The organism is Microlunatus kandeliicorticis, assembly GCF_014137855.1.
GTDB classification, from domain to species: Bacteria; Actinomycetota; Actinomycetes; order Propionibacteriales; family Propionibacteriaceae; genus Microlunatus; species Microlunatus kandeliicorticis.
The window spans coordinates 687,013-801,687 of the sequence record NZ_JACGWT010000001.1; the positions used below are offsets into that span (position 1 = coordinate 687,013).

Annotated in this window: 106 protein-coding genes, 3 tRNA genes, 1 pseudogene and 1 riboswitch (2 of these 111 cut by a window edge); of the genes and pseudogenes, 82 read left to right on the forward strand and 28 right to left on the reverse strand. The window is 72.5% G+C overall.

Features of this window, described 5'->3' with window-relative positions:
- The 5 genes in view from FHX74_RS03065 to FHX74_RS03085 are tightly spaced (at most 3 nt apart) and all read left to right on the forward strand, a layout consistent with a single transcriptional unit that may run on beyond the window.
- On the forward strand, window positions 1–9 hold the final stretch of the coding sequence (locus FHX74_RS03065; protein ID WP_182558580.1) for an SWIM zinc finger family protein. The gene continues 1,317 nt to the left of window position 1, outside the view; only the last 9 of its 1,326 coding nucleotides appear in the window; its start codon lies off the left edge, out of view; it ends in the stop codon at window positions 7–9.
- A complete protein-coding gene (locus FHX74_RS03070; RefSeq protein WP_182558581.1) occupies window positions 3–1,688 on the forward strand; it encodes a DUF5691 domain-containing protein in 1,686 nt (561 codons plus the stop codon). Before FHX74_RS03065 ends, FHX74_RS03070 begins: the two co-directional genes overlap by 7 nt.
- Window positions 1,685–2,821: an ATP-binding protein gene (locus FHX74_RS03075; protein WP_182558582.1), complete on the forward strand. Its 1,137-nt coding sequence runs from the start codon at window positions 1,685–1,687 to the stop codon at window positions 2,819–2,821. Before FHX74_RS03070 ends, FHX74_RS03075 begins: the two co-directional genes overlap by 4 nt.
- A 3-nt stretch (window positions 2,822–2,824) precedes the next feature.
- Entirely contained in the window at window positions 2,825–5,242 is a 2,418-nt protein-coding gene (locus tag FHX74_RS03080; protein WP_220483399.1) for a DUF5682 family protein, read from the forward strand.
- A complete protein-coding gene (locus tag FHX74_RS03085; protein WP_182558583.1) occupies window positions 5,239–6,438 on the forward strand; it encodes a vWA domain-containing protein in 1,200 nt (399 codons plus the stop codon). The genes FHX74_RS03080 and FHX74_RS03085 overlap by 4 nt, the downstream gene beginning before the upstream one ends.
- Window positions 6,439–6,656: 218 nt before the next feature.
- On the opposite strand, the gene FHX74_RS03090 is transcribed toward FHX74_RS03085, so the two are convergent.
- From FHX74_RS03090 to FHX74_RS03120, 7 genes are read right to left on the reverse strand one after another with little or no spacing between them, the layout of a single operon-like run.
- Window positions 6,657–7,793, reverse strand: coding sequence for a Gfo/Idh/MocA family protein (locus FHX74_RS03090; protein WP_182558584.1), 1,137 nt, complete (start codon window positions 7,791–7,793; stop codon window positions 6,657–6,659).
- The gene (locus FHX74_RS03095) at window positions 7,790–8,128 is read right to left on the reverse strand and encodes an EthD family reductase (protein ID WP_182558585.1); all 339 of its coding nucleotides are present in this window, start codon (window positions 8,126–8,128) and stop codon (window positions 7,790–7,792) included. Before FHX74_RS03095 ends, FHX74_RS03090 begins: the two co-directional genes overlap by 4 nt.
- Window positions 8,128–8,970, reverse strand: coding sequence for a phosphoenolpyruvate hydrolase family protein (locus FHX74_RS03100; RefSeq protein WP_182558586.1), 843 nt, complete (start codon window positions 8,968–8,970; stop codon window positions 8,128–8,130). Before FHX74_RS03100 ends, FHX74_RS03095 begins: the two co-directional genes overlap by 1 nt.
- 7 nt (window positions 8,971–8,977) lie before the next feature.
- Entirely contained in the window at window positions 8,978–10,249 is a 1,272-nt protein-coding gene (locus FHX74_RS03105) for a Tm-1-like ATP-binding domain-containing protein (protein ID WP_182558587.1), read from the reverse strand.
- Window positions 10,246–11,073 (reverse strand): carbohydrate ABC transporter permease, encoded by an 828-nt coding sequence (locus FHX74_RS20900; protein WP_182558588.1) that lies wholly within the window; start codon window positions 11,071–11,073, stop codon window positions 10,246–10,248. The genes FHX74_RS03105 and FHX74_RS20900 overlap by 4 nt, the downstream gene beginning before the upstream one ends.
- A gap of 19 nt (window positions 11,074–11,092) precedes the next feature.
- On the reverse strand, window positions 11,093–12,022 hold the full coding sequence (locus FHX74_RS03115; RefSeq protein WP_182558589.1) for a carbohydrate ABC transporter permease: 930 nt from the start codon (window positions 12,020–12,022) through the stop codon (window positions 11,093–11,095).
- Window positions 12,019–13,281: a sugar ABC transporter substrate-binding protein gene (locus FHX74_RS03120; protein WP_182558590.1), complete on the reverse strand. Its 1,263-nt coding sequence runs from the start codon at window positions 13,279–13,281 to the stop codon at window positions 12,019–12,021. The genes FHX74_RS03115 and FHX74_RS03120 overlap by 4 nt, the downstream gene beginning before the upstream one ends.
- Before the next feature lie 211 nt (window positions 13,282–13,492).
- On the opposite strand from FHX74_RS03120, the gene FHX74_RS03125 reads away from it, so the two are divergent.
- Entirely contained in the window at window positions 13,493–14,749 is a 1,257-nt protein-coding gene (locus tag FHX74_RS03125; protein ID WP_182558591.1) for an ROK family transcriptional regulator, read from the forward strand.
- A 34-nt stretch (window positions 14,750–14,783) separates the two neighbouring features.
- Here the strand turns inward: FHX74_RS03125 and FHX74_RS03130 are convergent, their stop codons facing one another.
- Window positions 14,784–15,317 (reverse strand): flavin reductase family protein, encoded by a 534-nt coding sequence (locus tag FHX74_RS03130; RefSeq protein ID WP_182558592.1) that lies wholly within the window; start codon window positions 15,315–15,317, stop codon window positions 14,784–14,786.
- 209 nt (window positions 15,318–15,526) lie between these two features.
- Between FHX74_RS03130 and FHX74_RS03135 the strand changes: the two genes are divergently transcribed.
- The 5 genes from FHX74_RS03135 (at window position 15,527) to FHX74_RS03155 (ending at window position 21,313) form a co-directional block, all read left to right on the forward strand.
- Complete coding sequence (locus FHX74_RS03135; RefSeq protein WP_220483400.1) at window positions 15,527–16,117, forward strand: TetR/AcrR family transcriptional regulator; 591 nt, start codon at window positions 15,527–15,529, stop codon at window positions 16,115–16,117.
- 85 nt (window positions 16,118–16,202) lie between these two features.
- Window positions 16,203–17,324, forward strand: coding sequence for an LLM class flavin-dependent oxidoreductase (locus tag FHX74_RS03140; protein WP_182558594.1), 1,122 nt, complete (start codon window positions 16,203–16,205; stop codon window positions 17,322–17,324).
- Window positions 17,321–17,950 carry a cupin domain-containing protein gene (locus tag FHX74_RS20905; RefSeq protein WP_328823585.1) on the forward strand — a complete coding sequence of 210 codons (630 nt, stop codon included), beginning with the start codon at window positions 17,321–17,323 and terminating at the stop codon, window positions 17,948–17,950. The genes FHX74_RS03140 and FHX74_RS20905 overlap by 4 nt, the downstream gene beginning before the upstream one ends.
- Window positions 17,947–19,182 carry an acyl-CoA dehydrogenase family protein gene (locus FHX74_RS03150; protein ID WP_182558595.1) on the forward strand — a complete coding sequence of 412 codons (1,236 nt, stop codon included), beginning with the start codon at window positions 17,947–17,949 and terminating at the stop codon, window positions 19,180–19,182. The genes FHX74_RS20905 and FHX74_RS03150 overlap by 4 nt, the downstream gene beginning before the upstream one ends.
- A 112-nt stretch (window positions 19,183–19,294) precedes the next feature.
- The gene (locus tag FHX74_RS03155) at window positions 19,295–21,313 is read left to right on the forward strand and encodes a hybrid sensor histidine kinase/response regulator (RefSeq protein WP_182558596.1); all 2,019 of its coding nucleotides are present in this window, start codon (window positions 19,295–19,297) and stop codon (window positions 21,311–21,313) included.
- 64 nt (window positions 21,314–21,377) lie between these two features.
- Here FHX74_RS03155 and FHX74_RS03160 read toward each other — a convergent pair whose 3' ends face one another.
- Entirely contained in the window at window positions 21,378–22,451 is a 1,074-nt protein-coding gene (locus tag FHX74_RS03160; protein ID WP_182558597.1) for a DUF3048 domain-containing protein, read from the reverse strand.
- Window positions 22,452–22,729: 278 nt separating this feature from the next.
- Between FHX74_RS03160 and FHX74_RS03165 the strand changes: the two genes are divergently transcribed.
- Complete coding sequence (locus FHX74_RS03165) at window positions 22,730–23,656, forward strand: hydroxymethylglutaryl-CoA lyase (protein ID WP_182558598.1); 927 nt, start codon at window positions 22,730–22,732, stop codon at window positions 23,654–23,656.
- A gap of 84 nt (window positions 23,657–23,740) precedes the next feature.
- Here the strand turns inward: FHX74_RS03165 and FHX74_RS03170 are convergent, their stop codons facing one another.
- Window positions 23,741–25,207, reverse strand: a complete 1,467-nt coding sequence (locus FHX74_RS03170) for a sulfatase family protein (RefSeq protein WP_182558599.1) — start codon at window positions 25,205–25,207, stop codon at window positions 23,741–23,743.
- 316 nt (window positions 25,208–25,523) lie between these two features.
- On the opposite strand from FHX74_RS03170, the gene FHX74_RS03175 reads away from it, so the two are divergent.
- From FHX74_RS03175 to FHX74_RS03220, 10 genes are all read left to right on the forward strand, one after another.
- Entirely contained in the window at window positions 25,524–27,584 is a 2,061-nt protein-coding gene (locus tag FHX74_RS03175) for an ATP-binding protein (RefSeq protein ID WP_182558600.1), read from the forward strand.
- A 127-nt stretch (window positions 27,585–27,711) separates the two neighbouring features.
- Window positions 27,712–27,784: transfer RNA gene (locus FHX74_RS03180), tRNA-Thr, on the forward strand.
- A 54-nt stretch (window positions 27,785–27,838) separates the two neighbouring features.
- Window positions 27,839–27,912, forward strand: a tRNA-Met gene (locus FHX74_RS03185).
- Between the two features lie 77 nt (window positions 27,913–27,989).
- Window positions 27,990–28,157 (forward strand): 50S ribosomal protein L33, encoded by a 168-nt coding sequence (gene rpmG, locus FHX74_RS03190; RefSeq protein ID WP_182558601.1) that lies wholly within the window; start codon window positions 27,990–27,992, stop codon window positions 28,155–28,157.
- 56 nt (window positions 28,158–28,213) lie between these two features.
- Window positions 28,214–28,942 (forward strand): sirohydrochlorin chelatase, encoded by a 729-nt coding sequence (locus FHX74_RS03195; protein ID WP_182558602.1) that lies wholly within the window; start codon window positions 28,214–28,216, stop codon window positions 28,940–28,942.
- A 41-nt stretch (window positions 28,943–28,983) separates the two neighbouring features.
- On the forward strand, window positions 28,984–29,415 hold the full coding sequence (locus tag FHX74_RS03200) for an FAS1-like dehydratase domain-containing protein (RefSeq protein ID WP_182558603.1): 432 nt from the start codon (window positions 28,984–28,986) through the stop codon (window positions 29,413–29,415).
- On the forward strand, window positions 29,412–29,837 hold the full coding sequence (locus FHX74_RS03205) for a MaoC/PaaZ C-terminal domain-containing protein (RefSeq protein ID WP_328823586.1): 426 nt from the start codon (window positions 29,412–29,414) through the stop codon (window positions 29,835–29,837). The genes FHX74_RS03200 and FHX74_RS03205 overlap by 4 nt, the downstream gene beginning before the upstream one ends.
- The gene (locus tag FHX74_RS03210; protein ID WP_182558604.1) at window positions 29,834–30,877 is read left to right on the forward strand and encodes a UDP-N-acetylmuramate dehydrogenase; all 1,044 of its coding nucleotides are present in this window, start codon (window positions 29,834–29,836) and stop codon (window positions 30,875–30,877) included. Before FHX74_RS03205 ends, FHX74_RS03210 begins: the two co-directional genes overlap by 4 nt.
- Window positions 30,878–30,968: 91 nt before the next feature.
- Entirely contained in the window at window positions 30,969–32,795 is a 1,827-nt protein-coding gene (gene treZ, locus FHX74_RS03215) for a malto-oligosyltrehalose trehalohydrolase (protein WP_182558605.1), read from the forward strand.
- 47 nt (window positions 32,796–32,842) lie between these two features.
- Window positions 32,843–34,375 carry an alpha-N-arabinofuranosidase gene (locus FHX74_RS03220; RefSeq protein WP_182558606.1) on the forward strand — a complete coding sequence of 511 codons (1,533 nt, stop codon included), beginning with the start codon at window positions 32,843–32,845 and terminating at the stop codon, window positions 34,373–34,375.
- 342 nt (window positions 34,376–34,717) lie between these two features.
- Here FHX74_RS03220 and FHX74_RS03225 read toward each other — a convergent pair whose 3' ends face one another.
- Complete coding sequence (locus FHX74_RS03225) at window positions 34,718–36,274, reverse strand: long-chain-fatty-acid--CoA ligase (protein ID WP_182558607.1); 1,557 nt, start codon at window positions 36,272–36,274, stop codon at window positions 34,718–34,720.
- Window positions 36,275–36,405: 131 nt separating this feature from the next.
- On the opposite strand from FHX74_RS03225, the gene FHX74_RS03230 reads away from it, so the two are divergent.
- From FHX74_RS03230 to rplA, 6 genes are all read left to right on the forward strand, one after another.
- On the forward strand, window positions 36,406–37,731 hold the full coding sequence (locus FHX74_RS03230) for an aminotransferase class I/II-fold pyridoxal phosphate-dependent enzyme (RefSeq protein WP_182558608.1): 1,326 nt from the start codon (window positions 36,406–36,408) through the stop codon (window positions 37,729–37,731).
- Window positions 37,732–37,843: 112 nt separating this feature from the next.
- Window positions 37,844–37,916: transfer RNA gene (locus tag FHX74_RS03235), tRNA-Trp, on the forward strand.
- Window positions 37,917–38,010: 94 nt separating this feature from the next.
- On the forward strand, window positions 38,011–38,604 hold the full coding sequence (gene secE, locus FHX74_RS03240) for a preprotein translocase subunit SecE (protein ID WP_182558609.1): 594 nt from the start codon (window positions 38,011–38,013) through the stop codon (window positions 38,602–38,604).
- 246 nt (window positions 38,605–38,850) lie between these two features.
- Complete coding sequence (gene nusG / locus FHX74_RS20910) at window positions 38,851–39,771, forward strand: transcription termination/antitermination protein NusG (RefSeq protein WP_407941460.1); 921 nt, start codon at window positions 38,851–38,853, stop codon at window positions 39,769–39,771.
- A 58-nt stretch (window positions 39,772–39,829) separates the two neighbouring features.
- Window positions 39,830–40,261, forward strand: a complete 432-nt coding sequence (gene rplK / locus FHX74_RS03250) for a 50S ribosomal protein L11 (protein ID WP_182558610.1) — start codon at window positions 39,830–39,832, stop codon at window positions 40,259–40,261.
- 101 nt (window positions 40,262–40,362) lie between these two features.
- A complete protein-coding gene (gene rplA / locus FHX74_RS03255; protein WP_182558611.1) occupies window positions 40,363–41,073 on the forward strand; it encodes a 50S ribosomal protein L1 in 711 nt (236 codons plus the stop codon).
- A 104-nt stretch (window positions 41,074–41,177) separates the two neighbouring features.
- On the opposite strand, the gene FHX74_RS03260 is transcribed toward rplA, so the two are convergent.
- Window positions 41,178–42,539 carry an MFS transporter gene (locus tag FHX74_RS03260; protein ID WP_328823588.1) on the reverse strand — a complete coding sequence of 454 codons (1,362 nt, stop codon included), beginning with the start codon at window positions 42,537–42,539 and terminating at the stop codon, window positions 41,178–41,180.
- Complete coding sequence (locus FHX74_RS03265) at window positions 42,536–43,147, reverse strand: MarR family winged helix-turn-helix transcriptional regulator (RefSeq protein ID WP_182558612.1); 612 nt, start codon at window positions 43,145–43,147, stop codon at window positions 42,536–42,538. Before FHX74_RS03265 ends, FHX74_RS03260 begins: the two co-directional genes overlap by 4 nt.
- A 35-nt stretch (window positions 43,148–43,182) precedes the next feature.
- On the opposite strand from FHX74_RS03265, the gene FHX74_RS03270 reads away from it, so the two are divergent.
- Complete coding sequence (locus FHX74_RS03270; RefSeq protein WP_182558613.1) at window positions 43,183–44,775, forward strand: DHA2 family efflux MFS transporter permease subunit; 1,593 nt, start codon at window positions 43,183–43,185, stop codon at window positions 44,773–44,775.
- Here the strand turns inward: FHX74_RS03270 and FHX74_RS03275 are convergent.
- Both FHX74_RS03275 and FHX74_RS19790 read right to left on the reverse strand, forming a co-directional pair.
- Entirely contained in the window at window positions 44,772–45,266 is a 495-nt protein-coding gene (locus tag FHX74_RS03275) for a GNAT family N-acetyltransferase (protein WP_182558614.1), read from the reverse strand. The two genes, FHX74_RS03270 and FHX74_RS03275, sit on opposite strands and share 4 nt — an antisense overlap.
- A 118-nt stretch (window positions 45,267–45,384) precedes the next feature.
- A complete protein-coding gene (locus FHX74_RS19790) occupies window positions 45,385–46,431 on the reverse strand; it encodes a C40 family peptidase (protein WP_220483401.1) in 1,047 nt (348 codons plus the stop codon).
- A gap of 679 nt (window positions 46,432–47,110) precedes the next feature.
- Between FHX74_RS19790 and rplJ the strand changes: the two genes are divergently transcribed.
- The 4 genes from rplJ to FHX74_RS03300 all read left to right on the forward strand — a co-directional run bounded on the left by rplJ (window position 47,111) and on the right by FHX74_RS03300 (window position 56,139).
- Window positions 47,111–47,767, forward strand: coding sequence for a 50S ribosomal protein L10 (rplJ, locus tag FHX74_RS03285; protein ID WP_182558615.1), 657 nt, complete (start codon window positions 47,111–47,113; stop codon window positions 47,765–47,767).
- A gap of 15 nt (window positions 47,768–47,782) precedes the next feature.
- The gene (gene rplL, locus FHX74_RS03290; protein ID WP_182558616.1) at window positions 47,783–48,178 is read left to right on the forward strand and encodes a 50S ribosomal protein L7/L12; all 396 of its coding nucleotides are present in this window, start codon (window positions 47,783–47,785) and stop codon (window positions 48,176–48,178) included.
- Between the two features lie 505 nt (window positions 48,179–48,683).
- Window positions 48,684–52,184: a DNA-directed RNA polymerase subunit beta gene (gene rpoB / locus FHX74_RS03295; RefSeq protein ID WP_182558617.1), complete on the forward strand. Its 3,501-nt coding sequence runs from the start codon at window positions 48,684–48,686 to the stop codon at window positions 52,182–52,184.
- 100 nt (window positions 52,185–52,284) lie between these two features.
- The gene (locus FHX74_RS03300) at window positions 52,285–56,139 is read left to right on the forward strand and encodes a DNA-directed RNA polymerase subunit beta' (protein WP_182558618.1); all 3,855 of its coding nucleotides are present in this window, start codon (window positions 52,285–52,287) and stop codon (window positions 56,137–56,139) included.
- Between the two features lie 393 nt (window positions 56,140–56,532).
- On the opposite strand, the gene FHX74_RS03305 is transcribed toward FHX74_RS03300, so the two are convergent.
- Together FHX74_RS03305 and FHX74_RS03310 are read right to left on the reverse strand one after the other, a co-directional pair.
- Entirely contained in the window at window positions 56,533–57,336 is an 804-nt protein-coding gene (locus FHX74_RS03305) for a class I SAM-dependent methyltransferase (protein ID WP_182558619.1), read from the reverse strand.
- Between the two features lie 54 nt (window positions 57,337–57,390).
- Window positions 57,391–58,656, reverse strand: a complete 1,266-nt coding sequence (locus FHX74_RS03310; RefSeq protein ID WP_182558620.1) for an MFS transporter — start codon at window positions 58,654–58,656, stop codon at window positions 57,391–57,393.
- A gap of 386 nt (window positions 58,657–59,042) precedes the next feature.
- On the opposite strand from FHX74_RS03310, the gene FHX74_RS03315 reads away from it, so the two are divergent.
- The 11 genes and pseudogenes from FHX74_RS03315 (at window position 59,043) to FHX74_RS03360 (ending at window position 69,424) form a co-directional block, all read left to right on the forward strand.
- Window positions 59,043–60,266, forward strand: a complete 1,224-nt coding sequence (locus FHX74_RS03315) for an MFS transporter (RefSeq protein WP_328823589.1) — start codon at window positions 59,043–59,045, stop codon at window positions 60,264–60,266.
- Between the two features lie 127 nt (window positions 60,267–60,393).
- Entirely contained in the window at window positions 60,394–61,965 is a 1,572-nt protein-coding gene (locus FHX74_RS03320) for an amino acid permease (protein ID WP_182558622.1), read from the forward strand.
- A 2-nt stretch (window positions 61,966–61,967) separates the two neighbouring features.
- On the forward strand, window positions 61,968–62,807 hold the full coding sequence (locus FHX74_RS03325; RefSeq protein WP_182558623.1) for a glutamate ABC transporter substrate-binding protein: 840 nt from the start codon (window positions 61,968–61,970) through the stop codon (window positions 62,805–62,807).
- Window positions 62,808–62,842: 35 nt separating this feature from the next.
- Window positions 62,843–64,726: a putative nucleotidyltransferase substrate binding domain-containing protein gene (locus FHX74_RS03330; protein ID WP_182558624.1), complete on the forward strand. Its 1,884-nt coding sequence runs from the start codon at window positions 62,843–62,845 to the stop codon at window positions 64,724–64,726.
- Entirely contained in the window at window positions 64,723–65,559 is an 837-nt protein-coding gene (locus tag FHX74_RS03335) for a metallophosphoesterase (RefSeq protein WP_182558625.1), read from the forward strand. Before FHX74_RS03330 ends, FHX74_RS03335 begins: the two co-directional genes overlap by 4 nt.
- A gap of 36 nt (window positions 65,560–65,595) precedes the next feature.
- Entirely contained in the window at window positions 65,596–65,994 is a 399-nt protein-coding gene (locus FHX74_RS03340; RefSeq protein ID WP_182558626.1) for a TOBE domain-containing protein, read from the forward strand.
- A complete protein-coding gene (gene modA, locus FHX74_RS03345; RefSeq protein ID WP_328823590.1) occupies window positions 65,991–66,800 on the forward strand; it encodes a molybdate ABC transporter substrate-binding protein in 810 nt (269 codons plus the stop codon). The genes FHX74_RS03340 and modA overlap by 4 nt, the downstream gene beginning before the upstream one ends.
- Window positions 66,801–66,802: 2 nt before the next feature.
- Complete coding sequence (locus FHX74_RS03350) at window positions 66,803–67,651, forward strand: ABC transporter permease (RefSeq protein ID WP_182558627.1); 849 nt, start codon at window positions 66,803–66,805, stop codon at window positions 67,649–67,651.
- A pseudogene (locus FHX74_RS21290) lies at window positions 67,648–68,130 on the forward strand (ABC transporter ATP-binding protein); the annotation flags it as partial. The gene FHX74_RS03350 and the pseudogene FHX74_RS21290, both read left to right, overlap by 4 nt.
- A 342-nt stretch (window positions 68,131–68,472) precedes the next feature.
- Window positions 68,473–68,733, forward strand: a complete 261-nt coding sequence (locus tag FHX74_RS21295; protein ID WP_407941461.1) for a TOBE domain-containing protein — start codon at window positions 68,473–68,475, stop codon at window positions 68,731–68,733.
- A 19-nt stretch (window positions 68,734–68,752) separates the two neighbouring features.
- The gene (locus FHX74_RS03360) at window positions 68,753–69,424 is read left to right on the forward strand and encodes an MOSC domain-containing protein (RefSeq protein ID WP_182558628.1); all 672 of its coding nucleotides are present in this window, start codon (window positions 68,753–68,755) and stop codon (window positions 69,422–69,424) included.
- A 95-nt stretch (window positions 69,425–69,519) separates the two neighbouring features.
- Here FHX74_RS03360 and FHX74_RS03365 read toward each other — a convergent pair whose 3' ends face one another.
- Both FHX74_RS03365 and FHX74_RS03370 read right to left on the reverse strand, forming a co-directional pair.
- A complete protein-coding gene (locus tag FHX74_RS03365; RefSeq protein WP_328823592.1) occupies window positions 69,520–72,153 on the reverse strand; it encodes a glycoside hydrolase family 2 protein in 2,634 nt (877 codons plus the stop codon).
- 55 nt (window positions 72,154–72,208) lie between these two features.
- Window positions 72,209–73,120 carry an EamA family transporter gene (locus FHX74_RS03370; RefSeq protein ID WP_182558629.1) on the reverse strand — a complete coding sequence of 304 codons (912 nt, stop codon included), beginning with the start codon at window positions 73,118–73,120 and terminating at the stop codon, window positions 72,209–72,211.
- Between the two features lie 39 nt (window positions 73,121–73,159).
- On the opposite strand from FHX74_RS03370, the gene FHX74_RS03375 reads away from it, so the two are divergent.
- The 6 genes from FHX74_RS03375 (at window position 73,160) to FHX74_RS03400 (ending at window position 80,232) form a co-directional block, all read left to right on the forward strand.
- Window positions 73,160–74,032, forward strand: coding sequence for an aldo/keto reductase (locus FHX74_RS03375; protein WP_182558630.1), 873 nt, complete (start codon window positions 73,160–73,162; stop codon window positions 74,030–74,032).
- Between the two features lie 334 nt (window positions 74,033–74,366).
- The gene (rpsL, locus tag FHX74_RS03380; protein WP_182558631.1) at window positions 74,367–74,738 is read left to right on the forward strand and encodes a 30S ribosomal protein S12; all 372 of its coding nucleotides are present in this window, start codon (window positions 74,367–74,369) and stop codon (window positions 74,736–74,738) included.
- Window positions 74,738–75,208: a 30S ribosomal protein S7 gene (rpsG, locus tag FHX74_RS03385; protein ID WP_182558632.1), complete on the forward strand. Its 471-nt coding sequence runs from the start codon at window positions 74,738–74,740 to the stop codon at window positions 75,206–75,208. The genes rpsL and rpsG overlap by 1 nt, the downstream gene beginning before the upstream one ends.
- Before the next feature lie 65 nt (window positions 75,209–75,273).
- Window positions 75,274–77,370 carry an elongation factor G gene (gene fusA / locus FHX74_RS03390; RefSeq protein WP_182558633.1) on the forward strand — a complete coding sequence of 699 codons (2,097 nt, stop codon included), beginning with the start codon at window positions 75,274–75,276 and terminating at the stop codon, window positions 77,368–77,370.
- A gap of 169 nt (window positions 77,371–77,539) precedes the next feature.
- Window positions 77,540–78,736: an elongation factor Tu gene (gene tuf / locus FHX74_RS03395; protein ID WP_182558634.1), complete on the forward strand. Its 1,197-nt coding sequence runs from the start codon at window positions 77,540–77,542 to the stop codon at window positions 78,734–78,736.
- 239 nt (window positions 78,737–78,975) lie between these two features.
- The gene (locus FHX74_RS03400; protein WP_182558635.1) at window positions 78,976–80,232 is read left to right on the forward strand and encodes an MFS transporter; all 1,257 of its coding nucleotides are present in this window, start codon (window positions 78,976–78,978) and stop codon (window positions 80,230–80,232) included.
- A gap of 18 nt (window positions 80,233–80,250) precedes the next feature.
- Here FHX74_RS03400 and treY read toward each other — a convergent pair whose 3' ends face one another.
- From treY to FHX74_RS03425, 5 genes are all read right to left on the reverse strand, one after another.
- Window positions 80,251–82,524, reverse strand: a complete 2,274-nt coding sequence (gene treY, locus FHX74_RS03405; RefSeq protein WP_182558636.1) for a malto-oligosyltrehalose synthase — start codon at window positions 82,522–82,524, stop codon at window positions 80,251–80,253.
- A 67-nt stretch (window positions 82,525–82,591) separates the two neighbouring features.
- A complete protein-coding gene (locus FHX74_RS03410) occupies window positions 82,592–83,317 on the reverse strand; it encodes an ABC transporter ATP-binding protein (protein WP_220483402.1) in 726 nt (241 codons plus the stop codon).
- A 106-nt stretch (window positions 83,318–83,423) separates the two neighbouring features.
- Complete coding sequence (locus FHX74_RS03415; protein WP_220483403.1) at window positions 83,424–84,551, reverse strand: FecCD family ABC transporter permease; 1,128 nt, start codon at window positions 84,549–84,551, stop codon at window positions 83,424–83,426.
- A gap of 9 nt (window positions 84,552–84,560) precedes the next feature.
- Window positions 84,561–85,790, reverse strand: a complete 1,230-nt coding sequence (locus FHX74_RS03420) for an ABC transporter substrate-binding protein (protein WP_182558637.1) — start codon at window positions 85,788–85,790, stop codon at window positions 84,561–84,563.
- Between the two features lie 102 nt (window positions 85,791–85,892).
- A riboswitch (cobalamin riboswitch) is annotated at window positions 85,893–86,066 on the reverse strand.
- A gap of 81 nt (window positions 86,067–86,147) precedes the next feature.
- Window positions 86,148–86,576, reverse strand: coding sequence for an Lrp/AsnC family transcriptional regulator (locus FHX74_RS03425; RefSeq protein ID WP_182558638.1), 429 nt, complete (start codon window positions 86,574–86,576; stop codon window positions 86,148–86,150).
- Window positions 86,577–86,639: 63 nt separating this feature from the next.
- On the opposite strand from FHX74_RS03425, the gene ddaH reads away from it, so the two are divergent.
- The gene (gene ddaH / locus FHX74_RS03430) at window positions 86,640–87,569 is read left to right on the forward strand and encodes a dimethylargininase (RefSeq protein ID WP_328823593.1); all 930 of its coding nucleotides are present in this window, start codon (window positions 86,640–86,642) and stop codon (window positions 87,567–87,569) included.
- A complete protein-coding gene (rocD, locus tag FHX74_RS03435) occupies window positions 87,566–88,849 on the forward strand; it encodes an ornithine--oxo-acid transaminase (RefSeq protein WP_182558639.1) in 1,284 nt (427 codons plus the stop codon). Before ddaH ends, rocD begins: the two co-directional genes overlap by 4 nt.
- 37 nt (window positions 88,850–88,886) lie before the next feature.
- Here rocD and FHX74_RS20915 read toward each other — a convergent pair whose 3' ends face one another.
- The gene (locus FHX74_RS20915; protein ID WP_182558640.1) at window positions 88,887–90,281 is read right to left on the reverse strand and encodes a gamma-glutamyltransferase; all 1,395 of its coding nucleotides are present in this window, start codon (window positions 90,279–90,281) and stop codon (window positions 88,887–88,889) included.
- Window positions 90,282–90,482: 201 nt separating this feature from the next.
- On the opposite strand from FHX74_RS20915, the gene FHX74_RS20920 reads away from it, so the two are divergent.
- Both FHX74_RS20920 and FHX74_RS03450 read left to right on the forward strand, forming a co-directional pair.
- Window positions 90,483–91,781 (forward strand): sensor histidine kinase, encoded by a 1,299-nt coding sequence (locus tag FHX74_RS20920; RefSeq protein ID WP_220483404.1) that lies wholly within the window; start codon window positions 90,483–90,485, stop codon window positions 91,779–91,781.
- Between the two features lie 4 nt (window positions 91,782–91,785).
- Window positions 91,786–92,397: a response regulator gene (locus FHX74_RS03450; RefSeq protein ID WP_182558641.1), complete on the forward strand. Its 612-nt coding sequence runs from the start codon at window positions 91,786–91,788 to the stop codon at window positions 92,395–92,397.
- 28 nt (window positions 92,398–92,425) lie between these two features.
- Here FHX74_RS03450 and FHX74_RS03455 read toward each other — a convergent pair whose 3' ends face one another.
- Window positions 92,426–94,168, reverse strand: a complete 1,743-nt coding sequence (locus FHX74_RS03455) for a GH39 family glycosyl hydrolase (RefSeq protein WP_182558642.1) — start codon at window positions 94,166–94,168, stop codon at window positions 92,426–92,428.
- A gap of 378 nt (window positions 94,169–94,546) precedes the next feature.
- Here FHX74_RS03455 and rpsJ point away from each other — a divergent pair, with 378 nt between their 5' ends.
- The 27 genes from rpsJ (at window position 94,547) to FHX74_RS03590 (ending at window position 112,666) form a co-directional block, all read left to right on the forward strand.
- Window positions 94,547–94,855 (forward strand): 30S ribosomal protein S10, encoded by a 309-nt coding sequence (gene rpsJ, locus FHX74_RS03460; RefSeq protein ID WP_182558643.1) that lies wholly within the window; start codon window positions 94,547–94,549, stop codon window positions 94,853–94,855.
- A gap of 8 nt (window positions 94,856–94,863) precedes the next feature.
- Window positions 94,864–95,559, forward strand: coding sequence for a 50S ribosomal protein L3 (gene rplC / locus FHX74_RS03465; RefSeq protein WP_182558644.1), 696 nt, complete (start codon window positions 94,864–94,866; stop codon window positions 95,557–95,559).
- The gene (gene rplD / locus FHX74_RS03470; RefSeq protein WP_182558645.1) at window positions 95,559–96,479 is read left to right on the forward strand and encodes a 50S ribosomal protein L4, sunset domain variant; all 921 of its coding nucleotides are present in this window, start codon (window positions 95,559–95,561) and stop codon (window positions 96,477–96,479) included. The genes rplC and rplD overlap by 1 nt, the downstream gene beginning before the upstream one ends.
- Entirely contained in the window at window positions 96,476–96,775 is a 300-nt protein-coding gene (gene rplW, locus FHX74_RS03475; protein WP_328823594.1) for a 50S ribosomal protein L23, read from the forward strand. Before rplD ends, rplW begins: the two co-directional genes overlap by 4 nt.
- A gap of 37 nt (window positions 96,776–96,812) precedes the next feature.
- Entirely contained in the window at window positions 96,813–97,649 is an 837-nt protein-coding gene (gene rplB, locus FHX74_RS03480; protein ID WP_182558646.1) for a 50S ribosomal protein L2, read from the forward strand.
- Between the two features lie 17 nt (window positions 97,650–97,666).
- Window positions 97,667–97,948 (forward strand): 30S ribosomal protein S19, encoded by a 282-nt coding sequence (gene rpsS / locus FHX74_RS03485; RefSeq protein WP_182558647.1) that lies wholly within the window; start codon window positions 97,667–97,669, stop codon window positions 97,946–97,948.
- Window positions 97,949–97,967: 19 nt separating this feature from the next.
- Window positions 97,968–98,369 carry a 50S ribosomal protein L22 gene (rplV, locus tag FHX74_RS03490; protein WP_182558648.1) on the forward strand — a complete coding sequence of 134 codons (402 nt, stop codon included), beginning with the start codon at window positions 97,968–97,970 and terminating at the stop codon, window positions 98,367–98,369.
- A 3-nt stretch (window positions 98,370–98,372) separates the two neighbouring features.
- Window positions 98,373–99,206, forward strand: coding sequence for a 30S ribosomal protein S3 (rpsC, locus tag FHX74_RS03495; protein WP_182558649.1), 834 nt, complete (start codon window positions 98,373–98,375; stop codon window positions 99,204–99,206).
- 1 nt (window position 99,207) lies between these two features.
- Window positions 99,208–99,627, forward strand: coding sequence for a 50S ribosomal protein L16 (gene rplP, locus FHX74_RS03500; RefSeq protein ID WP_182558650.1), 420 nt, complete (start codon window positions 99,208–99,210; stop codon window positions 99,625–99,627).
- Entirely contained in the window at window positions 99,627–99,881 is a 255-nt protein-coding gene (rpmC, locus tag FHX74_RS03505) for a 50S ribosomal protein L29 (RefSeq protein WP_182558651.1), read from the forward strand. The genes rplP and rpmC overlap by 1 nt, the downstream gene beginning before the upstream one ends.
- A gap of 2 nt (window positions 99,882–99,883) precedes the next feature.
- On the forward strand, window positions 99,884–100,222 hold the full coding sequence (rpsQ, locus tag FHX74_RS20645; protein ID WP_182558652.1) for a 30S ribosomal protein S17: 339 nt from the start codon (window positions 99,884–99,886) through the stop codon (window positions 100,220–100,222).
- A gap of 112 nt (window positions 100,223–100,334) precedes the next feature.
- A complete protein-coding gene (gene rplN / locus FHX74_RS03515; protein WP_182558653.1) occupies window positions 100,335–100,703 on the forward strand; it encodes a 50S ribosomal protein L14 in 369 nt (122 codons plus the stop codon).
- Between the two features lies 1 nt (window position 100,704).
- Window positions 100,705–101,115 (forward strand): 50S ribosomal protein L24, encoded by a 411-nt coding sequence (gene rplX, locus FHX74_RS03520; RefSeq protein WP_182558654.1) that lies wholly within the window; start codon window positions 100,705–100,707, stop codon window positions 101,113–101,115.
- Window positions 101,115–101,702 (forward strand): 50S ribosomal protein L5, encoded by a 588-nt coding sequence (gene rplE, locus FHX74_RS03525; RefSeq protein WP_220483405.1) that lies wholly within the window; start codon window positions 101,115–101,117, stop codon window positions 101,700–101,702. Before rplX ends, rplE begins: the two co-directional genes overlap by 1 nt.
- Window positions 101,703–101,721: 19 nt before the next feature.
- Window positions 101,722–101,907: a type Z 30S ribosomal protein S14 gene (locus tag FHX74_RS03530; protein WP_182558655.1), complete on the forward strand. Its 186-nt coding sequence runs from the start codon at window positions 101,722–101,724 to the stop codon at window positions 101,905–101,907.
- A gap of 112 nt (window positions 101,908–102,019) precedes the next feature.
- Window positions 102,020–102,427, forward strand: coding sequence for a 30S ribosomal protein S8 (gene rpsH / locus FHX74_RS03535; protein WP_182558656.1), 408 nt, complete (start codon window positions 102,020–102,022; stop codon window positions 102,425–102,427).
- A 27-nt stretch (window positions 102,428–102,454) separates the two neighbouring features.
- Entirely contained in the window at window positions 102,455–102,997 is a 543-nt protein-coding gene (rplF, locus tag FHX74_RS03540; protein ID WP_182558657.1) for a 50S ribosomal protein L6, read from the forward strand.
- 2 nt (window positions 102,998–102,999) lie between these two features.
- Window positions 103,000–103,398, forward strand: a complete 399-nt coding sequence (gene rplR / locus FHX74_RS03545; protein ID WP_182558658.1) for a 50S ribosomal protein L18 — start codon at window positions 103,000–103,002, stop codon at window positions 103,396–103,398.
- A gap of 37 nt (window positions 103,399–103,435) precedes the next feature.
- Window positions 103,436–104,026, forward strand: coding sequence for a 30S ribosomal protein S5 (rpsE, locus tag FHX74_RS03550; protein ID WP_182558659.1), 591 nt, complete (start codon window positions 103,436–103,438; stop codon window positions 104,024–104,026).
- Window positions 104,026–104,208: a 50S ribosomal protein L30 gene (rpmD, locus tag FHX74_RS03555; protein ID WP_182558660.1), complete on the forward strand. Its 183-nt coding sequence runs from the start codon at window positions 104,026–104,028 to the stop codon at window positions 104,206–104,208. Before rpsE ends, rpmD begins: the two co-directional genes overlap by 1 nt.
- A gap of 4 nt (window positions 104,209–104,212) precedes the next feature.
- Window positions 104,213–104,689: a 50S ribosomal protein L15 gene (gene rplO / locus FHX74_RS03560; RefSeq protein WP_182558661.1), complete on the forward strand. Its 477-nt coding sequence runs from the start codon at window positions 104,213–104,215 to the stop codon at window positions 104,687–104,689.
- A 215-nt stretch (window positions 104,690–104,904) separates the two neighbouring features.
- The gene (secY, locus tag FHX74_RS03565; protein WP_182558662.1) at window positions 104,905–106,212 is read left to right on the forward strand and encodes a preprotein translocase subunit SecY; all 1,308 of its coding nucleotides are present in this window, start codon (window positions 104,905–104,907) and stop codon (window positions 106,210–106,212) included.
- Window positions 106,212–106,799: an adenylate kinase gene (locus tag FHX74_RS03570; protein WP_182558663.1), complete on the forward strand. Its 588-nt coding sequence runs from the start codon at window positions 106,212–106,214 to the stop codon at window positions 106,797–106,799. The genes secY and FHX74_RS03570 overlap by 1 nt, the downstream gene beginning before the upstream one ends.
- Before the next feature lie 22 nt (window positions 106,800–106,821).
- Window positions 106,822–107,658, forward strand: a complete 837-nt coding sequence (gene map / locus FHX74_RS03575; protein WP_182558664.1) for a type I methionyl aminopeptidase — start codon at window positions 106,822–106,824, stop codon at window positions 107,656–107,658.
- A gap of 447 nt (window positions 107,659–108,105) precedes the next feature.
- On the forward strand, window positions 108,106–109,095 hold the full coding sequence (locus FHX74_RS03580; protein WP_182558665.1) for an NAD-dependent epimerase/dehydratase family protein: 990 nt from the start codon (window positions 108,106–108,108) through the stop codon (window positions 109,093–109,095).
- A gap of 44 nt (window positions 109,096–109,139) precedes the next feature.
- Window positions 109,140–110,513: a sulfatase family protein gene (locus FHX74_RS03585; protein ID WP_182558666.1), complete on the forward strand. Its 1,374-nt coding sequence runs from the start codon at window positions 109,140–109,142 to the stop codon at window positions 110,511–110,513.
- 41 nt (window positions 110,514–110,554) lie between these two features.
- The gene (locus FHX74_RS03590; RefSeq protein WP_182558667.1) at window positions 110,555–112,666 is read left to right on the forward strand and encodes a prolyl oligopeptidase family serine peptidase; all 2,112 of its coding nucleotides are present in this window, start codon (window positions 110,555–110,557) and stop codon (window positions 112,664–112,666) included.
- A 49-nt stretch (window positions 112,667–112,715) separates the two neighbouring features.
- Here FHX74_RS03590 and FHX74_RS03595 read toward each other — a convergent pair whose 3' ends face one another.
- Complete coding sequence (locus FHX74_RS03595) at window positions 112,716–113,138, reverse strand: VOC family protein (RefSeq protein ID WP_220483407.1); 423 nt, start codon at window positions 113,136–113,138, stop codon at window positions 112,716–112,718.
- A 133-nt stretch (window positions 113,139–113,271) separates the two neighbouring features.
- Between FHX74_RS03595 and FHX74_RS03600 the strand changes: the two genes are divergently transcribed.
- Window positions 113,272–114,363 carry a sigma-70 family RNA polymerase sigma factor gene (locus tag FHX74_RS03600; protein ID WP_182558668.1) on the forward strand — a complete coding sequence of 364 codons (1,092 nt, stop codon included), beginning with the start codon at window positions 113,272–113,274 and terminating at the stop codon, window positions 114,361–114,363.
- 28 nt (window positions 114,364–114,391) lie between these two features.
- On the opposite strand, the gene FHX74_RS03605 is transcribed toward FHX74_RS03600, so the two are convergent.
- Window positions 114,392–114,675: the 3' end of an ABC transporter substrate-binding protein gene (locus tag FHX74_RS03605; protein ID WP_182558669.1), read on the reverse strand. Its footprint extends 622 nt past the window's final position; only the last 284 of its 906 coding nucleotides appear in the window; its start codon lies off the right edge, out of view; it ends in the stop codon at window positions 114,392–114,394.

A 114,675-nucleotide genomic window follows, 5' to 3' on the forward strand; every position in this document is an offset into this window, starting at 1 on the left:
GGATGGTGACCGTCGTGGACCCGAGCGTGGTCGAGGCGGCCGGATCCGACCCGGTGGACCACTGGTGGCGCGAGCTCGGCACCGCGGCGCTGTTGGGGACGGCCCGCCGCGGTGTCCCGCCGCTGCCGGCGGGGCTCGGCGCGCCCGCGGCGCAGACCGCCGACGGCGGCACCGCGGGCGCCGCCGCGACTCCGGACGCCGCCGCGATTCCGGACGCCGCGGTGGCCCTGCTCGACGCTGCGGCGCTGGCCGGGGTGCTCGACCGCGTCGGCCGCCGTCCCGGTCCGGTGCCGGTCGCCGAACCGGCGCCCGCGGAGACCGCGCCGACGGCCGGGGCCCGCGCCGTGCAGCTGCTCGAGCTGGTGCTGACCAGCCCACCCGGGCCCGTCGACCAGCGCGGTCTGGTCGTCCACTGGCTCGCGCACGCCCGGGCCGCCCGGGTGCTGGTGACCCCGCCGCTGCTGCCCGTGGTGCTGGCCCTCGGGGCCCGCGACCGCGACCTCCGACCGGCCGTCGCCGCGGTGGTCGGCCGGCGTGGCCGGTGGCTGGCCGCGCTCAACCCGGACTGGCGCTGGCTCGGTCGGCTCGAGGAGGCCGTCCCGGCACCGGATCCCTCCGCCCCCGCTGACGCGGCACCTGCCGACGCGGTATCTGTAGACGCGGCCCCTGCTGGAGCGGACTGGGCCCGCACGCCCACCCCGGCCCGGGTCGCGCTGCTCGGGCGACTCCGCCGCACCGACCCGGCGCGCGGCCGGGTGCTGGTGGAGTCGACCTGGACCACCGACGGGGCCCGCGACCGGGCTGACCTGCTCGCCGCGCTGGCCGTCGGGATCGGGCCGGACGACGAGCCGCTGCTCGAGCGTGCGCTCGACGACCGCGGCCGCGCCGTCCGGGAGACCGCGGCCACCCTGCTCGACCGGCTGCCGGGCTCGGCCCGGGCCGGCCGGATGGCCGACCGGTTGCGCACGCTGGTCCACCGGGCCGGGCTGACCGGCCGGCGGCTCGAGATCGGCGTCCCGGCCGACCCGGACCCGGCCGGGGTCCGCGACGGACTCGGACCGCCCCCGCCGCAGCGTTCGGCCCGCGGCTGGTGGCTCGAGCAGATCTGCGCCGCCGCACCGCTGGCCGTCTGGCGCGAGCTCGCCCGGGCCGACCCGGAGACCACGCTCGAACGGATCACCGACCCGGACGTCCTCCGCGGGCTGGCGCGCGCGGCCCGCGACCAGCGCGACCCGGACTGGGCGGGTGCGCTGCTCGACCGCGACCCGGGCCCGGGCCTGCTGCCCGGGCTGCTGCCGGTGCTGCCGCCCGAGCGACGCGAGCGGGTCGTCCTCGGGCTGCTGGAGCCCCGGGTCCGGGACGCCCGATCGGCCGGGCGGGCCGGCGGTCCGTCGGCGGCGGCGCCGGCGAGCCGGCCGGTGCTCGAGTCGGCCTTCGCGACGCTGGACGAGCCCTGGTCGGCGGCATTCAGCCGCGCGGTGCTGGCCCGGCTGCACGCGCTGCCCCACCCGGCGGCCACGGTCACCGCCCTGCGGGCCCCGCTGTCCACGGCCCTCGACCCGGCCGCGTTGCCCGCGGTGGAAGGCTGGCTCTCCGAGGCCGGTCTCGACCGGTCGCTGGCCACCACCCTCCGCGCCGTCCTGCAGGTCCACTCACTCCGCCGATCGATCAGCGAGGCCTTCCGATGACGACGCCACCCGCCCCGGACCACGACCCCGCACCCGGGGCCGAGGTGCTCACGGCCCGCGAGGTGCTCCGCGAACCCGCCGAGGTGGCCTACGCCGACGAGCTCGCCGCGCTGGCCGCCGCCGACGACCGGCCGCGGCCACCGCGCTGGCGGCTGTCGCCGTGGGCGGTCACCACCTACCTGCTCGGCGGCACCCTCGGCGACGGCACGGTGATCACCCCGAAGTACCTGGGCTCGCGGCGGCTGATGGAGATCGCGGTCGCCTCGCTGGCCACCGACCGGGCGCTGCTGCTGCTCGGCGTCCCCGGGACCGCCAAGACCTGGGTCGGTGAGCACCTGGCCGCCGCGGTCTCCGGCAGCTCGGCGCTGGTCGTCCAGGGCACCGCCGGGACGCCCGAGGAGTCGCTGCGCTACGGCTGGAACTACGCCCGGCTGCTGGCCGAGGGACCGAGCCGCGCGGCGCTGGTGCCGAGCCCGGTGATGCGGGCGATGGAGTCGGGCGCGGTCGTCCGCATCGAGGAGCTGACCCGGATCCCCGCCGACGTCCAGGACGCGCTGATCACCATCCTCAGCGAGAAGACGCTCCCGGTGCCCGAGCTCGACACCCAGGTGCCGGCGCGGCCGGGGTTCAACGTGATCGCCACCGCCAACAACCGCGACAAGGGCGTCAACGAGCTGTCCTCGGCGCTCAAGCGCCGGTTCAACACCGTGGTGCTGCCGCTGCCGGACACCCTCGAGCAGGAGGTGGAGATCGTCCGCACCCGGGTGGCGGCGATCGGTGCCGGGCTCGCCCTGCCCGCCGACGTCGGCGCGACCAGCGAGATCGAGCGGGTGGTCACGGTGTTCCGCGAGCTCAGGTCGGGGACCACCGCCGACCAGCGCACCACGGTCAAGTCGCCGTCGGCGACGCTGTCGACGGCCGAGGCGATCTCGGTGATGACCAACGGTCTCGCCCTGGCCGCGCACTTCGGCGACGGCACCGTCCGGGCCGACGACGTCGCCGCCGGGCTCGTCGGCGCGGTGGTCAAGGACCCGGTGCAGGACCGGCTGGTCTGGCAGGAGTACCTGGAGACGGTGGTCAAGGACCGCCGCAGCTGGGCCGACCTCTACCGCGCCTGCCGCGAGCTCGGCTGACCCGTGCCCCCGGTCGAGCAGGTCTCGCAGGTCGCGGCGGCCGAGCAGCCAGAGCAGGTGGGCGGACCGCGGGTCGAGGTGCTCGGCGTCCGGCACCACGGGCCGGGATCGGCACGCTCGGTGCTCCGCGCGCTGGACGAGCTGGGCCCCGAGCTGGTGGTGATCGAGGGCCCGCCCGAGCTCGACGACCTGGTGGCCACCGCGGCCGATCCCGACCTGGTGCCACCGGTGGCCGCGCTGGTCTATGCCGTCGACCAGCCCCGCCGGGCGGTGTTCTATCCGTTCGCGGTGTTCTCGCCCGAGTGGGTGGCGCTGCGCTGGGCGCTGGAGCACGGCGTCGAGGTCCGGTTCGCCGACCTGCCGGCCACCCACCTGCTCGCCGGTGATCACCTCGACCGTGGTCGTGACGACGGTGTTGATCATGACTCTGGTGATCATGACGCTGAGGATGATGACGCTGATGATCATGACGCTGGTGATCACGACGCCGATGATCATGACGCCGAGCCGCGTCGCGGTCGGCCGGGTCGCGCCGCCGGGGTGGCGCTCCGCCGCAGCGACCCGATCGCGGCGCTGGCCGAGGCGGCCGGCTACGACGACCCCGAGCGGTGGTGGGAGGACGCCGTCGAGCAGCGACGGACCGGCGCCGAGACCTCGGCCCTGACGCACTTCGCCGCTCTGCGCGAGGCGATGGCCGGGGCGCGCGACCAGCTCGCCGACGACGACGACCCGCGCCGCGAGGCGTTCATGCGCCGGACGCTGCGGGCCGAGCTCAAGGCCGGCCGGTCGCGGATCGCCGTGGTCTGTGGCGCCTTCCACGCCCCCGTGCTGGATCCCGCGGCCTTTCCGCCGGTCGCGCGCGACACCGCCCTGACGGTCCGGCAGCCCCGGATCAAGGTGCGGGCCACCTGGGTGCCGTGGAGCGCGGCCCGGCTCGGCTACGCCAGCGGCTACGGCGCCGGCGTCCGCTCGCCCGGCTGGTACCGGCACCTGTTCACCACCCCCGACGACGCGGTGGTCGCCTCCTGGTTCGTCCGGGTCGGCCGCGCGCTCCGCGAGCAACAGCTCGACACCTCGGTCGCCTCGGTGGTCGAGGCGACCCGGCTGGCCGGGGCGCTGGCCGCGGTCCGCGGGCGTCCGTCGGTCGGGCTGACCGAGCTCGAGGACGCCGCCCGGACCGTGCTCACCGAGGGCTCCGACCTGCCGCTCCGGCTGATCGACCGGACGCTCGTGGTGGGCGAGGAGCTGGGGCGGGTGCCCGACTCGACCCCGACCGTCCCGCTCGCCGCCGACCTCGCCGCCACCCAGCGCCGGTTGCGGCTGCCGGTCACCGCCGAGCCGCGGACCATCGAGATCGACCTGCGCCGCGAGAGCCAGCTGGCGCGCTCGGTGTTGCTGCACCGGCTCGACCTGCTGGGCATCGGGTGGGGCCGTGAGGTCGACGCCGGTCGCAGCACCGGCACCTTCAAGGAGGCCTGGGAGCTGGCCTGGTCGCCGGAGCTGGCCGTCGCGGTGATCGAGGCCAGCCTCTACGGCACCACCGTGCCCGACGCCGCCGCCGCGCGCGCCGCCGAGCTGGCCCGTGACGCGTCCGACCTGACCGCACTCGGCGTGCTGATCGAGCGGTGCCTGCTCGCCGACCTGCCGGACGGGCTGCGGGCCGCGGTCGCCGTGCTCGCCGAACGCACGGCCCGGCAGCACGACACCCTGGCGCTGCTCCGCACCGTCGAGCCGCTCAGTCGCACCTGCCGCTACGGCGACGTCCGCGGCGTCGACCTCGGCGAGGTGTCCGCCGTGCTGGAGACGGTGGTGGTCCGGGTCGCGGTCGGGTTGCGGGCCGCCTGCGTCGGGCTGGACGACGACGGCGCCCAGACCGCCCGGACGGCGGTGGAGAGTGCCGACCGCGGCATCACGCTGCTCGACCGGCCCGCGCTGACCGGTCCGTGGCGACAGGCGCTGGCCGCGGTGGCCGCCGACGACCGCGTACACGGCTCGGTGTCCGGACGGGCCACCCGGCTGCTGCTCGACGCCGGGCTGGTCGACCGCGACACCGCCGCCCGGCGGCTGGCCCGAAGGCTTTCGACCGGGACGCCGGCCCCCGCGGCGGCGGCTTGGCTCGACGGCTTCCTGACCGGCGAGGCGATGCTGCTGATCCACGGCGACGACCTGCTGGCCACCATCGACGGCTGGCTGGCTGCGGCGCCCGAACCGGTGTTCGAGGACCTGCTGCCGCTGGTTCGGCGGACGTTCGCTCGGTTCGAGCCGGGGGAGCGGCGGCTGCTCGGCGAGCGGCTGCGCCGGATCGGGACCGGGGAACGGGTGGTCGAGGCGTCGCTCGGGCTCGACCTGGCGCTGGCCGCGCCTGCGCTGGCCACCGTGACCCGGCTGCTGGGTCTGCCCGGCCCGGAGGACGACCGGTGAGCGAGGAGGACGTGCTGTCCGACGACGCGGACGCGGGCGAGGACCGGCACCGGCTGATCCGGTGGCGGCTGGTGCTCGGCGGTGAGGACGCCGACGGCATCGGTGAGGCGGCGACGCTCGACGACGACGACCAGCGCCGCGACGCCGCGCTCCGCGAGCTCTACGACGGACCGCGTCGGGGTGGTCTGGGGGCGTCGGCGCCGCGGGTGGCCCGCTGGCTGGGCGACATCCGCACCTACTTCCCGTCCTCGGTGGTCCAGGTGCTCCAGTCGGACGCCATGAGCCGGCTCGGACTGACCGAGCTGCTGCTCGAACCCGAGCTGATGCGGGCCGTCCAGCCCGACCTGGGGCTGGTGACCACGCTGGTCGGGCTCAACCGGGTGATCCCCGAGCGGTCGCGCGAGACGGCCCGCGCGGTGGTGCGGACGGTCACCGACCAGCTCGAGGAGCGGCTGCGGTCGGCCACCGTCCAGGCGGTCACCGGCGCGCTGAACCGGTCGGCGCGGACCCGGCGCCCGCGACCGTCCGACGTGGACTGGCCGGCCACCATCAGCGCGAACCTGCGGCACTACCAGCCCGAGCACCGGACGGTGATCCCGGAGCGGTTGGTCGGGCACGCCCGGCGCAGCACGAGGGTGGAGCGCCGGATCATCCTGTGTCTCGACCAGTCGGGCTCGATGGCCGAGTCGGTGGTCTACGCCAGCGTGTTCGGTGCGGTGCTGGCCTCGCTGCGGTCGGTGGACACACGGCTGGTGGTCTTCGACACCGCGGTGGCCGACCTGACCGACGAGCTCGACGACCCGGTCGACCTGCTGTTCGGGGTCCAGCTCGGTGGCGGCACCGACATCAACCAGGCGCTGGCCTACTGCCAGGGGCTGATCGAGCAACCCGAGGACACCGTGCTGGTGCTGATCTCCGACCTCTACGAGGGCGGGCTCGCCGAGGAGCTGGTCCGTCGGGCCGCCGCGGTGGTCGGCTCCGGGGCGACCATGATCACCCTGCTCGCGCTGAGCGACTCCGGTCGCCCCGGCTACGACGCCGACCACGCTGCGGCCCTCGCCGCCGTCGGCGTCCCGACCTTCGCCTGCACCCCCGACCAGTTCCCGGAGCTGATGGCCACCGCGATCGAGCGCCGCGACATCGGTTCCTGGGCCGCGACCCAGGGCATCGCCCTCGCCGAGCCCGACACCCCCTGAGCCCACGTCCTGCGCTCAGCCAGGACGCGCGCAGAGCCTGCCGAAGCGCTTGTGGTGAGTGGAGGGTCGACCCAACCGTGGAAGGGATGCTCCTCAAGACGCGCGCTGAGCTTGTCGAAGCGCCGAGCTCGCCCTTCGACAGGCTCAGGGCACTGGGTGGGGGTTCGCACTCGCGTCCGCGTGCTGAGCCCGTCGAAGCGCGGAGCCGCAACTGGCGCTCAACCGAAGGCGGGCACCTCGACCTCGCGGCCCCCGGCGAGCGCGGAGGCGTGGGCACAGATGCCCGGGGCCGTCCAGGCGGCCGAGCGGACCGCGTCGATGGCCGGCAGACGTTGCTCGACGATGCTCGAGACGAACTCGTGGACCAGGAACGGGTGCGAGCCGCCGTGGTGGGCGCCGACGTCGACGGGCTCGGTCATCGCGCCGTGCCGGAACCGGGTCGGTCGGACGAACGGCCGCAGTGGCTCGGGCAACAGTTCCGGCCGGTCGGGCACCTCGAGGCTGGACGTCGTCACCTGGTTGCCGCGCCCACCGGCAGGCGGTCCGCTCATGTCGAACACGGTCAGCGGGCCCTCGTTGTCGATCGGCCACTCGATGCCGCGCCGCTGGCCGTAGAGCGAGAAGCCCTCGACGTAGGCCCGCGCGGTCTGCGAGAACGCCATCGTGATGTCGGCGAGCACGTCGCTGTCGTGCAGCCGGAACAGCCCGACCTCGGCCGGGAACGGGTTGTCGAAGCCGCCGACCGCGCGGTCGGGGGTCAGCCGTCCCGCGCCGTGTGTGGTGACCGTCGCCACCGTGGTGTCGAGCAGCGCGAGCAGCGGCGACAGCGCGTGGGTTAGGTAGTGCATCGGCGGGTAGCCCTGCCAGTAGCGCGGGTACCCGTCGAGGTTCTGGACGTGGTAGCCGCGATAGAGGGTCAGCGCGCCGAGCTCGTCGGCCTCCTGCATCCGCCGCACCGCCAGGTACTCGCGGGCGTAGACCGTGGTCTCCATCATCATGTAGTTGCGGCCCGAAGTCCGCTGCGCCTCGATGATCATGGACAGGTCGTCCAGCGTGGTGGCCATCGGGACGGCACAGGCGACGTGCTTGCCGGCTCCGAGTGCGCGCACCACCATCGGTGCGTGCAGGAAGACCGGGGTCAGGACGTGCACCGCGTCCACGTCCGGATCCTCGAGCGCCTGGTCGAGGTCGTCGTAGCCGTCCTCGATCGCGAAGCTCGCGGCCAGCCGTCGTCGCCGCTCGGAGTCGGTGTCGACCATGACCACTCGGGCCACGTCGGGGTGCGAGAGGTAGATCGGGACGAAGTCCGAGCCGAAACCCAGTCCGACGACGGCGATCGTCAGCCCGCGGCTCACGCGAGCGCCACCTCGACCTCGTCACCGGTCAGGAAGACCACCCGCGCCGTCACGAAGTTGTCCAGATCGGCCCGCGCCGCGCGACCCTCGGGAGAATCGAGCATCGCGGTCATCGCCTCCCGGTCCACCGTGTAGAGCTCGGCCACCAGCGCCCAGTCGGTCCCCGCTCCCACCCCGTCCGCGGCCGCGTCCCCGGCGGCCTCGTCGAGCCAGCACAGGTTCCAGCCGGTCAGTCCGGGCATGCGGCGGGCGAGCGGCACGTGGGTGTCCTCGTAGTAGCGCCGGAACGCGGCGAGGTCGTCGGGTCGCTCGTAGAGGATCGTCATCCGGTGCATCAGAGCGTGATCCTGGTGTACCGGCTCATGTGCTCGACCATCGCGACCTCGGTGGGCAGTCGCTCCATGCTCGACGCGCCGAGGAAGCCCTGCACCTCGGGAACCGCGCCGATCACCTCGGCAGCCTCCTCCGGTCCGGCGATGGGCCCGCCGTGGCAGACCACCAGCACGTCGGGGTTCTTCTCGCGGGCGGCCCGGGCCAGCTCGCCGACCTTCACCTTGCTCTCCTCGAGTCCGAGCGCGGTCTGCGCGCCGATCATCCCCGACGTGGTCAAGCCCATGTGCGGGACGACGATGTCGGCCCCGGCGGCGGCCATCGCGGCCGCCTCGTCCGGGTTCGCGACGTAGGTGCAGGTCAGCAGGTCCAGCTCGCGGGCCTGGGCGATCATGTCGACCTCGCGGTCGAAGCCGAGCCCGGTCTCCTCGAGGTTGGCCCGGATGATCCCGTCGAACAGGCAGACCGTCGGGTAGTTCTGGACGCCGGAGAAACCCGCGTCCTTGACCTCGCGGAGGAACCGGTGCATCAGCCGGAACGGGTCCGACCCGCAGACGCCGGCCACCACCGGGATCCGGTCGACCACCGGGAGCACCTCGCCGGCCATCTCCATCACGATCGCGTTGGCGTCGCCGTAGGGCATCAGCCCGGCCATCGACGACCGCCCGGCCATCCGGTAGCGCCCGGAGTTGTAGATGACGATGAAGTCCAGACCGGCGGCCTCGGCGCACTTGGCCGAGAGCCCGGTGCCGGCGCCGCCGCCGATGATCGGGTGGCCGGCGGCGACCTTCTCCCTCAGCCGGGTGAGGATCTCGGTGCGGGTGGGCGGCGCGGGTCGTGTGGGCATGCTCGGGTCACCTCTCGGAGAGTGCGGTCGGTCGGGACGGCGGGACGTGGGTCCGGCCGGTCAGGCGGTCGAGGGTGGCGATGGCCTCGGCGGCGAACTCGGGGTCGTTGACGGCCAGATCGAGGACGTGCAGCGGGATCCGGGGCGCCAGGTCGCGCTCGAGGGCCGCGATCAGCGCGCGGTCGGCATCGGGATCGTGGAAGGGCTCGCCCCGGACGGCGATCGCGGAGAACCCTCGGGCCGGCACCAGCACCTCGACCGGTCCGGTGGACGCGTTGAGCCGGGTGGCGATCACGGCGCCGATGCGCGCGTTCTCCTCCGGACTGGTGCGCACCAGGGTGATCACCGGGTTGTGCTGGTGCAGGCGACGTCCGGCGAAGCGGGCCGGGACGGTGTCCCGCGGTCCGAAGTTGATCATGTCGAGAGCGCCCGCGCTGACCAGCTGGGGGAGCCCGCGCCGACCGGCGGCGGTCATCCGGTCCGGCCCGGCGGTGCAGATCCCGCCGAGCTCGGCGTCGACCAGCTCGGTGGGCGTGAGGTCGGCCACCGCGTCGAAGACGCCGTCGCCGATCATCGCCTCCATCGCGCGCCCACCGGTGCCGGTGCAGTGGAACACGTGCAGCTCGCCGCCACCGGCGACCACGTGCTGCTGGACGGCGGTGACCAGCGGCGTGGTCAGCCCCACCATCGTCGCGGCGATCCGGGCGCCTGCGGGCGGCGGCGGCACCGGTGCCCCGGCGAGCATCCCGGCCACCGCGTCGGCGGCCCGGGCGAGCACCGGCGCGCTGACCGAGTTCAGGCCGGCCAGGTCGACCACCGGCGCGAACATGATCAGATCGCTGGTGCCGACGTAGGGCCGGGTGTCCCCGGCCACCATGGTGGAGACCAGCACCTTGGGCACCCCGAACGGCAACGCCGGGGCGATCCGGCTCATCACGAAGCCGGCGTTCGAGCCGCCGAGCACGACCACTGCGGACACCTCTCCGGCGACCTGCCGCTCGGCGACCAGCCGGGCCGCGCCGGTGGCCATCGCCTCCATCGCCGCGTTCCGGTCGTGGCGGTCGACCAGGCCGTCCAGCGCGACCCCGCCGGCGGCCGCGACCCGGTCGCGCGAGAGGTCGGCCTCGAGCCGGGGTGACCCGAGCACGCCGACGTCGACCACCAGGGTGGCGAGCTCGGAGGCCCGCAGCCGGTCGCGGACGAACCGGTACTCCTCGGCCTTGGTGTCGAGGGCGCCGACCAGCGCGACCGTCGGTCGGCCGGGATCCGTCCCAGTCACTTCACCGCGCCGAGCGAGAGGCCGTTGACCAGCCGCTTCTGCGACACGATGAACACGATCAGCAGCGGCAGCGAGGTCAGCACGGCGAGGGCCATCAGGCTGTTCCAGTTCGCGGCGTAGGTGGTGTTCTGGCTGGCCAGCAGGCCGCTGACCGGCAGCACCGTGCCCTGGGGCAGGAAGTTGATCGCGTAGACGAACTCGCCCCAGGAGGAGATGAAGATGACGCTGATCACGGTGAAGATGCCGTTGCTCATCATCGGCACGGTGATCGAGCGGAAGGAACGCCAGCGGTTGGCGCCGTCGATCTGCGCAGCCTCGTAGAGGGCGGGCGGGATGGCCATGGCGAACGGCCGGAGCAGCATGATCGCGAACGGCAGCAGCAGGGTGATGTCGGCCAGGATCAGCCCGCCGAGGCTGCCGAGGATGTGCCAGCTGGCCAGCACGCTGTAGAGCGGGATGACCGTCATCGGCTGCGGGATCATCTGCAGCACCAGCAGCACGGCCAGGAACACCGAGATGTAGCGGGTGACGCCGGCGCTGAGCCGTCGGGAGATGGCGAAGCTGGCCGGCACCGCCAGCAGCACGACCGCCGCGGTGACGAAGACGGCGATCTGCACCGAGGTGAGGATCGCGCCCAGGCTGGAGCCGATGACCTCGCGGTAGGTCGAGAGCGTCGGGGTGAAGATCACGCTGTTCGGCGCCTGGAGCACCTGGATCTCGCTCTTGAACGAGGTCAGCACGATCCAGACCAGCGGCAGCAGGAAGAGCAGCCCGAGCAGCACCTTGACCACGGTGAACAGCGCCCGGATGCGCGCGGTGGTCACGCCGGTCCTCCCTGGGTGCTCACTCCTGGTCCTCGCGGTTGATGCTGCGGACGTAGGGCACGGCGAAGACCGCCACCACGACCATCGAGAGCACCGCGACGGTCGCGCCGCTGCTCATCTCGAACTGGTTGAACGCGGCGTAGTAGGACAGCACCGGCAGGGTGTTGGTCGCCGTGCCGGGCCCGCCCTGGGTGAGGACGTAGAAGAAGTCGAAGCTCTTGAAGGAGTAGATCACCGTCAGGATGGCCAGGATCCACAGCGTCGGGCGGAGCAGCGGCAGCACGATCGCCACCTGGGTGCGCCAGTAGCCGGCCCCGTCGATCGCCGCCGCCTCGACCACGTCGCGGTTGATGGCGAGCATCCCGCCGCGCAGGATCAGCGTCGAGAACGGCAGCGACGCCCAGGCGGTGACCGCCGAGACGGTCCACAACGCGGCGGTCGGTGAACTCAGCCAGGGGACCGCCGGGATGCCGATCACCCCGAGCACCGCGTTCACCGCACCGTTGTCGTTGAGCACGAACTTCCAGACGCTGCCGCTGACCAGCGGCGGGAGCGCCCAGACGAAGACCATGATCCCCAGCACGAGGTTGGTCAGCCGGCCGGGCTCGGACAGCACCGCTCCGGCGAGGAAACCGAGCACCAGGTTCGAGACCAGCAGCACCGCGCTCAGCGCCAGGGTCCGCAGTGCGGCCGCCCAGGTGGCCGGGTCGCCGACCGCCGCGGCGAAGTTCGCCAGCCCGACGAAGTTCCAGTGCCCGATGATGTTGGTGGGCCCGACGTCGCTGACCGACATCCGGAACAGCACCACCATCGGGTAGAGCGCCATCGCGAGCAGCACCAGCGAAGCCGGGACGCTGTACCCGAGCACCCGGGCCGACCGGTCGCGCCGCCGCCGGCCGACCGGGGCGACCCGGCCGGCCGCGGGCCGGGTGGTGACGGTGAGGGTCATGCGCAGCCCCCGCCGCCCTTCTGCTTCGCCGCGTCGATGGTGCTGATTGCCTTGCTGGTGGCGGCTTCGGCGGTGGTCTGCCCGGAGATCACGCCGCTGACCGCGACGCCCAGAGCCTGCTGCATCGCCGCGGTCTGGCTGTTCTTGGGCCAGGCGGCGGTGTCCTGCGCGGCCTTGACGAACGGGGCGGCGTTCGGGTCCTTGTTCAGCGTGTCGGAGTCGGCGGCTTGCGACTCGACCGGGATCGACCCCGCCTCGGTGTAGATCGACTCACCGGCCTCCGGGGTCAGGATGGCCTCGGTGAGGAACTTCCAGGCCGCGTCCTTGTTCTTGCTCTTGGCGCCGATGCCGTAACCCTCGCCGCCGGGGAACACCTGGCTCTTGCCGCCGGCCGGCGCCGGGAACTGGGTGGTGCCGTAGGCGAAGTTCGCCTTCTTCACGTTGCCGAGCTGCCAGTTGCCGTTGAGCCCGAAGGCGTACTTGCCGGTCATGAACTGCTGCCAGGAGGCGTTCTGGTCCCAGGTGGCCGCCGCCCGCGGCAGCGCGTCGTCGGACCGCCAGGCCGCGACGCGCTGAAACGCGGCCGAGAGCGCCGCCTGGTTGGCGTCGAGGTTGCAGTAGTTCACGCCCAGCCCGAGGAACTGCGGGGCGAACAGCCAGGCACCCTCGACGCTCGGTGCGCCGGAGAGCGCCACGCCCGAGTACTTGCCCGCGGCCCTGATCTTGGTCATCGCCGCGGTCATCTCGTCGAGCGTGGTGGGCGGCTGGATGCCGTACTGCTGGAGGATGTCCTTGTTGTAGTACATCCCGAGCAGGTTGGTGTACGGCAGCAGGTTGTAGACCTTGCCGTCGGTGGTCCAGGTGGTGTTCTCCGGGAAGTTCTTCTTGCCGGAGTAGGCGTCCCAGTACGGCGTCAGGTCGGCCATCACGCCGCCGGCCTGCAGGGTGGGGTAGTCGACCACGATGTTGTTGATGAACAGGTCCGGGGTGGTGCCGGTGGCCACCGAGGCGAGCAACTTCTGGTCGAACTGCTGACCGGTGGCCTGCACCAGGTTGACCTTGATGGTCGGGTTCTTCGCCTCGAAGTCCTTCACCCGCCCCTGCAGCCAGGTCAGCTGGGTGCCCTGGTAGTACTCCCAGAAGGTCAGCGTGGTGGTGCCGGTCCCCGAGCCACCGCCCGAACTGCTCCCGGAGTCGGTCTTGATCGCGCAACCGGTGCCGGCCAGCAACAGCGCGCCGAGCGCCGCCCCGACCTTCACGGCGCCGCTTCTCAGCGACGGCCTGCGCGGATGACGCAACGACATCGTGCCCCCTTGCACTCGCGGCCCGGTGCGGCCGCTCCCGACCGCCCTGCGCTCGACCGTAGGAACCAAATGCATGATCGTCAACCCCTATTCGTCGAAAATCGGCAATATTGTTCGACGGCCCGGCGCACTAGGGTGTGCCCGGCAGCACGGAGAGGGAGGTCGGATGGTGCGGACCGTCGAGATGGCCGCAGCGCCCACGCCTGCCCGGAACGGTTCGGGGCCGACCGCGGCGCAGGTGGACGGCGCCGGGCATCTGCTCGCGCTGGTGCGCGCGGGGCGAGCCACCACGACCTCCGAGCTGGCTGCCGCCACCCAGCTGGCCCGCTCGACCGTCCAGCAGCGGCTGGACTTCCTCTGCGAGGCCGGGCTGCTCGAGGTGGCCGCCCAGCTCACTGGGCAGCGCGGGCGTCCGGCGGGGCGGTACGTCTTCCGTCCGCGTGCCGGCCACGTGCTGTCGGCTCACCTCGGTCTGACCGGGTGCCGCACCGCGCTCTCCGATCTCGACGGCGTCGTGCTGGCCGACCGTCTCGACCCGGTCGATCTCGGCGAGGGCCCCGAGGGACTGGTCCGGGTCGTCGAGCACGGCTTCTCCGCGCTGCTCCGACGCGCTCGGGTGCGTCTCGGCTCGGTGGTCGGGATCGGGGTCGGCGTGCCCAGCGAGCTCGAGCTCCGTGGCTTCGCCCGGTCGCTCGGTACCGCCTCCACCGGGTGGGACCGCGACCGGCTCGAAACGGCGCTGCGTGGACGCTACCGCGTGCCGGTGCTGCTCGACCTCGACGTCAACCTGCTCGCCCTGGCCGAGCACCGGACGTCCTGGCCGGAGAGCGAGGTGATGGTGTGCGCCAAGCTCGGCACGCTGATCGACGCCGCACTGGTCGTCCGTGGCGTCCCGGTCCGCGGGGTGAGCGGGCTGGCCGGCGAGCTCGGCCACATCCGGGTGGCCGGCTCGGAGGTGCCGTGCACCTGCGGGAGCACCGGTTGCCTCAACGCGGTGGCCAGCGGCCAGGCCCTGGTCCGGCGGCTGCAGCAGTCCGGGTTCGCGCTGGACCACGTCCGTGACGTGCTCCGGCTCGCCGAGGACGGTGTGCCCGAGGCGGTCCAGGCCCTCCGCGAGTCGGGTCGCGCCGTCGGCGAGGCGCTCTCCTCGGTGGTCAACCTGCTCAACCCGGGCGCGATCGCCGTCTGGGGTTACCTGGCCGACTCCGAGCCGCTGCTGGCCGGGATCCGCGAGTCGGTCTACCGGCTGGCGCTGCCCGGGTCGAGCGAGCAGCTCGAGGTGGTGACCACCGCGCTCGGCGACCAGGCCGGCGTCCGCGGGGCGGCGATGCACGTGGTCGACCGGGTCCTCGCCCCGACCTCGGTGGACCGGATGCTCGTCACCGGCGACTGGTCCACCGACCTCGATCTCACCGAGCGCTGAGCCGACAGCGGGCAGCCAGCGCCCGGCGAACGGGTCAGACCGCCGTGCTCGGGTCGACACGGTGGTAGCCCCGGTCCTGGTAGAGCAGCGGCGACGCCTCCGGCCGGACGACCCCGTCGAGCGCGGTCAGCACGACCAGCAGGCTCCCGCCGACCGGGACGCGGTCCTCGATCCGGGCCCGGATCCAGCCGCCGACGCCGTCGAGCACCGGCTCGCCGGTCGGCAGCCGGTGCCAGGCGGTGTCGCGGAAGCGGTCGATACCGCTGGTCGCGAACCGCGCCGAGACGTCGGCCTGGTCGGCGCCGAGGAAGTTCACCACCACCGTGGCCGCCGCGTCGAGTGCGGGGCGGCTCGAGGACCGCGCGGCGACGGAGAAGGCGAGCATCGGCGGTGCCGCCGAGACGGAGATCACCGAGGTCGCCGTGAACCCCACGACCTCCTCGCCGGCGACGGTGGTGATCACCGCGACGCCGGCCGGGTGCCGGCGGAAGGCGGCCCGGAAGGTGACGTCGTCGAGCACCGGGTCCGTGGCGCCGCTGCTGGCGGGCACGCGGTCGGGAACGGTCATCGGACTCCGTCCGGGGATGGCGGTCCGGGGGTCGTCCGGGTCGGGCGACCAACGGTGGTCTGTACTGCACGGTACAGTTCGCGGCGTCATGACACTCCTGCGGACGGATGGGTGAGATGCGGGCTTCAGTGCTGCCGGGGCGAGCGGCCGAGAGCGACCTGGCCGGTCGGGGTCTGCCGACCACAGCGCGTGGCCGACGGAGCCGCGCGGTGATCGTCAGCGCCGCCGCCGAGCTGATGCACGAGCACGGGATCGCCCACACCAGTCTCGACGACGTGCTCGCGCACAGCGGGGCCGGCAAGTCGCAGCTCTACCACTACTTCGCGAACAAGCGCGAGCTGGTGGCGGCGGTGATCAGCCACCAGCTCTCGGCAGTCATCGAGGGGCAGCCGCGGCTGACCCAGCTGACCAGCTGGGGCGACTTCGACCGGTGGGCGACCGCTTTCGTCTCGCGGCACGAGGGGATCGGAGGTCCGCGCGCCTGCCGGCTCGGCCGGTTCGCCGCCGAGGTCGACGACGACCCCGAGCTGTCCGGGCTGTTGCTGGCGGCATTCGAGCAGTGGCGTGGCCACCTGCAGCGCGGCCTGGAGCACCTCCGTGACACCGGACGCCTGGATCCGGCGGCCGATCCCGAGGCGCTGTCGACCGGTCTGCTCGCCGCCCTGCAGGGCGGCATCGTGCTGGCCCGGCTGGCCGGTGACGCCGAACCACTGCGTCGCAGTCTCGCGCTGGCCCTCGACGGTCTGCGCGCCCACGCTCGGACGCCGGGCAGTCGGCGCCGAGCGGCGGGGACGGCGTGACGCGATCACGGCAGGACTGTACTGGACGGTACGGTTGTGCCCGTAATCCCTACCGGAAACATCAGCAATGTGAGACGGAGCCACGGTGAGCATCGAGTTCTTCGGGATGATCGGCACCCACGAGGTGTCGGAGACCCGGGCGCGGCAGGGCGCGTTCGTCCAGCCGGACTTCGTCCGGGCCATCAGCCGGGCCCACGAGGACGCGGGCTTCGACCGGGTGCTGATCGGCTACGGCGCGACCGGGGCTGACGGCACCCAGGTCGCCGCCTACGCCGCCGCGCACACCAGCCGGCTGGGCTTCCTCCTCGCGCACCGGCCCGGGGTCGTCTTCCCGACCCTGGCGGCGCGGACCTTTGCCACGCTCGACCAGTTCAGCGAGGGGAGAGTGGCCGTCCACCTCGTCACCGGGGGCGTACCGGCCGACCAACGGCGGGAGGGCGACTACGCCGACAAGGACAGCCGTTACGCCCGCACCGCCGAGTACATGCAGATCCTGCGCCGGAGCTGGACGAGCGCCGAGCCGTTCGACCACGACGGTCCGAGCTATCGCTTCGAAGGCTTCAGCTCCGAGGTGCGGCCGTACCGGCCCGAGGGCATCCCGCTCTACTTCGGTGGTTCCTCCGCGGCGGCCTACCGGGTCGGCGCCGAGCACGCCGACGTCTACATGCTCTGGGGCGAGCCGCTGGCCGAGACCGCCGAGCAGATCGCCACCGTCACCGCCGCGGCCGCGGCCGCCGGACGAGACCGGCCGCCGCGCTTCTCGATCTCCTTCCGGCCGATCCTCGGGGGCACCGAGGACGAGGCCTGGGCCAACGCGCACGCGGTGCTCGACACGATCACCGGCAGCAACGGCGGGCTCGGCGCCTTCGTGTCGAGCACGGCGCTGGTGGGGCAGGGGGCCGGTCGGCCCGACAGCGTCGCCTCGCAGCGGCTGCTCGCCGCAGCCGAGAAGGGGGAGCTGCACGACCGCGCGCTCTGGACGCCGACCGCCGCGGCGACCAACGCCTCGGGCAACACCACCTCGCTGGTCGGCACCGGCGAGACGATCGCCGAGGCGCTGGCCGACTACGCCGAGCTGGGCATCGACACCTTCCTGCTGCGAGGGTTCGACCCGCTGGCCGACGCCACCGCCTACGGTGAGCAGATCATTCCCCAGACCCGGGCCGCCGTGGCGCGTCGGCTGTCCCTCCAGGAGGTTCCGGCGTGACGATCCCCGACCGACCCGCTGGTCGCGGTCCGCACCAGCAGGACGACGCTCACGACCACCAGCATGATCACGATCACCATGATCATCACGACGATCACGGTCCCGATCAGGATGAGATCCCTGGCCCGGTCGACGGGGTCGACTGGTTCCACCGGCAGCTGCACCACATCCCGCCGAGCGGGCTCCGGTCCGACACCACCCAGACCACGGGGATGGCGCGGTACGAGGCGATCAGCGGCAAGAGCGTCGGGGCCGAGAACCTGTGGATGGGCGAGACGCACGTCCCTCCGTCGACCAACTCGGCCAACCACCACCACGGTCATTCCGAGACCGCGATCTACGTGGTGAGCGGCAACCCGTCGTTCGTCTTCCTCGAGGAGGAGACCGAGGAGCATCCGGCCCGCGAGGTGCGGATCGACACCCGTCCGGGGGACTACGTGTTCGTCCCGCCGTGGGTGCCGCACCGCGAGGAGAACCCGGATCCGGAGACCGAGGCGGTGGTGGTGATCGCACGGACCACGCAGGAGGCGATCGTGGTCAACCTGCCCGACCTCAGCTGGGTCGGGCCCGTGCGCACCAACGCGGGTCGTCCTCCTGTCGCCGGACCGGGCGACGCGCCCGCGTGACCGCAGCGTTCCACGCGACCGATCTGCTGGCTGCCGACCGGTTCGGACCGCAGACCCGGCCGGGCAGCCCCTGGCTGGGGGTCGCCGAGGAGGTGGCGGGCACGCTGGCCGAGGACGCCGGTGCCCGCGACGTCGCCGGCGCCCCGCCGTTCGCCGAGGTCGAGCTGCTCCGTTCGTCCGGCCTGCTGGGGTTGTGGATCCCGGCCGCGGCCGGTGGGTCCGGGACCGACCTGGCCACCACCTTCGCCGCGCTCCGCATCCTGGCCAGGGCCGACGGTTCGATCGCCCACCTGCTCGGCTACCACCTCAACTTCTGCGTCGGCACCCTCGGCGACGCCGCCCCGGAGACCGCGAACCGGTTGTGGCGAGACACCCTGCGGCACGGCTGGCTCTGGGCCAGCACCGGGAGTCCGCAGGACGCCCCGATGCGGCTCGAACCCGACGGCACCGGCTGGCGGCTGAACGGCAGCAAGACCTTTGCCACCGGGTCGCGGGTCGCCGACCGCATCGTCGGTTTCGTCCGGTCCCCGGCCGATGACCACGATCTCGTCGTCGTGCTCGACCCGTCCCGCCCGGAGCTGGTCCGGCGCGACGACTGGGACCCGATCGGTCAGCGGCTCACGGCCAGCGACGGGCTCGAGCTGCACGACTACCCGCTCGCCGCCGAGGACGTGGTGATCGACTACGGCCCCGCCGAGGTCCCGCGCGGCTGGGACCACACGCTCGGGGTGTTGTTCTCGCAGCTGCTGTTCAGCCACCTCTGCCTGGGGATGGCCGAGGGCGCGCTCGCGGTCGCCTCCGCGTACCGCCGGAGCGCGTCGCGACCGTGGTTCCACGCCGACGTCAGCGACCCCGGCCAGGACCCCTACGTCCTCGGCCTGCTGGGTGAGCTGACGGCTTCGTCGGCTGCGGTGGCCGCCCTGAACGACCGGGCGACGGCCGGCCTCTCCGCCGCCTACGACCGCGGCGCGGAGCTGACCGCCGAGCACCGGGCGGCGGTCGCCGAGCTGATCGCGGCGACCCGGATCGCCGCCAACCGGACCGCGCTCGACGTCGCGGCCCGGGTGTTCGAGCTGGCCGGAGCCCGGGCCACCGCTCGCGCGCGGCACCTCGACCTGGCCTGGCGCAACATCCGCACGCTGACGTTGCACGACCCGACCGCGTACAAGCAGCGTGAGCTGGGCGACTACGTCCTGAACGGCACCGCACCGACGCCGTCGCCGTACCGCTGAGGTCGCGCGGAACACGGCGACGGTCGAGGCGTTTTCCGTCCCGACGGCCGGGAACGCCAGGGGCCTTTCCCGGTTCCCGACGGCGACGGTCGGGTTCGGTTACCGTGACCGCGTGACAGCTCCCCCCACTGTCGTGCTGGTCGACGACTCCGACGACCTCCGCCTGCTGGTGCGCACCTTCCTCGAACGTTCCGGGCTCGAGGTCGTCGACGAGGGCGGGAACGGCCGCGAGGCGATCGCCCTGGCGCGCACCCACCGGCCGGACCTGCTGCTGCTCGACGTGTCGATGCCGGAGATGGACGGTCTCGAGGCACTGCCGCAGGTCACCGCGGCCTCGCCGCACACCCGGGTGGTCATGTTCACCGGCTTCGAGCAGCAGGGCCTGGACGACCGCGTCCGGCGGCTCGGGGCGTCCGCCCTGCTGGAGAAGTCGATGTCGATGCGTGCGCTCGCGCCGCGGCTGCTCGAGCTGCTCGGCCAACCGGCACCCGGGCGCGGGGAGCCGCGATCGTCGGCCCCGTCCGCCTCGGTCGGACGCGACGGTGACCCCGAGGGCGAAGCCGTCCTCGACGAGCACCGCGAGCGGTTCCGCGAGGTGTTCGAGGAGGCCGCCATCGGGATGGGGACGATGACCCTGGCCGGCCGGCTGGTGCGCGCCAACCGTGCCCTGGCGGAGCTGGTCGCGCTCGCCCCCGACGACCTGGTCGGCACCGCCTACCGGGACCTGGTGGTCGACGACGGCGAGCGTCCGTTCGAGGACCAGCTCGCCGCCGCCCTGGAGCGCGGCGTCGGGATGGTGCAGTTCGAGCACGGACTCCTCCGGATGCCGGCGAGCCGCCGGGTGCTGACGACCCTGGCGCCCATCCGCGACTCGTCGGGCACCCCGCTCTACCTGTTCGCCCAGCTCCAGGACGTCTCCGCGCAGCGGGCGGCGGAAGCCGCGCTGCGGCAGAGTGAGGAACGGTTCCGGCTGCTGGTCGAGGGCGTGTCGGACTACGCGATCTTCATGCTCGACCCGAGCGGCAAGGTCCAGTCCTGGAACGCCGGTGCGCAACGGATGAAGGGTTACGAGGCGCACGAGATCATCGGCCAGCACTTCCGGCGCTTCTACCCGGTCGATCTGCAGCGCGCCGGTCATCCCGAGCACGAGCTCGAGCTGGCCATCCGTGACGGCCGCTACGAGGAGGAGGGCTGGCGGGTCCGCAAGGACGGCAGCCGGTTCTACGCCAACGTGGTGATCACCGCGATCCACGACCCCAGCGGCCACCACGTCGGGTTCGCCAAGATCACCCGCGATGTGACCGAGCGGCAGCGGCTCCAGGACGAGCGCGAGAGCGCCGCGATCGCGCTCGAGCACGCGAACGCCGAGCTCGAGGCGGCCAACCAGCGGTTGGCCCGCGCCGCCGCCGACCAGGCCCAGCTGGTGGCCACCACCGCACACGAGCTGCGGACACCGATCGCGATCCTCAGCGGTGCGGTCCAGACCTTCGCCGACCAGCACGAGCTGGCCGGGGACGAGCGCGAGCAGATGCTGGCCTCGATGAGCACGAACGCGGCCCGGCTGAAGCGGTTGCTCGACGACCTGCTGACCGCCGCCCGGCTCGACGCGCAAGCCGTGGCCCTCGACCTGCGTCCGATGCCGGTGGCGCCGGTGCTGGCCCAGGCTGTCGCGGGTGCTCGGCACCGCTATCCGAGCCTGGAGCTCACGTTGGTCGAGCCCGATCCCGACCTCTGGGTGCGGGCCGACGCCGGGCGGTTCGGCCAGATCGTCGACAACCTGGTCAACAACGCCGTCAACCACGGTCGACCGCCGGTCGAGGTGTCGGCCGTCAGGGTGGGTGACGAGGTCGAGATCCGGGTCCTGGACAGCGGGCCCGGGGTGCCGACGGATCTGCGCGAGCGGCTTTTCGACCGCTACGTCACCGCGGCCCGGAGTGGCACCGGACTGGGGCTCTACATCGTCCGCGAGCTGGCCCAGGCTCACGGCGGCGACGCCCGCTACGAGCCGGGACCACCGCCCGCGTTCGTGGTGACCCTGCCGGGTGGTGGGAAGCCGTCCGAGGGGACCGTCCGCACCGACGGGGGAGACCGCCCGGCGCCCGGGTTGGACGTCCGCTCGCGGGTGTTCTGACCCCTGACAGCGACCCGCGGGCACCCGCAGCGCGCTGAGCCATCGGTCGCCGCGGTGCCGCCGGCTAGGCGGTGAGGGTGATCTTGGCCTTGGTGTCCGGCAGCTCGACGAAGGTCTGGCCGGGCGCCATCAGCAGCGGGCTGCCGTCGGCGAGGGTGAAACGGAACCGGTCGGCGATCGCGCCCTTGCGCCAGGTGCCGCGGACGGACTTCCCGCCGTGCAGGTAGACGAACGCGCCCTGGGTGTCGATCACGTCCTCGAGCGGCTCGTCGTGGCCGCCACCGCGGAAGATCTTGCCGAAGTGCTGGTGCACCTTGATCACCAAGACGTTGTCGCAGCTGACTCGGGTACCGTCGGCGAGCACGTGCGGACCCCACGGCATGCTCCGGAGGTAGCGCTTCTTGCTGGCGTCCCAGCGGTAGCCCATCCGGTAGCCATTGCCCTTGTAGGGCACCTCGAGCCCGCGGGCCGCCTGACCCTCGTCGGTGCTCGGCCGCTGCGTACCGGTCGCGAAGGGGAAGTACGGCGCCGGGGGACCGGAGCGGAACCGGGTCGTCTGCCGGGCCAGCACCTTCGGGTGGCAGATCGTCGCCCGGTCGTAGTAGGTCTGCCCGTTCAGGGTGTACACCCGCGACGGGTCGGTGCCGTAGCTGCCGGTCCCCTGGGTGGCCAGGTAGGAGAGCCCGACCTCGAGGTGCGCGCGGTGGTGCTCCGCGTAGTTGATCACCCACTTCGACCCGCCGGTGTTGCCGACGATCGCGTCCATCGGGCTGAGCAGCGGGACGTCCACCGGCCGCACCGACCGGACCGGGGCCACGCTCCCGGGCAGTTCCGAGTGGAACACCGGGACCAGCCGGGTGGAGCTGTAGCCCTGCGCGTCCAGATACCCCTCGAGCTCGACGAAGACGATGTCGGCCGCGTCGATCCCGCGCTGCGGGTGCTCCCACTGGTTGTCGGGCACCTTGACCGCCACCGCGGCGTGCCGGGCGTCCGAGGCCCGGTCGACCAGCCGACCGGTGAGCGGCCAGCGGGGCCGGGGGTCGGTCGGGGTGGGGGACGGGGTCGGTCTGGGGGTGGCCGACGGCGACCCGGTGGACCCGGTCGTCGTGGTCGGCGCGTTCGGGACCGGCGCGGTCACCGGTCTGCCCGAACAGGCCGTCAGACCCAGTCCCAGCGCTCCCACCAGCGCCGTCCGGCGGCTGACCCGAGCCATCGGCGTCCTTCCCCGACTGCCGTCGTGATCCGATCCGTCTGCCCGCGGCTCACCCTAGGCGGACGCCGGTGCCCCGACCGGGTTGCGAACCGCGTGTCGGCGTCGGGGGCGGCGGCACGCGGAACGGGGCACACTGGTGCCACGTCCGGGGTCCGTCGCGGGCCCGTCCTGGTCACGGCCCGGCGGGAAGAGAGGTCGTGCGCGTGAGTGCCGCTGGCTGGCCGGCCGCCGTCGACGTCCGCGAGGTGGCCCTCCGGGACGGGTTGCAGATCGAGCAGCCGATCAGCACCGGGGCGAAGATCGAGCTGCTCGAGGCGATCGTCGCCACCGGCGTCCGCCGGATCGAGGCGACCGCGTTCGTCTCACCGCGCGCGGTCCCGGCGATGGCCGACGCCGAGGAGGTGGCGACCCACGCCCTCGGGATCGACGGCGTCGAGTGGTCGGCGCTGGTGGCCAGCCCGGGCGGCGCGCGGCGGGCCGTCGACGCCGGGCTGCGGACGATCGAGTACGTCGTCTCCGCGGCCGACGGACACAGCCTGGCCAACGTCCGCCGCACCACCGAGGAGGCCGTCGCCGCGATCGACGAGATCGCCGCCACCGTGCACGGGGTCGGCGGCCGGCTCGAGGTGATCATCGCGACCGCCTGGGACTGCCCGTTCGACGGCCCCACCCCGATCGCGCGGACGGTGTCGGTGGCCCGGCGGGCCCGCGAGCGCGGGGCCGACCAGCTCTGCCTCGGCGACACCATCGGCACCACCAGTCCGGCCCGGGTGATCACGCTGGTGGAGGCGGTGCGGTCGGTGCTCGGTCCGGTCGACCTCGGTGCGCACTTCCACAACACCCGCGGCACCGGGATCGCCAGTGCCTGCGCCGCCCTCCAGGCCGGCGTGACGCGGCTCGACGCCTCGGTCGGCGGGCTCGGCGGGTGCCCGTTCGCCCCGGGCGCGAGCGGCAACATCGCCACCGAGGAACTGCTCTACCTGCTCGACGACGCCGGCGTGGACACCGGGCTCGACGCCGCAGCCACCCTGGCCGCCGCGGCCAGCGCGCAGCGGCTGCTCGGCCATCCGCTGGAGAGCAACCTGCTCCGTGCGGGCGGCCGGTCCCGGCCGCGCGGCCGAGCCGACTGAAGCCCGGTCACCGCCGGGCGGGAATCCGCCGGCAGGCGGGGTTCACCAGACGGGGTTCACCAGAAGGGCCTCACTAGAAGGGGTTCACCAGAAGGCGAGCCGCGGGCTGCTGCGGTCCTCGGTGGCCACCAGCACGTCGAGGGCGAGCTCGGTCATGGCGGCGCGCAACCCGGCCCGGGTCGGGTCGTCCCACAGGTTGACCAGCTCGCCCGGGTCGGTGGTCAGGTCGTAGAGCTCACCGGTCCGCGCCCGGTCGGTGGCCGGCGGCCCGTGGTGGACGATGATCTTGGTCTGCGCCGTCCTGATCATGGTGGTGTGCACCGGCGGGTCGTAGGGGTGGCCGCTGTCCCGGTAGCTGCAGGTGGCCCAGCCGCGGTGCCCGGTCGCCGTGCCGTCGGCCAGTCCGAGCAGCGACCGGCCCTGCTGTCGGGGGAGCGAGGACCCCGACAGCTCGGTGATCGTCGCGGTCAGGTCGATCCACTGGACCAAGTCCTCGACCACCGTGCCGGGTGCGATCCGGCCGGGCCAGCGGACCAGCAGCGGCACCCGCACCGCGCAGTCGTAGAGCATCGGCCCCTTGAGCAGCAGCTGGTGGTCACCGAGCAGCTCACCGTGGTCGGAGGTGAAGACCACCACCGTGTCCTGCGCCAGGCCCTGTTCGTCGAGGAGGTCGAGGATCCGGCCCACTTCGTCGTCGACCAGGCTGACCATCGCGTAGTAGTCGGCGCGGATCTCGGCGAGCTCGGCGGCGGTGTAGTCGAGGTAGCCCGGCGCGTGGCCGGCGTAGGAGGCCCGCGACGCCTCGCGCAGGATCGCCGGCTTGTCGTCGAGCTCGCCGGGCCGGGTGAGAGGCGGGGCCAGCGCGGCCGGGTCGTACCGGGCCCGGTACTCCGCGGGCGCCCCGAACGCGTGGTGCGGGTCGAAGAAGTTGGCCACCAGGAAGAACGGGCGGCCCTCGGGCCGGCCGTCGCGGAGGTACTCCACGGTCCGGTCGCCGACCCAGCGCGAGTAGTGCGCCTCGGTGGGCACCACGTCGACCGCGGTGCCGGCCACCCCGGCGGGTCCTGGTCGGCGCCGGCGGCCGTCCGGCCCGCGCCCGAACAGCCGGTCGTGCAGCACGGGGTGCGCGGTGGCCAGCCAGCGGTGGTAGGCGTTCTCGGAGCTCCCGGGATACGGGTCGTGCGCCCACTGCCAGACCCGCACGCCGGGCGGGGCGGTCTCGGTGCGGCCGCCGTCGCAGGCGTCCAGGTGCCACTTGCCGATCACGCCGCAGTCGTAGCCGACCTCGGCCAGCGCCTGCGGCAGCAGCCGGGTCCCCGGCGGCAGACCGACGCCGTTGGCCCACAGCCCGTGGGTCTGCGGATAGCAGCCGGTCATCAGCGAGGCACGCGACGGCGCGCACACCGGCGACTGGACGTAGCACCCGTCGAACCGGGCGCCCGAGGCGGCCAGCCGATCCAGGTGCGGGGTGTCGATCTCCGGATTGCCCGCCACGCCGAGCGCGTCCGCGCGCTGCTGGTCGGTGCAGATCAGCAGCACGTTCGGTCCCACGACCTCCGGACCCTACGCCGACGGCTGCTGGTGAGCGATTGACGGCGCAGGTCGACCGCGCGGTGGCAAATTACTTCAGGCTTCTGATTGTTGAAGCTTCAGGTGTGACTTATCGTTTCCGCTGGTCACAGCCTTCCGTCGGGGGAGGATGCGCCGGGCCGTCGTCGGTCACCGCTGGTCGCCGCTCGCGCACCGCGCGTCCGGGTCCCGGTACCGCTCCGTCTCGCATCCTCGGTCGCCGGAGGGGGCTGCTGTGTCGTCGGTCGGTCATCGTGCCGCCGTCCCCGTCGCGGGCCGGCTCGCGCCCTGGTGGCGGATGGCGACCCGGGCCGGGAGCACCGGCAGCTCGGCGACCCGTCGGATCGTCCGGCTGGTGGTCTGCGCGCTGGTGGCGATCGTGCTGCTGGTCGTGGTCGGAGCCTCCGCGATGGCGCTGCTCCGGCACCAGCTGGTCACCCTGGCCGACCGGATCGAACCGCAGACCCACCTCAACCGCGAGCTCGAGCAGTCGCTCACCGTCGCGCGCGACCAGGCCCGGGACTACCAGCTCACCGGCGTCGCGGGCTTCGCCGACGCCTACCGGACCGCGCGACCCGAGCTGGGCCGCCGGCTCGACGCGTTCGTCCCGGCGTTCGCCGGCGACCCCGAGCTGGCCGAGGTCGCGGCGGCCGAGCACCGGGCGGCGGTGGCCTGGCTGACCCGGTTCGGCGATCCCGCCGTGGCCGGCCCCGGCAGCGAGGACCGGACGGCCGCCTCGGCCGCCGCCTTCGAGCGGGTGGTCGCCCTCAACGACCGGCTCGAGGACCTGCTCCAGCGCCGCACCGTCGACCTGGTGGCGTCCAGTACCGCGTTGCTGGCGGGCGGGATCGTCGCCATCGCGGCCATCGCCGTGCTCGGCACGCTGCTGGTGCTGTGGCCCGGCCTCGCCGCGCTCCGGTCGATCGGGCCGCCGCTGCAGTCGTTGTACGCGACCGCGCAGGCCCAGCGGTCCGGCCGGCTCGCCGCCCGGGCCGACCCCGAGCACGGGGTGGCCGAGATCCGTGCGGTCGCCTCGGCGTTCAACGACCTCGCCGACAACAACGAGCGCAACCAGGCGCGGCTGGCCGCCGACCTGGCCAACACCCAGTTCGTCGCCCGGCTGAGCCGCCAGGTCAACCACACCCTCGACCTCGACGCCGTCATCACCCCGAGCCTGCCGCCGATCGCGGACTGGTTCGGGGCCGCCGCCGCCTGGATCCGGGTCTGGGACGGCACCGCGGACGTCCCCGGCGAAGGCATCGTCGGCTTCCACCCGCCCGAGGCGGCTCCGTCCTCACCGCTGGTATTGATCAACACCGCCCGGCACGTCGCGACCCTGGCCTGGCTGCGGGAGACCTGCCACGTGATCGACCCCGACGTGCCCCCGGACCGCGACTACCTCGCGCCCGGGGAGCACCAGGCGCTGGTCGGTCACCTGCAGCACCTCGGTCACCGGAACGTGGTGATCGCGCCGCTCGGCTCGGGTCACGACGTCCTCGGCTACCTCGCCCTGGCCCGGCCGCCGGACCGGCGGTGGAGCGCCGAGGACGTCGACGCGCTGCACCGGATCGGCCAGGTGCTCGGCCAGGCCATCGTCCACGCCCGGGTGTTCCGCCGCGAGCAGCAGCTGGTCGCCGAGCTGCAGGAGCTCGACGCCCGCAAGCAGAACTTCGTCTCGATGGTCTCGCACGAGCTGCGGACCCCGTTGGCCGCGATCGTCGGCCACCTCGAGCTGGTCCAGGGCGGCGACCTCGGTGAGGTGGCGCCGACCTTCGAGCGGTCGCTGTCGGCGATGAGCCGGAACAGCGCGCGCCTGGGCCGGCTGATCGAGGACCTGCTGGTGATCTCGCGGGTTGAGGGGTCCGACGAGAGCAGCCACCGGCTGGTCGACCTCTGCGAGCTGGCCGGTGACGTCTGCCAGATGCACGAGAACCGGGCGGCCAGCGGCGAGGTGGCGATCCGGCTGCACACCGCCGGACGGGTCGAGGTGACCGGCAACGACCAGGAGCTCGAGCGGGTCATCAGCAACCTGCTGGGCAACGCGATCAAGTTCAGCCCGCCGGGCAGCCGGATCGACGTCCAGGTCGGCCAGGTCGGCGACGACGCCGTGCTCTGCGTCCGCGACCAGGGTCTGGGCATCTCCGAGGCCGACCAGAGACAGCTGTTCGACCGCTTCTTCCGGGCCTCGAACGCGCTGGCCAGCGGCATCCCGGGGACCGGGCTCGGGCTGGCGATCACCAAGCAGATCGTCACCAAGCACCGCGGGACGATCGCCGTCAGCTCCGAGGTCGGGCGCGGCAGCACCTTCACCGTGACCCTGCCGCGGGACTTCCGGCACGCCCGCCCGCCGACCGACTGAGCGGCCCCGGTCGGAGGTCGGCGCCCGCTCCCGTCGAGCCCGGCGGGACGATTCGCGTTCCGGGCGACCGGGTGTGTATCTTTGTGCGTCGGCGCGGGACCCCTCCCGGATCCCTCGCACCAGACCTGCCCCTATAGCTCAGTCGGCAGAGCGTCTCCATGGTAAGGAGAAGGTCTGCGGTTCGATTCCGCATGGGGGCTCGGAAGTCAGGCAGCGCGACCGGTCGTCGACCGGCCGCGGACGCCAGCACTCCGGGCGGGGTAGCTCAGTTGGTGAGAGCGCACGACTCATAATCGTGAGGTCGCGGGTTCGAGTCCCGCCCCCGCTACCGGCGTCGCGGACCGTTGCCGGACCCCACCGTGGACAGCACGACACCTCGCCCTGGCGGGCGGAAGTGAGGACATCATGGCCAAGGCCTCGGACGTTCGGCCGAAGATCACCATGGCTTGCACCGAGTGCAAGTCGCGGAACTACATCACCAAGAAGAACCGTCGGAACGACCCCGACCGGCTCGAGCTCAAGAAGTTCTGCCCGCGCTGCCACAGCCACACCGCGCACCGCGAGACCCGCTGATCATCGGGGACACCCCGCACCACCCAGAGCCGTCCGCCTCGCGGGCGGCTCTGTCTGTGCTGTCCGGGCCCGGGGCGGGAGCGGCCGGCGTCCCGCTGATCGGGCTCGCCCACGGCAGCCGGCACCCCGACGCGGCCGCCTCGCTCGAGCGGCTGCTCGCGGCCGTCGCCCGGGTCGCGCCGGTACCGGTCCAGCCCGCCTACCTCGACCTGCTCGAGCCGGACCTGCCCGCGGCCGCCGCCGCCCTGGCCGCCGCCGGGCACCGCCGCGCGGTCGCCGTGCCGCTGCTGTTCACCAGCGCCTTCCATGCCACCGTCGACGTCCCGCAGAGCGCGCAGGAGGCGATCGCCGGGACCGGGCTCGACCTGCGGATCGCGCCGATCCTCGGCACCGGCGACGACGCCGCCGCGCTGCTCGACCGCGTCCTCACCGAGCTGCCCGCCGATCCCGGGGCGGAGGTGCTGCTCTACGCCGTCGGTTCGAGCGACGAGGCGGCCAACGACGCCGTCCGCGCGCTCGCCGCCCGGCTGACCGCGCTCCGCGGCGCGCCGGTCCGGGCCGCGTTCGGCACCCGCCCCCCACGCGGCGTCGAGCTGCTCGAGGCCCGGCTGGCCGATCCGCTGCGCACGCGGCCGCTGGTCGTCGTCCCGCTGTTCACTGCGCCCGGGCTGCTGCTCGACCCGATGACCGCCGCGGCCCGCGAGCACGGCGTCCCGATCACCGGGCCGCTCGAGGGGCGGCTGGCCGCCCTCGTCCTCGACCGGTACCGCCAGGCGCTCGGCTGAGCGCGCACGGCGCGCGTCGCCCGGCCCGGTAGGTTGCTGGCATGCCGATCTCCGAGGCGCACGCCGGGCGGACCTACCCGCCCACCGCGCCGTACCCGGTGAGCGCCACCAAGATCGCCGAGTTCGCCGACGCGATCGGCGAGACCGACCCGGCGCACCGGGGACCGGACGCGATCGCCCCGCCCACGTTCGTGGTGGTCGTCTCCCACCACGCCTGGGAGCAGATGTTCGACGACCCCGAGCTGGGCCTCGCGCTGCGCCGGATCGTCCACGGCGACCAGAAGTTCACCTTCCACCGCCCGGTCCGGGCCGGGGACGAGCTCGCCGCCACGGTGACCATCGACAAGGTCCGGGTCCGGGGCAGCGCCGACATCATCTCCGCCTCGCTCGAGGTGACCGCGGGCGACGAGCCCGTGTGCACGGCCGCCGCCACCTTCTTCCACTCCCGCGAGACCGCGGAGGCGAGCGCGTGAGCGTCGAGCCGGGGGACCGGCTGCCCACGCTCACCGTCCGGATCACCCGCACCGACCTGGTCCGCTACGCCGGCGCCTCGGGCGACTTCAACCCGATCCACCACTCCGACTTCTTCGCCGACCGGGTCGGGCTGCCGGGCGTGATCGCGCACGGCATGCTCACCATGGCCACCGCACTGCGGGTGGTCACCGACTGGGCCGGCGGGGCCGCCGCCGTCCGTTCCTACACCGCCCGGTTCACCAAGCCGGTGGTCGTGCCCGACGACGGGGTCGGAGCCGAGCTGGTCGTCGAGGCCACCGTGACCGCGGTCGCCGACGGCGTCGCCACCGTCGGCATCGAGGCGACCTGCGCCGGCGAGAAGGTGCTCGGGATGGCCCGCGCCGAGGTCGACCTGTCGGCCGTCGCCGGGGGCGCCGCGTGAGCACGACCAAGCTCCGGGTCGAGCAGCTCTCCGCGCACACCACGCTCAGGGTCGGCGGTCCGGCCACGCACTGGGTCGAGGCATCCACCGAGGCCGAGATCATCGAGGCGGTCCGCGCGGCCGACCGGGCCGGTGAGCCGGTGCTGATGCTCGGGGGCGGATCGAACCTGCTGGTCGGCGACCAGGGGTTCGACGGCACCGTCGTCGCGGTCACCAGCCGGGGGATCACCGCCGAGGTGAGCGGGTGCTTCGGGGCCGAGGTGACCGTGGCCGCCGGTGAGCCCTGGGACGACCTGGTCGCCCACACCGTCGCGCAGGGCTGGTCCGGGCTCGAGGCGCTGTCCGGGATCCCGGGGCTGACCGGGGCCACCCCGATCCAGAACGTCGGGGCCTACGGCGCCGAGGTCGCCCACACCCTCGCGGTCGTCCACACCTGGGACCGGGAGACCGGGGCCCGGGCCCGGTTCGCCGCCGCCGACTGCAGGTTCGGCTACCGGACGTCGCGGTTCAAGCAGCAACCCGGGCGCTACGTCGTGCTCTCGGTGACCTTCCAGCTGCCGCTCGCCGACCTGTCGGCGCCGGTCCGCTACGCCCAGCTCGCCGACACGCTCGGGGTCGCCGTCGGCAAGCGGGTGCCCGCCGCCGAGGTGCGCGCCGCCGTCCTCGCGCTCCGGCGGAGCAAGGGGATGGTCCTCGACGCCGACGACCCCGACACCTGGAGCGCGGGGTCGTTCTTCACCAACCCGGTGCTGACCGCCGACCGGGCCGAGCTGCTGCCGCCGGAGGCGCCGCGCTTCCCCCAGCCCGACGGCAGCGTCAAGACCAGTGCGGCCTGGCTGATTGAGCACGCCGGCTTCGGCCGCGGCTACGGCATGCCGCCGGCCACGCTGTCGACCAAGCACACGCTCGCCCTGACCAACCGCGGTGGTGCCCGTGCCGCGGACCTGTTGACCCTGGCCCGGTGCGTCCGCACCGGGGTGGCCGACGCGTTCGGGGTCACCCTCGAACCCGAGCCCGTGCTGGTCGGCTGCGCCCTCTGAGGGCGCACCGCCTGCACGCCCCGCACGCCCGCCGGCGGCCAGCGCCGGCCGACCCGTCCGAACCGATCCGCTGATCCGACTGGAGTGACCCGTGCCCACTGCCGACCGTCTGCCGCTGAGCGTCTGGGCCCCGCGGGCCGAGCGCGTCCGCCTGCTCGCCGGGGGCCGCGAGCTGTCGATGCGCCCCGGCGTCGGACCCGACGACGGCCCGTCCGACCGTCCCGAGGACGAGGGCTGGTGGGTGCCGGCCGAGCCGCTGCCCGCCGACCTCGGCGACGAGTTCGACTACGGCTACCTGCTCGACGACGAGACCGAACCGACCCCGGACCCGCGGTCGCGCTGGCAGCCCGAGGGCGTCCACGGGCTCTCGCGGACCTTCGACCCGTCCCGGTACGCCTGGAGCGACGGGCTGTGGAAGGGCCGCCAGCTGCCCGGCGGCGTGATCTACGAGATGCACGTCGGCACCTTCACCCCGGAGGGGACGCTCGACTCGGCGATCGAGCGGCTCGACCACCTGGCCGAGCTCGGCATCGACTTCGTCGAGCTGCTGCCGGTCAACGCCTACAACGGCGAGCACGGCTGGGGCTACGACGGCGTGCTCTGGTACGCCGTGCACCACAGCTACGGCGGGCCCGCGGCCTACCAGCGGTTCGTCGACGCCTGCCACCAGCGCGGCCTCGGGGTGATCCAGGACGTCGTCTACAACCACCTCGGGCCGAGCGGCAACTACCTGCCGAAGTTCGCGCCCTACTTCTCCGAGGGCGGCCAGAACACCTGGGGCGACTCGATCAACCTCGACGGCGAGGAGTCCGACGAGGTCCGCCGCTACATCATCGAGAACGCGCACATGTGGCTGCGCGACTACCACGTCGACGGGCTCCGGCTCGACGCCGTGCACGCGCTGCTCGACACCCGGGCCATCCACGTGCTCGAGGAGCTGGCCATCGAGACCGAGGCCCTGAGCACCTTCCTCGGCCGCCCGCTCACCCTGATCGCCGAGTCGGACCTCAACGACCCGCGGCTGATCACCAGCCGCGAGGGCGGCGGCTACGGGCTCAACGCCCAGTGGAGCGACGACTTCCACCACGCGCTCTACGTCAGCCTGACCGGCGACACCTCCGGTTACTACGCCGACTTCGAGAGCCTGGCCGCGCTGGGCAAGGTCTTCGAGTCCGGCTTCTTCCACGACGGCACCCGGTCGAGCTTCCGCGGCCGCGGTCACGGGATGAAGATCGACACCCTGCGCACCCCGACCTGGCGGCTGGTGGTCTGCCAGGACAACCACGACCAGATCGGCAACCGCGCCGACGGCCAGCGGCTCAGCGGCAAGCTCGACCACCAGCAGCTCCGGCTGGCCGCGCTGGTCACGCTGCTCAGCCCGTTCACCCCGATGATCTTCATGGGGGAGGAGTGGGGCGCGGCGACGCCCTGGCAGTTCTTCACCAGCCACCCGGAGCCCGAGCTGGCCGAGGCGGTGGCCAAGGGCCGGCTCGAGGAGTTCGCCCAGATGGACTGGGACCCCGAGGCGGTCGCCGACCCGCAGGACCCGGAGACGTTCGCCCGGTCGAAGCTGGACTGGTCCGAGCTCGACCGAGCCGAGCACGCCGAGCTGCTGGCCTTCAACCGCGAGCTGCTCCGGCTCCGGCGTCGGTACCCCGACATCAGCGACCCGCGCTTCGACCGGGCCCTGGCCAGCGCGGACGACGAACACGACTGGCTGGTGATCGAGCGGGGCGAGATCATCATCGCGGTCAACTTCAGCGGCGAGCCGGCCGAGCTCGAGGTGCCGGAGGTGCAGCAGGTGCTGCTCACCGTCGGCGGGGTCGAGGTCGACGGCGGCGCCTTCACCCTGCCGCCGCACGGCGCGCTGGTGGCCCGGATCGACCTGCAGGACCGCGAGCGTCCCGGCCCGATCTGATCAGCCCGCGGCGGGAGCGGCGAGCGCCATGGCATAGCGTCCCCGCCATGAGCGCTCCCGCCACCGCCCGCGCCGTCCTCGACCTCGACGTCCCCGGGCCGGTGCTCAGCAGGCACCTCTACGGGCACTTCGCCGAGCACCTGGGCGGCTGCATCTACGGCGGCTTCTACGTCGGCCCGGAGTCCGAGATCCCCAACCAGGACGGGATCCGGCTCGACGTGGTGGAGGCGCTCCGCGAGCTCGGCATCCCCAACCTGCGGTGGCCGGGCGGCTGCTTCGCCGACGAGTACCACTGGAAGGACGGCGTCGGTCCGAAGCAGGACCGGCCCCGCATGATCAACACCCACTGGGGTGACGTCGAGGAGAACAACCACTTCGGCACCCACGAGTTCATGGCGCTCTGCGAGCTGTTGGGCGCCGATCCCTACATCACCGGCAACCTGGGCAGCGGGACGGTCGCCGAGATGAGCGAGTGGGTGGAGTACCTGACCCGCGACGGCGACAGCCCGATGGTCCGGGCCCGCCGCGCCAACGGCCGCGAGGATCCCTGGCGGGTGCCGTTCTGGGGGCTGGGCAACGAGTCCTGGGGGTGCGGCGGCAACCAGCGCGCCGAGGCCTACGCCGACCTGGCCCGCCAGTACGCGACCTACTGCCGCGACCACGGCGACAACCGGCTGTACAAGATCGCCGTCGGTCCCGACCAGGACGACTACCACTGGACCGAGACGCTGATGAAGGCGGTCGGGACGCTCGGCTGCTCACGGAACCCGCGCGGCTACTTCCAGGCCATCGCGCTGCACATGTACACGGTGCTCGGCAGCTGGGAGCACAAGGGCAGCGCCACCGCGTTCGACACCGACGACTACTACGCCACGCTGGTCAGGGCCGCCCGGATGGACGAGCTGATCACCCGGCACAGCTCGATCATGGACTGCTACGACCCCGGCCGCCAGGTCGGTCTGGTGGTCGACGAGTGGGGCACCTGGTGGGACGTCGAGCCCGGCACCAACCCGGGTTTCCTGTACCAGCAGAACACCCTGCGCGACGCCCTGGTCGCCGGGCTGCACTTCGACATCTTCCACGCCCACGCCGAGCGGGTGGTGATGGCCAACATCGCGCAGACGGTCAACGTGCTCCAGGCGATGCTGCTCACCGACCCCGCGACCAACGCCCTGGTCCGGACGCCGACCTTCCACGTGTTCGCGATGAACCGCGGCCACCACGACGCCACCCGGCTGCGGACCGCGCTGGTCGAGGGCCCGGACGCCCGCCCGGTGGGGGAGGGCAGCCTCGACCTGGTCTCGCTGTCGGCCAGCCGCAAGGACGGCACCGCCCTGGTGTCGGTCAGCAACCTCGACGCAGACCGCGAGCTCGAGCTGGTCCTCGACGTCCGCGGCGGCGCGGTCGCCGGTCACACGGCCCGGGTGCTCACCGCGCCGACCCTGCAGACCCACAACACCGCCGAGCAGCCCGACGCCGTCGCCCCCACCGAGCTGACCACGGTCACCGACGATCCCCGCGGGCTGCGGGTCACCCTGCCCGCCCACTCCTTCGCCACCGTCTCCCTGACCCTGGCCTGACCACCCCACCCCCGTGCCCTGAGCCTGTCGAAGGGCGGGTAGGGCGCGCTTCGACAAGCTCAGCGCACGGATGCGCTTGCTCGCCCACGGTGCCCTGAGCCTGTCGAAGGGCGTCCCCATCCACGGTGCCCTGAGTCGACCCACCCGGTGCCCTGAGCCTGTCGAAGGGCAGGTAGGGGCGCGCTTCGACAGGCTCAGCGCACGGATGCGCTTCGACAAGCTCAGCGCACGGTGCGCCCCAGCTACGGCGCCCTGAGCCTGTCGAAGGGCGGGAAGAGCGCGCTTCGACAAGCTCAGCGCACGGAGGCTGGGACCAGCTCAGCGCAGGGATGCGCGCGGGGCTCAGCTCTCGCGGATCTCGATGGCGCGCTTGAGGATCTTGCCGGTCGGGCCCTTGGGCAGCTCGCCGAAGCGCACCACCCGCGGGTACTTGTAGGCGGCGATCCGGTCCCGGACGTAGTCACGGATCTCGTCCTCGGTGACCGCGGCGCCGGGACGCAGGGTGACCAGCGCGGCGATCTCCTCGCCGTGCACCGGGTGCGGGATGCCCAGCACCGCCGCCTCGACCACGTCGGGGTGCGCGTAGAGCACCTCCTCGACCTCGCGGGGGTACACGTTGAAGCCGTTGCGGATGATCATGTCCTTCTTGCGGTCGACGATGAAGAAGAAGCCGTCCTCGTCGCGCCGGGCCAGGTCGCCGCTGTGGAACCAGCCGTCGCGGATCGCCTCCGCGGTCGCCTCGGGTCGGCCCCAGTAGCCCTTCATCACGTTCTCGCCCCGGATTACGATCTCGCCGATCTCGCCGTCGGGGACCTCGTGGTCCTCGGCGTCGACGACCCGCATCTCCACCCCGCGCACCGGCACCCCGATCGAGCCGGCCTTGGTCGGCCGGTCCGGGTGGTTGAAGGAGGCCACCGGCGAGGTCTCGCTGAGCCCGTAGCCCTCGAGCAGCAGCACGTCGAAGGTCTTCTCGATCCCGTGCAGCACCTCGACCGGCAGCGAGGCCCCGCCGGAGGCGCAGATCTTCAGGCTCGAGGTGTCGAACCGCTGCGGGTCGGGCACGTGCAGCAGCGCGATGTACATCGTCGGCACGCCGAGGAAGACCGTCACCCGGTCGCGCTCGACGATCCGCAGCGCCTCCTCGCCGTCGAACTTCGGCAGCAGCGTCAGGCAGGCGCCGGCGAAGACCGCCGAGTTGAGCCCACAGGTCTGGCCGAAGACGTGGAACAACGGCAGCCCGCCGAACAGGACGTCGCCCGGCGCGGTGGTCATCAGCGTCTCGACGTTGGTCCGGACGTTGCTGCTGAGGTTGGCGTGGGTCAGCTCGGCGCCCTTGGGCTGGCCGGTGGTGCCCGAGGTGTAGAGGATCACCGCGGTGTCGTCGTCGGACCGCGGCTCGACCACGGTGACCGGCTCCTGCCGGCCGAGCTCGGCCTCGAAGGTGGCCGGGTCGATGACGATCACGTCGGTCCCGGTGTCGGCCGCCGCCTTGGCCGCCTCCTCGGCGAACATCCCGAAGACCACCGCGACCTTCGCTCCGGAGTCCCGCCAGGTGTAGGCGATCTCGCCCGCCTTGAGCAGCGGGTTCATCGGCACCACGATCGCGCCGAGACGGAGCGCGGCGTAGTAGACGATCGGGAAGTGCACGACGTTGGGGATGATCACCGCCACCCGGTCGCCGGCCCGGATCCCGTGCGCCACCAGCAGCCCGGCGGCGCGTGCCGCGGCCGCGTCGAGCGCGGCATAGCTCAGCGTCACGTCGCCCTGGCGGATCGCGGGGTGGTCGGCGAGGTCGGCGGCGTGGCCGCGCAGCCACTCGGCGATGTTGGCCGAAGCGGGCGCTGTGGCCGCAGCATCCTCGATCTCGGGATCGGTGGGCCGGGCAGACGACAGTGTCATGGCCCGAGGGTAGAACCCCGTTCCACCCCCTGTCAGCCGGTCGCGCGCGCCGACCCGGCGCGCCCGTCCGGCCCCTGGCAGCGGGCTGTTCGGCAGTTCGGCCGCCGGGTCGGTCCCGTTACGCTGGCCCCGTGCTCTCCGAACTCTCCCGCGACCAGCTGACCGAGCTGCACGGCTCGCTCCGGGCCGGCTACGACGAGCTCCGCGGCCGGGGTCTGAGCCTCGACCTGACCCGCGGCAAGCCGAGCGCGCAGCAGCTCGACCTGAGCAACGGGCTGCTCGAGCTCCCAGGCCCCGGGGTCTACCGCGACGCCGCGGGCACCGACCTGCGCAACTACGGCGGGCTCACCGGGCTGCCCGAGCTGCGGGCCATCTTCGGCGAGCTGCTCAACCTCGACCCCGGCCTGCTGGTCGCGGCCAACAACTCGAGCCTCGCGGTGATGCACGACAGCCTCGTGTTCAGCCTGCTGCATGGCCCGGTCGGCGCCGAGCGGCCGTGGAAGGACCAGCCGGTCACCTTCCTGTGCCCGACCCCGGGCTACGACCGGCACTTCGCGCTGACCGACAGCCTGGGCATCCGGATGGTGCCGGTCGGCATCGGCCCGGACGGCCCGGACGTCGACGAGATCGCCCGCCTGGTGGCCGACGACCCCAGCGTCAAGGGGCTGTGGGCCGTCCCGACCTACGCCAACCCGACCGGCGCCGTCTACACCCCGGAGGTGGTCCGGGCCCTGGTCTCGATGCCCACCGCGGCACCCGACTTCCGGATCCTCTGGGACAACGCCTACGCGCTGCACCACCTGACCGACCGGGAGATCACCCCGGTCGACGTGCTCGGGCTGGCCGCCGAGGCCGGCCACCCGGACCGGGTGTTCGGGTACGCGTCGACCTCGAAGATCACCTTCGCCGGCGGCGGGGTGGCCTTCTTCGCCGCCTCGAAGGCCAACCTCGACTGGTACCTGGCCCACCTGGGCAAGCGCACCATCGGCCCGGACAAGATCAACCAGCTGCGCCACGTGCTCTTCTTCGGCGACGCCGAGGGCGTCCGGTCGCTGATGCGCCGGCACCGCGGCCTGATCGCGGAGAAGTTCGCGGTGGTCGACCGGGTGCTGTCGGAGCGGCTCGGTGAGCACGGGGTGGCCCACTGGACCGAGCCCGAGGGCGGCTACTTCATCAGTCTCGACGTGGCCGACCACACCGCCACCCGGGTGGTGGCGCTGTGCAAGGAGGCCGGGATCGCGATGACGCCGGCCGGCTCGGCGTTCCCCTACGGCCGGGACCCGCGGGACCGGAACATCCGGATCGCCCCGACCTTCCCGCCGCTCGACCAGGTCGCCGCGGCGATCGACGGGCTGGCCACCTGCGTGCTGCTGGCTGCGGTCGAGGCCCGGCTGGCGGGCGACGGTCAGGACGCCGGCAGCGACCGCGAGGAGGTCGTCGGCTCGACCTCCCGGTGACGGTCGGTTCGACGCAGGTGGGTCGTCTGCGTACAATCGAATGCTTGGTGGCACCACCACGGCTGGGCCGCGCCCGCGATCCGGGCTCGGGCGGCCGCAGGAGTGGCACCGAAGGGCAATAGCTCAACTGGCAGAGCATCGGTCTCCAAAACCGAAGGTTGGGGGTTCAAGTCCCTCTTGCCCTGCAGGAACCGGACGGGTGCCGTCCGGGCCGGAGTTCGACGAGCGAGACGGGATGCAGCACAGCCGGTCTCGACCGAGGTGACAGGAAAGGTCAGCGTGGCAGACAGGGACGAGCGGGAGTCGGCGGACGAGTCGACGCCTGCTCACCAGCCCGAGCAGCCGACCGACCGCTCCGACGAGGAGGCCCTCGCCGAGCACGTGGCGCCCGACGACGCGCGCGAGCCGACCGTGGAGGAGCTCGAGCAGCTGCTCCAGGCCGACGACAGCGGGGCCGATGACACCGGTGACGGCCGGGTCCGCGACGCCGACGCGAGCGACCCCGACGACGGCTCCGGGGACGACTCGGGGGACGACCTGGTCAGCGTGGGGGCCGCTCCGGCGGGCCGCACCCGGTCGGCGTCCGCGGAGGGCGACACCGCCCGCACCGAGGACGGCGGCGCCGGCAAGGCCCGCGGCAAGAAGGACAAGGCGACCCCTCGGCAGAAGCGCGAGGTGGAGAAGCGCAAGCGGACCACCCCGGTCTCCTTCACCAAGGAGGCGGTCGGCGAGCTGCGCAAGGTCGTCTACCCGACCGGCTCGCAGCTCGGCAACTACTTCGTCGTGGTGCTGGTCTTCGTCCTCGTCATCGTGGCCTTCGTCTACCTGCTCGACCTGGGCTTCGGGTGGGCGATCGTGAAGATCTTCGGGTAGGCCGGAGCACACGACGCCGACCGGCTCCGGCCGGTCCGGGTGGCGCCGATGACGCCCTGGAAGATTTCGAACGCAGCGAGCGCCTGCCGGCGCTCCGGACGACAGTGGAGATGACGAGTGTCTGAGAACGCACCGGCCGCCGACGCGCCGCGTGGTGACGAGGCAGAGGACCGGGTGACCGAGGTGCACACCGAGCCGGCCGACGTGACCGCCGGCGCGGTCCAGGAGCACGACTACGCGCACGCGGTGGGTGCCGAGGACGACGCGGCCGCCGAGCCGGAGATCGACCTCGACGCGATCCGCGACCAGCTCCGCGGCGACGAGGGCGACTCCGCCGCCCCGGCCGCGCAGGCCGACGAGCCCGAGCGCGACTTCGAGATCGACCTCGGCAGCGGCTCCTACAGCTCGCGGGACACCGAGGACGACGTCGACATCGACCTCGACTTCACCAGCCGCACCGAGCCGGAGGCCGAGGAGGACGAGGGCGGTATCAACCTCGACTTCGACGCCGAGCCGGAGGAGGACGAGGACGAGGAGGACGCCGAGGCCGACACCGCCGAGGCCGACGCGCTCGAGGCCTTCCGCACCGAGCTGCGGAGCAAGTTCGGCGACTGGTACGTGGTGCACACCTACTCCGGGATGGAGAACCGGGTGCTGCAGAACCTCGAGAACCGGGTGTCCTCGCTCAACATGGAGGACTTCATCTACGAGATCGTGGTCCCCACCGAGGAGGTCACCGAGATCCGCAACGGCCAGCGCAAGCAGGTCCGGCGGACGGTGCTCCCCGGCTACGTGCTGGTCCGGATGGACCTCACCGACGAGTCCTGGTCGACCGTGCGGCACACGCCGTCGGTCACCGGCTTCGTCGGCCACTCCAACCAGCCGGTGCCGCTGAGCCTCGACGAGGTCGAGAAGATGCTCGCCCCGGCCGTGATCGCCAAGGTCGCCGCCGGCAAGGAGGGCGGGACGACCCGGCGCAAGAAGAAGGTCGAGGTCGCCGACTTCGCCCCCGGAGACTCGGTCATGGTGGTCGACGGCCCGTTCGCGGGCGTGCACGCCACCATCACCGAGATCAACACCAACAGCCAGCGGCTCAAGGCGCTGGTCGAGATCCTCGGCCGGGAGACCCCGGTCGACCTGACCTTCCCGCAGATCCAGAAGGTCTGACCGCACGAGTCCCGCGCGCCGAACGCGGGGCGGAACCACACAGTAAGGACCCGAAACAATGCCACCCAAGAAGAAGGTCGCGGCCCTGGTCAAGGTCGCGCTCAAGGCCGGTGCCGCCACTCCGGCTCCGCCGGTCGGTACCGCGCTCGGCCCGCACGGCGTCAACATCATGGAGTTCTGCAAGGCCTACAACGCGGCCACCGAGGCGCAGCGCGGGCAGGTGATCCCGGTCGAGATCACCATCTACGAGGACCGCAGCTTCACCTTCGTCACCAAGACGCCGCCGGCGGCCGAGCTGATCAAGGCGGCCGCGGGGATCAGCAAGGGTGCGGGCAACCCGCTCAAGGACAAGGTCGGTCGGATCACCGCCGCCCAGGTCCGCGAGATCGCCACCACCAAGCTGCCCGACCTCAACGCCAACGACGTCGAGGGCGCGATGAAGATCGTCGAGGGCACCGCCCGGTCGATGGGCGTCACCGTCGACAAGTGACCCGCTGACCAGCGCGTCACACCACACAGCACACCCGTGGCAGGGCCGGCGCGGCCCGGACCACACCTGGTGACCCCCCGGGGTCGAGAGAGGAACCAGACATGAAGCGCAGCAAGTCCTACCGGGCGGCGGCCGAGAAGGTCGACGCCGACAAGCTCCACACCCCCGCCGAGGCGGTGGGCATCGTCAAGGCGAACGCGTCGGCGAAGTTCGACGAGACCCTCGACGTGGCCATCCGGCTCGGCGTCGATCCGCGCAAGGCCGACCAGATGGTCCGCGGCACGGTCAACCTGCCCAACGGCACCGGCAAGACGGCACGGGTCCTCGTCTTCGCCACCGGTGACCGCGCGCAGCAGGCCCTCGACGCCGGGGCCGACGAGGTCGGTTCCGACGACCTGGTCGAAAAGATCCAGGGCGGCTACCTCGACTTCGACGCCGTGGTCGCCACCCCGGACATGATGGGCAAGATCGGCCGGCTCGGTCGGGTGCTCGGGCCGCGCGGCCTGATGCCGAACCCCAAGACCGGCACCGTGACGATGGACGTGGCCAAGGCGGTCACCGACATCAAGGGCGGCAAGATCGAGTTCCGGGTCGACCGGCACGCGAACCTGCACTTCATCATCGGCAAGGCGTCCTTCACCGACGAGCAGCTGCAGCAGAACTACTTCGCGGCGCTCGACGAGGTGCAGCGGCTCAAGCCGAGCGCCTCGAAGGGCCGCTACATGCGGAAGATCACCATCTCCTCCACGATGGGGCCGGGTGTGCAGGTCGACCCGACCAAGTTCCGCGCCGAGGCCGAGCAGCCCGCCTGAGGTCCGACCTCACGCCGCCAGTCGCACCCCGCACAGACGCCGACGGCCCGGGAAGCATCCGCTTCCCGGGCCGTCGGCGTTTCTGCGCGTGGCGAGCGGATGCCTCAGGCGCGGACCGCCTCGGTCGCCGGTGCGTGGTTCTCCTCGAGCTCCTCGGTGACCTCCTCGAGTTCCTCGGTGACCTCCTCGAGTTCCTCGGTGACCTCCTGGTCGTTGCCCGCGTTCGCGCCGCTGATCAGCCGGTGCGCGGTCATCGCCACCAGCATCCCGGCGAACACCGCCGCACCGCCGATCGCGAACGGCAGCGCGTCGCCGTAGCGGGCGGCCAGCAGGCCGGCGACGAACGGGGCGATGCCACCGCCGATGAACCGGACGAAGCTGTACGCGGCCGAGGCGGTCGGCCGGGGGACCGGGGCGACCAGCATCACCGTGGCGGTGACCAGGGTGTTGTTCATGCCGATGAACGCGCCGCTGAGGATGACGCAGAGCATCACCACCCACGGGGTCTGGACGAACACGGCGATCGCGGCAACGTCGATCGACATCAGGAACAGCGTCAGGTAGAGCGAGCGGGCGGTCCCGATCGCCTTCTGCGCCCGCGGCGCGACGAACACCGCGAAGATCGCCACCAGCACGCCCCAGCCGAAGAAGACGAACCCGAGCTGGTGGACGCCGACCTTCATCGGGTACGGCGCGTAACCCAGGATCGTGAAGAAGCCCCAGTTGTAGAGCAGCGCGGTCAGCGAGACGGTCAGCAGGCCGCGGTAGCGCAGCGCCTTGAGCGGGGCGCTGATCCGCGCCTTCTCGGCCGGCGGCGGGGTCGGCTGCAGCAGCGTGGTGACCAGGACCAGCGCGATGGCCATCAGGGTGGCCACCCCGAAGAACGGGCCGCGCCAGCTGATCCCGCCGAGCAGACCGCCGACCAGCGGGCCGAGCGCGATGCCCAGGCCGAGGGCGGCCTCGTAGAGGATGATCGCGCCCTCGAACCCGCCGCTGGCCGCGCCGACGATGACGGCCAGCGAGGTGGCGATGAACAGGGCGTTGCCGAGGCCCCAGCCGGCCCGGAAGCCGATGATGCCGCTGACGCCGCTGGACAGCCCGGCGAGGGCGCTGAAGACCACGATGATGACCAGCCCGGTGATCAGGGTCTTCTTGGCCCCGATCCGGCTGGACACCCAGCCGGTGATCAGCATGGCCACCGAGGTGACCAGCAGATAGCTGGTGAACAGCAGCGAGATCTGCGCCGGGGTGGCGTCCAGCTGGCTGGCCATGGTGGGCAGGATCGGGTCGACCAGGCCGATGCCCATGAAGGACACCACGCAGGCGAAGGCGACCGCCCAGACCGAGGTCGGCTGGTCGAGCAGCCCGCCCCGGCGTCGGCCGGTGGCCGGTCCGACGGTCTCCGGGTCGGGAACCAGGGCGTGCCGCGGCTGGTGGGTGGTGTGGTGGTCGGAGACGGTGCTCACGAGTTCTCGTCCTCTGTCGTCGTGCGGGTGGGGCTGAGCGGGGTGGCGTCGAGGCGTCGGCCGGACCCGGCGGGCGGGTCGTCACCGCCGGCCTCGCGGGCGGCGGCGACCGCGTCCGGGAGCCCGTCGCGGTCGGCCAGCCGGGCCAGCAGCGGGGCCACCCGGGCCAGCTGCTCGACCTCGTCGGGGTCGAGCCGGTCGACCAGGGTGCCCAGGAAGGCGGCGCGGCCGGCACGGCGCCGACGGCGCACCTCGCGTCCGGCCGGGGTGATCTCGATCAGGGTGCCTCGCGCGTCGCGCGGGTCCGGGCGGCGGTCGACCAGGCCGAGACGTTCGAGCCGGTTGACCATCGTGGTCATCGACGGCTGGCTGACGCCCTCGCGGACGGCGAGCTCGGTGATCCGCAGGGCGCCGCACTCGGCCAGCGAGCCGAGGGTGCTGAGGGCCGAGATGCTCATCGTCGAGTGGGCCGCGGTGTGCCGGACCACGAAACGGACCAGCTCGTCGAGACCGTCGACGACCGCGGCGCTGGTACCCGGGTCCAGGGCGGTGGAGTGACCGACTGACTGCATGCTGTAACTATATATTGCCATTATGGATCGGCTCAAGCCGGTGGGATCGACCGGACTGCCAGGATGGCGGGATGACCGAGCCCCTGCCGCCCGCTCCGGAGGGGACCGGCCTGCGGTTCCGCAGCGCCACCGGCCGGTGGGTGCTGGCGGCCACCGTCGCCGGATCCGGGATGGCGATGCTCGACGGGACGGTGGTCAACGTCGCGCTGGCCCGGATCGGCGCCGAGTTCGGCGCCGGGTTCAGCGCCCTGCAGTGGATCACCAACGGCTACACCCTCACCCTGGCCGCGCTGATCCTGCTTGGTGGCGTGCTCGGCGACCGTTACGGGCGGCGCCGGGTGTTCGTCATCGGTGCCGTCTGGTTCACCGTCGCCTCGGTGCTGTGCGCGGCCGCCCCGAGCGTCGAGGTGCTGATCGCCGCCCGCGCGCTCCAGGGGATCGGTGCGGCGCTGCTGACCCCGGGGAGCCTGGCCATCATCTCGGCCGAGTTCGCCCCCGGCGACCGGTCCCGCGCGGTCGGGGCCTGGTCCGGGCTCGGCGGCGTGGCCAGCGCGCTCGGGCCGCTGCTGGGCGGCTGGCTGACCGGGATCGACTGGCGCTGGGTGTTCCTGATCAACGTGCCCCTGGCCGCGTTCGTGGTCTGGGCGGCCGTCCGGCACGTGCCGGAGTCCCGCGGGACGCCGTCGAACCGGCCGGCCGGCCACCGGCGGCTCGACCTCCCGGGCGTCATCCTGGTCGCGCTGGCCCTCGGGGCGCTCACCTGGGCGCTGACCGCCTCGGGCAGCGAGGGCTGGGGGACCGGCCCCGTGCTCGGGCTCGTGGTCGGGCTGGCGGCCGGCGCGGGCTTCGTGCTGGTCGAGCGGCGCACCGCCGAGCCGCTGGTCCGGCTCGAGCTGTTCGCCGACCGCACCTTCGCGGTGACCAACCTGGTCACGCTGTTCGTCTACGGCGCGCTGTCGGTGTTCTTCTTCCTGCTCGTTCTCCAGCTCCAGGTCGTCGGTGGCTACCCGCCGCTGGCTGCCGGGCTCTCGATGCTGCCCGCCACGGTGCTGATGCTGGTGCTGTCCTCCCGGTTCGGCGGGCTGGCCGACCGCACCGGGCCGCGCCCGCTGATGGCCGCGGGTGCCCTCGTCGCCGCGGCCGGCTTCCTGGCCGCGCTCCGGGTGGGCTCCGGCACGGGGCTCACGGGCTATCTCGCCACGGTGCTCCCGGCGGTCGCGCTGCTCGGACTCGGGCTGTCCGCGCTGGTCGCCCCGCTCACCGCCGCCGTGCTCGGCGCCGCGCCGATCTCCGCTGCGGGAGCCGCGTCCGGGATCAACAACGCGGTCGCCCGGTCCGCCGGGCTGCTCGCCGTCGCCGTGGTGCCGGCGGTGGCGGGGCTGTCGGCGCTCTCCCGCGCCGGGGAGCCGGACCCGGTCGCCTTCGACCGCGGCTACACGGTCAGCATGCTGATCGGGGCCGGTCTGCTGGTGGTGGCCACGGCCGTCTCGGCCCTCCTGCTCCCGAGGCGGGTGCCGTCGGCCGGCCCGCCGCCGGGTGGGGCCGGTCCCGACGACGTCCCCGCGCACCGCCGCACCCACTGTGCGGTCTCGGGTCCGCCGCCGTACGCGGAGGCGCCGAGCCGGCCGTCACCACCCGCCGCGCAGTCCGACCGGCGCGGCTAGCCGGTCACGCCGGTGCGGGTGGCCGCCAGCCGGGCCAGCGGCTCGCCGGTCAGCCGGTAGGGGAGCCAGTCCTCCATCGCCGTCCCGCCGAGGGCGCGGTAGACCTCGATCGCCGGGGTGTTCCAGGCCAGCACCTGCCAGTCGACCCGGGCGTACCCGCGGGCGACGGCGATCCCGGCCAGCTCGGCGAGCAGAGCGCGGCCGAGGCCCTGGCCCCGGGCGGCCGGACGGACGTAGAGGTCCTCGAGGTAGATGCCGTGGACCCCCTCCCAGGTGGAGAAGGTCAGGAACCACAGCGCGAAGCCGACCGGCGTGCCGTATCCGTCCTCGGCGATCAGCGCGTGCACCCGGGGCTGCTCACCGAACAGCGCCCGGTGCAGGTCGTCGACGCTGGTGCGGACCTGGTCGGCCGCCTGCTCGTAGTCGGCCAGCTCGACGACCAGCTCCCGGATCAGCCCCACGTCGTCGGCCCGCGCCGATCGTACCGTCATGCCGCCCACGGTAGGGCGTGAGCGTCCTCGGGCTGTTCGGCGACGGGCGCCCGGGAGACGACAGACCCTCCGGCCGCTGGCCGGAGGGTCTGTCGGGGTGCTGCGGAGGGGGTGCGGCTCAGCTCGGCCGGACGGCCCCGGCGAACGGCATGTAGCTCATCTTGATGTAGCTGACCGTCGAGCCCGGGCGCGGCGCGTGGATGACCTTGCCGCCGCCGGCGTAGATGGCGACGTGGCTGCGACCGGAGTAGAAGAAGACCAGGTCGCCCGGCTTCAGCTGGCTCTTCGACACGTGCTTGCCGTGGTAGTACTGCGTGACCGAGTTGTGCGGCAGGTTGACGCCCACCGACTTCCAGGCGGCCAGGGTCAGGCCCGAGCAGTCGAACGAGCTGGGGCCGTCGGCGCCGAAGCGGTAGGGGTCGCCGAGCTGCTTCTTGGCGTAGGCCAGGGCCCGCTCGCCCTTGCTCGACGACGAGCTCGACTTGTGCGCGCTGTAGCTCACCTTCTTGGTGACGAACTTGCCGCCGTGCTGGAGGACGTTCCAGGTGCCGGCACCGGCGACACCGCTGGTGGTCCAGTGCTGGTTCCGCTGGAGCTTCTTGACCGCGGCCTTGGTGTCGGCGTCGAAGGTGCCGTCGGCGGCGATCCGGTGGCCGAGACCGCGGAGGCCGAGCTGGAGCCGGACCACCGCGGCGCCCTTGGCACCGAGCTTGAGGGTGGGGGTCGAGCCGCGGGTCAACAGCGCGGACCAGGTGTGCCCGTCGACCTTGCCGGTCTGGGCCATCGAGCGCGAACGCTGAAAGCCCTTGACGCCGTTGACGCTGGCCGAGTAGCCGGCGCTCTTGAGGTAGCAGGCTGCAGCGCGGGCGGCGGAGCTCTTGCCGCTCGCGCTGACCGTGGCGACCGAGCTCGGCGCCTTGCAGGTGGCGGCGGAGGCGGTCTGGGTGACCGGGCCGCCGACGGTGAGGCCGGCGGTCAGCGCGACACCGGCGGTGACGCCCATCGCGGCCTTGCCGATCACGCCGGCGCCCACCGGCTCGACGACCGGGGTGAGGCTGTGGCGCGGGCGGCTCTCGCTGCGCCGGACGGTGGTGCCCTCGGCACGGCGCGCGACGGCGGCCCGGCCGGGGGTCTTCGGGTTCTGCTGGTCGAGTCCGCGACTCATGGACTGGGTTCCCCTCGTCAGTGTGCGCCAGTCCTGACCGCGACGACCGCGAGGGGTTCCTCGCTCCGGGGCCGCTGTCCCCGCGTCGGTCCGACCGTTCCGCAACGCTCGATTGGTGCTGCGCCCTGGTGGCGCTCGCGCACGTTATCCATTCGAGACCATGAGAGCAAATTTCGGGGTTTTTCAGGTTGCGATCCCGGGAGACCCTGAGTGGCACGTGCCAGTGACCCTGGCCGCACCACATCCGGGTCCCTCGACCGCAGAATGTGTGGGGGCAGTGCGCGGGCCGCGCCGTCGCGGGCTCGATTCTCTCATCCCTTTCTCATGCGAGGGCTATGGACCGCGTCCCGGCCCGGGCCGGGACGGACCGGGGGCGGACGGGGGAAAGCGCCGGAACGGCTCCGCGAGGCCGCGCGATTTCGTCCCGGGTGCCCGCAGCCGGTACTGTGGGCGACTGCCGAAGACCGCTGGTCGATCGACTCGATCCGAAGACTCCGTTCCGGAGGGCCCGCGCAGGTGACCGTCAGTCGGAGACGACTGGTGAGGAGCAGGACGTCCGTCCAGGAGTCCGATCGCCCCGGGTTGCCCTGCGCACCGGGGCTTTTCGTTTGTCCGGGGTTCTCCACCTCGCGTCGGGCGTCCACCGGGACGCGGCACGACGAGAAGTGGAAGGAGACCCATGGCGAGGCCTGACAAGGCAGCCACCGTCGCCGAGCTGACGAACCGTTTCGCCAACTCGAACGGCGCGGTGCTGACCGAGTACCGCGGACTCACCGTGAAAGCGCTGAAGGAACTGCGCCGCTCACTGGGTGACGACGCCACCTACGCCGTGTCGAAGAACACGCTGACCCAGATCGCGGCCAAGCAGGCCGGTATCGACGGGATCGACGAGCACCTGGTCGGCCCGACGGCGATCGCCTTCATCGACGGTGACCCGGTCGTCGTCGCGAAGGGGCTGCGTGACTTCGCCAAGGCGAATCCGCTTCTGGTGATCAAGGGCGGGATCCTGGACGGCAACGTCCTCAGCTCGGACGAGGTCAGGAAGCTTGCTGACCTCGAGTCGCGCGAGGTGCTGCTGGCCAAGATGGCCGGTGCGCTGCAGGCCAGCCTGCAGAACGCCGTCTCGCTGTTCGCCGCGCCGCTGGCGCAGGCTGCCCGGGCGCTCGGCGCCCTGCAGCAGGCGAGCACCGAGAACCCGAGCCTGATCGGGGGCGCCGGCGAGACCCCGGCCGCCGCCGCGCCGGAGGCGAGCGAGACCGAGGCGGCACCGGCCGCCGAGGGCGAGACCAGCACGACCGAGACTGCCGACGCGGGTGCCGCGTCGGACGAGAACTAAGGAAGGACGCCGACCATGGCGAAGCTCAGCACGGAAGAGCTCCTGGATTCGTTCAAGGAGATGACGCTGATCGAGCTCAGCGAGTTCGTGAAGCAGTTCGAGGACACCTTCGGTGTGACCGCGGCCGCCCCGGTGGCCGTCGCCGCTCCGGCCGCCGGTGGCGCCGGTGGCGGTGCCGCCGCCGAGGAGGAGGAGGCGAGCGACGAGGTCGACGTCATCCTCGACGCCGCGGGCGACAAGAAGATCCAGGTCATCAAGGAGGTGCGCACCCTCACCAGCCTCGGCCTCAAGGAGGCCAAGGACCTGGTCGAGGCCGCGCCGAAGCCGGTCCTGGAGAAGGTCACCAAGGAGGCCGCGAACAAGGCCAAGGAGGCCCTCGAGGCCGCCGGCGCCAAGGTCACCATCAAGTGAGCCTGGCCCTCGGTCGAGGGCACCGCGGTCCGGACGGACCGCAGCACCACCCGTCGGACGGCGGGCTCCCGGGTCGCCCGGGGGCCCGCCGTTCGCGCGTCCGGGCCCGGCGTCCGGCCTCGCGGGCTGCCGACGGGGCGGCTGCGGAGAGGCGGCTGAGGACCCGGCGCCGGGACCGGTGCGGCTTCGTCGAACGGTGCTTGCACCGCCCCGGTGACCAGGTATCATCCTGGTCAGCCCCGGGGCTCTCCCGGTTGGTGGCGGCGTCGCCCGCCCTCAGGGCTTGACTTCTCCTGCTCAGCCCACTATCGTCGAGGTTTGCTCCTCGCATTTGCCGACCCGTTTCGACTTGACTCGGGTCGTTCGCCATGCGCTGAGATCGGGAAGCCCCGGTCTCCGGCTGCCGGGCGGCGTCGTCAGAAGCGCGGGGCGACACAACAGAACACCACGCCAACCACGACCAGCTCAGACGTCTACATCAAGCGAGCCCTCGGAAGGACCACTCTTGGCCGCCTCGCGCACCGCCACAAAGAATCCTGTTGTTTCTGCCACCGGTCGTATCTCCTTCGCGAAGATCGATGAGCCGCTCGAGGTCCCCGATCTGCTGGATCTGCAGATCGACAGCTTCGACTGGCTGATCGGCAACGACGTCTGGCGGCACCGCGTCGACGAGGCCCTCGCGCAGGGCCGTACCGACGTCAACACGAAGTCCGGGCTCGAGGAGATCTTCGAGGAGATCAGCCCGATCGAGGACTTCTCCCAGACGATGTCGCTGTCCTTCCGCGACCACCGCTTCGAGCCGCCGAAGAACTCCGTGGACGAGTGCAAGGAGCGCGACGTCACCTACGCCGCGTCGCTGTTCGTCACCGCCGAGTTCATGAACAACGAGACCGGCGAGATCAAGAGCCAGACCGTCTTCATGGGCGACTTCCCGCTGATGACCGACAAGGGCACCTTCGTCATCAACGGCACCGAGCGCGTCGTGGTGAGCCAGTTGGTCCGCAGCCCGGGCGTCTACTTCGAGCAGACCCCTGACAAGACGTCCGACAAGGACATCTTCACCTGCAAGATCATCCCGTCCCGGGGTGCCTGGCTCGAGTTCGAGATCGACAAGCGCGACATGGTCGGCGTCCGTCTCGACCGCAAGCGCAAGCAGAACGTCACCGTGCTGCTCAAGGCGCTCGGCTGGACCGACGCGCAGATCCTCGAGGAGTTCGGCGACTACGAGTCGATCCGGCTGACCCTGGAGAAGGACCACACCTCCACCCAGGACGAGGCGCTGCTCGACATCTACCGCAAGCTGCGCCCGGGCGAGCCGCCCACGCGCGAGGCCGCGCAGGCGCTGCTGGAGAACTACTACTTCAACCCGAAGCGCTACGACCTGGCCAAGGTCGGTCGGTACAAGATCAACAAGAAGCTGGGTCTCGAGCAGCCGTTCGACCAGCAGGTGCTGACCATCGAGGACATCGTCGCCGCGATCCGCTTCGTGGTGGCGCTGCACGAGGGCAAGGCCACCCTGGACAGCCCGCGCGGCGAGCTCGTGGTCGAAGAGGACGACATCGACCACTTCGGCAACCGCCGGCTCCGCACCGTGGGTGAGCTGATCCAGAACCAGCTCCGCACCGGTCTCGGCCGGATGGAGCGCGTCGTGCGCGACCGGATGACCACCCAGGACGTCGAGGCGATCACGCCGCAGACCCTGATCAACGTCCGGCCAGTGGTGGCCGCGCTGCGCGAGTTCTTCGGGACCAGCCAGCTCAGCCAGTTCATGGACCAGACCAACCCGGTCGCCGGGCTGACCCACAAGCGGCGGCTCTCGGCGTTGGGTCCGGGCGGTCTGTCCCGGGACCGCGCCGGCATGGAGGTCCGCGACGTCCACACCAGCCACTACGGCCGGATGTGCCCGATCGAGACCCCGGAGGGCCCGAACATCGGCCTGATCGGGTCGCTGGCCAGCTTCGCGCGGGTCAACGCCTTCGGTTTCGTCGAGACCCCGTACCGCAAGGCCGAGAACGGCCAGGTCACCGACCAGATCGACTACCTGACCGCCGACGAGGAGGACCGGTTCGTCATCGCGCAGGCCAACGCGCGGCTCGACGAGAACAAGCGGTTCGTCGACGAGCGGGTGCTGGTCCGCAAGCGCCACGGCGAGACCGACGAGGTGCCGAGCGTCGACGTCGACTACATGGACGTCAGCCCGCGGCAGATGGTCTCGGTGGCCACCGCGCTGATCCCGTTCCTCGAGCACGACGACGCCTCCCGGGCGCTGATGGGCTCGAACATGCAGCGCCAGGCGGTGCCGCTGCTCCGGTCGGAGGCGCCGTTCGTCGGCACCGGCATGGAGTACCGCGGTGCGGTCGACGCCGGTGACGTGACCGTGGCCAAGAAGCCGGGCGTGGTGCAGTCGGTGACCGCCGACCTCATCGAGATCGCCGAGGACGAGGGCACCTACACCACCTACCGGCTGGCCAAGTTCCGTCGCTCGAACCAGGGCACCTGCATCAACCAGCGTCCGCTGGTCGCCGCGGGGCAGCGGGTCGAGGCCGGCACTCCGCTGGCCGACGGTCCCTGCACCGACGGCGCCGAGATGGCGCTGGGGCGCAACCTGCTGGTCGCGTTCATGCCGTGGGAGGGCCACAACTACGAGGACGCGATCATCCTCAGCCAGCGGCTGGTCCAGGACGACGTCCTCACCTCGATCCACATCGAGGAGCACGAGGTCGATGCCCGCGACACCAAGCTCGGTGCCGAGGAGATCACCCGCGACATCCCGAACGTCAGCGAGGAGATGCTCGCCGACCTCGACGAGCGCGGCATCATCCGGATCGGTGCCGAGGTCGGCACCGGCGACATCCTGGTCGGCAAGGTCACCCCGAAGGGCGAGACCGAGCTGACCCCGGAGGAGCGGCTGCTCCGCGCGATCTTCGGTGAGAAGGCGCGCGAGGTCCGCGACACCTCGCTCAAGGTCCCGCACGGCGAGTCCGGCACCGTCATCGGCGTCCGGGTCTTCGACCGCGAGTCCGACGACGAGCTGAGCCCGGGCGTCAACCAGCTGGTCCGCGTCTACGTGGCCCAGAAGCGGAAGATCTCCGACGGCGACAAGCTCGCCGGCCGGCACGGCAACAAGGGTGTGATCAGCAAGATCCTCCCGGTCGAGGACATGCCGTTCATGGAGGACGGCACCCCGGTCGACATCGTGCTCAACCCGCTCGGCGTGCCGAGCCGGATGAACGTCGGCCAGGTGCTGGAGACCCACCTCGGGTGGGTGGCCAAGAACGGCTGGGACCTCGACGGGGCCGTCGAGGGCGTCGAGAAGGCCCAGGGCGAGTGGGCCGACCGGCTCCGGGGTCTCGACCTCGGTCGGGTCGAGGGCAACAAGAACCTGGCCACGCCGGTGTTCGACGGTGCCACCGAGGAGGAGATCACCGGTCTGCTCACCTACGGCCTGCCGACCCGCGACGGTCAGCAGCTGGTCAACGGTGACGGCAAGGCGCGGCTCTTCGACGGCCGCTCCGGCGAGCCGTTCCCCGAGCCGGTGGGTGTCGGCTACATCTACATGCTGAAGCTGCACCACCTGGTGGACGACAAGATCCACGCCCGCTCCACCGGTCCGTACTCGATGATCACCCAGCAGCCGCTGGGCGGTAAGGCGCAGTTCGGTGGTCAGCGGTTCGGCGAGATGGAGGTGTGGGCCCTCGAGGCCTACGGCGCCGCCTGGGCCCTGCAGGAGCTGCTGACGATCAAGTCCGACGACATCCCCGGCCGGGTGAAGGTCTACGAGGCGATCGTCAAGGGCGAGAACATCCCCGAGCCCGGCATCCCGGAGTCGTTCAAGGTGCTGGTCAAGGAGATGAAGAGCCTCTGCCTGAACGTCGAGGTGCTGAGCTCCGACGGCACCGAGGTCGAGCTCCGTGACTCCGACGACGACAACTACCGCGCCTCGGACGAGTTCGGCATCGACCTCTCCCGCCGGCCCGGCGAGTCGCTGGGCGTCGAAGAAGTCTGACGTCGCGGGCGCCGGCCGCACCCCACCGGGAGCGGCCGGCGCCGGACGACAGTCACGAGCCAATAGCGCGAACTGAGACAGACGAAGGAAAAGAGACAACGTGCTCGACGTGAACTTCTTCGACACCATCCGGATCGGTCTGGCCACCGCCGACGAGATCCGCGAGTGGAGCTACGGCGAGGTCAAGAAGCCGGAGACGATCAACTACCGCACGCTCAAGCCGGAGCGCGACGGTCTGTTCTGCGAGAAGATCTTCGGTCCCACCCGGGACTGGGAGTGCTACTGCGGCAAGTACAAGCGGGTCCGCTTCAAGGGCATCATCTGCGAGCGCTGTGGCGTCGAGGTGACCCGGAGCAAGGTGCGCCGTGAGCGGATGGGCCACATTGAGCTCGCCGCGCCGGTCACCCACATCTGGTACTTCAAGGGTGTCCCGAGCCGGCTCGGCTACCTGCTGGACATCGCGCCGAAGGACCTCGAGAAGGTCATCTACTTCGCCGCGTACATGATCACCTCGGTCGACGAGGAGGCGCGTCACCGCGACCTGTCCTCGCTGGAGGCCAAGGTCGACGTCGAGCGCAAGCAGATCGAGGGTCGCCGGGACTCCGACATCGAGACCCGGATGAAGAAGCTCGAGGAGGACACCGCGGCCTTGGAGGCCGAGGGCGCCAAGGCCGACGCCAAGCGCAAGGTCCGCGAGGGCGCCGAGCGCGAGGTCAAGCAGTTGCGCGACCGCGCCCAGCGCGAGCTCGACCGTCTCGACGCGGTCTGGAACCGGTTCAAGAACCTGTCGGTCCAGGACCTCGAAGGCGACGAGATCCTCTACCGGGAGATGAAGAACCGGTTCGGCAAGTACTTCGAGGGCTCGATGGGTGCCGCCGCGATCCAGAAGCGGCTGCAGGACTTCGACCTCGAGGCCGAGTCGGCGAACCTGCGCGAGATCATCCAGACCGGCAAGGGCCAGCGGAAGACCCGCGCGCTCAAGCGGCTCAAGGTGGTCTCGGCGTTCCTGAGCACCAAGAACAGCCCCGAGGGCATGGTGCTCGACTGCGTCCCGGTCATCCCGCCGGACCTGCGCCCGATGGTGCAGCTCGACGGTGGCCGGTTCGCGACCTCCGACCTGAACGACCTGTACCGCCGCGTGATCAACCGGAACAACCGGCTCAAGCGGCTGCTCGACCTCGGCGCGCCCGAGATCATCGTCAACAACGAGAAGCGGATGCTCCAGGAGGCGGTCGACTCGCTGTTCGACAACGGCCGCCGCGGGCGTCCGGTCACCGGCCCCGGCAACCGGCCGCTGAAGTCGATCTCGGACATGCTCAAGGGCAAGCAGGGCCGGTTCCGCCAGAACCTGCTCGGCAAGCGCGTCGACTACTCCGGCCGTTCGGTCATCGTGGTCGGCCCGCAGCTCAAGCTGCACCAGTGCGGTCTGCCCAAGGCGATGGCGCTCGAGCTGTTCAAGCCGTTCGTGATGAAGCGGCTCGACGACCTCAACCACGCGCAGAACATCAAGTCCGCCAAGCGGATGGTCGAGCGTCAGCGCCCGGTCGTCTGGGACGTGCTGGAAGAGGTCATCAGCGAGCACCCGGTGCTGCTGAACCGGGCCCCGACCCTGCACCGGCTGGGCATCCAGGCGTTCGAGCCGCAGCTCATCGAGGGCAAGGCCATCCAGATCCACCCGCTCGTCTGCACCGCGTTCAACGCGGACTTCGACGGTGACCAGATGGCCGTGCACCTGCCGCTGAGCGCGGAGGCGCAGGCCGAGGCCCGGATCCTGATGCTGAGCACCAACAACATCCTCAAGCCGGCCGACGGCCGTCCGGTGACCATGCCCACCCAGGACATGATCATCGGGCACTACTACCTGACCATGCAGCGCGACGGTGCTGCCGGCGAGGGTCGTGCCTTCGGTTCGGTGGCCGAGGCGCTGATGGCCCACGACCGCGGCGAGCTGAGCGTGCAGTCGCGGATCCGGATCCGGCTGACCGACGTCGTGCCGCCGGCCGGGGCGACCGCGTCGGCCGACGGGTCGGTGCTGCTCGAGACCACCCTCGGTCGCGCCCTGTTCAACGAGGCGCTGCCGGCGGACTACCCGTACGCCGACTACGAGGTGGGCAAGAAGCAGCTGGGCCAGATCGTCAACGACCTGGCCGAGCGCTACCCGAAGGTCGAGGTGGCGCACTGCCTGGACGCGCTCAAGGACCTCGGTTTCCACTGGGCCACCCGGTCGGGCGTGACCGTGTCCATCGGCGACGTCACCACCCCGGCCGACAAGGCCGAGATCCTGGCGGGCTACGAGTCGCGGGCCGCGAAGATCGACACGCAGTACGAGCGCGGTCTGATCACCGAGGACGAGCGGCGTCAGGAGCTCATCGAGATCTGGACCGACGCCACCAGCCGGCTCGGCCAGGCGATGGAGGAGTCCTTCTCCAAGACCAACCCCATCTACATGATGGTCCACTCCGGGGCCCGCGGGAACATGGTGCAGATGCGCCAGATCGCGGCCATGCGGGGTCTGGTGGTCAACCCGAAGGGCGAGATCATCGCCCGTCCGATCAAGTCGAACTTCCGCGAGGGGCTCACCGTCGGTGAGTACTTCATCTCCACCCACGGTGGGCGGAAGGGCCAGGCCGACACCGCGTTGCGGACCGCCGACTCGGGCTACCTGACCCGGCGTCTGGTCGACGTCAGCCAGGACGTGATCATCCGCGAGGAGGACTGCGGCACCGAGCGCGGCCTGACCAAGACCATCGCGGTCGAGGAGAACGGGCAGTTGGTCGTCGACGAGCACGTCGAGACCGCGGTCTACGCCCGGACGCTGGCCACCGACGTGGTCGGCCCGGACGGCGAGGTGCTGGTGCCGGCCGGGGTCGACCTGGGCGACGTCAACATCAAGCTGCTGGTCGACAACGGCGTGACCCAGGTCAAGGTGCGCTCCGTCCTCACCTGTGAGGCGGTCACCGGGACCTGCGCCATGTGCTACGGCCGGTCGCTGGCCACCGGCAAGCTGGTCGACGTCGGCGAGGCCGTGGGCATCGTGGCCGCGCAGTCGATCGGTGAGCCCGGCACCCAGCTGACGATGCGGACCTTCCACACCGGTGGTGTGGCCGGTGACGACATCACCCAGGGTCTGCCGCGTGTGGTCGAGCTGTTCGAGGCCCGTCAGCCCAAGGGCAAGGCGCCGATCGCCGAGGCGACCGGTCGGGTCGAGGTCGAGGACAGCGACCGCAGCAAGAAGATCGTCGTCATCCCCGACGACGGTTCCGAGCCGACCGAGTACTCGGTCAGCCGTCGTGCGCGGCTGCTGGTCGAGGACGGCGACCGGGTGCAGGTCGGTCAGCAGCTGACCGCCGGTACCCCGGACCCGCAGGACGTGCTCCGCGTGCTCGGCGTCCGCCGGGTGCAGGAGCACCTGGTCGACGAGGTGCAGTCGGTCTACCGGACCCAGGGTGCGCCGATCCACGACAAGCACATCGAGATCATCATCCGGCAGATGCTCCGCCGGGTGACCGTGATCGAGTCGGGCGACAGCGAGCTGCTGGCCGGCGACCTGGTGGACCGGCTCTCCTACGAGGCGGCCAACCGTCAGGTCGTCGCCGAGGGCGGGACCCCCGCCTCCGGTCGTCCGGTGCTGATGGGCATCACCAAGGCCTCGCTCGCGACCGAGTCGTGGCTGTCGGCGGCCTCCTTCCAGGAGACCACCAAGGTGCTCACCGACGCGGCGATCCACGGCAAGTCCGACAGCCTGGTCGGTCTGAAGGAGAACGTCATCCTCGGCAAGCTGATCCCGGCCGGCACCGGCCTGGAGCGCTACCGCAACATCCGGGTGGAGCCCACCGCGGAGGCGAAGGCGCAGGCGTACTCGATGGTCGGCTACGACCCGTTCGACTACGACTTCGGCACCGGCTCGGGCGCGGCCGTCCCGCTGGAGGAGTTCGACATGGGCGACTACCGCTGAGGTAGCGCTCGCTGCCTGCAGAGGCTCGCGGAGGGCGGGTCCGGCTTCGGCCGGGCCCGCCCTTCGGCGTCTCCGGGCACCTGCGCCGAGCCTGTCGAGGCGCGGGCTAGGAGTGACGTGCGCTGAGCCTGTCGAAGCGGGCTCGGGGAGCGGTGGATCCGTCCGTCGCGCGCGGGCTCCGGGGTCGACGCGCTCGCAACCAGTCTCCCTCGCAGGCTCGGTCGACGGCCAGACCCATCCACGCTCGCGCATCGACCCCGGAGCCCCCACGCTCCTCCTGCTCGCGGTGCCGCGCGCTAGGCCTGTCGAAGTGCGCACCCGCGCTGAGAAAGCCGCACTCGACGGGCGTTCCGGCACCCCGCACGGCGTGGCGCGCGATCGAGTGCGGGTTTCTCAGCGGTAGACGTCGACCTCGATCGCCGGGAGCTGTTCGGTCAGCGGGTCGGGGCCGATCAGGGCCAGCAGGTCGGCGTCGAAGGCGGCCAGCCGGTCGCCGAAGAGGTGCGGGGCCGCGTACGACAGCGAGTGGACGGCGTCGAGGACGGTGGCCGGGTCCCGGGTGATCCGGGCGCCGGGGACCTCGAGGCGGCGCTGGTGGGTGAACCCGGCGCGACCGTAGACCTCGGGTTCGTCGCCGCCGGCACCGGGCGGCCGGGTGCCGCGACCGGCCCGCAGCCCGGGGCCGAGGTAGCGCTCGACCAGCGCGGTGATCCGGTCCCAGGACGGCGCCGGCCGACCCGGCACGGGGTCACCACCGTGGGTGGAGGCGTGGACGTGGACCAGCGCACCGCCGTCGGGGACCATCGTCCGGACCGTGGCCGCCACCCGGTCGCGCTCCATCCAGTGGAACGACTGGGCGAAGGTGACCAGGTCGACCGGACCAAGACCGGCGGGCAGGTCCTCGGCCCGCGCCCGCACCCAGGACACCCGGCCGAGGCCACGCTCAGTCGCTGCGGCGGAGGCAACGGCGAGCATCCCGGGGTCCGGATCCAGTCCGACCGCGCTCCCGACGTGCGGGGCGAGCAGCAGGGTCAGCGACCCCGGGCCGCACCCGACGTCGAGCAGTCGTTCCCCACCCCCCAGCCCGACGCCGTCGACGACGGCGGTGGCCAGCTCCTCCGGATAGGGCGCGCGCCCGCGGGCGTAGTGCGCGGCGCTGCCGGCGTACAGCGTGGGGTCCCACGACCAGCGGCTCATGCCCCCAGCCTGGTCCCGGTCCGCCCCTCGCCGCCAGCGCCGGGGGACCGTCCGTCAGGACCGGTCGCGCCGCTCGGGACGCGGCAGGTACCGGACGCCCCAGTGTCGCGTCCAGACGCCGCCGATCAGGGCCAGCACACCGGTGGCGACCCCGGCTCCGACCACGCTGACCAGCGGGGTGAGGATCGCGACCAGGCCGGGGCCGATCAGCGACCCGGCGCCGACCAGCGCGTTCCACCAGCCCATCCAGGCGGCCCGGTTGCGCGGCGGGGTCAGGTCGGCCGACAGGGTCTTGTTGATCCCGGCCCCGAGTCCGTTGCCGAGCGCCAGCACCACCGCGACCGCGAGAAAGCCGGGCACCGACGAGCCGAGCGGGCTGAGCAGGAAGGCGATGCCGGTGCCGAACAGGCAGGGGAGCAGGACGGCCAGCCGGCCGTACCGCTGCATGATCGACCCGGCCGGCAGCACCAGCGCGATCTCCACCGCGGCGGCGACCGCGAAGGTCAGCGAGATGATCTTGGCGTCGTGGCCGAAGGCGTGGCCGAGCAGCGGGATCAGCAGGTCGCGGTTGGTCCGGACCGCGGCCACCACCATCACGCCCAGCCCGACCAGCACGAACGGGCGGACGATCGCCCGCCGCTCCTCCGCGGTCGGCGGCTCGGGCGGAGCGGCCGTGGGGTCGCGGCGTGCGGCGGGCGCGACGAACACCAGCACCGACACGATCGAGAGCAGGGCGGCGACCAGGTGCACGACGAAGACCGCCTCGAGGTCGGCCAGGCTGAGCACCAGCGCGCCGACCGCCGGCCCGAGCACCCGCCCGATCCGCAGCACGCCACCGAAGGTGGTCATCACCCGCGCCCGGGCGGCGTGCGGGACGTGGTCGGCCAGATAGGTCTGCCGACCGAGGTCCCAGGTCTCGTCGCCGAAGGCCAGCACCACCAGGCTGATCACCAGCACCAGCGCGGCCGTCCCCGGTCGGGACGCCTGCGGTTGGCCCGCCGCCCAGAGGCAGCCGAGCAGCGCCAGCACGGCGAGCGAACCGCCGATCACCAGCCCGCGGCGCTCACCGATCCGGGCCATCCCCTGGCCGAGCGGCACCGGGCTGACCACCGCCACCACGCCGATCACCGTGGTCAGCACGGCGACCTGGGCCACCGACAGACCGAGCCGCAGCCCGACCAGCGGGATCACCGGGACGATCGCCGCGGTGCCGGTCGCGTAGAGCAGCGTCGGCAGCATGATCGGCAGCAGCAGCGAGCGGAGGACGGCCCGCGGGGTCGGCTCGGTGGTCGTCGGGTGCTCGTCGGTCCGCGCCGTCATGCCCGCCTCTCGCCAGATGTCTTGACGTCAAGATACCTGGCCGATGCTTCGCTGCCGAGGCTCGGGTCGCGATCTGGACAGGGCTTTCCGCAGTGGGCAAGGTGCCGGGTCGATCGAGCCGCCCGAGAGAGGCGTTTCGACGGGCTCAGCGCACGTGTCGCGTGGGGCGCTTCGACAGGCTCAGCGCGCGTATCGCTTCGACGGGCTCAGTGCGCGTATCGCTTCGACGGGCTCAGTGCGCGTATCGCTTCGACCGGCTCAGCGTGCGGGCTCGGCGGAGGTGTCTGACTTCGCTCGGTGAGCGGGGAGGGTCGAGGCGTGGGACCGGCGGACGCCGGCCAGTGGGGCTGTGCGAGTATCGAGGAATGAGACCAAAGTCTCAAGATGTGAGAGCACCAGGGACGGCCCGGCGGTGGGCGATGCTCGGGGTCGGGCTGCTCGACCAGGCGGTCAGCGCCTACTTCGTCCACGGGGCGGCCTTCCTGCTGCCCGAGCTCGGTCGCCGCGGCTACCGGCTGGCCGAGGCAGGCGTGCTGGTCGCGATGCCCACCGTCGGGGTGATGCTGACGCTGATCATGTGGGGGATCGCGGTCGACCGGTTCGGCGAGCGACGGGTCCTGATCACCGGTCTCACCCTCACCGCGGCCGCCGGTGCCGCGGCGGCCCTGTCCGGTTCGGTCGTCGGGCTGGGCGCCTTCCTGCTGCTCGGCGGGATGGCCGCGGCGAGCAGCAACGCGGCCAGCGGCCGGATCGTGGTCGGCTGGTTCCCGGCGCGCCGGCGCGGGCTGGCCATGGGGATCCGCCAGATGGCGCAGCCGCTGGGGGTGGGGATCGCGGCGCTGACCGTGCCGACGCTCGCGCAGCGGCTCGGGCTCGAGGGCGCGCTGTGGCTGCCCGCCGCGCTCGCGGCGGTGGCCGCGGTGACCACCGCCGTCCTGGTCGTCGACCCGCCGCGTCCGTCGCGGGCGCACGCGGAGCGCACCGGGCAGCTGGCGAGTCCCTACCGTCGGAGCTCCTTCCTCTGGCGGGTGCACGGGGTGTCGGTGCTGCTGGTCGTGCCGCAGTTCACCGTCTGGACGTTCTCGCTGGTCTGGCTGATCGCCGACCGCGGCTGGGCCGCCGGCCCGGCCGGGCTGCTGGTCGCGCTCACCCAACTGCTCGGGGCGGCCGGACGGCTGCTGGCCGGCCAGTTGTCGGACTCGGTGGGCAGCAGGATGCGGCCGCTGCGCTGGGTCGCGGTCGCCGCCGCGCTGACCATGCTCGCGCTCGGGGTGGCCGACGAGCTGGTCCGGGGGAGGGCGTCGTTGCTGCCGGTCGCGGTGCTGGTGGTGGCCTCGGTGATCACCGTGGCCGACAACGGGCTGGCCTTCACCTCGATCGCCGAGGTGGCCGGACCGTTCTGGTCGGGTCGCGCGCTCGGCGCGCAGAACACCGCGCAGTTCCTCGCGGCCTCGGCGGTGGCGCCGGGCGTCGGCGCGCTGATCGGACTCGTCGGGTACGGCTGGGCCTTCGCGCTGGTCGCGGTCTGCCCGGCGGTCGCGGTGCCGCTGGTGCCCGGGCTCCGTGCCGAGCGGGCCGCCGACCGGGAGCGCGCAACCCAGCCGGTCTGAGTGCCGGGCCCGTCCGCGCGGCCCGGGGCGACCGACACGGCCTCGTAACGACGTCGACGTCGGGTGGTGACCGGGCCGCCTGAGAATGCTCTCAGCCGCTACAGTCCTGCACGACCCAGGAGGCAGCATGACCGATCTCGACACCGACGCCCCCACCCGGAACGACGATCCCGGCGGCCAGGGCAGCTCCCTCGACGCGGAGCAGGTCGGCTACAAGCAGACGCTCGGCAGCCGCCACGTCCAGATGATCGCCATCGGCGGCGCGATCGGCACCGGGCTGTTCCTCGGCTCCGCGTCGCGGCTGCACAGCACCGGCCCGGCCCTGCTGTTCAGCTACGCCTTCGTCGGGGTCATCGCCTACTTCCTGATGCGCGCGCTCGGTGAGCTGGTGCTGCACCGGCAGACCTCCGGTGCGTTCGTGTCCTACATGCGCGAGTTCTTCGGCGAGGCCGGGGCCTTCGTCACCGGCTGGATGTACTGGCTCAACTGGGCGCTGACCGGGATCGCCGAGCTCTCTGCGGTCGGGCTCTACGTCCAGTACTGGCTGCCGACCATGCCGACCTGGGCCACCCTGTTGATCGCGCTCGCCGCGGTGCTGGTGATCAACCTGCTGTCGGCCCGGGCGTTCGGCGAGTTCGAGTTCTGGGCCGCCGTACTCAAGGTCGGCGCGATCGTCGTCTTCCTCGTGGTCGGCATCGTGGTGGTCGTCGGCGGGTTCAGCATCGGTGGCCACAAGGCCGGCTTCCAGAACCTGTGGAGCAACCCGGGCGGCTTCTGGCCGCACACCGGCGACTTCGCCTGGTACGGACCGCTGCTGGTGATGTCGGGCGTCGTCTTCGCCTACGCCGCGATCGAGATGGTCGGGGTGGCGGCCGGCGAGATGGCCGACCCGCGCAAGGAGGTGCCCAAGGCGGTCAACGCGGTGATCTTCCGGATCGCCGTGTTCTACATCGGCTCGATCCTGCTGCTGGTCTCGATGCTGCCGACCTCGGACTACAAGTCCGGCACCAGCCCGTTCGTGACCGTCTTCGAGCGGCTCGGCATCACCTGGATGAGCACGGTGATCCAGGCCATCCTGATCATCGCCGCGATGTCCAGCCTCAACTCCGGCCTCTACTCGACCGGTCGGGTGCTACGGAGTCTCGGGATGAGCAAGCAGGCCCCGCAGTTCACCCTCAAGATGAGCAAGTCCGGGGTGCCGTGGGCCGGGATCGTGATGACCTCGGTGGTCTACTTGCTCGGCGGCGTGCTCAACTACTTCGCCGCCGATGCGTTCGAGATCGCACTCGAGGCCTCGGCCATCGGCGTCGTGTTCACCTGGGCGACGATCTTCGTCTGCCAGATCAGGCTCCGTCAGCTGAGCAACCGCGGGGTGGTGCCACCGAGTGCCTTCCGGGCGCCCGGATCACCGTGGACCTCGATCATCGGGCTGGCGTTCCTGGCCTTCGTGATCGTCGGGATGGGCATCTCGGGCTGGCAGAGCTCGCCCTACCTGCTGCACAAGACCACCTTCCTGGTGGTGGCCTTCGGCATCCCGATCCTGGCGGTGGTGATGTTCGTCAGCTGGAAGGTGATCAAGCCCAAGGTGATCGCCAACACCGGTGGGCGGATCCAGTCGGTCTGGACCAACGACGGCCCGCGCTACGGCGACGACGTCGACGCCGACGACCTGGACAGCACCGACGGAGCGGTGGTCTGACCGTGCGGGCGGCGTCCGCGGTCCTGGTCGTGCTGAGCACCGTCGCGCTGCTCGGCGCGGCCGGCTGCAGCTCCGACGCGTCGCCCGGGACGACGCCGTCCCCGGTGCCCGGTGCCTCCAGCGGCGGCTCGCTCACCATCGGCATCTCCTTCGACCAGCCGGGGATCGGGCTCAAGGACGGGGACACCTACACCGGCTTCGACGTCGACACCGCCACCTACGTCGCCCAGGCGCTCGGCGTGCCGAAGGACAAGATCACCTGGAAGGAGGCCGACCCGGCCGACCGCGAGACGCTGCTGACCAGCGGGCAGGTCGACCTGGTGTTCTCCAGCTACTCGATCACCTCGGAGCGGCGCAAGGTCGTCGACTTCGCCGGGCCCTACTTCGTCGCCCACCAGGACCTGCTGGTCCGGCGCAACGACACCGACATCACCGGCCCCGAGACCCTCGACGGCCGGACGCTCTGCTCGGTGCGGAACACCACCTCCGCGCAGCGGGTCACCCAGTTCTACCGGGGCAAGATCACGCTCAGGGAGTACCCGAAGTTCTCCGACTGCGTCGCCGCGCTCGCCGCCGGCGACGTGGACGCGGTGAGCACCGACGACGTGATCCTGGCCGGGTACGCCGCCGAGCCGCGCTACCGCGGCAAGCTCCGGCTGGTCGGCAAGGGCTTCTCCGACGAGGAGTACGGCGTCGGGGTGAAGAAGGGCGACACCGTCCGGGTGCAGCAGGTCGAGGCCGCGCTCAAGCAGTACGTCGCCGACGGCTCGTGGCGACGCTCGCTGGCCCGCAACGTCGAGCCGTCGGGGTACGCCATCCCGGACCCGCCGACGATCGGGTGAGTGCGGCCGGGTCCGCCAGGCCCGAGGATGGTGGGGTGGACGGGGCGTTCGGGTCGGGCGGGGCGGACGAGGAGGGGCGGCAGCGGCTGACCGCGCTGCTCGCCGAGCACCCGCTGTTCGCCGCCACCACCCCCGCCGAGCGCGTCGCGCTGGTGGCCGGGGCCCGGTTCCACCGGTACGGAGCGGGCGAGCTCGTGCTCGACGCCTTCCGGGCGCCGACGTCGGAGGTCCACGTCGTGCTCACCGGGCAGGTCGACGTCTGGAGCGACGCCAGCCGCACCCTCGAACCGGCCGACGAGCGGCGCGGGCCGGGCGAGCTGTTCGGGTTCTCGGCGATGCTCACCGAGCGGTCGGTCGGCCCGCGGGTGATCGCCGCCGAGCGGACGCTGGTCGCCGCGCTGCCCGCCGACGAGGTGGGCCCGGTCTTCTCGAGCCCGGCCGGGGCCCGGTTCCTGGCCGCCGACGCGGCCGTCCGGGTGCTGCCGACCACCCGCTTCGTCAGCTACAGCCTGGTCGACGACCTGATCACCTCGCCGCCGCTGGTGGTCGACCCCGACGAGCCGGTCGGCCGGGTGGCCCGGACGATGAGCGAGCGCGGGCTGGGCTACGCGGCTCTGCCCGTCCCCGGCGGGATCGCCCTGGTCACCGACGCCGTGCTCCGCGACCGGGTGCTCGCGGCCGGACGGTCCACCGACACCCCGGTCGGCACGCTGGTCGACGGGCCGGCCCCGTCGGTGCTGCTGGGCACCTCCGCGGCCGAGGCCCAGATCCTGCTGCTCGAGCAGGAGCTCGACGTGCTCGCCGTGGTCGACCGGGCCGGCCGGTTGCGCGGTGCGGTCTCGGCCCGCGACTTCGCCGTCTCGCCCACCGGGGTCGGGGTGTCGCTGCACGAACGGCTGCGGCGGGCCGCCGACACCGAGGAGCTGGCCCGCCGGGCGCGCCGGATCCCGGCCGCGCTGAGCGAGCTGCTGGCCCGCGGGCTGGCCACGGCGCGGGTCATCGTGCTGCACCAGGCGATGATCGACACCGTGGTCCGGCGGGCCATCGCGCTGGTCTTCGCCGACCGGGACGGCGTCTCGCCCGAGGCGTTCAGCTGGCTCGCGCTGGGCAGCAACGGCCGCCGCGAAGCGGTGCTCAGCTCCGACGTCGACTCCGCGGTGTCGTTCGTCGACGGGCTGGCCCCGGCGGAGTGGCCGGCCTACCGGCAGGCCTTCGCCGTGGTCACCCGGGTGCTCGAACAGGCCGGGCTGCGGACCGACGACCACGGGGCGGCCGCGTTCCGGCCGGCCTTCTCGCGGAGCAACGCGGAGTGGCGTCGCGCCGCCCGCGGCTGGTTGGCCGCCCCCGAACGCGACCAGGGCGCGATCATGACCTCGTTGCTGGTCGACGGCCGGCCGATCCACGGCGACGAGGGCCTGCCCGCGGTGACCCGGGTGTTCGGCGATCTCCGCGAACACCCCGGCACCCTCCGGCTGCTGCTCGAGGAGTCCTTGTCGCGTCGGGCCCGGATGCCGTCGGTGTGGGAGGTGGTCACCCGCAAGGCCGGGGTGTTCGACGTCAAGGAGCACGCGGTGCTCCCGGTGGTCAACCTGGCCCGCTGGGCCGGGCTGGCCGTGCACAGCACCGAGCTGGGGACCGTCGACCGGCTCCGCGCCGCGGCAGGGTCGCCGATGCTGCCGGCGGACCGGGCTGACACCCTGGTCGAGGTGTTCGAGGTGTTGCAGCGGATCCGGCTCCGCTACCAGCTGCTGGCCCAGCAGCGGGGCGACCGGCCCACCGACCGGCTGGCGCTCGACCGGCTCTCGCCGATCGACCGCGGCCTGGTCACCGAGGCGGTCCGGACGATCGCCGCCGCCCAGCGCCGGATGGACAACGTCGCCCAGTACGTCCCGCCGTCCGGCTGGACCGGGCCACGGTGAGCGCCCGGCTGCTCAGTCCGTCCGTCGGCACGCCGCCCGGCCGGGTCGCGGTGATCGGCGACGTCGGCGGTCACCACGACGCGCTGGCCGCCGAGCTCGGTCGGCTCGGCGTCGGCCGCGACGGACGGCTGCCCGACGACCTCACCGTGGTGCAGGTCGGCGACCTGGTGCACCGCGGACCCGACTCGGCCGCGGTGGTCGCGCTGGTCGACCGCTACCGCCGCGAGCAGCCCGATCGCTGGGTGCAGCTGGCCGGGAACCACGAGGCCCAGTACCTGCGCGAGCCCGCCTTCGTCTGGCCCGAGCAGCTCGACGACGGGACCGCCGCGACGCTCCGCGACTGGTGGCGCGACGGCTGGCTCCGGGTCGCCGCCGCCGTCGAGGGCTCCGACGGCGAGCAGTGGCTGGTCACCCACGCCGGGCTGACCCGCGGGTTCTGGCGCGAGGTGCTCGACGCCCCGGTCCGCGCCGGGACCGCCGCCGACCGGCTGAACGCGCTGGGCGCCGCCGACGACGACCGGCTGTTCCGCGCCGGGCGGATGCTCGGCGGCGGTCCGGCCGACCTGGCCGCGGGCCCGCTCTGGGCCGAGGCGGCCGGCGAGCTGCTGGCCGGCTGGACGGCCAGCCGGGTGCCGTTCAGCCAGCTGCACGGTCACGCCGTGGCCACCGGCCGTCACAGCCGGCTCGACCCCTGGCTGGCCGAGGCGACCCGGGTCGACCGGAGTCGGGGGCACGAGGAGACCGCGTTGGCCGGCGGCCGGATCGTCGGCGTCGATCCCGGGCACGGCCGCCGGGCCAGACGCGCGTGGCAGGCCTACGTCCTCGGAGGCTGACCGTTTCTCCGCTTCTGCGGAGCTAGAGTGCGTCTCATGCCGCAGTATCGGATCTCGGAGGCCGCCAGCCTGCTCGGCGTCAGCGACGACACCGTCCGGCGCTGGATCGATGCCGGCCGGCTCACCGCGGTCACCGACCCCGGGCCGGCCGTGGTCGACGGCGCCGAGCTGGCCGCCCTGGCCCAGGAGGTCGCCACCGCACCGAGCCTCGGCGCGCCGGTGAGCGAGAGCGCACGCAACCGGTTCACCGGGCTGGTCACCCGCGTGGTCAAGGACACCGTGATGGCGCAGGTCGACCTGCAGTGCGGCCCGTTCCGGGTGGTGTCGCTGATGTCGGCCGAGGCCGCCGAGGACCTCCGGCTCGAGCCGGGCGTGCTGGCCGTCGCCTCGGTGAAGTCCACCACCGTGGTGATCGAGACCCCGGAGCGCCGGTGACCCGCCGGCGGACCGGGGCCGTCGGCGTGCTGGCCGGGCTGCTGGTCGCGGCCACGGCGCTGGCCGGCTGCGGCGGCTCCGGCTCCCCGGCCGGTGCGCCGAGCCCCGGCGGGTCGAGTGCGACCGCGGTGACCGGGTCGATCACCGTGCTGGCCGCGGCCTCGCTGACCGGCGCGTTCGACCGGATCGGCCGGGACTTCGAGGCGGCGCACCCGGGCACCACGGTGACCTTCTCCTACGGCTCGAGCGCGACCCTGGCCGCCTCGATCACCAACGGCGCCCCGGCCGACGTCTTCGCCGCGGCCAGCGAGAAGACCATGCAGACCGTCAGCAGCGCCGGTGACACCGCCTCGACGCCGACCCCCTTCGTCAGCAACACGCTGGAGATCGCCGTCCCGAAGGGCAACCCGGGCGGCATCACCGGGCTGCGCGACTTCGCCGACGCCGGGAAGAAGATCGCCCTGTGCGCTCCGCAGGTGCCGTGCGGCGCCGCCGCCCAGCAGGTCTTCGCGAAGGCCGGGATCACGCCGAGGCCCGACAGCTACGAGACCGACGTCAAGGCCGCGCTGCAGAAGGTCGCGAGCGACGAGGTGGACGCGGCCCTGGTCTACCGCACCGACGTCATCGCCGCGCCGGGCAGCGTGCAGGGCATCGCGTTCCCCGAAGCGCGCTCGGTGGTCAACGTCTACCCGATCGCCACCCTCACGGGCGCGCGGAATCCGACCGCCGCGACCGCCTTCGTCCGCTACGTCGAGTCCGCGGCCGGCCAGCAGGTGCTGGCCGACGCCGGGTTCGCCAAGCCCTGACCGTGTCCCGCGCCACCGGGAGCGAGGAGCGGACGCGCCGGGCCGGCCGGTCGGGCCGCGGCGCAGGCGGACGCGGGAGCGCCTCCGGGGTGCTCGCGGTCCCGGCGTTGGTCGCGCTGGTCTTCCTGGTGCTGCCGCTGGTCGGGCTGGTCGTCCGCGCCCCCTGGCGGCAGGCCCCGCAGGTGCTGACCAGCCCGGACGCGCTCGCTGCCCTCCGGCTGTCGGTGCTGACCGCCACCGCCTCGACCGGCATCGCGGTGGTGCTCGGCGTCCCGCTGGCCTGGTGGCTGGCCCGGCCGGGGCTCCGGTTCGCCTCGCTGCTCCGCGCCGTGATCACGGTGCCGCTGGTGCTGCCCCCGGTGGTCGGCGGGGTCGCGCTGTTCACCGTCCTCGGCCGTTCCGGGCTGCTCGGCCGCCCGCTCTACGAGGCGACCGGTTTCGCGTTCCCGTTCACCCCGTACGCGGTGGTGCTGGCCCAGACCTTCGTCGCGCTGCCCTATCTGGTGCTCGCGGTCGAGGGCGCGTTGCGCGGGGCCGACCGGCGGTTCGAGGACGCCGCGGCCACCCTGGGAGCGAGCCCGCTGCGGACCTTCCTCCGGGTCACGCTGCCGCTCGTCGGACCCGGGATCGCCGCCGGTGCCGTGCTGGCCTGGGCCCGGGCGCTCGGCGAGTTCGGGGCCACCATCACCTTCGCGGGCAACTTCCCGGGCACCACCCAGACCATGCCGCTGGCCGTCTACCTGGCGCTGGAGACCGATCCCGGGGCGGCCCTGCTGCTCTCGGTCGCGCTGCTCGCCGTCTCGGTGGCCGTGCTGGCTGCTCTCCGCGACCGCTGGACCCGGGCGTGGTGAGCGGGCTGACCGCCCGGGTGCGGGTCGTGCGCGACCACTTCACGCTCGACGTCGCCGTCGACGTGGCGCCGGGGGAGGTGGTGGCGGTGGTCGGGCCGAACGGGGCGGGCAAGTCGACGCTGCTCCGCGCGCTGGCCGGGCTGGAGCCCGTCGGGGCCGGCCGGGTCGTGGTCGACGGGGTGCCGCTGACCGACACCGACCAGGGGATCGCCGTCCCGCCGCACCACCGCCGGATCGGGGTGGTGTTCCAGGACTACCTGCTGTTCCCGCACCTGACCGCGGCGGCCAACGTCGCGTTCGGGCTCCGGGCCGGCGGTGTCGGCCGGGCCGAGGCGACCCGGCGGGCGCAGAACTGGCTCGACCGGGTCGGGCTGGCCGACCTCGCCGCCGTCCGGCCGGGGCGGTTGTCCGGCGGCCAGGCGCAGCGGGTGGCGCTGGCCCGCGCACTGGCGCCCGACCCGCGGCTGCTGCTGCTCGACGAGCCGCTGGCCGCGCTCGACGCCCGCACCCGGCTGCAGGTCCGCGGTGAGCTCCGCCGTCACCTGCGCGACGTCGCCGGAGCCACCCTGGTGGTCACCCACGACCCGGTCGACGCCGCCGTGCTGGCCGACCGGCTGGTGGTGATCGAGGACGGCGCGGTGGTGCAGACCGGGACCCCGGGCGAGGTGGCCCGCCGGCCGCGGACCGAGTACGTGGCGCGGCTGGTGGGGCTCAACCTGCTGGCCGGTACCGCCGAGCCAGCACCCGAGGGCCGCTCGGGCAGCCGGGTCCGGCTCGGGACCGCAGCCCCGGTGGTCGTCCCCGGCCGGCACGCGGGGCCGGTGTACGTCTCCTTCCGACCGGCCGCGGTGGCGCTCTACGCCGAGCCGCCCGGGGGGAGCCCGCGCAACGTCTGGGCCGGCGAGGTGGTCGGGCTCGAGCCGGCCGGCGAGGCCGTCCGGGTCGAGGTCGGGACCGCGCAGGGGCCATCGGTGGTGGCCGAGGTGACCCCGGAGGCCGCCGCCGACCTCGACCTGGTCCCCGGCGCCCCGGTGTGGGCGGTGGTCAAGGCCAGCGAGATCGAGGTCTACGCACGCGGCTGAGGCTGTCTAGCATGGGCGCGTGCAGCAGCGCGCCGTCGTCGGATCGGTCAACCTCGGCCAGCCCGAGCCCAACCCCTACAAGGAGACCCGCGCCACCGGGATCGCCAAGCGGCCGCAGGACGGGCCGGTCGAGGTCCGGGCCCCGGGGCCGAAGAAGGGCGGGCTCGGCAGTGGTCTGGTCGGCGACTTCCTCGGCGACACCAAGCACCACGGCGGCGACGACCAGGCCGTCTACTCCTTCGCCCGCGAGGACCTCGACCGGTGGGCCGAACGGCTCGGACGCGAGCTGCCGAACGGCTTCTTCGGCGAGAACCTCACCACCGAGGGGATCGACGTCAACGCGGCCCGGGTCGGCGAGCGCTGGCGGGTGGGGGACACCGTCGAGCTGGTGGTGACCTGCCCGCGGATCCCGTGCTCGACCTTCCGCGGCTGGGTGGGGGAGCGCGGCTGGCTGCGGACCTTCACCGCCGACGCCCGGCCGGGGGCCTACCTCAGGGTCGCGGTGCCCGGGACGATCCGGGCCGGCGACCCGATCGCGGTGATCAGCCGCCCCGACCACGACGTCACCATCAGCACGGTGTTCCGGGCGACCACCAGGGAGCGCGAGCTGCTCCCCGGGCTGCTGGCCGCCGGCGACGACCTCGACGCCGAGACCCGCGAGGCGGCCGAGGCCGCCCGGGCCGCCGGCTGACGTGACCGACCGTCCGACGAAGGACGACGGGCCCGCCGGGATGATCCCGGCGGGCCCGTCGTCGTCGTGGTCCGGCGTGCGGCTCCGGCCGCCAATCAGGCGCGCGCGACCAGGTCGTTCACGCTCCGCAGCACCGGCGCGGCGGTCAGCGCCTCCGGGTCGAGCTCGGCGCCGGAGCGGACCACGAACGTGTGCGAACGGCCGGCGGGCAGCGTGACCAGCCCGCTGTCCACGGTCGCGGCCGGGTCCAGCCGGTCCGGGAACAGGCAGAGGTCCTTCACCAGCGCCCGCGCGGTGACCGTCACCCGGTAGCCGGGGCCCTCGCCCGCGGCCAGCGGCTCGGCGTGGACCGTGTGGGCCTCCGACGGCGCGGTGAGGGCGAGCTGCGGGTCCTCGTCGAACCAGCCGAACACCACCTCCCCACCCTCCGGCTCGGCCACCAGCACCTCGTCGGTCGGGTGCTCGGTGCGGGTCAGCTCGGGGTCGAGCATGATCGTCCGGCTGCTCCGCGGCTCGAGGGTGAACGGCACCGCGGCCGAGGCCACCGCCGTCCCGTCGGCCAGCCGCTGCCGGGTGATCAGCGCCTCGCCGGCCCACGGGGTGTCCGCGTCGTTGTGCAGCACCAGCGCCAGCCGCTCGGCGCTGTCCTGGGCGAGCGTGCGCTCCCCGACCTGGCGGTCGGTGCCGAGCACCGCCATGCCGAAGCCGAGCCGGGGGTCCGAGGACGGCTCGGGGCGCGGCTGGAGGGTGGCGAACCGGTCGGCGAAGACCCGGCGCAGCGCGTACCAGAGCGGCTTGCGGTGGTCGTGACCGTCGACCGCCGCCCAGCTGATGACCGGCCAGTTGTCGTTGAGCTGCCAGACGATCGCCCCGGCGTTGACCGGGGCGAAGCTGCGGAAGTGCTCGATCCCGAACGCGACCGCGCGGGCCTGGTTGAGCTGGGTCAGCCAGTGCCAGTCGTCGATGGCCACCGCGCCGTCGGCGTCGGTGCCCCAGTGCGGCAGGTGGTCGCCGAGCCCGCGCTCGAGCTTGGCGTTGCCGTCGTAGGCCTTCTGGTGCACCAGCATCTGCGGGCCGAAGGGGTCGAGCGGCTGGTCGTGCACGACCGAGGTCAGCGTCGACCAGGCCGGCGGGCCCTGGAAGCCGAACTCGGAGGCGAACCGCGGGACGCTGTCGCGGTAGTGGCGGTAGTCGAGGGCGTTCCACACCTCCCACAGGTGGGTGCAGCCGTGCCGCGGGTCGTTCGGGTGGTGGTACGGCGCGAAGCTGTACGGGCTGCCGGGGGAGTACGGCGTCCGCGGGTCGAGCTCGGCCACGATCCGCGGGAACAGCTCGGAGTAGTAGCCGTCACCCCAGCTCAGCCCGTTCAGTCGCGGCCGCCAGCCCCACTCGACCGAGCCCCAGATGTTCTCGTTGCCGCCGTTCCACAGGGCCAGGCTGGCGTGCGCGCTGAGCCGGGTGACGGCCTCGCGGGCCTCGGCCTCGAACTCGCTCCACAGCGGCTCGTCCTCGCTGTAGGCCGCGCAGGCCAGCAGGAAGTCCTGCCAAACGAGGATCCCGGCCTCGTCGCAGGCGTCGTAGAAGTCCTCGCGCTCGACGATGCCGCCGCCCCAGACCCGGAGCAGGTTGATCCCGGCGTCGACGGCGTGCTCGACGCCGCGGCGGTAGCGGTCGGCGTCCACCCGGGTGAGGAAGGCGTCGTCGGGGATCCAGTTGGCGCCGCGGACCCAGACCGGGGTGCCGTTGACCGCGATCACGAACGCGGTGCCGAACCGGTCGGGGCTGGTGTCGAGGGTGACCGAGCGGAAACCGACCCGGCCCTGCCACTCGTCCCGGCCGACCTGCCCGTCGGCCACCGACACCCGCACCGGGTAGAGCGGCTGGGCGCCGTACCCGCGCGGCCACCAGGGCGCCACCGCCGGCGCCTGCAGCACGAGGGCGGCGGCGGTCTGCCCGGCGGCGACCTCGACGGTGCCGATCACCTCGTCGTCGCCGTCGCCCAGCTCGACCCGCAGGGTCACCGGCTCGGTGGCCGACGGCTCCCACTCGAGCTCGGCGCGGACGTCGAGCACGCCGGTGGTGTCGTCGAGGCCGGCCAGCGGTCGCACCGCGGCCAGCCGGACGGTCGACCACGACTCGAGCCGCAGCTCCTTCCAGATGCCGACGCCGGCCAGGTCGGGTCCCCAGTCCCAGCCGTAGGCGCTGGCCATCTTGCGGATCGCGTTGAACGGGTGGGTGTTGGTGTACGGCCGCTCGCCGAGCTCCTCCGAGCGCTGTTCGGCCGCGGTCACCGGGCCGGTGAAGCTGATCTCGAGGGTGTTCTCGCCGATCTCGAGCAGCTCGGTGACGTCGAAGCGGTAGCCGCGGTGCTGGTTGGCCGTCCGGCCGATCTCGGCGTCGTTGAGCCGGACCACGGCGACGGTGTCGAGCCCGTCGGCGACCAGGTCGTGCCGGTGCGCGGCGTCGTGCTGCGCCTGCGTCCAGTCGAACCGGGCCCGGAAGGTCCAGTCGGTCCGGCCGATCCAGGCCAGCTCGCTCTCGTGGGCACCGTCGAACGGCTCCGGGATCAGGCCCGCGCGGAGCAGGTCGAGGTGGAGCTCGCCGGGGACCTGCGCCGGCACCCTGCGGTCGCCGACCGGGGTGTCGGGCCGGTCCGCGTCGACGTACCAGTCGACGCCGGCGGCGCTGGTCAACGGGGTGCGGACGAGGACGGAGGACGACGCAGTCACGGGCAGCGATGTTAACCGGTTCAGCGCCCGCGCGGGGGCCCGCACAGGGTTGCGGTCAGCCGGCGGCGATGGCCACCACGGCCAGGGCGCCGAGGACGAGTCCACCGACCTGCCAGCGGTCCGGGCGCTCGCGCAGCACCAGGATCGCCAGCACCACCGTGAACCCGGGGTAGAGCGCGGTCAGCACGGCGGCCACCGCGAGCGAGCCGAGGTGGGTGGCCGCGAAGAAGGCCACGGTCGCGGCCAGCCCGAGCGCGCCGGCCCCGACCGCCTGCCAGCGGGCGACCCGCCCGGACCTGCCGCCGAGCCCGGGTCGGCGGGGGCGCCCCAGCCAGCCGGCGGCGACTGCCAGCCCGAGCAGCGCGAGCGCGACCAGCTGGTCGGCCAGCACCGGCCACAGCCCGGCGGCGTCCCCGGCCCGGCCGAGGGCGACGAAGAGCAGCGCGAAGCCGGCACCCGAGACGATCCCCTCGGCGATCCCCGGGCCGAGTCGGCGCGGTCGGTGCTCCGGGCCCGCCGCGCGGACCTCGGCGGGGGAATCGCCGGGGGAATCGGCGGTCTGGTGGGCCATCAGGGCCACCGCCGGCACCGCGACCACGATCCCGGCCACCGCGAGCGGGGCGAGCCGCTCGCCGGTGGCCACGCCGACCAGCGCCGGCAGCGCGGCCGCACCGACCGCGGACAGCGGTCCGACCACCGTCACCTGGCCCTCGGCGTACCCGCGGTAGAGCGCGAGGATGCCGGCGGCCGACCCGAGACCGGCGAGCGCACCCCAGAGCAGCGGGGCGGCACCGGTGTCCGGGCGGAGCGCGGGCACCACGAGCACCAGCAGCGCCGTCATCGCGGTGCTGACCACCGCGGCGGCGAAGCTGACCCAGAGGAAGTGGACGCGCCGCGACCCCAGACCGCCGAGGAAGTCCGAGACGCCGTAGGCGACCGCGGCCAGCACACCGCACAGGATCGCCACCCGGGGAATGTAGCGGCCGCTCCGGCGGTTGCCCTCACCATGACGACTTCCACCGGTACGCAGATCGACGCCCGCGAGAGCGGCACCTTCGAGGTCAAGGGGCTGGGTCCAGTGGTCCGGCTGGGGTTCGGGGCCATGCGGATCACCGGGGACGGGATCTGGGGCGAACCGAAGGACCGTGAGGTCGCCCGCGCGGTGGTCCGGCGGACGCGTGAGCTCGGCATCGACTTCATCGACACCGCCGACGCCTACGGCCCGGACGTCAGCGAGGAGATCATCGCCGAGGCGATCTACCCCTACGACGGCGTGAAGATCGCCACCAAGGCCGGGCTGACCCGCACCGGCCCCGACCAGTGGATCCCGGTCGGCCGGCCCGAGTACCTGCGTCAGCAGGTCGAGAAGAGCCGCCGCCGGCTGCGGATCGACAGCCTCGACCTGCTCCAGCTGCACCGGATCGACCCGAAGGTCGACGCCGACGAGCAGTTCGCCGAGCTGGCCAAGCTGCAGAGCGAGGGCAAGGTGACCGCGCTCGGGCTGTCCGAGGTGACCGTGGCCGAGATCGAGCAGGCGAGCCGGCACTTCGAGGTGGCCACCGTGCAGAACCGGTTCAACCTCACCGACCGCAAGTCCGAGGACGTCCTCGACTACTGCACCGAGCACGGCATCGGCTTCATCCCGTGGGCGCCGATCAGCGCCGGTGAGCTGGCCGCTCCGGGCGGCCCGGTGGCCCAGGCCGCCGAGAAGCTCGGCGCGACCGCCTCGCAGGTGGCGCTGGCCTGGCTGCTCCGCCGCTCGCCGGTGATCCTGCCCATCCCGGGCACCGGCTCGGTCGAGCACCTCGAGGAGAACACGGCGGCAGCGGGGCTCCGGCTCGACGACGAGGCCTACGCCGCGATCGACGCCGCCAGCTGAACGAGCGGGTCGGGTCGGCCGATCCGCAGGTCAGCAGCCGGGGGCGGGTGGTCGCTGCTCCCGGCTTTGACCCGGGTTGGGGCCGTCGAGTAGCCTTGATCCTTGTGTTCGGGCTTGCCCGACGCGTACGCGTGCCCCGACATCCCGACGGGCGCCAGGCCGGAAACGGCCGGTCCCGGGGATCTGGAGTTCGCCCGGGGCCTCACCGTAGTGCACATCGCCCGCGGTGGCGGTTCGTCGACACGAGCCGATGAGGGCCCCGACTCCTGAGTTGGACCCGAAGCCAGACCCGAGCAAGACATCGCGCAGGACAGACAGAAAGAGACAGCAACCGGTGCCCACCATCCAGCAGCTGGTCCGCAAGGGCCGCGCCGACAAGGTCGCCAAGAACAAGACGCCGGCCCTCAAGGGCTCGCCGCAGCGTCGCGGGGTGTGCACGCGCGTGTACACGACCACGCCGAAGAAGCCGAACTCGGCGCTGCGCAAGGTGGCCCGCGTGAAGCTGTCCTCCGGCATCGAGGTGACCGCCTACATCCCGGGTGTCGGCCACAACCTGCAGGAGCACTCGATGGTGCTGGTCCGCGGCGGCCGGGTGAAGGACCTCCCGGGTGTCCGCTACAAGATCATCCGCGGCTCGCTCGACACCCAGGGCGTCAAGAACCGCAAGCAGGCCCGCAGCCGCTACGGCGCGAAGAAGGAGAAGTAATGCCTCGCAAGGGTCCGGCCCCGAAGCGGGCCGTGCTGGTCGATCCCGTCTACGGCTCCCCGCTGGTCAGCCAGCTGGTGAGCAAGATCCTGCTGGACGGCAAGAAGACCGTCGCGCAGCACATCGTCTACACCGCTCTGGAGGGCACCCGGGCCAAGACCGGTGTCGACCCGGTGCAGACCCTCAAGCGCGCGCTCGACAACGTCCGCCCGAGCCTCGAGGTGAAGAGCCGCCGCGTCGGTGGCGCCACCTACCAGGTGCCGGTCGACGTCAAGCCCGGTCGTTCGACCACGCTGGCGCTCCGCTGGCTGGTCAGCTTCTCCCGGCAGCGCCGCGAGAAGACCATGGCCGAGCGCCTGATGAACGAGCTGCTGGACGCCTCGAACGGCCTGGGTGCCGCGGTCAAGCGCCGCGAGGACACCCACAAGATGGCCGAGGCCAACAAGGCGTTCGCCCACTACCGCTGGTGACCCGCAGGGGCCACTCGCACCCGATCACCCTCCTGGGTACCACCGCGAAGGACTGAATCACAGCAATGGCTGTCGACATCAAGACCGACCTCGGCAAGGTCCGCAACATCGGCATCATGGCCCACATCGATGCCGGCAAGACGACCACCACCGAGCGCATCCTCTTCTACACCGGCATCAACTACAAGATCGGTGAGGTCCACGACGGCGCCGCCACGATGGACTGGATGGAGCAGGAGCAGGAGCGCGGCATCACCATCACGTCCGCCGCGACGACCTGCAGCTGGAAAGACCACCAGATCAACATCATCGACACCCCGGGCCACGTCGACTTCACCGTCGAGGTGGAGCGCAGCCTGCGCGTCCTCGACGGCGCGGTCGCGGTGTTCGACGGGGTCGCCGGCGTGGAGCCGCAGAGCCAGACGGTGTGGCGGCAGGCCGATCGCTACGGGGTGCCCCGGATCTGCTTCGTCAACAAGCTCGACCGCACCGGTGCGAACTTCGACTTCTGCGTCGAGACGATCAAGAACCGGCTGATGGCCGTGCCGGCCGTCATGCAGCTCCCGATCGGTGCGGAGGCGGACTTCATCGGCGTCGTCGACCTGCTCAAGATGCGGGCCCTGACCTGGCGCGGCGAGACCACGATCGGTGAGGACTACACCGTCGAGGAGATCCCGGCCGACATGGTCGAGAAGGCCGAGCAGGCGCGTGCCGACCTGATCGAGCTGATCGCCGACGTCGACGATGAGCTCGCCGAGCTCTACCTCGAGGGCGGCGAGGTCAGCGCCGAGGCGCTGCAGCACGCCGTCCGACGGGCCGTGCTCGCCAGCAGCATCACCGCGGTGTTCTGTGGCAGCGCGTTCAAGAACAAGGGCGTCCAGCCGCTGCTCGACGCGGTGCTGGCCTACCTGCCCGCGCCGATCGACGTGCCCGCCATCAAAGGCTTCAAGCCCGGTGACGAGTCGGTGGAGATGGAGCGGCACCCGAGCGACTCGGACCCGTTCAGCGCGCTGGCCTTCAAGATCGCGGCCGACCCGCACCTGGGCAAGCTGACCTTCATCCGCGTCTACTCGGGCAAGCTCGAGGCCGGCACGCAGGTGCTCAACAGCACCAAGCAGCGCAAGGAGCGGATCGGCAAGATCTACCAGATGCACGCCAACAAGCGTGAGGAGATCGCCACCGTCGGCGCGGGTCAGATCGTCGCCGTGATGGGTCTCAAGGACACCACCACCGGCGAGACCCTCTCGGACTCCGCCAACCCGGTGGTGCTCGAGTCGATGGACTTCCCGGCCCCGGTCATCGAGCAGGCGATCGAGCCGAAGACGAAGTCCGACCAGGAGAAGCTCTCGATGGCGATCCAGCGGCTCGCCGAGGAGGACCCGACCTTCCGCGTCCACACCGACGAGGAGACCGGGCAGACCATCATCGCCGGCATGGGCGAGCTGCACCTCGAGGTGCTGATCGACCGGATGAAGCGCGAGTTCAAGGTCGAGGCCAACATCGGCAAGCCGCAGGTGGCCTACCGCGAGACGCTGCGTCGCCCGGTCGAGAAGGTCGAGTACACCCACAAGAAGCAGTCGGGTGGCTCGGGCCAGTACGCCCGCGTGATCATCAGCCTGGAGCCGCAGGAAGCCGGCACCGGGTACGAGTTCGTCAACGCGATCACCGGTGGCCGCATCCCGCGCGAGTACATCCCGGCGGTGGACGAGGGCATCCAGGAGGCCATGCAGTTCGGCGTCCTGGCCGGCTACCCGGTCGAGGACATCAAGGTGACCCTGACCGACGGTGCCTACCACGACGTGGACTCCTCCGAGCTGGCCTTCAAGATCGCCGGCTCGATGGTCTTCAAGGAGGCCGCCCGGCGTGCCGACCCGGCTCTGCTCGAGCCGATGATGGCCGTCGAGGTGACCACCCCGGAGGACTACCTGGGCACCGTGATCGGCGACCTCAACGCCCGCCGCGGCCAGATCCAGGCCATGAACGACGTGCACGGCAGCAAGGTCGTCGAGGCCCTGGTCCCGCTGTCGGAGATGTTCGGCTACGTCGGCGACCTGCGGAGCAAGACCTCGGGTCAGGCGAACTACTCGATGGAGTTCCACAGCTACGCCGAGACCCCCAAGTCGGTCTCCGACGAGATCGTCCAGAAGGCTCGCGGCGAGTGATCCTGGCCCCGTCCGGTTCGGGTTTGACCTGAGCCGGACGGGCGGGAAAACTTAGGCCGGATTGCGTGCCGGCCGGGCACCAGCACGAGATCACGCAAGCACGACCGAAGACCAAGCAACCAGAAGCGCCCCGCGAAGTGCGCGTGGCGACATCCCAGAAGGAGCCCCAGTGGCAAAGGCCAAGTTCGAGCGGACCAAGCCGCACGTCAACATCGGCACCATCGGGCACATCGACCACGGCAAGACCACGCTCACCGCGGCGATCTCGAAGGTGCTCCACGACAAGGACCCGGTGCTGAACCCCAACACCGAGGCCTTCGACCAGATCGACAAGGCGCCCGAAGAGCGTCAGCGCGGCATCACCATCTCGATCGCCCACATCGAGTACCAGACCGAGGCTCGGCACTACGCCCACGTCGACTGCCCGGGTCACGCCGACTACGTCAAGAACATGATCACCGGTGCGGCCCAGATGGACGGCGCGATCCTCGTGGTCGCCGCCACCGACGGCCCGATGCCGCAGACCCACGAGCACGTGCTGCTGGCCCGCCAGGTCGGCGTCCCCGCGATCGTCGTCGCGCTGAACAAGTGCGACATGGTCGACGACGAGGAGATCCTCGAGCTCGTCGAGCTTGAGGTCCGCGAGCTGCTGAGCAACCAGGAGTTCGACGGCGACAACGCCCCGATCGTCCGGGTCGCCGCCTTCCCGGCGCTGAACGGTGACGAGAAGTGGGGCCAGTCGATCCTGGAGCTGATGGACGCGGTCGACGCCTACATCCCGCAGCCGGAGCGCGAGATCGACAAGCCGTTCCTGATGCCGGTCGAAGACGTCTTCACCATCACCGGTCGTGGCACCGTCGTGACCGGGCGCATCGAGCGCGGCGTGGTCAAGGTCAACGAGACCGTCGACATCATCGGGATCCGCGACACCAAGCAGACCACCACGGTCACCGGTGTCGAGATGTTCCGCAAGCTGCTCGACGAGGGCCAGGCCGGTGAGAACGTCGGTCTGCTGCTCCGTGGCACCAAGCGCGAGGACGTCGAGCGCGGCATGGTCGTCATCAAGCCGGGCACGACCACCCCGCACACCGACTTCGAGGCTCGGGTCTACATCCTGAGCAAGGAGGAGGGCGGCCGTCACACCCCGTTCTTCAACAACTACCGTCCGCAGTTCTACTTCCGCACCACCGACGTGACCGGTGTGGTGAACCTGCCGGAGGGCACCGACATGGTGATGCCGGGTGACAACACGGACATGTCCGTGCAGCTCATCCAGCCGATCGCCATGGAGGAGGAGCTGAAGTTCGCCATCCGCGAGGGCGGGCGCACCGTCGGCGCCGGCCGGGTGACCAAGATCCTCAAGTGATCACCGCGGACGGCCGCTGAGGCCGTCCGAGCGAGCTGTGGGCGAGGGCCCCGGACCTACGAGGTCCGGGGCCCTCGTCGTCTCTGCGCACGCGGCGCGGACGCGCGGGTCCTGTCGGGATCACGCCCTTTCCGCCGCCGTCGCTGTCGGGATCGGTCCCGGACGGCGGGAGCTCGGCAGATCCTGGCCCGGCAGCCCCGGGCGCTTGCATGATCTTCACCCTCCTCTAGGGTGGAGGAATGGTCGGAGCACACCAGACCCTGGAGCGTCCTGCCCAGGTTCCGGCGTCCCGCGACCGCAACTTCCTGCGCTACCTCGGTGGCGTGGCCGCCGCGGACGTCGGTGACCAGGCCTGGCTGACCGTGCTGGCCTGGACCGCGGCCCAGACCGGGCGCCCGGTGGCCGCCACCCTGGTGCTCGCCGCGGGCACCGTCCCGCGCGCGGTGCTGGCCCTGGTCGGCGGGGCGGTCGCCGACCGGTTGCCGTCCCGTCCGCTGCTGATCGGCGCCAACGGCGTCCGGGTGCTCGTGCTGCTGGCCGGGGTCGCCGGGCTGCTCGGGCTGCCGGGGCACACCCTTGCCGTCGCGGTCGGGGTCGCGGTGCTGTTCGGGGCCGCCGACGCGCTTCACATCCCGGCGATCGGCACCATGCCGCGTCAGCTGGTCGACGGCAGCCAGCTGCTCCGGGCCGCCAGCATGCGGCAGCTCGTCCAACGGCTCGCCTCGATCGCCGGTCCCTCAGCGGCCGGCTTCGTGCTCGCCGCGGTCAAGCTGCCCGGTGCGCTGCTCGGGCTGGCCGCGCTGTTCGCGGTGGCCGCCGTGCTGCTCACCACCGTGCGGATCCGCCACCCGCGCGACGAGTCGGTCGACCAGCCGGTGCTCGCCTCGATCCGTGACGTGCTCGGCTATCTGCGCCGGGACCGCAACGCCGGCGGGCTGGTGCTCGCGCTGGTCGGGCTCAACGTCTTCGTCATCCCGGTGGTCTCCGCCGGGGTCGCGCTCCGGGCCCACGAGCAGAGCTGGGGCCCCGAGACGCTCGGTCTGCTGCTCGGCGCGGTCGGGCTGGGCGCGGTGGTCGGCACCGTCTGCACCCTGCGGATCCGGCCCACCCACCCGCTGGCCTTCGCGCTGCTGATGCTGATGCTGCAGGGCGGCGCGCTGGCCGTGGTCGGGGCGGCGCCGCTGGTCGGGGTCGGGGTCGCGCTCGGGGTGGTCGGGCTGACCTCGGGACTGGCCTCGCCGTTGCTCTCCGGCACCCTCCAGGCCACCGTCGAGCAGGTCTACCTCGGCCGGGTGTTCGCGCTGATCAGCCTGTCCGACAACGGGCTGATCCCGCTCTCGCTGGTCGGCTTCGGCGCACTCTCCGGCGGGATCGGGGTCGGCACGACCAGCCTCCTGTTCGGCGCGGCGATGGTGCTGCTGATGTTCAGCGCCTTCGTCCGTCCGACCCTGCGCCGGCTCCGGGTCGACGAGGCCGCCGGCACCCTGGCCGACTGACCCGGAGCCGCGACGCCGTCAGCGGGTGAGCAGCGCCACCGGGTAGGTCCCGAACAGCGCCGCGGCCTGCACCTCGCCGGTGTGCACGGTGCCGGTCAGCGCGTCGGTCCAGCGCCCCTCGGGCAGCGCGACCACGGTCTCGCGCCAGCCGCCGCGCTCGGCCAGCCGGTGCGAGAGCCGGGTGACCAGGGTGAGCGCGCCACCCCGGTCGAAGCCGAGCAGGTGGGCGGCCGAGGGGCCTGTCGCGGTCACCGGCCGGTAGCCGGCGAACAGCTCGGGCCGGTCGCGACGCAGCCGCAGCGCGGTCCGGGTGAGGTGCAGCTTGGCCGCCCCGTCGGCGTCGATCGCGGGCGCCTGGCCGGCGGAGCCGAGCAGGGCCCGGCGGGCGGCGAAGTCCACCGGCCGGCGGTTGTCCGGGTCGACCAGGCTGTCCTCCCAGAGCTCGGTGCCCTGGTAGACGTCGGGGACACCCGGAGCGGTCAGCTGCACCAGCTTCTGCCCGAGGCTGTTGGTCCGCGCGGCCCGGTCGAGGCCGCGGTGGAAGGTCTCCACCCGCTCCCGCAGCTCCGGCTCGGACCAGACCCGGTCGATCGCGGCGTGCACCGCGGACTCGAACTCCTCGTCGTTCTCCAGCCAGGTGGTGGCCAGGGCGGCCTCGCGCATCGCCTTCTCCGCGTAGGCGTGCATCCGCCCGGCCTCGATCAGCCCGACCCCGGCCACGGTCTGCCAGAGCAGGTAGGCGAAGGTCGGCTCGGGCAGCGGGACGTCGGCGATCATCGCGGCGACGAACTCGGCCCAGGCCTCGGGCTGCTCGCTGAGCACGGCCAGCCGCATCCGGACGTCCTCGCCGCGCTTGGTGTCGTGGGTGGACAGCGAGGTCATGGTCTGCGGCCAGACCTCCTGCCGGGTCTGCTGCGCGGTGTGGAAGTCCTCGGGCCGGACGCCGAACAGGCTCGGGTCGCCCCCGACCTCGTTGAGCGCGACGAACCGGTTGTAGCGGTAGAAGGCGGTGTCCTCGACGCCCTTGGCCATCGTCGCCCCGGTGAGCTGCTGGAACCGGCGGGCCAGCTCGTCGGCCGGGTCGGTCAGCCGCGGGTAGAGCGCCCGGACGCTGTCGGCCAGCTGCGGGCGGCGCTCGAGCACCACCTCGAGCGCGTGGTCGAGGTGCTCGCGGCCCTCGGGCAGGTAGGAGCGGTAGACCTCGAAGGCGACCGCGGCGATCGCGATCACCTGGTCGGCGTCGGGGACGTCGGGGGCGAGGGCGGCCAGCCGGGAGATCTCGGCCCGGAGCAGCTCGCGGACCACCATCACCTTGCCGTCCCAGATGTGGTCGTCGAGCTCCTTGGTGTCGCCGGTGGTCATCCGGTAGAGGTTGGTGAGCAGCGCCTCGGCCTCGGTGTCGACGAACACCCCGGTGTACTCGCGCATGGCGTCGTAGCCGGTGGTGCCGGCCACCGGCCAGCTGGTCAGCAGCTGCTCGCCGGGCTCGAGGATCTTCTCGACGGTGATCCAGGCGCCGGGGGCCAGGGCGGCCAGCCGTTCCAGGTACTCCCCGGGGTCGACCAGACCGTCGGGGTGGTCGACCCGGAGCCCGGTGACGCCCTCGGCCACCCAGCGGGCGATCCGCTCGTGGGTGCCGCGGAACACCGCCTCGTCCTCGACCCGGAGCCCGGCCAGCGTCTCGACGGCGAAGAACCGCCGGTAGTTCAGCTCGCTGTTGCCCCGGTGGTAGTCGACCAGCTCGTAGTGCTGGGCGTCGTGGACCTGCTGCAGGGTGCGGCCCGGCTGGTCGCTGCCCGGGGCGAGCGGGAACCGGTGCTCGTAGTAGCGCAGCTCGCCGTCGGTGACCTCGAGCGCCGAGACGTCGTCGGCCGAACCCAGCACCGGGACCAGGATCCGCGGTCGGCTCCAGTCGATGTCGAACCAGTCGGCGTAGGCCGAGTCGCGGCCGTGGGTGAGGACGTCCCACCAGGCCGGGTTCTCGACCGGCTTGGAGATGCCGAGGTGGTTGGGGACGATGTCGGTGACCACGGCCAGCCCGTCGGCGCGCGCGGCCCGGAGCAGGGCGGCCAGGCCGGCCTCACCGCCGCGCTGCGGGTCCACCGTGCGCGGGTCGGTGGCGTCGTAGCCGTGGTCGGAGCCGGTGGTCGAGGTCAGCACCGGTGACAGGTAGACCGCCCCGACGCCGAGGTCGGCCAGGTAGCCGGTGAGCGCGGCGGCCTGGTCGAGGGTGAAGTCCGGCGTGATCTGCAGCCGGTAGGTGGCGGTGGGTGCGTTCGAGGTGGTCGACACCTTCTGAGCCTAGGGGTGACCGACGCTCCCGCCCGCGGCGGGGAGCGGGGCGGACACCCCGGCCGGCTCAGCCCGGGGCGGCCCGGCGGACGAACGTCCGGGTCGCCCGGTCGAACCGCGTCCCCGCGGTGCCGAACGCCCGCGCGATCGCTCCGGAGGCGATCAGCTCGGCCGGCGTCCCGCTGGTGGCGCGGCCGCCGTCGAGCAGCAGCACCCGGGCGTCGGTGCGGAGCGCCAGCTCCACCTCGTGGGTCGACATCAGCACCGCGAGGCCGCGCTCGGCGGCCACCTCGGCCAGCAGCGCCAGCAGGTCGACCCGGGCACCGACGTCGAGGAAGGCGCTGGGCTCGTCGAGGACGAGCAGCCGCGGGTCCTGCACCAGGGCGCGGGCCAGCAGGATCCGCTGCCGCTGCCCGTCGGACAGCTCGGCGAGCCGTTCGCCGGCGATCTCCCGGGCGTCGAGCCGGTCGAGGGTCGACTCGACCAGCCCGCGCTCGGCGGCGTCGAGCCGGCCGTCGAGCAGGCCGTGGTGCGGGTGCCGGCCGAGCTCGACCACCTCGCGCCCGGTCAGCAGCCCGACGTCGACGCGCTCGGTGAGCAGCACCGCGGTCCGCCGGGCCCGGTCGCGGGGGGACATCGCCGCCAGGTCGTCCCCGTCGAGCCGCGCCCGGCCGCCCAGGGCGGGCTGGAGGGCGAGCACGGTGCGCAGCAGCGTCGACTTGCCCGCGCCGTTCGGCCCGATCACCGCGGTGACCAGACCGGGAGGGACGCCGGCCTCGACGTCGGCGACCACGGTCCGATGCGGCCGCGGCCGCCCAAGTCGGCGGTGCCCGACCGGGTAGCCGACGCTCAGCCGCTCCAGCCGCAGCCCCGCCTCGCCCCTCACACCGCCCCGCCCGTCACACCGCCCCCGCGGCGAGCCGTCGGGAGCGGAGCAGCACGGCGACCACCACCGGCGCACCGATCAGCGCGGTGACCACGTTGACCGGGAGCACACCGTCGGCGCCGGGGAGCTGGGCGACCACCGCGCACAGGCTGGAGACGATCACCCCGGTGGCCACCGTGGCCGGCAGCAGCAGCCGGTGGTCGGAGCTGCCGAGCACCAGCCGGGCCAGGTGCGGGACGGCGATACCGAGGAAGCCGATCGGCCCGCAGTAGGCGGTGACGACGCCGGCGGTCACCGCGGTGGCCAGCACCGCGACCGTGCGCACCACCCGGACCCGGACGCCCATCGAGGCGGCGTAGGACTCGCCGAGCAGCAGCGCGTTGAGGGGCCGGGTCAGCGCCGCGGCCAGCAGCAGCCCGAGCAGCACCAGCGGCGCCAGCACCGGCAGGTCGTCCTTGGTCACCCCGCTGTAGGAGCCGAGTCCCCAGAGCACGAACCGCTGCAGCCGGGTCGGGTCGGCGAAGGCGATCAGCAGCGAGGTCACCGCGCCGATGGCCGAGGACAGCATCACGCCGACGATCAGCAGGGTGACCACCGAACGCACCCACCGCCCGAGCAGCAGCACCAGGGCGAGCACGGCGCCCGAGCCCACCGCGGCGGCGACGACCACCCCGATCCGGCCCGAGCCGCCGAGGTCGACGAAGGTGCCGGCCGCGGCCCCGGCCGCGGTGCCGCCGCCCAGGGTGACCACCGCGACGCCGAGGGTGGCCCCGGAGCTGACGCCGAGCACGTAGGGATCGGCCAGCGGGTTGGCGAACAGCGTCTGCATCAGCAGCCCGGCCGCGGCCAGGCCGGCCCCGGCGAGCGCCGCGGTGGCCACCCGGGGCATCCGGATCTGGTCGAGCAGCACCGTCCAGCCCGGGTCACCGACCGGGGCGCCGACCAGGTAGCGCAGCACCGCGGGCAGCGGGATCGTCACCGAGCCGACGGCCATCGCCACCGCGACGCAGAGCACCGCGACCACGGCCAGCACCGGGAGCGTGACCGCCGGACGGAGCCCGATCCGGTGCCGGGGGAGCGCCGCAGCGCGCCCCGCCGCGGGCCGGGAGCCGCCGCGCTCCGCGCTGCCGGTGACGACCACGACCGAGGCTCAGGAGAGCTTGCGGTAGAAGGTGAACCGGTGGTCGGGCATCAGGTCCGGGTGCAGGATCGCGATCAGGTCGGCCTCGACCAGGTCGGGCCGCTGGACGCCGAGCTCGAAGTAGTTATTGCCGCCCGCGGCGTTGACCTGCAGGCTCGGCGACCAGACCTCGCCGGAGCTGAACGCGGTGAAGTCGGCGAACCGCGGCTCCTCCTTGAGCGCCTCGGCCTTGCTGGTCCAGTTCGCGGTGTTGATCCAGACCCGGGCCCGGCCCGAGCGGTCGAGCACCGTCTCGGTGGTGGCGCTGACGCTCCCGGCGGACTCGTTCGACTGCCACGGCCAGTTGGCGCCGGCGTCGGTCAGCAGCTTGCCGGCGAAGCTGCCGCCGGCCGGCATCGACCAGGTGCCCTGGTAGGGCTGGCTGGTCAGCACGTCGACCTTCTTCGCGTCGCGCGCCTTGGCCACCACCGCGTCGTAGGCGTCGGCGATCTGGTCGAACACGGTGGTGGCGCGCTGTTCGGTCCCGGTCAGTGCGGCGAAGTACTTGATCCACTCGGCGCGTCCCAGCGGGTCGGACTCGAGGAAGTCCGCGTCGGCGAGCACCGGGACACCGGCCTTCTCGATCGTCGCGTAGGACGGGTCGTCGGTCCCGCCGGTGACCAGCACGTCGGGCTTGGCCGCGACCACCTTCTCGGCGTCGGTGGTGCCGCTGGCGGCGAACTCGGTCACCCCCGCCCCCTTCGTCCGGGCGATCACCTCGGGCTCGCTGATGTAGGCCTTGGACGCCACCCCGGTCAGCACCCCGAGCTGGCCGAGCTCGACGAGCGCGGGCAGCTGGGTGGTCGAGGCCGAGAACAGGCTCTTCACCGGGGTGGTGACCTCCGGCGCCTGGGCCAGCGCGCCGGTCAGCGCGGGCTTCGGGGCACCGCACTTGACGAGCACGTAGCTGACCGGGCCGCCGCCGACGGTCGGCTGCTCGACGGTGAGCACCTGGTAGCTCTTGTGGTAGCTCAGGGTGAAGTTGTCGGCGTGCTCGATCGTCTGCTTGACCGGGTAGTAGTCGGTGTTCGGGTCGAAGTCGCGGATGCAGCCGTCGGCGCCGGTGCCGGCCGGGGTCGAGACGGGCGTGGCGGGGGCGGCGCCGGTGGTGGTGTCGGTGCCGCAGCCGGCTAGCGCGGTGGTCGCGGTCAGGGCGAGCGCGCCGAGCAGCACGAGCCCCCGGCGGGTGGTGCGGGTCATCTGGAGAGCTCCTCGCGGGCACGGCCCGCCGTCCGGGGATCTGCCCGGGGGACACCCTCCGTGCCCCCGGACGCACGGGTCGGCGACCCGCGCACCGACGGCAGGTTTTCGGACTCGCGGGCGACGGACGCCGGCCCGGACGTGCGGGCCGGTGGGTCCGGGCCTAGTGGGCGTCGCTTCCCGGGCGGACCGTCTCCGGTCCGGGTCCAGTGCGTCTGACGCCGGTCGTTCCCGCTCACCGCTGCGGGGCAGCTCCGGTCTCGCACCGGATTCCCTCCCCGTCGGCGGCGTCAGCCTAGCCCGCCGGGCCCTGCCCCGGCACGGTCGCTCAGCGCGGTGACTCAGCGCGGTCGCCGTTCAGAGGTGGGACAGGATGATCGCGCTCCGCGTCCGGGTGACGCCGGGGTGGTTGCGGATCCGGCCGAGCACCTGCTCGAGGTGGCCGGCGTCGGAGCAGCGGACCAGCAGCACCCCGTCGGCGTCGCCGGTGACCGTGAAGGCGTCGACCACCTCGGGGATCGGCGCCACCATGGTCCGCATCTTCTCCGGCGGGATCCGGCCCTCGCAGTAGACCTCGACGAAGGCCTCGATGCTCCAGCCGAGCGCGGCGTGGTCGACGTCGGCGGTGAACCCGCGGATCACCCCGTCGCGGACCAGCCGGTCCACCCGGCGCTTGGTCGCCGCCACCGACAGGCCGACGGTGTCACCGAGCGCGGCCAGGCTGCGTCGACCGTCCTCGACCAGCGACGCAATGATCTTGCGGTCGATGTCGTCGATGCGCAACACACTGGCCTCCGCTTCGTCGTTTCCATCCTGTTCCTTGCTCCACCCTGATCCTAGGCTTGCCCGGTGACCAGTGTTGTCGAGGCGGCCGTCGCCGCCCCGTCCCGCCGCGTGCGGACCCGGCACTTCCTGATGTGCCCGCCGCGCTACTTCGACGTGTCCTACGCGATCAACCCCTGGATGGACCCGAGCACCCCGGTGAGCCCGCAGCGCGCGCTCGGGCAGTGGACGATGCTGGTCGAGGAGTACGCCCGGTGCGGGCACCGGGTCGACCTGCTCGACCCGCAGCCCGGGCTGCCCGACATGGTCTTCGCGGCCAACGGCGCCACCGTGGTCGACGGTGCGGTGCTCGAGGCCCGGTTCGCCAACCCGCAGCGCACCGCCGAGGCCGGGTGGCACGCGGCCTGGTACCGCCGGCACGGCGACCGGCTGGGGCTGGCCGCGCCGCAGCCGGCCCACGCGGTCAACGAGGCCGAGGGCGACTTCGCCGTCCACCACGTCCCCGGTCGTCCGGGAGCCGGCGAGGGGGCGTCCGGACACACCCGGGTGCTGGCCGGCTGGGGGTTCCGGACCGAGCGGGCTGCGCACGAGGAGCTGGCCCGGGCCACCGGGGCCGAGGTGGTCGCGCTCGAGCTGGTCGACCCGCGCTTCTACCACCTCGACGTCGCGCTGACCGTGCTCGACGACGAGACCGGGCTGATCGCCTACCACCCGCCCGCGTTCGCCCCGCGCAGCCGCGACCTGCTGGCCCGGCTCTACCCGGACGCCGTGCTCGTGGGCGAGACCGACGCGCTGGCCTTCGGGCTGAACAGCGTCAGCGACGGCCGGAACGTCTTCGTCCCGGCCGGTGCCGAGGGGTTCCTGACCGAGCTCGCGGCGCGCGGCTTCACCCCCGTGCCGGTCGACCTGAGCGAGCTGGTCAAGGCGGGCGGCAGCGTCAAGTGCTGCACCCAGGAGATCCGCGGCCCGCGCGCCGCCGAGAGGAGCAGAGGATGACCGTCACCGACACCACCCGTGACACCGGAGCCGACACCGGGAGCGACACCGGCCGCGGGACGGTCCCGGGCGCGGCGACCCGGGCCCTGCTCGCGCAGAACGACGCCCACGTCGCGCACAACTACCACCCGCTCGACGTGGTGATCGCGCACGCCGAGGGTGCCGTGGTCACCGATCTCGACGGCCGTGAGCACCTCGACTTCCTGGCCGGCTACTCGGCGACCAACTTCGGCCACCACCACCCGGTGCTGGTCGAGGCGGCCCGGGCCCAGCTCGACCGGGTCACGCTGACCAGTCGCGCGTTCCACCACGACCAGCTGGCCCCGTTCGCGGCCGGGCTGGCCGCGCTGGTCGGCAAGCAGACGGTGCTGCCGATGAACACCGGGGCCGAGGCGGTGGAGTCCGGGATCAAGGTGGCCCGCAAGTGGGGCTACGAGGTCAAGGGCGTCCCCGACGGACAGGCCGAGATCGTCGTGATGGCCGGCAACTTCCACGGCCGCACCACCACCGTCGTCGGGTTCTCCGACGACCCGGACGCCCGCGACGGGTTCGGCCCGTTCGCGCCCGGCTTCCGCACCGTGCCCTACGGCGACCTCGAGGCGCTGGCCGCGGCGATCACCCCGCGGACGGTCGCGGTGCTGCTCGAACCGATCCAGGGCGAGGCCGGGGTGCTGATCCCGCCCGCCGGCTGGCTGCCCGGCGTGCGGGCGCTGTGCACCGCGCACGACGTGCTGCTGATCGCCGACGAGATCCAGTCCGGGCTCGGCCGCACCGGTCGGACGCTGGCCTGCGAGCACGAGGGCGTGGTCGCCGACCTCTACCTGCTCGGCAAGGCGCTCGGCGGCGGGATCGTCCCGGTCTCGGCCGTGGTGGGTGACGCCGACGTGCTCGGCGTGCTGCGGCCGGGCACGCACGGCAGCACCTTCGGGGGGAACGCGCTGGCCAGCGCGGTCGGCCGCGCGGTGGTCGGGCTGCTGGCCACCGGCGACTACCAGCGTCGGGCCGCCGAGCTCGGCGCCCGGATGCGCGCGCGGCTCGACGCCCTGCTCGGCGAGGGTCTGGTCGGCGTCCGCAGCCGCGGCCTCTGGGCCGGGATCGACATCGACCCCGCCCTGGGCACCGGACGTGAGGTCTGCCACCGGCTGGCCGACTACGGCGTGCTGGCCAAGGACACCCACGGGTCGACGCTGCGGTTCGCCCCGCCGATCGTGATCACCGAGAGTCAGCTCGACCACGGGCTCGACCAGCTCGAGCGGGTGCTCGCCGACCTCCGTCGCTGAGGCCGGAACCCACCGGGCGTCGGACTTCGGGCGTGGGTCAGTCGTCGAGCATCACGACGGCGCCGCTCCGACGCGGGTCGGCCCCGCCGCCGAGCCGGCTGATCGCCGACACGCCGCCGAAGTAGGGGTCCCGGCCGTCGGCGACCAGCACCTCCTCGCCGTCGGCGGCCAGCCCGTGCAGCACGTCGGCGGCGAAGCCCGGCTCGAGCCGCACCCGGCCCTCCATCGCGTTGAGCCGGGGCGCGTCGATCGCGGACTGCGGGTCGGCGCCGGCGAGCATCCGGAGCACGGTCTGCACCAGTGCCGGGCGGATCCGGCTGCCACCGGCCGCCCCGGCCGCCAGCACCGGTGCGCCCGCGGCGTCGAGCACGACGAGCGGCGACATCATCGAGCCCATCCGCGCCCCGGGCGGCAGCGCGGAGCGGATCAGCTCGCCCTCGCCCATCATCGAGTTCAGGTGCACGCCGTACCCGGGCACCCAGACGGCCGAGCCGAGACCCAGGCTGGTGGTCATCGCACAGGCGTTGCCGTCGGCGTCGACGGCGACCAGGTTGGTGGTCTCCGCGCGCCGCTCGGGCCCCCGGAGAGCGGCGACCAGCCCGCGCGCAGCGTCGGCGTCGAGCAGCGGGTCGGCCCCGACCGCGGCCGCGGCCCGGGCCAGGGTGCCGAGGACGTCGTCGAGGTCGTCGCCGCGGGCGTGCACGGTGCCGGCGTACAGGTCGACGCTGCGGCCGGGGTGCTCCACCACCCGGTAGGCCTCGAGGTCGGTGTGGTCGAGCGCGCCGCCGTCGGCCACCGCGTCGACCAGCGCGTCGGCCAGTTCGCCCCGGTAGAGCGCCTCCGGGTCGCGGGCCAGCAGCTCGTAGGCCCGGTGCAGGTCGGGGTGGAACAGCGGGGCCCCGGCGGGCAGCGGGTGGCCCGCCTCGTCGCAGAACATCCGGGCCCCCTCGCCGACGCACATCGCCTGCGCGACCGCGGGCAGCAGCTTCGCGTGGGCGGCCGGGAACGGCGTGCCGAACGACGCCCGCCGGCCGGGTTCGACCACCTGCGGCCAGTCCAGCCGGCCCCACCGGCTCCAGACGTGGTGGGCGCCGGCGGTGTTCCCGGGCACCGCGACGGTCGGCGGCCCGACGTCGTAGGGCATGTCCTGGCCGACGAACCGCACCTCGATCGGCGTCCCGGGCCCGGGCGTCCGGCCGCCCAGCCCGGGCACCGCGACGAAGAAGTCGACGCAGGTCACCGTGCCGTCGGCGGCGTCGTAGTAGGTGGCGAACCCGCCGCCGCTCAGCCCGTTGAAGATCGACTCGGCCGCGCAGCCGACCAGCATCGCGGCCACCGCCGCGTCCGCCGCCGACCCGCCGGCCCGGAGGATCTCGGCGCCGGCGGCCGCGGTGGCCGGGTGGCCGGCCGCCACCCCCGCTCGGATCCTCACCGGGACACCCTAGGACCTGGCCGCGGGCGCCCACGGTGCCGCTCGGCCCGCGTCCCGGTCGTTGCGGGGGAGGGCGCGCCCACCTCGTGACAGCTGTCAGGGCGAACCGGAGCCCGGTGCCGCCAGACTCGGCTCGTGTCCGCGCCCCTCGACTATCGTGAGCCGCGGCCGGGGCGCGACCCGGCCGACGGGGGGCCCGCGGTGCGTCGACGGTGGTCGCTGCTGAGGCTCGAACCGTTCGGCGAGTTCGAGGACCCGCACGCCGCTCCGCTGGCCAACCGCTGCGACGACGAGGGCGGGCCGGCTCCGGCCTGGACGCTGCGCCGGGCGGTGCAGAACCGGCTGGCCATGTTCGTCTTCGGGCTGGTCTTCATGGTCTTCCCGGCGATCACGTTCGCCCAGCTGGTGCACACCCCGGGCCGGATCGCCGTGGCCGTCGCGCAGATGGCGGCGCTGGTGGTGCTGTACGCCGGCACCTCGCTCGTCGCCGACCTCTCGCTGCGGGCCCGGTGCGCCTACCTGGGCGCCTTCGCCGCGGTGATGGCCAGCACCGCGTTCCTGATCGGCTTCTACTTCAGCGGGTTCGGCGTCTACTTCGCGATCATGATCGCCAGCCTGGTGCCGTGGCGGGTCGCCCGCGGTCTGGTCGTGGTCTGGGGGGTCTGGCTCGCGCTGCTCGGTCTGATCACGGCGCAGTGGACGCCGGTGTTCATCGCCCTGATCGCGGTCGGGATCGGCTGGGCGGTCGGCACCGGGATGGAGCAGGGCCGGGTGGCCGCCAAGCTCCGCCAGGTCGAGCTGCGCGCCACCGAGCTGGCGGTGGTCTCCGAACGCGAACGGATCGCCCGCGACCTGCACGACATCCTCGGGCACTCGCTCACCGCGGTGTCGATCAAGGCCGGGCTGGCCGGCCGGCTGGTCGGGATCGACGACGCCGGCGCCCGGGCCCAGATCGCCGACGTCGAGGCGATCGCGCGGCAGGCGCTGGCCGACGTCCGCTCCACCGCCTCGGCGATGCGGCAGGTGCGGCTGGCCACCGAGATCGCCAGTGCCCGGTCGGTGCTGCTCGCCGCCGGGATCACCGCCGAGGCGCCGTCGGCCCTCGACCCGCTGCCCGAGTCGGTGAGCGAGCTGCTCGGCTACGCCGTCCGCGAGGCGGTGACCAACGTCGTCCGGCACAGCGGCGCCACCCGGTGCGTGATCACCGCCGGGCCGGGGACCGTCTGCCTGGCCGACGACGGGATCGGGCTGGGTCGGGTCCGGATGCGCGGTCGCAGCGACGGGTCCGGGCTCCGCGGCCTCGGCCAGCGGCTGGAAGCCGGCGGGGGCGAGCTGGTGCTCGAAGCGGGGCTGCCGCGCGACGGCGGCCACGGCTTGGCCGTCCGGGCCGTCGTCCCGCTCCAGCCGGTCCCCGAACCCGGCGGCGCACCGAGCGCGGTCGCCGTACCAATGCCCGAGCCGGCCGACCGCGCCGCCGAGCCGGCCCGCGGCGAGCGGTGACCCGGTGATCTCGGTGCTGCTGGTCGACGACCAGGCGATGATCCGGCAGGCCTTCGCCGCGCTGCTCGGGCTGGAGCCCGACCTCGAGGTGGCCGGCCAGGCCGCCGACGCCGAGACCGCGGTCCGGCTGGCCGCGGAGACCCGTCCCGACGTGGTGCTGATGGACGTCCAGCTCGGCGCCGGGGCCGACGGGATCGCCGCCACCACGGAGATCCTGCGGATCCACCCGCCGGCCCGGGTGATCATCCTGACCACCTTCGGGCGGCCGGGCTACCTGCGCCGGGCGATGGAGTCGGGTGCGGTCGGCTACATGGTCAAGGACGCCCCTGCCGACCAGCTCGTCGAGGGCATCCGCCGGGTGCACCAGGGGCTGCGGGTGGTCGACCCGACGCTGGCCGCGGCCAGCCTGAGCATCGGACCCTCACCGCTGACCGAGCGGGAGACCGAGGTGCTCCGGGTCGCCGCCTCGGGCGGCTCGACCGCCGCGATCGCCGCCACCGTCTTTCTCTCCGAGGGGACGGTGCGCAACCACCTGTCCGCGGCGATGGGCAAGCTCGGGGCGACCTCGCGGGCCGAGGCGGTCCGGCTGGCCACCGAGAACGGCTGGCTGGGCTGAGCGTGGGCCCGGGCCGCGCACGGTCGGGTCAGACCCGGGTCAGGCTGAGCAGCGAGACCGCCGGCAGCGGCAGCGCGACCGGGAGCACGAGGCGGCCGCCGGCGACCTCCACCGTCCGGTCGGGCTCGCAGGTCTCGAGCCCCTGCCGCGCACGGACGGCCTCGAGCTGTTCCTCGGTCGGGTCCTGCGGGCTGCCCAGGGCGCGCCAGACCGTGTGCGCGTTGCTGTGCCCGGCGTCGATCCGCTCGTGCCGCAGCCGGTACCGGCCGTCGGTCAGCCCGCTCACCACGACCTCGACCGCGGCCGCGTCGTCGGTGGTCCGCCACTGGTCGTCGGTGTGCCGCCAGACCAGCACGCCGAGGGCGGCGGGGTCGCCGGCCGCCAGCACGTCGACCTCCTCGCGCATGCTCGACCCGTCGGCGGCGTCCCGGTCGAGCTCGGTCAGCGACCAGGCGGCGTCCGAGCCCGCTTCGAGCCGCGGTCCGCGCAGCCGGGCGAGCATCCGGTAGGCGTTGAGCAGCGGCTTCTCGATCCGGCCGGCGGTGAGGAACGACCGGGTGCCCTCGAAGAAGCGCTCGCCCTCGAAGTAGAAGCTCCACGAGGTGGCCCGGTCGATCCGGACCCGCTCGGTGGCGTTGAGGTCGAGCACCTTCTTCATCAGTTTCACCTGGAACACGGGGTAGTACTCGGTGTTCTGGAAGCCGTAGTTCGGGTTGTCGTAGCGGCCGAAGTGGGCCGGCACGGCCGCGTCGCACTCGTCGACCACCGCAGGCAGGTCGGCGTAGCGGGGGAACTCGGCGATCACCCGGTCCAGCGTCCGCAGGTCGTGCAGCATCTTGGTCGAGGACGGGCTGAGCCGTTCCGGTGGCGGGTCGTCGGCCGGCCGGTAGAGCCGGCTGGGGAACGCGCAGCCCTTGCTGTGGTAGCTGACGAAGTCGAGCGGGTCGCCGGTGCGGGAGGTGTGGGCGAGGAAGCGGCGCAGGAAGTCGGCCCCGCCGCTGGTCACCGCGGGCCCGCCGACCCGGGCCTCGGGCAGCTCGGCCCGGACCGCCGCCGCGGTCACCGAGTAGAGCGCGCAGAACTCCTCGACGCTGCCGCGCCAGTAGAAGATGTCGGGCTCGTTCCACAACTCCCACAGCCAGGCCGAGACCTCCTGCTCGCCGTAGCGGTCACGGCAGTGCGCGGCCAGGGCGCGGACCAGTCCGGCCCAGCGGTCGAGGTCGCGCGGGGGATAGGCCCAGGCGCCCGCCTCGTAGCTGGTGTAGACGGTCGGGCTCGGGGCCACCGTCAGCTCCGCGGCCCGGTCGGGCACCAGGTCGCGCGGGGTGAAGCCGAGCTCGACCAGCACGTGGTGGCCGGCCCCGACGATCGCGTCGTAGGCCTGGTCGACGATGCCGAAGTCGTGACGCGGACGCCCGTCGGCGTCCTCGTGGTAGACGTTGCCCGAGCCCCAGTGCGGGATGCCGAAGCCGCTGCCCGAGCAGAACACGTAGTGCGGCCGCACCAGGAAGCCGTCGTCGGCCAGGTCGCCGAACGTCCGCAGCAACCGGCGCCCGGTCGGGGTGTAGGTCCAGTTGATCTCGTCGTAGCCGATCGACTCCCAGACTCGGTCGAGCGGTCCGGTCGGCCGGTCGGCCCGGACCTCGACCCGGGCGGCGGTGACGTGCGGCGCGGTGGGGTCGCTCGGGGCGGCCGGCGGGAACGCCGGACCGGTCGCGGGCGTTGCCGGTCCGGCTGTCGTCGTGGCGTGATCGGAGTCGAGCGTGGTCATCCGCCGGGCACGTCCTCACGGTCGGGGCGCGGGAAGATCGGGTCGGCACCCGGATTTGGCTTCCGGGGGCACGTCTGACAATATTGACGGGTTGCTCCGACGGGGTCGCCGGGGTGTGCCATGTCTCCGAGGCGTCGAACGGCCGTGGGAACGGTCGGGACGACGGACGGGATGCGGGCCACCGGACCGCGAGACCCACAGTCCAGGGGCGGGAGTCAGATCCCGCACCCGGGCATCCACCAGCAGGACCGAAGGCGGGCCCGAAGCCCGCTGCCAGCCTGTGCGGTCTGGAGTCGAGCGACACGCCCGACCTCGGGGGTCGGACGCAGGCAGGACAGCACGACAGACGGTGTTCGGACGGAAGAGAAGGACGGACGAGTGGCGGGACAGAAGATCCGCATCAGGCTCAAGGCCTACGACCACGAGGTCATCGACAGCTCGGCGCGCAAGATCGTCGACACGGTGACCCGGACGGGTGCGCGAGTCGCCGGCCCGGTGCCGCTGCCGACCGAGAAGAACGTGTTCTGCGTGATCCGTTCGCCGCACAAGTACAAGGACAGCCGCGAGCACTTCGAGATGCGTACGCACAAGCGGCTGATCGACATCATCGACCCCACGCCGAAGACGGTCGACTCGCTGATGCGTCTCGACCTGCCGGCCGGTGTCGACATCGAGATCAAGCTCTGAGGGATCGGATGAGCAGCATCAAGAACAGGGCCAACACCGCAGCCGACCGCAAGATCAAGGGCCTGCTCGGGACCAAGCTCGGGATGACCCAGCTCTGGGACGAGAACAACCGGGTGGTCCCGGTGACCGTCGTCCAGGCCGGGCCGTGCGTGGTCACCCAGGTCCGCACCCCGGCGACCGACGGGTACTCCGCGGTCCAGCTCGGGTTCGGCGCCATCAAGGCCAAGAAGGTCACCGAGCCGGCCCGCGGGCACTTCGCCAAGGCCGACGTCACCCCGCGCAAGCACCTGGTCGAGATCCGCACCACCGACGCCGGTGAGTACACCGCCGGCCAGGAGGTCACCGCCGACATCTTCGAGGCGGCCGAGATCCTCGACGTCACCGGGGTCAGCAAGGGCAAGGGCACCGCGGGTGTCATGAAGCGGCACGGGTTCGGCGGTCTGCGCGCCAGCCACGGTGTCCACCGCAAGCACCGCTCGCCGGGCTCGATCGGTGGCTGCGCCACCCCGGGTCGCGTGTTCAAGGGCCTGCGGATGGCCGGCCGGATGGGCGTCGAGCGCAAGACGGTGCAGAACCTCGCCGTGCACTCGGTCGACACCGAGCGCAACCTGATCCTGATCAAGGGCGCGATCCCCGGGGCCAAGGGTGGCCTGGTCGTGCTCCGCAGCGCTTCGAAGAAGCCGGTTCCCGGAGAGGACGCCTGATGACCACCACCTCCAACGAGACCCGGACGGTCGACGTGCTCGACGCCCAGGGCGCCAAGTCCGGCAGCGCCGAGCTGCCCGCCGAGCTCTTCGACGTGACCGCGAACATCCCGCTGATCCACCAGGTCGTGACCGCGCAGCTCGCGGCCGCCCGGCAGGGGACGCACTCCACCAAGACCCGCGGCGACGTCCGCGGCGGTGGCACTAAGCCGTACCGGCAGAAGGGCACCGGTCGCGCCCGGCAGGGCTCGATCCGCGCGCCGCACTACACCGGTGGTGGCATCGTCGGCGGCCCGCAGCCGCACGGCTACGCCCAGCGGACACCCAAGAAGATGATCGCCGCCGCGCTCCGCGGGGCGCTCAGCGACCGGGCCCGCGACGGCCGGGTGCGGGTGGTCAGCGAGCTCGTCGCCGGGGAGACCCCGTCGACCAAGGCGGCGCTCGCCGCCCTGGGCGCGGTCACCACCGCGACCAAGCTGCTGGTGGTGCTGGCCCGCGACGAGGACGTGGCCTGGCTCAGCCTGCGCAACGCCCCGACGGTGCACGTGCTGATCGCCGACCAGCTGAACGCCTACGACGTGCTCTGCGCCGACGAGGTCGTCTTCACCAGCGCGGCGCTGGAGGCCTTCGTCTCCGGCCGTGGCGCGAGCGGGGCGGCGACCGGGTCGACCGGGAGCGGCGCCAAGCCGAAGGCGATGCCGACGCTGGGCGCCGACGGCGGCTACCGCGGTGACGAGCCGCCGGCCGGGTTCGAGATCAAGGGCAACGAGGACTCGATGAAGTTCCACGCCCCGAGCTCGCCCTGGTACGGCTCGACCAAGGCCGAGGTGTGGTTCGACACCGCCGAGGCTGCCGAGGCCGCCGGCTTCACCAACGCCGAGCACGCGCACGACGACGAGAAGGGCGAGGACGACAAGTGAGCAACGCGCTGAAGATCCACGACCACCGCGACGTGCTGCTCGCCCCCGTGGTGAGCGAGAAGAGCTACAGCCTGCTCGACGAGAACAAGTACACGTTCCTCGTCGCGCCGCAGGCCAACAAGACCGAGATCAAGATCGCGGTGGAGACCGTGTTCAAGGTCAAGGTCACCGGTGTGAACACGATCAACCGCACGGGCAAGAAGCGCCGCACCCGCTACGGGTTCGGCAAGCGCCCCGACACCAAGCGCGCGATCGTGACCGTGGCCGACGGCCAGAGCATCGACATCTTCTCCTGAGTCGACGCCGAGAGATCTGACAGAGGACTGACCTGACATGGCTATCCGTAAGTACAAGCCGACGTCGGCCGGACGTCGCGGCGGGAGCGTGGCCGACTTCGTCGAGCTGACCCGCTCGACCCCGGAGAAGTCGCTGCTCGTCCCGAGCCCGAAGACCGGCGGCCGCAACAACACCGGCCGGATCACCACCCGGCACATCGGTGGCGGTCACAAGCAGGCCTACCGGCTCATCGACTTCAAGCGCTACGACAAGGACGGCGTGCCGGCGAAGGTCGCGCACATCGAGTACGACCCGAACCGCACCGCGCGGATCGCGCTGCTGCACTTCGCCGACGGCGAGAAGCGCTACATCATCGCGCCGCTCGGCCTGCGCCAGGGCGCGGTCGTCGAGGCCGGCGAGGGCGCCGACATCAAGACCGGCAACAACCTGCCGCTGCGCAACATCCCGGTCGGCACCACCGTGCACGCGGTGGAGCTGCGCCCGGGCGGCGGCGCCAAGCTCGGCCGGTCCGCCGGCGCGAGCATCCAGCTGGTGGCCCGCGAGGGCAAGAACGCCACCCTCCGGATGCCGTCGGGCGAGATGCGGATGGTCGACGTCCGCTGCCGGGCCACCGTCGGCGAAGTCGGCAACGCCGAGCAGGCCAACATCAACTGGGGCAAGGCCGGCCGCAACCGCTGGAAGGGCAAGCGGCCCAGCGTCCGCGGTGTCGCGATGAACCCGATCGACCACCCGCACGGTGGCGGTGAGGGCAAGACCTCCGGTGGTCGTCACCCGGTCAGCCCGTGGGGCAAGCCCGAGGGCCGCACCCGCAACCCCAACAAGCCGAGCTCGCGGATGATCGTCCGTCGTCGCCGGACCGGCAAGAAGCGCTGAGCAGGAAGTAACTGGAGATGCCACGCAGTCTGAAGAAGGGTCCCTTCGTCGACGACCACCTGGCCAAGAAGGTCGAGGTGCAGAACGACAAGGGCACCAAGAACGTGATCAAGACCTGGTCGCGCCGCTCGATGATCGTGCCCGACATGATCGGTCACACCATCGCGGTGCACGACGGCCGCAAGCACGTGCCGGTCTTCATCACCGACTCGATGGTCGGTCACAAGCTCGGCGAGTTCGCCCCGACGCGGACCTTCCGGGGTCACGTCAAGGACGACCGCAAGTCGCGCCGGCGCTGAGGCAGAAGAGGGAGATCTGATGAGCAACACCGACAAGGCACGGCCGAGCCGGCGCTCCGCGCTGCTCGGGGACCGTCCCGGGTCGTACGCGATCGCCCGCGCGGTGCGGATGAGCCCGACCAAGGTGCGCCGGGTCGTCGACCTGGTGCGCGGGATGGACGTCGCCGACGCGCTGACCACGCTGCAGTTCGCGCCGCAGGCCGCCTCCGAGCCGGTCTACAAGGTGCTGGCGAGCGCGGTGGCCAACGCCGAGAACACCGACAACCTCAAGCGCGACGACCTCTACGTCTCGCAGGCGTTCGTCGACGAGGGCATGACCATGCGGCGGATCCGGGCCCGGGCCAAGGGGAGCGCGAGCCGCATCCTCAAGCGCTCGAGCCACATCACCGTCGTCGTCGAGCCCCGCGATCAGGAGAACTGAGCCATGGGTCAGAAGATTCATCCGTACGGCTTCCGGCTGGGCACCAGCACGGACCACAAGAGCCGCTGGTACGCCGACAAGCTCTACGGCTCCTACGTCGGCGAGGACGTCAAGATCCGCCGGCTGCTGACCAAGAGCCTCGAGCGGGCCGGCATCTCCAGCGTGGAGATCGAGCGGACCCGTGACCGGGTCCGGGTCGACATCTACACCGCCCGCCCGGGCATCGTCATCGGCCGCAACGGCGCCGAGGCGGAGCGCGTCCGCGGAGAGCTCGAGAAGCTCACCGGCAAGCAGGTCCAGCTCAACATCCTCGAGGTGAAGAGCCCGGAGACCGACGCGCAGTTGGTGGCCCAGGGCGTCGCCGAGCAGCTGGCCTCCCGGGTCCAGTTCCGCCGGGCGATGCGCAAGGCGCAGCAGACCGCGATGCGGTCCGGCGCCAAGGGCATCCGGATCCAGTGCTCCGGTCGTCTCGGCGGCGCCGAGATGAGCCGCTCGGAGTTCTACCGCGAGGGCCAGGTGCCGCTGCACACGCTGCGCGCCGACGTCGACTACGGGTTCTTCGAGGCCCGGACCAGCTTCGGCCGGATCGGCGTCAAGGTCTGGATCTACAAGGGCGACGTGTCCGGCAGCCGGGCCGAGCGGGCCGCGCAGAAGGCCGCCCGCAACGCGGCCGGCGGGCGTGCCCGTCCGGGTCGCGGTCGCGGTGACCGCCCGACCCGCGGCGACCGCCCGGAGCGTGGTGGCCGTCGCCGCCAGGAGGGTGCCGAGACGCCGTCCGCCCCGTCCGAGGCGGCAGCGCCGGCCGAGGTGAACGAGACCAGTGGAGTGGGTGCCTGACATGTTGGTTCCGCGCAGAGTGAAGTTCCGCAAGCAGCACCACCCGACCCGTCGGGGGATGAGCAAGGGCGGCACCAGCCTGGCGTTCGGTGAGTATGGGATCCAGGCCCTCGAGGCCCACTACGTCACCAACCGGCAGATCGAGTCCGCTCGTATCGCCATGACCCGGCACATCAAGCGTGGCGGCAAGGTGTGGATCAACGTCTACCCCGACCGTCCGCTGACCAAGAAGCCCGCCGAGACCCGGATGGGTTCGGGCAAGGGCTCGCCGGAGTGGTGGATCGCCAACGTCAAGCCCGGCCGGGTGATGTTCGAGCTGTCCGGCGTGGCCGACGACGTGGCCAAGGAGGCCCTCCGGCTGGCCATCCACAAGCTGCCGATGAAGTGCCGGGTGCTGACCCGCGAAGCAGGTGAGAACTGATGCCGACCACGAGCGCCGCTGAGCTGCGGGGCCTGTCCCGCACCGAGCTGAACGCCAAGGTGACCGAGCTGAAGGAGGAGCTGTTCACGCTCCGCTTCCAGGCCGCCACCGGCCAGCTGGAGAACCACGGCCGGCTCCGGGCCGTCCGCAAGGACATCGCCCGGATCTACACGGTGATCCAGGAGCGCACCCTGGGCATCGTCGACGACCCTGACGCCGAGCTGGCCGCCGCCGGCACCGACGAGAAGGCATGAGGATGAGCGAGCAGACGCAGAACGAGACCGCCGCGGACGCCCCGGTCGACAAGGACCGGGTGGCCGCCGAGGTCGCCGCCACGTCGGCCGACCGCGGTCGCCGCAAGGTCCGCGAGGGCCTGGTGGTCAGCGACAAGATGGACAAGACCGTCGTGGTCGCCGTCGAGGACCGGGTGAAGCACAAGCTGTACGGCAAGGTGCTCCGCCAGACCTCGAAGCTCAAGGTGCACGACGAGGAGAACGCCGCCGGCGTGGGTGACCGCGTCGTGGTGATGGAGACCCGTCCGCTCAGCGCCACCAAGCGCTGGCGCCTGGTCACCATCGTCGAGAAGGCCAAGTAACCGCTCGTCCCGATCACGGTGCCCCGGCCCCGTCGATGGGCGCAGCGCCGTCGGAAGTGAAGTTCCACCAGGCCCGTGAGGGAACCGGTGCGACAACCAGGAGAGAAGACAGATGATCCAGCAGGAGTCGCGGCTCAAGGTCGCCGACAACACCGGAGCCAAGGAGATCTTGTGCATCCGCGTGCTCGGCGGCTCCGGACGCCGTTACGCCGGCATCGGTGACGTGATCGTGGCCACGGTCAAGGACGCGATCCCGGGCGGCAACGTGAAGAAGGGCGACGTGGTCAAGGCCGTCGTCGTCCGGACCGTCAAGCAGAACCGTCGGGTCGACGGTTCCTACATCAAGTTCGACGAGAACGCCGCGGTCATCCTGCGTCAGGACGGCGAGCCGCGCGGGACCCGCATCTTCGGCCCGGTCGGCCGCGAGCTGCGCGAGAAGCGCTTCATGCGCATCATCTCGCTCGCCCCGGAGGTGATCTGACATGACCCAGCACAAGACCTCGAGCAAGGCGCAGAACAAGCTGCACGTCGTCAAGGGTGACCGGGTGAAGGTCATCGCCGGCAAGGACAAGGGCCTGGTCGGTGAGGTGCTCGCGGTGTTCCCCGAGCGCCAGAAGGTGACCGTGGCCGGCGTCAACATCGTCAAGCGCCACCTGCGTGACACCTCGAGCCAGCCGCAGGGTGGTCGCACCACCAAGGGCGGCATCGTCAGCTCCGAGGCCCCGATCCACGTCTCGAACGTGCAGCTCGTGGTCAAGGACGCCGACGGCAAGGAGGTCGTCACCCGGGTCGGCTACGAGCGGACCGAGGTGACCAAGCGTCGCCCGGACGGCTCGGAGTACCAGGGTTTCCGCTCGGTGCGGATCGCCCGCAAGACCGGTGAGGAGATCTGATGACCACCGAGACCACCGAGAAGTCCGGTACCACCTCCGGGTACGTGCCGCGGCTGCTCCAGCGCTACCGCGACGAGATCAAGCCGGCCCTGCAGTCCGAGTTCGGCTACGCCAACCCGATGCTGGTGCCCGGCCTGGTCAAGATCACGGTCAACATGGGTGTCGGCGAGGCTGCGCGCGACTCGAAGCTGATCGACGGCGCGACCCGCGACCTGGCCACCATCACCGGGCAGAAGCCGCAGGTGACCCGGGCCCGGAAGTCGATCGCCCAGTTCAAGCTGCGCGAGGGGATGCCGATCGGCGCCCACGTGACGCTGCGCGGGGCCCGGATGTGGGAGTTCGCCGACCGGCTGCTGAGCCTGGCGCTGCCCCGGATCCGCGACTTCCGCGGGCTGAGCCCGAAGCAGTTCGACGGGCACGGCAACTACACCTTCGGGTTGAGCGAGCAGGTGATGTTCCACGAGATCGACCAGGACCGGATCGACCGGTCCCGGGGCATGGACATCACCTTCGTGACCACCGCGAGCACCGACGACGAGGGCCGGGCGCTGCTGCGTCAGCTCGGCTTCCCGTTCCGGACCAACTGAGACCGGGAGAGGAGTAACCATGGCCAAGACCGCCCTCAAGGTGAAGCAGGCCCGCAAGCCGAAGTTCGGCGTCCGCGCCTACACCCGGTGCCAGCGCTGCGGCCGGCCGCAGGCCGTCTACAAGAAGTTCGGCCTGTGCCGGATCTGCCTGCGCGAGATGGCGCACCGCGGCGAGCTGCCCGGTATCACCAAGTCCTCCTGGTGACCCTGACCTCCGAAGCCACACTCCGTGACCGGCCGACGGCCGGGCGCGGACACCACACAGCGATGACAGGTCCCGGCACGGGAAACCACGTCGAGAAAGAAGTACGACAGTCATGACGATGACGGATCCGATTGCGGACATGCTGACCCGCGTCCGGAACGCCAGCCAGGCGTACCACGACGAGACGGTGATGCCGCACAGCAAGATCAAGGTCGGGATCGCCGAGATCCTGGTCAAGGAGGGCTACATCGCCTCCTACCAGGTCGACGACCCCAAGGAGGGCGAGGTCGGCAAGACCCTCAAGATCACCCTCAAGTACGGCCAGAACCGGGAGCGCTCGATCGCTGGCGTGCGGCGGATCTCGAAGCCGGGTCTGCGGGTGTACGCCAAGTCGACCGGTCTCCCCAAGGTGCTCGGCGGCCTCGGGATCGCGATCATCTCCACCTCCCAGGGTCTGCTGACCGACCGGGATGCCCACTACAAGAGCGTTGGCGGGGAAGTCCTCGCCTACGTCTGGTGACCGGGGACTGAGAGAGGAGAGCGAGAGATGTCGCGCATCGGAAAGTTGCCGATCCCCGTCCCGTCGGGCGTCGAGGTGAACCTCGACGGCCAGAACGTGTCGGTCAAGGGCCCCAAGGGCACCCTGCAGCACACCGTGGTCGAGCCGATCACCGTCGTCCGCAACGACGAGGGCCAGATCGAGCTGCGCCGCCCGAACGACGAGCGGGTCGCCAAGTCGCTGCACGGCCTGAGCCGCACCCTGGTCGCCAACATGGTCACCGGGGTCAGCACGGGCTACGAGAAGAAGCTCGAGATCGTCGGCGTGGGTTACCGCGTCCAGGCCAAGAGCCCGACCGAGCTCGAGTTCGCGCTCGGGTTCAGTCACCCGGTGCGGGTGAAGGCCCCCGAGGGCATCACGTTCACCGTCGAGTCGAACACCCGGTTCACGGTCCTCGGGATCGACAAGCAGCAGGTCGGTGAGGTCGCGGCCAACATCCGCAAGCTGCGCAAGCCGGAGCCCTACAAGGGCAAGGGCGTGAGGTACGCGGGCGAGCACGTCCGCCGCAAGGTCGGAAAGGCTGGTAAGTGACGATGCCCCGTTCTCAGAACACGCAGTCGCTGTCCGCTCCCAAGCACACCTCGGCGAAGACCGCCTCGCGGTTCCGTCGGCAGGTGCGGGGCCGGAAGCGGATCTCCGGGCTGCCCGAGCGGCCCCGGCTGGTCGTCTTCCGGTCGGCCCGGCACATCACCGCCCAGGTGATCGACGACGTCGCCGGCCACACGCTGGCCTCGGCGTCCTCGATGGAGGTCCCGGTGCGGACCGCCACCGGCGACAAGTCGGACAAGGCCAAGCAGGTCGGCCAGCTGGTCGCCGAGCGGGCCAAGGCGGCCGGTGTCGAGCAGGTCGTCTTCGACCGGGCCGGCAACAGGTACCACGGGCGGGTCGCGGCACTGGCCGACGGCGCGCGCGAGGGTGGACTGGGCTTCTAGCCCACGACGGAATCGAACCGAGGAGTAAGGAAAAGCGATGAGTGGATCACAGCGCCGCGGTGGCGGTGGCGGTGAGCGTCGCGGCCGGGACGATCGTCGTGGCCAGCAGCAGGACCGCGGGAACTACATCGAGAAGGTCGTGACCATCAACCGGGTCGCGAAGGTCGTCAAGGGCGGCCGCCGGTTCAGCTTCACCGCGCTGGTCGTGGTGGGCGACGGCGACGGCTCGGTCGGCATCGGCTACGGCAAGGCCAAGGAGGTGCCCGCGGCGATCGCCAAGGGCGTCGAGGAGGCCAAGAAGCACTTCTTCCGGGTGCCCCGGGTGCAGAGCACGATCCCGCACCCGGTCCAGGGTGAGAAGGCCGCCGGCGTGGTCATGCTGCGCCCGGCTTCGCCCGGTACCGGCGTGATCGCGGGCGGCGCCTGCCGCGCCGTGCTCGAGTGCGCCGGCGTCCACGACGTGCTGGCCAAGTCGCTGGGCTCGGCGAACGCCATCAACGTGGTGCACGCGACCGTCCAGGCGCTGCAGAACCTGGAGGAGCCGGAGGAGGTGGCGCGTCGCCGCGGCAAGTCCGTGGAGGACGTCGCGCCGGCCGCCCTGCTCAAGGCCCGGGCGGCGGTGCACTGATGCCGCGGCTCAAGGTGACCCAGGTGCGTTCCAGCATCGGCGGCAAGGCGAACCAGCGGAACACGCTGCGCAGCCTCGGGCTGAAGCGGATCGGCGACTGCGCCGCGCACGAGGACCGTCCCGAGATCCGGGGCATGATCGCCACGGTGACCCACCTGGTCAACGTGGAGGAGGTCGAGTAACGACATGAGCGAGACGAGCGACGAGACCCGCCGCGCCGGCACCGGGCTGCGGGTCCACCACCTGCGTCCGGCCCCGGGGGCGAAGACCGCCAAGACCCGGGTCGGCCGTGGTGAGGGGTCCAAGGGCAAGACCGCCGGGCGCGGCACCAAGGGCTCCAAGGCCCGGAACAACATCCGGCCCAACTTCGAGGGCGGGCAGATGCCGCTGCAGCAGCGGCTGCCGAAGCTGCGCGGCTTCAAGAACCCGTTCCGGACCGAGTACCAGGTGGTCAACCTGGACAAGCTGAGCGCGCTCTACCCGCAGGGTGGCGAGGTCAGCGCCGAGTCGCTGGCCGACCTGGGCGCGGTGCGTCCGGGGCTGCCGGTCAAGGTGCTGGGCAGCGGCGAGCTGACGGTGGCCGTCCAGGTCACCGCGCACGCCTTCTCGGCCAGCGCCAAGGAGAAGATCGCGGCCGCCGGCGGCACCGCGACCGAGCTCTGAGGCACGCGCACACCGAACCGACAGGAGGGCGACCCGGGCGACCGGGCCGCCCTTCGTCGTTCCCGGGGCCTCCCCGCCTCCGCTCAGGCGCGTCCGGGGTCACAGCTCGTGAGGGTGTCCGAGCCGGGTCCGCTTGATAGAGTCGAGCGGTCTCCGGCCCGGAGCCGGGCCCGCGGGGACGACAGGTCACAGCAGATCAGAGAGAAGGACTTGGGTTGCTCTCCGCCTTCGTGAACGCGTTCAGGACACCTGACCTGCGCAAGAAGATCCTGTTCACCCTCGGGATCATGGCGATCTTCCGGCTCGGCGCCTCGGTGCCGGTGCCGAACGTCAACATCGGCCAGCTCAACACCTGCGCCACCCAGGCCGCCGCGAGCGACCGGGCCGGGCTGTACTCGCTGATCAACCTGTTCTCCGGCGGCGCGCTGCTGCACCTGGCGGTGTTCGCGCTGGGGATCATGCCCTACATCACCGCGAGCATCATCCTGCAGCTGCTCACCGTGGTGATCCCACGGCTGGAGGCCCTCAAGAAGGAGGGCCAGTCGGGCCAGAACAAGATCACCCAGTACACCCGGTACCTGACCCTGGTGCTGGCGGTGCTGAACGCGACCGCGTTCGTGACCTACGCGGCCAACGACCAGCTGTTCACCAACTGCACCGGCATCGTCTACGACAAGAGCGTCTTCCCGATCGTCGTGATGATCCTGACCATGACCGCCGGCACCAGCGTCATCATGTGGCTCGGCGAACTCATCACCGAGCGCGGCGTCGGCAACGGCATGTCGGTGATGATCTTCACCCAGATCTGCGCCACCGTCCCGCAGGGCCTGTGGAGCATCAAGCAGCAGCGTCCGGGCAGCCAGGGCTGGATCGTCTTCCTGCTGGTCATCGGCGTCGGGCTGCTGGTGATGGCCGGTGTAATCTTCATCGAGCAGAGCCAGCGCCGGATCCCGGTGCAGTACGCCAAGCGGATGGTCGGTCGGCGCCTGTTCGGCGGCACCACCACCTACATCCCGCTCAAGGTCAACCAGGCCGGGGTCATCCCGGTCATCTTCGCCAGCTCGCTGATGTACCTGCCGGTGCTCTACGCGCAGTTCAAACCCGACGGTCCGGGCGCGGCCTGGATCTCGGCCCACCTGGTGCGGGGCAACCACCCGTACTACATGGCGATCTTCTTCGTCCTGATCATCTTCTTCGCCTACTTCTACGTCTCGATCACGTTCAACCCGGTCGAGGTCGCGGACAACATGAAGAAGTACGGCGGGTTCATCCCCGGCATCCGGGCCGGCAAGCCGACCGAGGACTACCTCGGCTTCGTGCTGACCCGGCTGACCGCGCCGGGCTCGCTCTACCTGGGCATCATCGCGTTGCTGCCGATGATCGCGCTGGCCCTGCTCAACGCCAACCAGAACTTCCCTTTCGGTGGCACCTCGCTGCTCATCATCGTCGGGGTGGGGCTGGACACGGTGAAGCAGATCGAGAGCCAGCTGCAGCAACGAAACTACGAAGGGTTCCTCCGCTGATGCGTCTGCTGATCATGGGCCCGCCGGGGGCGGGCAAGGGGACCCAGTCCCTGGCCATCGCCGAGCACTACGGGATCCCGGCGATCTCGACCGGCGACATGTTCCGGGCGATGCGCACCTCGGAGAGCGAGCTGGCCCGCCACGTTCGCCAGATCATGGCCGACGGCGGCTACATCGGCGACGACATCACCAACGCGATGGTGGCCGAGCGCCTCGACCAGCCCGACGCCGAGCCGGGCTTCCTGCTCGACGGCTACCCGCGGACCCTGGTCCAGGTCGAGTCGCTGGACAAGCTGCTGGCCGACCACGGTCACGCGCTCGACGCGGTGATCTCGCTGACCGCCGACCCCGACGAGATCGTCGCCCGGCTCACCAAGCGGGCCGAGATCGAGGGCCGCGAGGACGACAGCGAGGAGGCCATCCGGACCCGGCAGCAGGTCTACGCCGACCAGACCTCACCGCTGCTCGAGGTCTACGCCGAGCGCGGGCTGCTGGTCGAGGTGGACGGCATCGGCGAGGTGGACGAGGTCCGCCGGCGGATCTTCACTGCGCTCGACACCCACCAGACCCCCGCCGCCGCGCACTGAGACGCGACGGGTCGGGCTCTCGGTGTTCGGCTCGCGGCGCAGGATCGAGGTCAAGCGGCCCGACCAGCTGCGCGCCATGCGTCGGGCCGGTCTGGTGGTCGCCCGCGCGCTGAGCGCCGTGGCCGCCGAGCTGCGGCCCGGGATCACCACCGCCGAGCTCGACGCCGTCGCCGCCCAGGTGATCGCCTCCGCGGGCGCGCAGCCGTCGTTCCTCGACTACGGCGCGGTCGACGGCCACGGCGGGTTCGCCGGGGTCACCTGCCTGTCGGTCAACTCCGAGGTCGTCCACGGCGTGCCGGGTGACCGGGTGCTCGCCGAGGGCGACCTGATCTCGGTCGACTGCGGGGCGATCGTGGACGGCTGGCACGGGGACGCGGCCCGCACCCTCCCGGTCGGCTCGATCACCCCCGAGGCGGCCGAGCTGAGCCGGGTCACCCGCGAGGCGATGTGGGCCGGCATCGCCGCGGTCCGCTCCGGGCGGCAGATCGGCGACGTGTCCGCCGCGGTCGAGGCCTTGGTGGCCGGTCGCTACGGGATCGTCGAGGAGTACGTCGGCCACGGGATCGGCTCGGCCATGCACCAGGCCCCGGACGTCCCCAACCTCGGCCGCGCCGGTCGCGGCCCGCGGATCACCGTCGGGATGGCGCTGGCCATCGAGCCGATGCTCACCGCCGGCTCGCCGGCGAACACCCTGCTCGACGACGGCTGGACCGTGGTCACCGACGACGGCTCGCTGGCGGCGCACTGGGAGCACACCGTCGCGGTCACCGAGCACGGGCTCTGGGTGCTGACCGCCGAGGACGGGGGAGAGCAGCGGCTCGCCGAGCTTGGAGCCCCCTTCGGACCCCTGGCCGACTGACGCGCGGCGAGCGCGGGGCGAGCGTGCGCTGAGCCTGTCGGAGCGCGCGGAGGACATCCGCCGAGCGTGTCGAAGCGCGGGGAGAGCGTGCGCTGAGCCTGTCGAAGCGCGGGCAGGACGTCCGCTGAGCCTGTCAAAGCGAGGGGCGAGCGTGCGCTGAGCCTGTCGAAGCGCGAGCGCCGCGCGGGGGTGGGGACAGGGTGTCCCGCCCGCCTCGCGGAGCGCGTACACCCCACTGCCCGGGCTCGGCTCCGCGCGCGCTCCGCTCAGACGCCCGACCACACCCGGTCACCCTGTCCCCACCCCCGGCGCACCTGAGCGGACGGCGCTCGGACGGCGGGGGTGGCGGAGCACCGCACTGCGTGCGGGCTGCCGCTCCGGGGTGACGGGTGCTCGCTCTGCGCGAAAGGGGTCGACGGACGCCGTCGGGGCCGCTGGACTGGGGGGATGCGACTTCTGGTCCTGGGCGGGACCCACTTCCTCGGACGGCACGTGGTGGCGGCGGGGCTGGCGCGCGGGCACGAGGTGGCGACGTTCACCCGGGGCCGGAGCGGGCGGGCGCCGGAGGGCGTCCGGGACCTGCACGGCGACCGCGAGGTGGCGGGCGACCTCGGCGCGGCGCTGGGGGAGTGGCGGCCGGAGCTGGTGGTCGACTGCTCGTGCCAGAGCCGGGCCGCCGCCACCCAGGCGGCCGAGACGCTGGCCGGGCCGGCCGGGGCCGACCTGCGCGGCTACGCCTTCGTCAGCAGCATCAACGCCTACGCGGGCTGGCCGCCCGGGCCGGTCGGCTCCGACGACGACCCGACCTGGCCCGAGGACACCGTCCTCGAGGGGGCCGAGGACTACGGTCCGACCAAGGCCTGGGCCGAGCGCCGGTTGACCGCCGCGCTCGACGTGCCGGTCCTGCTGGCCCGCGCCGGGCTGATCTGCGGTCCGTACGACCCGCTCGAGCGGCTCGGCTGGTGGCTCCGGCGGATCGGGGCCGGCGGGCGGGTGGTGGTCCCGGAGACGCTCGACCAGCCGATGGCGATCGTCGACGCCCGCGACCTCGCCGACTGGCTGGTCCGCGGCGCCGAGCAGGGCTGGCGCGGCGGGGTCAACGCCACCGGACCGTCGGACCTGATCACCCTCGGCGGCCTGCTCGAGACCTGCGTCCGCGTCACCGGCGCCGACGTCGAGCTCGTCCCGCTGCCCGAGGCGACCCTGCTCGAGGCGGGTGTCGAACCGTGGACGCACCTCCCGTTCTGGCTGCCCGCCGACGTCGCCGCGACGGCCTGGCAGGTGGCGACGCCGCGCGCCCGGGAGACCGGGCTGGTCACCCGGACGGTCGAGCAGACCGTCAGCGACGTCTGGGACTGGTTGCGCGCCGAGCAGCCGCCCGCCCGGCCCGGGGCCGGGCTGCCCGCCGAGCTCGAGGCGCGACTGCTCGCCGGCTGACGGCTGCCGCCGCGGCCCGGCGGCCGGTGTGGTGGCATGAGCCCGTGAACGACGTCCCGAGCGCGACCCCGGCCGGGAGCCGGGGGCGGCCCCACGTGCTGCTGGTGCACTGCCACGACCTGGGCCGGCACCTCGGCTGCTACGACAACCCGACGGTGGTCAGCCCGCACCTCGACCGGCTGGCCGGGGACGGCGTCCGCTGCACCTCGATGTCCGCCGCCGCACCCCAGTGCAGCCCGTCGCGGGCCGCGTTGTTCACCGGCCGCTGGCCGCACGCCAACGGCGTCCTCGGGCTCACCCACGACCACTTCGGCTGGGACCTTCACCCCGCCGAGCGCCACCTCGGCGGGCTGCTCGCCGAGGCCGGGTACGCCACCGAGCTGGTCGGCATGCACCACGAGTCGCGCCGTCGTCCGGACGACGAGCTGGCCGCCCGGCTCGGCTTCGACAGGGTCCGGACCGGGGGCCTGGTCGACGAGGTCGCGGCCCGGGGCGAGGAGACGGTCGCCCGGCTGGCCGCCGGCGACCGGCCGTTCTACCTGCAGCTCGGGTTCACCGAACCGCACCGGCTGCCCGGATCCCGCGACCCCGAGGGGGTGATGGGCTTCCTCGGCGACCACCTCGAGCCCGACACCGAGCGCGGGGTGGCGGTGCCGCCGTGGCTGGTCGACGACGCCGGAGCACGCACCGAGGTCGCCGAGCTCCAGGGAGCGATCCGGGCGATGGACGCCGGGGTCGGCCGGGTGCTCGCCGCGCTCGGGGCCAGCGGGGTCGCCGACGACACGGTGACGATCTTCACCACCGACCACGGCCTCGCCCTGCCGCGGGCCAAGTGCTCGCTCTACGAACCCGGGCTCGCCGTCGCCTTCCTGGTCCGCTGGCCGGCCGGTGGGTGGACCGGCGGCCGCCAGGTCGACGCGCCGCTGGCCAACGTCGACGTCGTGCCGACCCTGCTCGACCTGCTCGGGCTCGACCCGGCCGGCCCACAGCGGCACGGGATCAGCTTCCGCGGACTGCTCGACGGCGGGCCCGCGGTCCGCGAGCGGGTGTACGGCGAGATGACCTATCACGACTACTACGACCCGCGACGGAGCGTGCGCGACCGGCGGTGGAAGCTGATCGCCAACTTCAGCTCGGCGCCGGCCTTCATGGACCCCAGCCAGGGCACGGTGCGCCGTTGCACCGCCGCTCCGACCGACCACCCGTGGACCACCTACCACCCGCCGGTCGAGCTCTACGACCTGCTCGAGGACCCGCTCGAGGTCCACGACCGGGCCGACGACCCGGACTGCCGCGAGGAGCGCGACCGGCTGGCCGCGGCGCTGCGGGACTGGATGGCCGCCACCGGCGACCCGCTGCTCGACGGGGCGGTGACCTCGCCGCTGCACCGCGAGACCGCCGCGGTGCTGGACGGCTGACCGCCCCGGAGTGCCGGGCCGGCGGCTCGTAGGCTGCCGACGTGCCCCTGGACTATCCCGAGACCCGTCGCGACGACCTGGTCGAGACCCTGCACGGACGCGAGATCGCCGACCCCTACCGCTGGCTCGAGGATCCTGACAGCGCCGAGACCGGGGACTGGGTGAGCCGGCAGAACGCGTTCAGCCGGGCCCGGCTCGACCGGCTGCCGGCGCGCGACTGGTTCCTCGACACGATGGCCGCGGTGATGCGCCGGCCGCGCGCGGGGGTGCCGTCCCGGCACTGCGGCCGCTACCTGGTCAGCCGCAACGACGGGCGGCAGAACCAGAACGTGGTCTACGCCGCCGACAGCCTCGAGGAGCTGCTCGCGGGCGGCCGGGTGGTGGTCGACCCGAACACGCTCTCGGCCGACGGCACCACCTCGGTGCTCGACTGGTCGGTCAGCGGTGACGGCCGGTTGCTCGCCTACGCGGTCAGCGAGGGGGGCAGCGACTGGCTCGACTTCCGGCTGCTCGACCTCGGCACCGGCGAACCGGTCGAGGACGCCCCGATCCAGACCAAGTTCTCGGTGCCCGAGTGGCTGCCCGACCACGCCTCCTACCTCTACTGCGACTTCCAGCACGAGGGCCGGGCCGCCGGCACCCAGACCGACGCGCTGGGCGGCGCCCGGCTCCGGCTGCACCGGGTCGGCACGCCGCAGAGCGACGACCCGGTGATCATGGAGTTCCCCGACGACGAACGGCTGATGTTCTGGCCGATCGTCAGCCACGACGACCGCTGGGTGGTCGTCCCGATCGTCCGCGGCACCGAGAACGTCAACCGGGTGCGGGTGTTCCCGATCACCGGCGACGACGCCGGCAGCACGCTCGGCGAGGCGCTGGACATCGTCCCGGAGGCCGTCGCGGAGTTCGGCTTCGTGCGGTCCGCCGGGTCCACGCTGATCTTCAGCACCGATCTCGACGCCGAGCGCGGCCGGGTGGTCCGCTGCGACCTCGACGCCCTCGACGGCGGCCGGGCGGTCTGGACCGAGCTGGTCGGCCAGACCGAGCTGACCGTCTCCTCGGTGCTGGCGGCCGGGGACGAGCTGATCGTGGCCGGGCTGGACGACGCCCGTCCGGTGCTGCGCCGCTACGGCCTGGACGGCGCCGACCACGGCCGGGTCGAGGTGCCCGGCGGCGCGCTGGTCGGGTTGACCGGCGAGCCGGGCGACCCGGAGTTCTTCGTCGGGATGTCCGACGTCACCGCGCCGACCACCGCCTACCGCTGCGACGCGGCCACCGGCGAGGTCCGGGCGCTGCCCGAGCTGGTCCAGGGCGGCACCGACGACGCGCCCGCGTTCGTCCCGCCGCAGGTGCGCCAGGTGCGGCGCCGCGCGCGCAGCACCGACGGCACCGAGGTGCCGTACTTCGTGATCACCCGCGCCGACCTCGACCTCGACCAGCCGCGACCGACCCTGCTCTACGGCTACGGCGGGTTCAAGATCCCGGTGCTGGCCGACTACCGGGCGGCCTGGCCGGCCTGGCTGGCGGCCGGCGGCGTGCTGGTGATCGCCAACCTGCGCGGTGGCGGCGAGTTCGGCACCCCCTGGTACGACGCGGGACGGCTGCAGCACAAGCAGAACGTCTTCGACGACTTCGCGGCGGTCGCGCGCGACCTGGCCGCGAGCCGCATCACCAGCCGCGACCAGCTGGCGGTCTACGGCGGCAGCAACGGCGGGCTGCTGGTCGGCGCGACGCTGACCCAGCACCCCGAGCTGATGGCGGCGGCGATCCCGGCGGTCGGCGTGCTCGACCTGCTGCGGTTCCACAGGTTCACCATCGGGTCGGCCTGGGTGTCGGACTACGGCGATCCCGACGACCCCGACGACTTCGCGGTCGCGCTGGCCTACTCGCCGCTGCACAACGTCCGCGACGGCGAGCACTACCCGGCGACCCTGGTGCTGACCGGCGACCACGACGACCGCGTCGTGCCGCTGCACAGCCACAAGTTCACCGCCACCCTGCAGCGGGCCCAGGCCGGGGAGGAACCGATCCTGACCCGGATCGAGACCTCGGTCGGCCACGGTGCCGGCAAGCCGACCGACAAGGCCGTCGCCGAGACCGCGGACATGCTGGCCTTCGCCGCCGCCCACACCGGACTGACCCCGCCGGCCTGACTGCCGCCCGCCTGATCCCGCCGGTCTGATTTCCGCGGGGGCGGTGCGGTCAGGGCGTCGGCAGGGCCTGGACCGGGCCACGGCCCACGTCGAGGAAGAGCGTCTCCCAGACGTGGCCGTCGGGGTCGGTGAAGCTGCGGCCGTAGAGCGGGCCAGCGTCGACCGGCTCCTTCCAGGCCCGGCCGCCGTGGGCGAGGGCGCGGTCGACCTGGGCGTCCACCTCGGCCCGGCTGTCCGCGGACAGCGAGACGATCGCGGCGGTGGCGGCGGCCGGGTCGGCGACCGGCCCGACCACGAAGTCGGCGAACCGGTCCCGGCGGAGCAGCATCAGCTTGAGCCGCGGGCCGATGCTCAGACAGGCGGCGTCGCCGTCGCACCACTCCGGACTCGGGTCGAACCCGATCGCGGCGTAGAACGCGACCGCCCGCCCGAGGTCGTGGACCGGCAGGTTGATGAACGTCATCCGGCTCATCAGCCCTCCTCGCTGGCTCGGTGCGGTCCGGCGCGGGGCTCGCCGGACAGAGGCTCCCGCGCGGTCGCGTGCCTCGTGGAGAAAGACTTCGGAAGGGGTGAAAACTCATCGCGGGTCCCGGTAGCGTCGGCCCATGACCGCGCCGACCCGCCCGGACACCCGCCACTCCGCCGACGACCTGACCGGGACCGACGGCCCCGCGACGCCCACTGCCCCGGAAGCGGACGCGGACGACAGCTTCTGGCCCCAGGTGGAGCCGCTGCGCGGTGAGCTGATCGCGCACTGCTACCGGATGCTCGGGTCCGCGGGGGACGCCGAGGACCTGGTCCAGGAGACCTACCTGCGGGCCTGGCGGGCCTACCACAACTTCGAGCACCGCTCCTCGGTGCGCACCTGGATGTACCAGATCGCCACCAACACCTGCCTGACCGCGTTGCAGAAGCGCGAGAAGCGTCCGCTCCCCACCGGGCTCGGCCAGCCCAGCGCCGACCCGCGCGGTGAGCTCGACTCGCGGCCCGAGATCAGCTGGCTCGAGCCGTTGCCGGACGCCCTGGTCTGGGGCAGGGCCACCGCCGACCCGGCCGCCGAGGCCGTGACCCGGGAGAGCATCCGGCTGGCCTTCGTCGCCGCGCTGCAGCACCTGACCGCCCAGCAGCGGGCCGTGTTGATCCTCCGCGACGTGCTCGCCTGGCACGCCTCCGAGGTCGCCGAGACGCTGGGGATCAGCGTGGCCGCCGCGAACTCGGCGCTCCAGCGGGCCCGGGCGCACCTGGCCAAGCTCGACCCGGAACAGGGTCAGCAGACCGCGGCCGCTGAGCCGAGCGATCCCCGGCAGCGGGAGCTGCTCGGGGCGTACGCGGCGGCGTTCGAGAACTACGACGTCGCCCGGATCGTCGAGCTGCTCAAGGCCGACGCGGTCTGGGAGATGCCGCCGTTCACCGGCTGGTACCAGGGCGCCGAGCAGATCGGCGCGCTGATCAGCGACAAGTGCCCGGCCGAGCGGGCCGGCGACCAGATCATGGTCCCGGTCACGGCCAACGGGCAGCCGTGCTTCGCGCTCTACATGCGCGACCCGGACGACGGGCTGCACAAGGCGTTCCAGATCCAGCAGCTGACCGTCCGGGACGGCCGGGTCGCCCACGTGACCTGCTACTTCGACACCAGCCTGTTCGAGCGGTTCGGGCTGCCGATGACGCACGTGGCGGAGACCCCGGCGCTCGCCTGATCCGGCCCGCCCGCCGGGCCCGGCCGGGTCAGGCGATCCGGCGGACCGCGGTCGGGTCCGGCTCGCCGAGTCCGGGCAGGCCCGGGTGCAGCACCCGGGCGAGGTGCTCGACCCCGTCGACCAGCCGCGGCCCCGGCCGGACCACGAAGGCGTCACCGTCGACCGCCCAGAACCGGGCCGCCGGCAGCCGCGGGGCGAGCGCGTCGACGACGACCGTGGCCTGGGCGGCGGCGCCGTCGAGGCCGAAGCCGCACGGGGACACCAGCACGACCTCGGGGGCGGCGGCGACCACGTCGTCCCAGCCGATCGGCA

What these genes read in the sequence shown, in the direction of transcription:
- rpmG (WP_182558601.1), top strand. Translation starts at nt 27,990, where the DNA reads ATGGCCAAGGCCTCGGACGTTCGGCCGAAGATCACCATGGCTTGCACC.
- FHX74_RS03200 (WP_182558603.1), top strand. Translation starts at nt 28,984, where the DNA reads ATGCCGATCTCCGAGGCGCACGCCGGGCGGACCTACCCGCCCACCGCG.
- rpmD (WP_182558660.1), top strand. Translation starts at nt 104,026, where the DNA reads ATGCCGCGGCTCAAGGTGACCCAGGTGCGTTCCAGCATCGGCGGCAAG.
- FHX74_RS19790 (WP_220483401.1), bottom strand. Translation starts at nt 46,431, where the DNA reads ATGAGTCGCGGACTCGACCAGCAGAACCCGAAGACCCCCGGCCGGGCC.
- rpsH (WP_182558656.1), top strand. Translation starts at nt 102,020, where the DNA reads ATGACGATGACGGATCCGATTGCGGACATGCTGACCCGCGTCCGGAAC.
- rplA (WP_182558611.1), top strand. Translation starts at nt 40,363, where the DNA reads ATGAAGCGCAGCAAGTCCTACCGGGCGGCGGCCGAGAAGGTCGACGCC.
- rpsE (WP_182558659.1), top strand. Translation starts at nt 103,436, where the DNA reads ATGAGTGGATCACAGCGCCGCGGTGGCGGTGGCGGTGAGCGTCGCGGC.
- FHX74_RS03420 (WP_182558637.1), bottom strand. Translation starts at nt 85,790, where the DNA reads ATGACCCGCACCACCCGCCGGGGGCTCGTGCTGCTCGGCGCGCTCGCC.
- rplK (WP_182558610.1), top strand. Translation starts at nt 39,830, where the DNA reads ATGCCACCCAAGAAGAAGGTCGCGGCCCTGGTCAAGGTCGCGCTCAAG.
- FHX74_RS03070 (WP_182558581.1), top strand. Translation starts at nt 3, where the DNA reads ATGGTGACCGTCGTGGACCCGAGCGTGGTCGAGGCGGCCGGATCCGAC.
- rocD (WP_182558639.1), top strand. Translation starts at nt 87,566, where the DNA reads ATGACCGTCACCGACACCACCCGTGACACCGGAGCCGACACCGGGAGC.
- rpsQ (WP_182558652.1), top strand. Translation starts at nt 99,884, where the DNA reads ATGAGCGAGCAGACGCAGAACGAGACCGCCGCGGACGCCCCGGTCGAC.
- FHX74_RS03125 (WP_182558591.1), top strand. Translation starts at nt 13,493, where the DNA reads ATGGTGCGGACCGTCGAGATGGCCGCAGCGCCCACGCCTGCCCGGAAC.
- rplR (WP_182558658.1), top strand. Translation starts at nt 103,000, where the DNA reads ATGCCCCGTTCTCAGAACACGCAGTCGCTGTCCGCTCCCAAGCACACC.
- rpsG (WP_182558632.1), top strand. Translation starts at nt 74,738, where the DNA reads ATGCCTCGCAAGGGTCCGGCCCCGAAGCGGGCCGTGCTGGTCGATCCC.
- FHX74_RS03115 (WP_182558589.1), bottom strand. Translation starts at nt 12,022, where the DNA reads ATGACCCTCACCGTCACCACCCGGCCCGCGGCCGGCCGGGTCGCCCCG.
- FHX74_RS03075 (WP_182558582.1), top strand. Translation starts at nt 1,685, where the DNA reads ATGACGACGCCACCCGCCCCGGACCACGACCCCGCACCCGGGGCCGAG.
- FHX74_RS03100 (WP_182558586.1), bottom strand. Translation starts at nt 8,970, where the DNA reads ATGCCCACACGACCCGCGCCGCCCACCCGCACCGAGATCCTCACCCGG.
- FHX74_RS03455 (WP_182558642.1), bottom strand. Translation starts at nt 94,168, where the DNA reads ATGACCACGCTCGACTCCGATCACGCCACGACGACAGCCGGACCGGCA.
- rplX (WP_182558654.1), top strand. Translation starts at nt 100,705, where the DNA reads ATGACCCAGCACAAGACCTCGAGCAAGGCGCAGAACAAGCTGCACGTC.
- FHX74_RS03595 (WP_220483407.1), bottom strand. Translation starts at nt 113,138, where the DNA reads ATGAGCCGGATGACGTTCATCAACCTGCCGGTCCACGACCTCGGGCGG.
- rplN (WP_182558653.1), top strand. Translation starts at nt 100,335, where the DNA reads ATGATCCAGCAGGAGTCGCGGCTCAAGGTCGCCGACAACACCGGAGCC.
- rpmC (WP_182558651.1), top strand. Translation starts at nt 99,627, where the DNA reads ATGCCGACCACGAGCGCCGCTGAGCTGCGGGGCCTGTCCCGCACCGAG.
- rplD (WP_182558645.1), top strand. Translation starts at nt 95,559, where the DNA reads ATGACCACCACCTCCAACGAGACCCGGACGGTCGACGTGCTCGACGCC.
- FHX74_RS03320 (WP_182558622.1), top strand. Translation starts at nt 60,394, where the DNA reads ATGACCGATCTCGACACCGACGCCCCCACCCGGAACGACGATCCCGGC.
- FHX74_RS03130 (WP_182558592.1), bottom strand. Translation starts at nt 15,317, where the DNA reads ATGACCGTTCCCGACCGCGTGCCCGCCAGCAGCGGCGCCACGGACCCG.
- fusA (WP_182558633.1), top strand. Translation starts at nt 75,274, where the DNA reads ATGGCTGTCGACATCAAGACCGACCTCGGCAAGGTCCGCAACATCGGC.
- FHX74_RS03220 (WP_182558606.1), top strand. Translation starts at nt 32,843, where the DNA reads ATGAGCGCTCCCGCCACCGCCCGCGCCGTCCTCGACCTCGACGTCCCC.
- rpsS (WP_182558647.1), top strand. Translation starts at nt 97,667, where the DNA reads ATGCCACGCAGTCTGAAGAAGGGTCCCTTCGTCGACGACCACCTGGCC.
- FHX74_RS03270 (WP_182558613.1), top strand. Translation starts at nt 43,183, where the DNA reads ATGACCGAGCCCCTGCCGCCCGCTCCGGAGGGGACCGGCCTGCGGTTC.
- rplV (WP_182558648.1), top strand. Translation starts at nt 97,968, where the DNA reads ATGAGCAACACCGACAAGGCACGGCCGAGCCGGCGCTCCGCGCTGCTC.
- FHX74_RS03310 (WP_182558620.1), bottom strand. Translation starts at nt 58,656, where the DNA reads ATGACGGCGCGGACCGACGAGCACCCGACGACCACCGAGCCGACCCCG.
- FHX74_RS03570 (WP_182558663.1), top strand. Translation starts at nt 106,212, where the DNA reads ATGCGTCTGCTGATCATGGGCCCGCCGGGGGCGGGCAAGGGGACCCAG.
- rplF (WP_182558657.1), top strand. Translation starts at nt 102,455, where the DNA reads ATGTCGCGCATCGGAAAGTTGCCGATCCCCGTCCCGTCGGGCGTCGAG.
- FHX74_RS03400 (WP_182558635.1), top strand. Translation starts at nt 78,976, where the DNA reads ATGGTCGGAGCACACCAGACCCTGGAGCGTCCTGCCCAGGTTCCGGCG.
- FHX74_RS03175 (WP_182558600.1), top strand. Translation starts at nt 25,524, where the DNA reads ATGGCGACCCGGGCCGGGAGCACCGGCAGCTCGGCGACCCGTCGGATC.
- FHX74_RS03530 (WP_182558655.1), top strand. Translation starts at nt 101,722, where the DNA reads ATGGCCAAGACCGCCCTCAAGGTGAAGCAGGCCCGCAAGCCGAAGTTC.
- rplO (WP_182558661.1), top strand. Translation starts at nt 104,213, where the DNA reads ATGAGCGAGACGAGCGACGAGACCCGCCGCGCCGGCACCGGGCTGCGG.
- rplP (WP_182558650.1), top strand. Translation starts at nt 99,208, where the DNA reads ATGTTGGTTCCGCGCAGAGTGAAGTTCCGCAAGCAGCACCACCCGACC.
- FHX74_RS03340 (WP_182558626.1), top strand. Translation starts at nt 65,596, where the DNA reads ATGCCGCAGTATCGGATCTCGGAGGCCGCCAGCCTGCTCGGCGTCAGC.
- FHX74_RS03580 (WP_182558665.1), top strand. Translation starts at nt 108,106, where the DNA reads ATGCGACTTCTGGTCCTGGGCGGGACCCACTTCCTCGGACGGCACGTG.
- FHX74_RS03600 (WP_182558668.1), top strand. Translation starts at nt 113,272, where the DNA reads ATGACCGCGCCGACCCGCCCGGACACCCGCCACTCCGCCGACGACCTG.
- rplJ (WP_182558615.1), top strand. Translation starts at nt 47,111, where the DNA reads ATGGCGAGGCCTGACAAGGCAGCCACCGTCGCCGAGCTGACGAACCGT.
- rplE (WP_220483405.1), top strand. Translation starts at nt 101,115, where the DNA reads ATGACCACCGAGACCACCGAGAAGTCCGGTACCACCTCCGGGTACGTG.
- rplB (WP_182558646.1), top strand. Translation starts at nt 96,813, where the DNA reads ATGGCTATCCGTAAGTACAAGCCGACGTCGGCCGGACGTCGCGGCGGG.
- FHX74_RS03375 (WP_182558630.1), top strand. Translation starts at nt 73,160, where the DNA reads ATGACGACTTCCACCGGTACGCAGATCGACGCCCGCGAGAGCGGCACC.
- FHX74_RS03095 (WP_182558585.1), bottom strand. Translation starts at nt 8,128, where the DNA reads ATGCACCGGATGACGATCCTCTACGAGCGACCCGACGACCTCGCCGCG.
- rpsC (WP_182558649.1), top strand. Translation starts at nt 98,373, where the DNA reads ATGGGTCAGAAGATTCATCCGTACGGCTTCCGGCTGGGCACCAGCACG.
- FHX74_RS03225 (WP_182558607.1), bottom strand. Translation starts at nt 36,274, where the DNA reads ATGACACTGTCGTCTGCCCGGCCCACCGATCCCGAGATCGAGGATGCT.
- rplL (WP_182558616.1), top strand. Translation starts at nt 47,783, where the DNA reads ATGGCGAAGCTCAGCACGGAAGAGCTCCTGGATTCGTTCAAGGAGATG.
- rplC (WP_182558644.1), top strand. Translation starts at nt 94,864, where the DNA reads ATGAGCAGCATCAAGAACAGGGCCAACACCGCAGCCGACCGCAAGATC.
- FHX74_RS03275 (WP_182558614.1), bottom strand. Translation starts at nt 45,266, where the DNA reads ATGACGGTACGATCGGCGCGGGCCGACGACGTGGGGCTGATCCGGGAG.
- FHX74_RS03305 (WP_182558619.1), bottom strand. Translation starts at nt 57,336, where the DNA reads ATGAGCCGCTGGTCGTGGGACCCCACGCTGTACGCCGGCAGCGCCGCG.